General features: G+C 60.6%; 113 protein-coding genes, 1 tRNA gene and 1 other RNA gene (1 of these 115 only partly in view). 42 read left to right on the top strand and 73 right to left on the bottom strand.

The features are described from left to right. Window positions 1–172 precede the first annotated feature (172 nt). The 4 genes from Q5Q88_RS01075 to Q5Q88_RS01060 all read right to left on the bottom strand — a co-directional run bounded on the left by Q5Q88_RS01075 (window position 173) and on the right by Q5Q88_RS01060 (window position 3536). Window positions 173–1045: a DnaB-like helicase C-terminal domain-containing protein gene (locus Q5Q88_RS01075; protein WP_302741271.1), complete on the bottom strand. Its 873-nt coding sequence runs from the start codon at window positions 1043–1045 to the stop codon at window positions 173–175. Next, complete coding sequence (locus Q5Q88_RS01070) at window positions 1033–1347, bottom strand: hypothetical protein (RefSeq protein ID WP_302741269.1); 315 nt, start codon at window positions 1345–1347, stop codon at window positions 1033–1035. The genes Q5Q88_RS01075 and Q5Q88_RS01070 overlap by 13 nt, the downstream gene beginning before the upstream one ends. Window positions 1348–1431: 84 nt before the next feature. Next, on the bottom strand, window positions 1432–2187 hold the full coding sequence (locus tag Q5Q88_RS01065) for a hypothetical protein (protein WP_302741267.1): 756 nt from the start codon (window positions 2185–2187) through the stop codon (window positions 1432–1434). Window positions 2188–2255: 68 nt separating this feature from the next. After that, a complete protein-coding gene (locus Q5Q88_RS01060; protein WP_302741266.1) occupies window positions 2256–3536 on the bottom strand; it encodes a tyrosine recombinase XerC in 1281 nt (426 codons plus the stop codon). Window positions 3537–4186: 650 nt separating this feature from the next. Here Q5Q88_RS01060 and Q5Q88_RS01055 point away from each other — a divergent pair. The 7 genes from Q5Q88_RS01055 to Q5Q88_RS01025 all read left to right on the top strand — a co-directional run bounded on the left by Q5Q88_RS01055 (window position 4187) and on the right by Q5Q88_RS01025 (window position 14243). After that, a complete protein-coding gene (locus tag Q5Q88_RS01055; RefSeq protein WP_302741302.1) occupies window positions 4187–5836 on the top strand; it encodes an amidohydrolase in 1650 nt (549 codons plus the stop codon). A 366-nt stretch (window positions 5837–6202) separates the two neighbouring features. Then, on the top strand, window positions 6203–6490 hold the full coding sequence (groES, locus tag Q5Q88_RS01050) for a co-chaperone GroES (protein WP_118652629.1): 288 nt from the start codon (window positions 6203–6205) through the stop codon (window positions 6488–6490). 121 nt (window positions 6491–6611) lie between these two features. After that, window positions 6612–8249, top strand: a complete 1638-nt coding sequence (groL, locus tag Q5Q88_RS01045; RefSeq protein ID WP_118652631.1) for a chaperonin GroEL — start codon at window positions 6612–6614, stop codon at window positions 8247–8249. Window positions 8250–8818: 569 nt separating this feature from the next. Next, window positions 8819–9664: a LamG domain-containing protein gene (locus Q5Q88_RS01040; RefSeq protein ID WP_302741262.1), complete on the top strand. Its 846-nt coding sequence runs from the start codon at window positions 8819–8821 to the stop codon at window positions 9662–9664. A 102-nt stretch (window positions 9665–9766) separates the two neighbouring features. Continuing rightward, window positions 9767–12238, top strand: a complete 2472-nt coding sequence (locus tag Q5Q88_RS01035; protein WP_302741260.1) for a hypothetical protein — start codon at window positions 9767–9769, stop codon at window positions 12236–12238. Window positions 12239–12290: 52 nt separating this feature from the next. Continuing rightward, window positions 12291–12473: a hypothetical protein gene (locus Q5Q88_RS01030; RefSeq protein WP_294122014.1), complete on the top strand. Its 183-nt coding sequence runs from the start codon at window positions 12291–12293 to the stop codon at window positions 12471–12473. 120 nt (window positions 12474–12593) lie between these two features. Continuing rightward, a complete protein-coding gene (locus tag Q5Q88_RS01025; RefSeq protein ID WP_302741259.1) occupies window positions 12594–14243 on the top strand; it encodes a hypothetical protein in 1650 nt (549 codons plus the stop codon). A gap of 123 nt (window positions 14244–14366) precedes the next feature. On the opposite strand, the gene Q5Q88_RS01020 is transcribed toward Q5Q88_RS01025, so the two are convergent. Then, a complete protein-coding gene (locus Q5Q88_RS01020; protein WP_118654345.1) occupies window positions 14367–15089 on the bottom strand; it encodes a UTRA domain-containing protein in 723 nt (240 codons plus the stop codon). 310 nt (window positions 15090–15399) lie between these two features. Between Q5Q88_RS01020 and Q5Q88_RS01015 the strand changes: the two genes are divergently transcribed. The 17 genes from Q5Q88_RS01015 (at window position 15400) to Q5Q88_RS00935 (ending at window position 38217) form a co-directional block, all read left to right on the top strand. Continuing rightward, entirely contained in the window at window positions 15400–16992 is a 1593-nt protein-coding gene (locus tag Q5Q88_RS01015) for an alpha-glucoside-specific PTS transporter subunit IIBC (protein ID WP_302741257.1), read from the top strand. Between the two features lie 175 nt (window positions 16993–17167). Further along, the gene (locus tag Q5Q88_RS01010) at window positions 17168–18511 is read left to right on the top strand and encodes a 6-phospho-alpha-glucosidase (protein ID WP_302741255.1); all 1344 of its coding nucleotides are present in this window, start codon (window positions 17168–17170) and stop codon (window positions 18509–18511) included. Window positions 18512–18670: 159 nt separating this feature from the next. Further along, window positions 18671–19333 (top strand): hypothetical protein, encoded by a 663-nt coding sequence (locus Q5Q88_RS01005; RefSeq protein WP_302741253.1) that lies wholly within the window; start codon window positions 18671–18673, stop codon window positions 19331–19333. A gap of 141 nt (window positions 19334–19474) precedes the next feature. Next, a complete protein-coding gene (locus tag Q5Q88_RS01000) occupies window positions 19475–20740 on the top strand; it encodes a 4Fe-4S dicluster domain-containing protein (protein WP_302741251.1) in 1266 nt (421 codons plus the stop codon). A gap of 446 nt (window positions 20741–21186) precedes the next feature. Next, the gene (gene ychF / locus Q5Q88_RS00995; RefSeq protein WP_118654350.1) at window positions 21187–22266 is read left to right on the top strand and encodes a redox-regulated ATPase YchF; all 1080 of its coding nucleotides are present in this window, start codon (window positions 21187–21189) and stop codon (window positions 22264–22266) included. A 12-nt stretch (window positions 22267–22278) separates the two neighbouring features. Continuing rightward, the gene (locus Q5Q88_RS00990; protein ID WP_302741249.1) at window positions 22279–22656 is read left to right on the top strand and encodes a DUF1648 domain-containing protein; all 378 of its coding nucleotides are present in this window, start codon (window positions 22279–22281) and stop codon (window positions 22654–22656) included. Between the two features lie 178 nt (window positions 22657–22834). Next, complete coding sequence (gene rsxC, locus Q5Q88_RS00985; protein WP_294160301.1) at window positions 22835–24196, top strand: electron transport complex subunit RsxC; 1362 nt, start codon at window positions 22835–22837, stop codon at window positions 24194–24196. Between the two features lie 3 nt (window positions 24197–24199). Further along, the gene (locus tag Q5Q88_RS00980) at window positions 24200–25132 is read left to right on the top strand and encodes an RnfABCDGE type electron transport complex subunit D (RefSeq protein WP_118654353.1); all 933 of its coding nucleotides are present in this window, start codon (window positions 24200–24202) and stop codon (window positions 25130–25132) included. Continuing rightward, window positions 25119–25712: an FMN-binding protein gene (locus Q5Q88_RS00975; protein ID WP_294160304.1), complete on the top strand. Its 594-nt coding sequence runs from the start codon at window positions 25119–25121 to the stop codon at window positions 25710–25712. The genes Q5Q88_RS00980 and Q5Q88_RS00975 overlap by 14 nt, the downstream gene beginning before the upstream one ends. Continuing rightward, complete coding sequence (locus Q5Q88_RS00970) at window positions 25712–26371, top strand: Rnf-Nqr domain containing protein (RefSeq protein WP_294160306.1); 660 nt, start codon at window positions 25712–25714, stop codon at window positions 26369–26371. The genes Q5Q88_RS00975 and Q5Q88_RS00970 overlap by 1 nt, the downstream gene beginning before the upstream one ends. Then, a complete protein-coding gene (locus Q5Q88_RS00965; protein WP_302741246.1) occupies window positions 26371–26967 on the top strand; it encodes an Rnf-Nqr domain containing protein in 597 nt (198 codons plus the stop codon). Before Q5Q88_RS00970 ends, Q5Q88_RS00965 begins: the two co-directional genes overlap by 1 nt. 13 nt (window positions 26968–26980) lie before the next feature. Then, a complete protein-coding gene (locus Q5Q88_RS00960) occupies window positions 26981–27172 on the top strand; it encodes a hypothetical protein (protein ID WP_294160310.1) in 192 nt (63 codons plus the stop codon). Between the two features lie 720 nt (window positions 27173–27892). Then, on the top strand, window positions 27893–30121 hold the full coding sequence (gene ligA / locus Q5Q88_RS00955; protein ID WP_302741301.1) for an NAD-dependent DNA ligase LigA: 2229 nt from the start codon (window positions 27893–27895) through the stop codon (window positions 30119–30121). A 264-nt stretch (window positions 30122–30385) separates the two neighbouring features. Further along, complete coding sequence (locus Q5Q88_RS00950) at window positions 30386–31657, top strand: serine hydrolase (RefSeq protein ID WP_302741244.1); 1272 nt, start codon at window positions 30386–30388, stop codon at window positions 31655–31657. Between the two features lie 123 nt (window positions 31658–31780). Further along, window positions 31781–32635 (top strand): HAD-IIB family hydrolase, encoded by an 855-nt coding sequence (locus Q5Q88_RS00945; RefSeq protein ID WP_294160314.1) that lies wholly within the window; start codon window positions 31781–31783, stop codon window positions 32633–32635. A 123-nt stretch (window positions 32636–32758) separates the two neighbouring features. Beyond that, a complete protein-coding gene (locus Q5Q88_RS00940; RefSeq protein ID WP_118654359.1) occupies window positions 32759–33532 on the top strand; it encodes a TetR/AcrR family transcriptional regulator in 774 nt (257 codons plus the stop codon). Window positions 33533–33534: 2 nt separating this feature from the next. Further along, a complete protein-coding gene (locus Q5Q88_RS00935) occupies window positions 33535–38217 on the top strand; it encodes a 2-hydroxyacyl-CoA dehydratase (RefSeq protein ID WP_302741242.1) in 4683 nt (1560 codons plus the stop codon). 751 nt (window positions 38218–38968) lie between these two features. Here Q5Q88_RS00935 and Q5Q88_RS00925 read toward each other — a convergent pair. The 5 genes from Q5Q88_RS00925 to Q5Q88_RS00905 all read right to left on the bottom strand — a co-directional run bounded on the left by Q5Q88_RS00925 (window position 38969) and on the right by Q5Q88_RS00905 (window position 43950). After that, window positions 38969–39778 (bottom strand): hypothetical protein, encoded by an 810-nt coding sequence (locus Q5Q88_RS00925; RefSeq protein ID WP_294121985.1) that lies wholly within the window; start codon window positions 39776–39778, stop codon window positions 38969–38971. A gap of 73 nt (window positions 39779–39851) precedes the next feature. Continuing rightward, a complete protein-coding gene (locus Q5Q88_RS00920; protein ID WP_302741241.1) occupies window positions 39852–40709 on the bottom strand; it encodes a metallophosphoesterase in 858 nt (285 codons plus the stop codon). 357 nt (window positions 40710–41066) lie between these two features. After that, window positions 41067–42050 (bottom strand): putative ABC transporter permease, encoded by a 984-nt coding sequence (locus Q5Q88_RS00915; RefSeq protein ID WP_294121972.1) that lies wholly within the window; start codon window positions 42048–42050, stop codon window positions 41067–41069. Between the two features lie 5 nt (window positions 42051–42055). Further along, complete coding sequence (locus Q5Q88_RS00910; RefSeq protein WP_302741239.1) at window positions 42056–42622, bottom strand: HD domain-containing protein; 567 nt, start codon at window positions 42620–42622, stop codon at window positions 42056–42058. Window positions 42623–42882: 260 nt separating this feature from the next. Further along, window positions 42883–43950 (bottom strand): DUF389 domain-containing protein, encoded by a 1068-nt coding sequence (locus Q5Q88_RS00905; protein ID WP_302741238.1) that lies wholly within the window; start codon window positions 43948–43950, stop codon window positions 42883–42885. A 268-nt stretch (window positions 43951–44218) separates the two neighbouring features. Here Q5Q88_RS00905 and Q5Q88_RS00900 point away from each other — a divergent pair, with 268 nt between their 5' ends. Next, window positions 44219–44761 carry a hypothetical protein gene (locus Q5Q88_RS00900; protein WP_302741237.1) on the top strand — a complete coding sequence of 181 codons (543 nt, stop codon included), beginning with the start codon at window positions 44219–44221 and terminating at the stop codon, window positions 44759–44761. Here the strand turns inward: Q5Q88_RS00900 and Q5Q88_RS00895 are convergent. Next, window positions 44733–45827, bottom strand: a complete 1095-nt coding sequence (locus tag Q5Q88_RS00895) for an asparaginase (protein ID WP_302741236.1) — start codon at window positions 45825–45827, stop codon at window positions 44733–44735. The two genes, Q5Q88_RS00900 and Q5Q88_RS00895, sit on opposite strands and share 29 nt — an antisense overlap. A 230-nt stretch (window positions 45828–46057) precedes the next feature. On the opposite strand from Q5Q88_RS00895, the gene guaA reads away from it, so the two are divergent. The 3 genes from guaA (at window position 46058) to Q5Q88_RS00880 (ending at window position 50649) form a co-directional block, all read left to right on the top strand. After that, complete coding sequence (gene guaA / locus Q5Q88_RS00890) at window positions 46058–47668, top strand: glutamine-hydrolyzing GMP synthase (RefSeq protein ID WP_294121959.1); 1611 nt, start codon at window positions 46058–46060, stop codon at window positions 47666–47668. Window positions 47669–47764: 96 nt separating this feature from the next. Next, window positions 47765–48988 carry an ATP-binding protein gene (locus Q5Q88_RS00885; RefSeq protein ID WP_294121955.1) on the top strand — a complete coding sequence of 408 codons (1224 nt, stop codon included), beginning with the start codon at window positions 47765–47767 and terminating at the stop codon, window positions 48986–48988. 404 nt (window positions 48989–49392) lie between these two features. After that, complete coding sequence (locus tag Q5Q88_RS00880; protein ID WP_302741233.1) at window positions 49393–50649, top strand: ATP-binding protein; 1257 nt, start codon at window positions 49393–49395, stop codon at window positions 50647–50649. A gap of 51 nt (window positions 50650–50700) precedes the next feature. On the opposite strand, the gene Q5Q88_RS00875 is transcribed toward Q5Q88_RS00880, so the two are convergent. From Q5Q88_RS00875 to Q5Q88_RS00855, 5 genes are all read right to left on the bottom strand, one after another. Further along, on the bottom strand, window positions 50701–52941 hold the full coding sequence (locus Q5Q88_RS00875; RefSeq protein WP_302741231.1) for a DNA gyrase subunit A: 2241 nt from the start codon (window positions 52939–52941) through the stop codon (window positions 50701–50703). A 33-nt stretch (window positions 52942–52974) separates the two neighbouring features. Next, window positions 52975–54972 (bottom strand): type IIA DNA topoisomerase subunit B, encoded by a 1998-nt coding sequence (locus Q5Q88_RS00870; RefSeq protein WP_302741229.1) that lies wholly within the window; start codon window positions 54970–54972, stop codon window positions 52975–52977. Window positions 54973–55543: 571 nt separating this feature from the next. Then, a complete protein-coding gene (locus Q5Q88_RS00865; protein WP_302741227.1) occupies window positions 55544–56473 on the bottom strand; it encodes a DUF4268 domain-containing protein in 930 nt (309 codons plus the stop codon). A gap of 65 nt (window positions 56474–56538) precedes the next feature. After that, window positions 56539–56856, bottom strand: a complete 318-nt coding sequence (locus Q5Q88_RS00860) for a hypothetical protein (RefSeq protein WP_302741225.1) — start codon at window positions 56854–56856, stop codon at window positions 56539–56541. Then, window positions 56843–57877 carry a hypothetical protein gene (locus tag Q5Q88_RS00855; protein WP_302741223.1) on the bottom strand — a complete coding sequence of 345 codons (1035 nt, stop codon included), beginning with the start codon at window positions 57875–57877 and terminating at the stop codon, window positions 56843–56845. The genes Q5Q88_RS00860 and Q5Q88_RS00855 overlap by 14 nt, the downstream gene beginning before the upstream one ends. A 307-nt stretch (window positions 57878–58184) precedes the next feature. Here Q5Q88_RS00855 and Q5Q88_RS00850 point away from each other — a divergent pair, with 307 nt between their 5' ends. The 3 genes from Q5Q88_RS00850 to Q5Q88_RS00840 all read left to right on the top strand — a co-directional run bounded on the left by Q5Q88_RS00850 (window position 58185) and on the right by Q5Q88_RS00840 (window position 62306). Then, on the top strand, window positions 58185–59450 hold the full coding sequence (locus Q5Q88_RS00850; RefSeq protein ID WP_302741221.1) for an alcohol dehydrogenase: 1266 nt from the start codon (window positions 58185–58187) through the stop codon (window positions 59448–59450). Then, window positions 59451–60404 carry a tRNA-dihydrouridine synthase gene (locus Q5Q88_RS00845; protein WP_302741220.1) on the top strand — a complete coding sequence of 318 codons (954 nt, stop codon included), beginning with the start codon at window positions 59451–59453 and terminating at the stop codon, window positions 60402–60404. Window positions 60405–60554: 150 nt separating this feature from the next. Then, complete coding sequence (locus Q5Q88_RS00840) at window positions 60555–62306, top strand: SEC-C domain-containing protein (protein ID WP_302741219.1); 1752 nt, start codon at window positions 60555–60557, stop codon at window positions 62304–62306. 642 nt (window positions 62307–62948) lie between these two features. On the opposite strand, the gene Q5Q88_RS00835 is transcribed toward Q5Q88_RS00840, so the two are convergent. After that, on the bottom strand, window positions 62949–66482 hold the full coding sequence (locus Q5Q88_RS00835; protein WP_302741218.1) for an alpha-L-fucosidase: 3534 nt from the start codon (window positions 66480–66482) through the stop codon (window positions 62949–62951). Between the two features lie 588 nt (window positions 66483–67070). Between Q5Q88_RS00835 and Q5Q88_RS00830 the strand changes: the two genes are divergently transcribed. Next, complete coding sequence (locus Q5Q88_RS00830) at window positions 67071–67493, top strand: DUF2871 domain-containing protein (protein ID WP_118654213.1); 423 nt, start codon at window positions 67071–67073, stop codon at window positions 67491–67493. 611 nt (window positions 67494–68104) lie between these two features. After that, window positions 68105–68287, top strand: a complete 183-nt coding sequence (locus Q5Q88_RS00825; RefSeq protein ID WP_302741217.1) for a hypothetical protein — start codon at window positions 68105–68107, stop codon at window positions 68285–68287. Between the two features lie 69 nt (window positions 68288–68356). Here Q5Q88_RS00825 and Q5Q88_RS00820 read toward each other — a convergent pair whose 3' ends face one another. From Q5Q88_RS00820 to Q5Q88_RS00590, 47 genes are all read right to left on the bottom strand, one after another. Beyond that, window positions 68357–69421, bottom strand: a complete 1065-nt coding sequence (locus Q5Q88_RS00820; protein ID WP_302741216.1) for a GH25 family lysozyme — start codon at window positions 69419–69421, stop codon at window positions 68357–68359. Between the two features lies 1 nt (window position 69422). Further along, window positions 69423–70067: a C39 family peptidase gene (locus Q5Q88_RS00815; protein ID WP_302741215.1), complete on the bottom strand. Its 645-nt coding sequence runs from the start codon at window positions 70065–70067 to the stop codon at window positions 69423–69425. Continuing rightward, window positions 70060–70320, bottom strand: coding sequence for a phage holin (locus Q5Q88_RS00810; protein ID WP_302741214.1), 261 nt, complete (start codon window positions 70318–70320; stop codon window positions 70060–70062). Before Q5Q88_RS00810 ends, Q5Q88_RS00815 begins: the two co-directional genes overlap by 8 nt. Then, the gene (locus Q5Q88_RS00805) at window positions 70313–70768 is read right to left on the bottom strand and encodes a hypothetical protein (protein WP_302741213.1); all 456 of its coding nucleotides are present in this window, start codon (window positions 70766–70768) and stop codon (window positions 70313–70315) included. Before Q5Q88_RS00805 ends, Q5Q88_RS00810 begins: the two co-directional genes overlap by 8 nt. 3 nt (window positions 70769–70771) lie before the next feature. Then, window positions 70772–71218, bottom strand: coding sequence for a carbohydrate-binding protein (locus Q5Q88_RS00800; protein WP_302741212.1), 447 nt, complete (start codon window positions 71216–71218; stop codon window positions 70772–70774). Between the two features lie 79 nt (window positions 71219–71297). Next, window positions 71298–72407 carry an RNA-directed DNA polymerase gene (locus Q5Q88_RS00795; RefSeq protein ID WP_302741211.1) on the bottom strand — a complete coding sequence of 370 codons (1110 nt, stop codon included), beginning with the start codon at window positions 72405–72407 and terminating at the stop codon, window positions 71298–71300. Between the two features lie 215 nt (window positions 72408–72622). Next, window positions 72623–72766, bottom strand: coding sequence for a DUF6273 domain-containing protein (locus Q5Q88_RS00790; RefSeq protein WP_302741210.1), 144 nt, complete (start codon window positions 72764–72766; stop codon window positions 72623–72625). A 9-nt stretch (window positions 72767–72775) separates the two neighbouring features. Beyond that, entirely contained in the window at window positions 72776–73018 is a 243-nt protein-coding gene (locus tag Q5Q88_RS00785; protein ID WP_302741209.1) for a hypothetical protein, read from the bottom strand. A 253-nt stretch (window positions 73019–73271) separates the two neighbouring features. Next, window positions 73272–74174 carry a DUF6273 domain-containing protein gene (locus Q5Q88_RS00780; RefSeq protein ID WP_302741208.1) on the bottom strand — a complete coding sequence of 301 codons (903 nt, stop codon included), beginning with the start codon at window positions 74172–74174 and terminating at the stop codon, window positions 73272–73274. An 11-nt stretch (window positions 74175–74185) separates the two neighbouring features. Further along, a complete protein-coding gene (locus tag Q5Q88_RS00775; RefSeq protein WP_302741207.1) occupies window positions 74186–75187 on the bottom strand; it encodes a BppU family phage baseplate upper protein in 1002 nt (333 codons plus the stop codon). After that, window positions 75187–75588 carry a hypothetical protein gene (locus Q5Q88_RS00770; protein WP_302741206.1) on the bottom strand — a complete coding sequence of 134 codons (402 nt, stop codon included), beginning with the start codon at window positions 75586–75588 and terminating at the stop codon, window positions 75187–75189. The genes Q5Q88_RS00775 and Q5Q88_RS00770 overlap by 1 nt, the downstream gene beginning before the upstream one ends. A gap of 8 nt (window positions 75589–75596) precedes the next feature. Continuing rightward, the gene (locus tag Q5Q88_RS00765) at window positions 75597–78185 is read right to left on the bottom strand and encodes a phage tail spike protein (protein ID WP_302741205.1); all 2589 of its coding nucleotides are present in this window, start codon (window positions 78183–78185) and stop codon (window positions 75597–75599) included. Further along, the gene (locus Q5Q88_RS00760) at window positions 78176–78901 is read right to left on the bottom strand and encodes a distal tail protein Dit (protein WP_302741204.1); all 726 of its coding nucleotides are present in this window, start codon (window positions 78899–78901) and stop codon (window positions 78176–78178) included. The genes Q5Q88_RS00765 and Q5Q88_RS00760 overlap by 10 nt, the downstream gene beginning before the upstream one ends. Continuing rightward, complete coding sequence (locus tag Q5Q88_RS00755; RefSeq protein ID WP_302741203.1) at window positions 78891–81413, bottom strand: hypothetical protein; 2523 nt, start codon at window positions 81411–81413, stop codon at window positions 78891–78893. Before Q5Q88_RS00755 ends, Q5Q88_RS00760 begins: the two co-directional genes overlap by 11 nt. Before the next feature lie 90 nt (window positions 81414–81503). Beyond that, window positions 81504–81716, bottom strand: coding sequence for a hypothetical protein (locus Q5Q88_RS00750; RefSeq protein ID WP_302741202.1), 213 nt, complete (start codon window positions 81714–81716; stop codon window positions 81504–81506). After that, window positions 81697–82104 (bottom strand): hypothetical protein, encoded by a 408-nt coding sequence (locus tag Q5Q88_RS00745; protein ID WP_302741201.1) that lies wholly within the window; start codon window positions 82102–82104, stop codon window positions 81697–81699. Before Q5Q88_RS00745 ends, Q5Q88_RS00750 begins: the two co-directional genes overlap by 20 nt. Next, window positions 82104–82715 carry a major tail protein gene (locus Q5Q88_RS00740; protein WP_302741200.1) on the bottom strand — a complete coding sequence of 204 codons (612 nt, stop codon included), beginning with the start codon at window positions 82713–82715 and terminating at the stop codon, window positions 82104–82106. The genes Q5Q88_RS00745 and Q5Q88_RS00740 overlap by 1 nt, the downstream gene beginning before the upstream one ends. A 12-nt stretch (window positions 82716–82727) precedes the next feature. Then, entirely contained in the window at window positions 82728–83054 is a 327-nt protein-coding gene (locus Q5Q88_RS00735) for a hypothetical protein (RefSeq protein WP_302741199.1), read from the bottom strand. Continuing rightward, complete coding sequence (locus Q5Q88_RS00730) at window positions 83051–83422, bottom strand: hypothetical protein (protein ID WP_302741198.1); 372 nt, start codon at window positions 83420–83422, stop codon at window positions 83051–83053. Before Q5Q88_RS00730 ends, Q5Q88_RS00735 begins: the two co-directional genes overlap by 4 nt. After that, entirely contained in the window at window positions 83415–83726 is a 312-nt protein-coding gene (locus tag Q5Q88_RS00725; RefSeq protein WP_302741196.1) for a hypothetical protein, read from the bottom strand. Before Q5Q88_RS00725 ends, Q5Q88_RS00730 begins: the two co-directional genes overlap by 8 nt. Continuing rightward, entirely contained in the window at window positions 83726–84025 is a 300-nt protein-coding gene (locus Q5Q88_RS00720) for a hypothetical protein (protein WP_302741194.1), read from the bottom strand. The genes Q5Q88_RS00725 and Q5Q88_RS00720 overlap by 1 nt, the downstream gene beginning before the upstream one ends. Before the next feature lie 13 nt (window positions 84026–84038). Next, the gene (locus tag Q5Q88_RS00715) at window positions 84039–85295 is read right to left on the bottom strand and encodes a phage major capsid protein (protein WP_302741192.1); all 1257 of its coding nucleotides are present in this window, start codon (window positions 85293–85295) and stop codon (window positions 84039–84041) included. Window positions 85296–85298: 3 nt separating this feature from the next. Continuing rightward, window positions 85299–85940: an HK97 family phage prohead protease gene (locus tag Q5Q88_RS00710; protein ID WP_302741191.1), complete on the bottom strand. Its 642-nt coding sequence runs from the start codon at window positions 85938–85940 to the stop codon at window positions 85299–85301. Continuing rightward, a complete protein-coding gene (locus tag Q5Q88_RS00705) occupies window positions 85921–87192 on the bottom strand; it encodes a phage portal protein (RefSeq protein ID WP_302741190.1) in 1272 nt (423 codons plus the stop codon). Before Q5Q88_RS00705 ends, Q5Q88_RS00710 begins: the two co-directional genes overlap by 20 nt. Further along, entirely contained in the window at window positions 87193–88929 is a 1737-nt protein-coding gene (locus Q5Q88_RS00700) for a terminase large subunit (RefSeq protein WP_302741189.1), read from the bottom strand. Beyond that, window positions 88913–89329: a hypothetical protein gene (locus Q5Q88_RS00695; RefSeq protein ID WP_302741187.1), complete on the bottom strand. Its 417-nt coding sequence runs from the start codon at window positions 89327–89329 to the stop codon at window positions 88913–88915. Before Q5Q88_RS00695 ends, Q5Q88_RS00700 begins: the two co-directional genes overlap by 17 nt. Window positions 89330–89504: 175 nt before the next feature. Continuing rightward, complete coding sequence (locus Q5Q88_RS00690; protein WP_302741185.1) at window positions 89505–89819, bottom strand: HNH endonuclease; 315 nt, start codon at window positions 89817–89819, stop codon at window positions 89505–89507. Between the two features lie 20 nt (window positions 89820–89839). Beyond that, window positions 89840–89927 (bottom strand) — tRNA-Ser (locus tag Q5Q88_RS00685). Between the two features lie 169 nt (window positions 89928–90096). Next, a complete protein-coding gene (locus Q5Q88_RS00680; RefSeq protein WP_302741183.1) occupies window positions 90097–90546 on the bottom strand; it encodes a hypothetical protein in 450 nt (149 codons plus the stop codon). A gap of 9 nt (window positions 90547–90555) precedes the next feature. Continuing rightward, a complete protein-coding gene (gene dut / locus Q5Q88_RS00675; protein ID WP_302741181.1) occupies window positions 90556–90993 on the bottom strand; it encodes a dUTP diphosphatase in 438 nt (145 codons plus the stop codon). Continuing rightward, window positions 90993–91271 carry a hypothetical protein gene (locus tag Q5Q88_RS00670; protein ID WP_302741179.1) on the bottom strand — a complete coding sequence of 93 codons (279 nt, stop codon included), beginning with the start codon at window positions 91269–91271 and terminating at the stop codon, window positions 90993–90995. The genes dut and Q5Q88_RS00670 overlap by 1 nt, the downstream gene beginning before the upstream one ends. Window positions 91272–91280: 9 nt before the next feature. Continuing rightward, on the bottom strand, window positions 91281–91703 hold the full coding sequence (locus Q5Q88_RS00665) for a single-stranded DNA-binding protein (protein ID WP_302741177.1): 423 nt from the start codon (window positions 91701–91703) through the stop codon (window positions 91281–91283). Then, window positions 91693–91863 (bottom strand): hypothetical protein, encoded by a 171-nt coding sequence (locus Q5Q88_RS00660; RefSeq protein WP_302741175.1) that lies wholly within the window; start codon window positions 91861–91863, stop codon window positions 91693–91695. Before Q5Q88_RS00660 ends, Q5Q88_RS00665 begins: the two co-directional genes overlap by 11 nt. Beyond that, window positions 91857–92171 (bottom strand): integration host factor, actinobacterial type, encoded by a 315-nt coding sequence (gene mihF / locus Q5Q88_RS00655; protein ID WP_302741173.1) that lies wholly within the window; start codon window positions 92169–92171, stop codon window positions 91857–91859. Before mihF ends, Q5Q88_RS00660 begins: the two co-directional genes overlap by 7 nt. Next, window positions 92149–92319 carry a hypothetical protein gene (locus tag Q5Q88_RS00650; RefSeq protein WP_302741171.1) on the bottom strand — a complete coding sequence of 57 codons (171 nt, stop codon included), beginning with the start codon at window positions 92317–92319 and terminating at the stop codon, window positions 92149–92151. Before Q5Q88_RS00650 ends, mihF begins: the two co-directional genes overlap by 23 nt. Then, window positions 92300–92575 carry a hypothetical protein gene (locus Q5Q88_RS00645; protein ID WP_302741169.1) on the bottom strand — a complete coding sequence of 92 codons (276 nt, stop codon included), beginning with the start codon at window positions 92573–92575 and terminating at the stop codon, window positions 92300–92302. Before Q5Q88_RS00645 ends, Q5Q88_RS00650 begins: the two co-directional genes overlap by 20 nt. A 150-nt stretch (window positions 92576–92725) precedes the next feature. Further along, entirely contained in the window at window positions 92726–93901 is a 1176-nt protein-coding gene (locus Q5Q88_RS00640; protein WP_302741167.1) for a site-specific integrase, read from the bottom strand. Between the two features lies 1 nt (window position 93902). Continuing rightward, window positions 93903–94091: a hypothetical protein gene (locus tag Q5Q88_RS00635; protein WP_302741165.1), complete on the bottom strand. Its 189-nt coding sequence runs from the start codon at window positions 94089–94091 to the stop codon at window positions 93903–93905. A gap of 11 nt (window positions 94092–94102) precedes the next feature. Beyond that, window positions 94103–94246 carry a hypothetical protein gene (locus tag Q5Q88_RS00630; protein ID WP_302741163.1) on the bottom strand — a complete coding sequence of 48 codons (144 nt, stop codon included), beginning with the start codon at window positions 94244–94246 and terminating at the stop codon, window positions 94103–94105. Next, the gene (locus Q5Q88_RS00625; protein WP_302741161.1) at window positions 94243–94533 is read right to left on the bottom strand and encodes a DUF3310 domain-containing protein; all 291 of its coding nucleotides are present in this window, start codon (window positions 94531–94533) and stop codon (window positions 94243–94245) included. The genes Q5Q88_RS00630 and Q5Q88_RS00625 overlap by 4 nt, the downstream gene beginning before the upstream one ends. 12 nt (window positions 94534–94545) lie before the next feature. After that, complete coding sequence (locus tag Q5Q88_RS00620; protein ID WP_302741159.1) at window positions 94546–94890, bottom strand: hypothetical protein; 345 nt, start codon at window positions 94888–94890, stop codon at window positions 94546–94548. 370 nt (window positions 94891–95260) lie between these two features. Then, window positions 95261–95716, bottom strand: coding sequence for a Lin1244/Lin1753 domain-containing protein (locus tag Q5Q88_RS00615; RefSeq protein ID WP_302741157.1), 456 nt, complete (start codon window positions 95714–95716; stop codon window positions 95261–95263). A 224-nt stretch (window positions 95717–95940) separates the two neighbouring features. Then, the gene (locus Q5Q88_RS00610; RefSeq protein WP_302741155.1) at window positions 95941–96219 is read right to left on the bottom strand and encodes a hypothetical protein; all 279 of its coding nucleotides are present in this window, start codon (window positions 96217–96219) and stop codon (window positions 95941–95943) included. Beyond that, the gene (locus tag Q5Q88_RS00605; protein WP_302741153.1) at window positions 96209–96610 is read right to left on the bottom strand and encodes a hypothetical protein; all 402 of its coding nucleotides are present in this window, start codon (window positions 96608–96610) and stop codon (window positions 96209–96211) included. The genes Q5Q88_RS00610 and Q5Q88_RS00605 overlap by 11 nt, the downstream gene beginning before the upstream one ends. Window positions 96611–96814: 204 nt before the next feature. Continuing rightward, entirely contained in the window at window positions 96815–97252 is a 438-nt protein-coding gene (locus Q5Q88_RS00600; RefSeq protein WP_302741151.1) for a hypothetical protein, read from the bottom strand. Further along, complete coding sequence (locus Q5Q88_RS00595) at window positions 97236–97406, bottom strand: hypothetical protein (RefSeq protein WP_302741149.1); 171 nt, start codon at window positions 97404–97406, stop codon at window positions 97236–97238. The genes Q5Q88_RS00600 and Q5Q88_RS00595 overlap by 17 nt, the downstream gene beginning before the upstream one ends. Window positions 97407–97408: 2 nt before the next feature. Beyond that, window positions 97409–97630, bottom strand: a complete 222-nt coding sequence (locus Q5Q88_RS00590; protein ID WP_302741148.1) for a helix-turn-helix domain-containing protein — start codon at window positions 97628–97630, stop codon at window positions 97409–97411. Window positions 97631–97852: 222 nt separating this feature from the next. Between Q5Q88_RS00590 and Q5Q88_RS00585 the strand changes: the two genes are divergently transcribed. From Q5Q88_RS00585 to Q5Q88_RS00575, 3 genes are all read left to right on the top strand, one after another. Beyond that, on the top strand, window positions 97853–98230 hold the full coding sequence (locus Q5Q88_RS00585; protein ID WP_302741146.1) for a helix-turn-helix transcriptional regulator: 378 nt from the start codon (window positions 97853–97855) through the stop codon (window positions 98228–98230). A 2-nt stretch (window positions 98231–98232) separates the two neighbouring features. Continuing rightward, window positions 98233–98640 carry a hypothetical protein gene (locus Q5Q88_RS00580; protein WP_302741144.1) on the top strand — a complete coding sequence of 136 codons (408 nt, stop codon included), beginning with the start codon at window positions 98233–98235 and terminating at the stop codon, window positions 98638–98640. A gap of 96 nt (window positions 98641–98736) precedes the next feature. Beyond that, entirely contained in the window at window positions 98737–100227 is a 1491-nt protein-coding gene (locus Q5Q88_RS00575; protein ID WP_302741142.1) for a recombinase family protein, read from the top strand. Here Q5Q88_RS00575 and ssrA read toward each other — a convergent pair. Continuing rightward, window positions 100181–100548: a transfer-messenger RNA gene (gene ssrA, locus Q5Q88_RS00570) on the bottom strand. The genes Q5Q88_RS00575 and ssrA overlap by 47 nt on opposite strands. A gap of 224 nt (window positions 100549–100772) precedes the next feature. Between ssrA and Q5Q88_RS00565 the strand changes: the two genes are divergently transcribed. From Q5Q88_RS00565 to nagB, 6 genes are all read left to right on the top strand, one after another. Further along, window positions 100773–101645 carry a patatin family protein gene (locus Q5Q88_RS00565; protein WP_294121945.1) on the top strand — a complete coding sequence of 291 codons (873 nt, stop codon included), beginning with the start codon at window positions 100773–100775 and terminating at the stop codon, window positions 101643–101645. A gap of 509 nt (window positions 101646–102154) precedes the next feature. Then, the gene (gene rplM / locus Q5Q88_RS00560; RefSeq protein WP_118654215.1) at window positions 102155–102598 is read left to right on the top strand and encodes a 50S ribosomal protein L13; all 444 of its coding nucleotides are present in this window, start codon (window positions 102155–102157) and stop codon (window positions 102596–102598) included. Window positions 102599–102601: 3 nt separating this feature from the next. Continuing rightward, window positions 102602–102997, top strand: coding sequence for a 30S ribosomal protein S9 (rpsI, locus tag Q5Q88_RS00555; protein ID WP_006720175.1), 396 nt, complete (start codon window positions 102602–102604; stop codon window positions 102995–102997). A gap of 162 nt (window positions 102998–103159) precedes the next feature. Further along, entirely contained in the window at window positions 103160–104497 is a 1338-nt protein-coding gene (glmM, locus tag Q5Q88_RS00550) for a phosphoglucosamine mutase (protein ID WP_302741138.1), read from the top strand. Window positions 104498–104578: 81 nt separating this feature from the next. After that, complete coding sequence (locus Q5Q88_RS00545) at window positions 104579–105076, top strand: PTS glucose transporter subunit IIA (RefSeq protein WP_118654217.1); 498 nt, start codon at window positions 104579–104581, stop codon at window positions 105074–105076. A gap of 287 nt (window positions 105077–105363) precedes the next feature. Further along, window positions 105364–106092, top strand: a complete 729-nt coding sequence (gene nagB / locus Q5Q88_RS00540; protein WP_294121943.1) for a glucosamine-6-phosphate deaminase — start codon at window positions 105364–105366, stop codon at window positions 106090–106092. Between the two features lie 92 nt (window positions 106093–106184). On the opposite strand, the gene hisE is transcribed toward nagB, so the two are convergent. From hisE to hisD, 8 genes are all read right to left on the bottom strand, one after another. After that, window positions 106185–106502 carry a phosphoribosyl-ATP diphosphatase gene (hisE, locus tag Q5Q88_RS00535; protein WP_294121942.1) on the bottom strand — a complete coding sequence of 106 codons (318 nt, stop codon included), beginning with the start codon at window positions 106500–106502 and terminating at the stop codon, window positions 106185–106187. Between the two features lie 68 nt (window positions 106503–106570). Continuing rightward, complete coding sequence (gene hisI / locus Q5Q88_RS00530; RefSeq protein ID WP_294121941.1) at window positions 106571–106894, bottom strand: phosphoribosyl-AMP cyclohydrolase; 324 nt, start codon at window positions 106892–106894, stop codon at window positions 106571–106573. Beyond that, a complete protein-coding gene (gene hisF, locus Q5Q88_RS00525; protein ID WP_302741134.1) occupies window positions 106894–107676 on the bottom strand; it encodes an imidazole glycerol phosphate synthase subunit HisF in 783 nt (260 codons plus the stop codon). Before hisF ends, hisI begins: the two co-directional genes overlap by 1 nt. A 3-nt stretch (window positions 107677–107679) precedes the next feature. After that, a complete protein-coding gene (locus tag Q5Q88_RS00520) occupies window positions 107680–108420 on the bottom strand; it encodes a HisA/HisF-related TIM barrel protein (RefSeq protein ID WP_302741133.1) in 741 nt (246 codons plus the stop codon). Between the two features lie 112 nt (window positions 108421–108532). Further along, complete coding sequence (locus tag Q5Q88_RS00515) at window positions 108533–109258, bottom strand: imidazole glycerol phosphate synthase subunit HisH (protein WP_302741131.1); 726 nt, start codon at window positions 109256–109258, stop codon at window positions 108533–108535. An 11-nt stretch (window positions 109259–109269) separates the two neighbouring features. Further along, on the bottom strand, window positions 109270–109869 hold the full coding sequence (gene hisB / locus Q5Q88_RS00510) for an imidazoleglycerol-phosphate dehydratase HisB (protein WP_302741129.1): 600 nt from the start codon (window positions 109867–109869) through the stop codon (window positions 109270–109272). 15 nt (window positions 109870–109884) lie between these two features. Next, the gene (hisC, locus tag Q5Q88_RS00505) at window positions 109885–110967 is read right to left on the bottom strand and encodes a histidinol-phosphate transaminase (RefSeq protein WP_330006565.1); all 1083 of its coding nucleotides are present in this window, start codon (window positions 110965–110967) and stop codon (window positions 109885–109887) included. Between the two features lie 2 nt (window positions 110968–110969). Then, window positions 110970–111833, bottom strand: partial view of a histidinol dehydrogenase gene (hisD, locus tag Q5Q88_RS00500; RefSeq protein ID WP_302741127.1) — the 3' portion only. It continues 552 nt past the right edge of the window; the window shows 864 of its 1416 coding nt (coding positions 553–1416); its start codon lies off the right edge, out of view — the gene reads right to left on this strand; it ends in the stop codon at window positions 110970–110972.

Below are 111833 nucleotides of genomic sequence, written 5' to 3'. Positions count from 1 at the left end.
GTAGGTAGCCTCAAAATCTTGTATGCGGAAATAGGGACGTATGAGGTCGCTCGACAGCAGGTCTCGGCAGACGGAGACGTCCCGAAAGAGGCGGAGCACGCCATGGTGACGGCGCGCTCCTCTGGGCCCATCCTGCCGTTTGAGTGCTGGTTGCGCGGGTCCCCGCGCATTTCTAAATCACCTCATGGAAGACGGCGTGCGCTCCGTCGAAGGTTAGGGGCACGGAGTCCAGAGCGCGGTAACGTGCCTTGATCGCGGTGAGCTTCAGCGCCTTGCGGTTGAAAACATCGCAGCGCTCTTTGTCCTCATGCAGGTAGAGGGCGTTGTCGAAGGAGTACTCGACGGTAGATGCGCCTCCGAACATCTTGAGAGAAGGCGGTTTCGAGCCGTAGAACTCGCGAGATACGCTGCTCGCAACGTACAAAGAAGTGCCGTAGGTGTTGCAGACCGCGCGGAGTTGAGCAACACAGTCATTTATAGCGAGGCGTTCATCAGCGAATGGCGCAGCCGACTTCGTTGCCAATAGCTGGAGGTAGTCGATGAAAACGACTGGGGTTTTCCCGCAAGCGTGGATGCACTCTCCGACAAGCCGTCCGATGTCTGCGACAGAGGAGACTGAAGCGTAGCTGATGTTGGGGGCGATGGTGGCGCGGTAGCACCCGACCGCCGCCTCAAATGCAGCTAAAGAGGTTGTGTCGGCGGCAACGTTCTCGGGGATATCTCCAAGAGTGAGAGTTCCCTTGCTCAGGCGCACAAGGCTCTTGCAGACAAGCTTATGTGCCGGAAGTTCTTCCGTGATGAAGAGGACGGGGTTGCCGCTTGCTGCGACCCCGTCGGCAAGTTGGCCCATCAAGGTGGTTTTCCCTGCGCCGGGGCTGGCACCAAAGGCGGTCATCTGGCAAGGATATATTCCACCGAGAAGCCTGTTTGCAGGCCCAAAGTCAAATACGATTTTGGGCCTGTCCATCGAAATTAGGCCAAGATGCTTATCAAGAGCGGCATCCTCGAATTCAAGCTGTGGGATGGGGGAGGTTACAGGCTGCACGGCTCGGTCACCTCCAAGCGATGCAGGTAATTGAAGAAGCTGGACTCAAGTACGAACAGGCGGCTGTGGACTTTGATTCCGCATCCGCTCTCCTTGATGAGGCGCGCGGCGGTCACGTTGCAGAAGCCGGTGATCTCGCATATCTCGGGCACGCCGAGAAGGCGCTCACGTCCGAGGATGACTGGGACGATTGTTCCGGTGATCGCAGTGTCGTTGCTTTGCGAGTGAGGGATGACCGTCGTTGGAAGGTCAGAAGGGGGCGCGGCTATGGCGAGGGCCATGCCGTCAGGTGGTGTAGTCATGCTACTATCCTTAATGGTTAGCTCGTCCTCCCTCGTCATCCGCCAAGATTCGAGAGGGAGGGCGGGCGCCGATGCTACAGAGGGCTAATTCTTCGCCCCCTTACCGCCCTCGTCGATAATCTCAATCCCATAGGGATTGCCAAGAACGGGGTTATGAGGCATGGCGGGGAAACGACCAATCGCGGGAGATGCGTCCCATTCGGCGAGATTGAGGAAATTGCCCTCAGCGTCGTAGTGAGGGTCGACGCGTTTATTGAGGATTGCTTCGAACTTCGGGAACGCGCGAGTCACGATCTCGTCGATCACCTCGGCGGAGACGTCGCCGGAATGAAAAACAACGAAGTGTGGCACTCCATAGATTTTGCCGTTGCGCACTTCCACAATGGTTGCCTCGTCTGCAAAGGGTGCGTCCATGGGGTTGGCGACAATCCAGTTGCGGGGATCATCGGGAACAAGAATGGACATATCGCCAGCCATGGGGATTTTTACCATGGGTTGGATGGGGGTAAGGCCATCGCTGAGGACATCGAGGATGGATTTAAGCCGTGCCCACGTCTCGACTTCTTTGCTGAGTTCGTTGCGGGCGAGCTCCTCAGACTCCGGCGTAGACTCATAGAGGGACTGGCTTAACTTGCCCTCGCGTTCGACTATCTGAGAAAGCTTGACTGCCTGTTTAGGATTAAGCGAAAGCAGGGAGGGCAGGACGGAATCAATGACAGCACCACGCGAAACGGTCGTGCCGAGTTTGCTGAGCAGATCGCGATAACGGTCTACAAAATAATCTGTTTCTTCACTCATATCAACGGAGCGTTTAATGCGTTTAGGTGAGTTGAAAAGCATGGATCTCCCTTCGTCAAATAAATTATAACACGATATATGTTACGAATAACACGAATAAGGTTACAGATTTAGGATTTACGGACAAGGGAGTCGAATAGCCCAGCCGCCGCGCGATTGTTTTCTTCAACTGCTCGCACGTACATGTTGAGGGTCGTGGTTGCGCTGGCATGGCCGAGCCATGCCTGAATCGTTTTTACGTCAGTGCCTTCAGCTGCGAAAACCGTTGCTACCGTATGACGAAGACCATGCGGGGTTAGGCCAACATAGTCTTTTCCGCGCTGGATTGTCTTTCCGTCGCGGGCGAAGGTGCGGGTTACCGTTTCAAACTGTCCGTAACCGTTATCGACGCAATAGTTCCTGAACCAGCGCCCGAAGTTGTGCCCATCCATGCGGGTGACGTACGGCAGTCTTCCGGCGATGACCTTCTCAAGTCCGATGGAATGGACGATGGGAGTATCGCCAGTCTGTTTCAGGCCGAGTTGGTCAAGCTCGGATGCTTGTAGGGTTCTCCATCTCTCAAGGTATTCCTTGAGAGATGGATTAACGGCGAGGTCACGGTTGCTCATGTCGGACTTCGGCGGGCGAAGCTGCTTATCGTTGGTGTATTGCCATCTGATGCGGATCTTGTCATCGCTGGGGCTGTAATCGTTCCACGACATGCCAAGTGCCTCCCCCTTGCGAAGTCCAAGGTGGAATAGGAGCATCGTGCACACGGTTGCCGGAGACATTGGTTCTGCAAGAAGGCGGTTATAGAAGTCGGGGAGCTGAGATATTTCCAGCGTCTCACGTGGCTTAAGGTCCATCTTCGGGGCCTTAACTTTTCGACACGGATTGCGATTGATTATCTCGTCATCAACTGCGCACTCCATGATCTGACGAAGCTTTACATGAATGCGGTGCAGTTCGCTTTCTGAGAAACGACCAGTATCGCGAGCGTTCGCGTATGCCCTCCGTATATCGTCGGGGCGTAATGCTTTGAGTGGCATGTCTCCAAACAACTCACGGATATGTCGGATGTCGTAGTTTTCACGATTGTGTGAAAGGGGGGACTTCATCTCGTCCTTGCGGAGCCTGTGGAACTCCTCTGCATAACCAGATACAGTCAGCGGAAGATCAGAGGAGCGGGAAGTGCCCAGAAGCTCGTCCTTATAAGCCTCAAGCGCTTTGTCGCACTCGGACTTCCAGTTCTTGGGATTCTTGCTCTTACAGTGATATGTGCGCTTGGGGCTTCTAAGGTATTTGCCTGTGCTCGGGTCTTTGCCGAGAGAGAAGTAAAGTCTGAAGGAACCGGGCCTGCTCTTAATCGGCTCGGCGTAGCCTTTGGCGCTGTCTTTAATCCTGTATTCCATGATGTGCCCTCTGGTCAATGTTTGGGGTACGCTCGGGGGCGGGGCTTTGCGGCCTCGCCCCCGAGCGTACCCCAAAACTTTCACCCCTGCAACTCCACTACGGGGTGAAAAACGGGTGAAACGAAAATCTAATCATTAACTGCAAATCTGACAAAAACACTAATTTACGTGCAGAAATAATAATAGTGGTAAAAACAAGAAATACCAGTTAACGTACTTCTTCATGTTCTCGTAAAGCGGGGGTCACCGGTTCGAGCCCGGTCGCTGGCTCCATCGAAATCAGCAGGTCAGATGCTTCGTGCATCTGACCTGTTTTTGTATGCGTACAAGTCATCGGTGCTGGGCGAAATGCTAAAGCGCGTTTTCGGATTGATTCTGTGGTTGATGATGAAAAAATCCCTTGAAGTAAATTGCTATATCTGCTGCAACAATAAGAGTGCGGTGAGATGGCTGTAAAACCACAGGTGGCGGAAGAGCGTAGAAGACGGAAAGATGCATCAAAAGTTATGACATTTTACTTCAAGGGATTCATTCAGCATCAGGTCTCACGAACACCATCGAGCCTGCCTCTCGTAACTATGTCTTGTGCTTTTGCGGCGCAGGTTCAACAATCTTGCCTAGATGGCAACGCCTTTTGAGGGGAGCATGTGATGGGGTTTGGGCACGTCGATTACATCGTTACGTCCAAGCGGGTCTTTACGAGCGCGGTGGGTGATGACGCGGCTCGCCCCCTGGCGTTTGCCGTTGTGGGCGATCGCATCGAGTTCATGGGAACGCCCGCAGATGTCATCGCCGCCTGCGCGCCGGGCACGCCGGTGCTCGACTTCGGCGATGCCTTCATCTGCCCCGGATTCCACGATGCCCACCTGCACTTCTTCCACACGGCACTTGGAGCATCCCCGTACTTGCTCATGCACATGGGCGAAAGCGAGGCTGAACTCGTGGCGCGCACCGTCGAGTTCGCCGCTGGGCTGCCCAATCACGCCTGGGTGGTCACGCAGGGCTGGCGCGATTACCGTTGGGATCCGCCCGTACCGCCCACCAAGCGCTCGCTCGATGAGGCATTTCCCACCCGCCCGTGCGTTATGTACTCGGGTGATGGCCATACGCTGTGGATGAACACCTGCGCCCTCGAGGCCCTCGGCGTGACCCGCGATTCCGTGCCCCCGCAAGGCGGCAGCTACGACCGCGACGAGAACGGCGAACTCACGGGCATCATCCGCGAGGCTGCTGCCATGGAGCTGCTCCCGCGGTGCCTTGAGTGGCTCACCGAGGACGACATCGCCCGCGCCTACGAGGACCAGATGACTCGCATGGCGGAGCAGGGAATCACATCGATCTGCGATATGGCCCTCATGCCGCACCCCGGCTGCGATTTCATTCGCGACGACGTATACGAGAAACTCTCGCGCGAGGGCAAACTCACCTTGCGCGTGCATATGTACCCCACGCTGCTCGACGACCAGTCGCGCCTGGAGGATCTGCAGGACCGTTACGCGGGTGATGAGTTCCCGTTGCTGCGTGCCCCGGGTTTCAAACAGTTCTTCGACGGCGTGAGCAGCCAACATACCGCGTGGCTGACCGAGCCCTACACGAACGCGCGCTTCGACGGCGACTGTGGGCGTCCCACGGTGCCCACGGACCATATGCGCGAGCTGGTGCTGGCGGCTGCCGAGCGCGGTCATTCCGTGCGCATTCACACCATCGGTGACCGCGCCATTCACGAGGCCCTCGACATCTTTGAGGAGGCGCTGGCTTGGTACGGTGCTTCTATGCAGGGCCGCAACACCCTTGAGCACCTAGAGAACCTCCTGCCCGAGGACATCGACCGCCTGGCAGATCTTGGCGTGCTGGCAAGCTCGCAACCTGGGCACATCACCCTCGACCCGGGTGGTCCCGAGCGCGACCTCGGCCCCGAACGCAGCCGCATCATGTGGCCATTCGCGACGTACACAGCGCGTGGCGTTGAGCAAGCTTTTGGCACTGATTCACCCATCACGGCCGTGACCAGCATGGATGTGCTCTATTGTGCCGTTACGCGTCAGGATCCGTTTACCCATGAACCTTCGGGCGGCTGGCTGCCGAGCGAGCGCATCAGTGCCGCAGACGCGCTGCGCATCTACACTGCAGGCAGCGCCGCGGCGGTGGGCCGCGAGCACGAGCTCGGTCAAATTGCGCCCGGCTACCTGGCTGACTTCGTAGTGCTGGACCGCGACATCACCGTGTGCGACCCGGAGGAGATCCAATCTGCGCAGGTGCTTGTCACCTACGTGGGTGGTCAACGGGTCTACGAGCGGTAGCGGTTGCCGAGGTGTTCTGCATGGATTGTCCATGCTCGTGAACGGTTAGCTAGCGGTGGGCAACTGGGGTTCATCGGCAAGATGCACGCCTTTGCGGACATCCACGTCCCGTTTCCGGACATTTGCGGACAATGTCCGGAAATGGGGTCAAAATGTCCTAAAACGCCTTCAGACGTCCGGAAAGCAATCGATGCTCGATCGCGTCTTTGCGATACCCAATGAGCGCTCAGGAAATCTAAGTGCCGGTTTATAAGATTTTTTGAAGTCGTGTTGTATAACTTCTGGAAGCTGGGTACTATTCATCGCGTACATAAACCGCATGGGCCTTGGCGTGGAGCCGGGGTGCCAGCAAAGGAGGAGACGAACATGTCTTTGAAGCCGCTTGCAGATCGCGTTCTGATCAAGCCCGACGCTGCTGAGCAGAAGACCGCTTCTGGTCTGTACATCGCCAGCAACGCCCAGGAGAAGCCGCAGCGCGGCACCGTCGTCGCCGTGGGCGCCGGCAAGCTCAACGACAAGGGCGAGCGCCTGCCGCTCGACGTTCACGAGGGCGATGTTGTCATCTACGGCAAGTTCGGTGGCAACGAGATCAAGGTCGACGGTGAGGACTACCTCCTCATGCGCGCCGACGACATCTACGCCGTCGTCGAGTAGCATCTCCGGACCTCAATTTAGTGCCTGTCCCTAAATTGAGGCGTGGTACTCGTTCTCGCCGCTGCGGCGCGCGACTCAGCCGCAGGCGGCATCCAACTTCACTCATTTGGAGGATTGAACAATGGCAAAGAACATTACGTTCGACTCTGACGCTCGCGCCAAGCTCGCCAAGGGCGTCAACACCCTGGCAGACGCCGTGACCGTTACCATGGGCCCCAAGGGCCGCTATGTGGCACTGCAGCGCTCCTTCGGCGCTCCCACCATCACCAACGACGGCGTCTCCGTCGCCAAGGAGATCGAGCTCGAGGATAACATCGAGAACATGGGCGCTCAGCTGGTGAAGGAGGTTGCCACCAAGACCAACGACACCGTGGGTGACGGCACCACCACCGCCACGCTGCTGGCCCAGGCCATCGTCAACGACGGCCTCAAGAACGTCGCAGCCGGCGCCAACCCGCTCGCCATCCGTCGTGGTATCGACAAGGCTGTCAACGCCGCCGTCGCCGAGATGAAGGCCCTCGCCAAGCCGGTCGAGACCAAGGAGCAGATCGCGTCCGTCGGCACCATCTCCGCCGGCGACCCCGAGGTCGGCGCCAAGATTGCCGACGCCATGGATGTCGTGGGCAAGGACGGCGTCATCACCGTCGAGGACTCCCAGACCTTCGATATCACCATCGACACCGTCGAGGGCATGCAGTTCGATAAGGGCTACGTCTCCGCGTACTTCGTCACGGACAACGACCGCATGGAGGCCGTGATGAAGGATCCTTACATCCTCATCACCGACCAGAAGATCTCCAACGTGCAGGACATCATGCCTGTGCTCGAGGCCGTCTCCCGCGCCGGCAAGGGTCTGCTCATCATTGCCGAGGACATCGACGGCGAGGCTCTGCCCACGCTCGTCCTGAACAAGATCCGCGGCGCTCTCAACGTCTGCGCCGTGAAGGCTCCTGGTTACGGTGACCGTCGCAAGCGCATGCTCGAGGACATCGCCGTCCTTACCGGTGGCCAGGCTGCCCTTGACGAGCTCGGCATCAAGGTCGCCGACATCACCGCCGACATGCTCGGTACCGCCAAGAGCGTGACCATCACCAAGGACAACACCACCATCGTCGACGGTGCCGGCTCCAAGGACGCCATCGCCGATCGCGTTGCCGCCATCAAGGGCGAGATGGAGCACACCGACTCCGAGTTCGACCGTGAGAAGCTCCAGGAGCGCCTTGCCAAGCTCTCCGGCGGCGTTGCCGTCATCAAGGTCGGTGCCGCTACCGAGACCGAGCTCAAGGAGATCAAGCACCGCGTCGAGGACGCCCTGCAGGCTACCCGCGCGGCCGTTGAGGAGGGCATCGTCGCTGGCGGCGGTGTCGCCTTCATGGACGCCCTGCCCGCGCTTGAGGGTCTCGAGGTCTCCGACCCCGAGGAGCAGATCGGTATCGACATCATCAAGAAGGCGCTGACCGCTCCCGTGGCCACCATTGCCAAGAACGCCGGTTACGAGGGCGCCGTCATCGTGGACAAGGTTTCCGAGCTCCCCGCGGGCGAGGGCCTGAACTCCGCCAACGGCGAGTGGGGCAACATGATCGACATGGGCGTGCTCGACCCGGTCAAGGTCACCCGCACCACCCTGCAGAACGCCGCCTCCGTGGCGAGCCTCATCCTCATCACCGAGGCCACCGTCACCGACGTGCCGAAGAACACCCAGCTCGAGGATGCCATCGCGGCTGCTACCGCGGGTGCCCAGGGCGGTGGCATGTACTAAGCCGTAAGGCCTAAAACTCCCACCGGAATCCCCCGGCGGTCCCACGCGCTCAGCTTCGCGGCAATGCCGCTCAGAAGTCGCGCTTTGGGATCCGCCGGGGGATTCCTGCGTTTACGGCCTTGTATGGGCTGTGGTGGGGGAGGGTGCTTTAGGGTCTATGCGTTCTGCCCTACATCTTGCGCATCGCTGCTCGAGAACGGGGCGGCTTCGTCATGTTCGTCGGCATTTTAAACGGGATCGTCTTGTCCAGTATACTCGACAGAATGGTAGGCGAACGATTCACGAGATGCCCTCCTCTTGACATGGAGAGGGGGTTCTATGTGTTTGAAGATGTTCGATTGGTTTGAACAATCTAATGTCGCGCATCTATCTCTTGTTGCGCATTCCCCATGTGCTGCCTTGATTTAAAACACCATTAATTCCAACACAATAAACTCCCTCCATTTCAACCTACCGTTGCGATGGAATTACCGACCGTTAATCGAAATGCGGACATAATGTTCGAAAATGTTCGTTACATTGGGCCGGATATGCTGGGCTGCGCATGCAGCAAGGTTGATGGGAGACAGATGGGAAGAAGGCAGAGCTTCGAGATGGCGGGGCGTCCGTTATTTCGCAACGTCTTGAGGCGCCCGCGTCATGTGATCGCCTACGCGCTCGCGGGCGCGGCTGTCACGGCGACGTGCGTGTTTGCGGCTCCTCCGGCGATCGCCGACCAAACGGTGACGCCTCAGACCGCCCAAGGTTACTGGTCGTTTGAAAAGAAGGGCGAGGACGGCACCTACGTCAACGAGGGCACCAAGAAGGACCTCAAGCTGACGGTAAGCGGCGAGGGCGCAAAGGTCGAGGCGAGCGATATGACCGCGCTCGGCAATTCGCTCAACTTGGCCGATAAGAGCAAGGATTTTGACGTCAAGGTTGCCCAGGCGGTCGACTCGCAAAAGGTGTACAGCATCTCCATGTGGCTGAAGTCGGAGGACAGCGCGCCTGGCGCCAAGACCGCCATTCTCCAGTTTACAGGCGAGGGGCGCACGCTTCTGTACCAGCGTGCCGATGGTGAGTTCGTTTCCTTTGTTGGCAAGGTAGACAGCAGCTTGGGTTCGGATCCCAAGCGCGGAAGTTGGGAGCATCTCGTTCTCACCAAGACGGGCGATCCCAAGAATGTCACGCTCTATGTGAACGGCGAGAAGAACGGTTCCGGTACGTGGACCGAGACGTTGCCCGCTGGCATGATGGACCTTCTCATCGGCGAGCACAAGAACCCCAACGATATGTCCCGCTTCCAAGGGAAAATCGACGAGCTGTGCGTCTTCGATACCGTCCTGACCGAGCAGCAGGTCAAACAGCTCTATGCCTCGTACGGCGACATCACCATCGCCGACGAGCTCGCGCGCGATGTCGAAGCTGCGCAATAGCTTTACGACGACGCCTCTACCAAGGACGCTGCCGAGTACCAGTCTCTCAAGGTCGCTATCGACAAGGCGAATGCTGCCATAGAGGGCAAGGACGTCGAGGCCATGAAGGCTGCCAAGGCCGAGCTGGCCGCTTCGGTCGCCGCCGTGCGCGCGCTGGGCGCGACGATCACCGTTGACCCGTCCGTCGTGGGCCGCGCCATCGACGATTCGCTCTTTGGCATCAACCACCGGTATTCCAACTACGGCTATGGCACCGTGAACGCGGACGGCACCGTTAAGGACGACTTCGCCGCGCTCTACAAGCAGGCGGGCTTTGGCTCCCTGCGCTACCCGGGCGGCACGATCTCCAATAACTACGTGTGGACCGAGTCCATTGGCGACCTCGATCCCATCACCAAAGAGATTGAGCGCACCCCGCAGATCCACGGCTTCTATAACAACCAGGGCCAGGCGGGCTTTATACCTGCGTTCGGCCTGCTCGAGGTCGCAGAGTTCGCGGAGCAGATGAACTCCGAGATCATCATGGTCTACGGCATCGGCCGCGGTGACGCGCTCGACGCTGCCGACATGGTCGAGTTCCTGAACGCCGAGCAGGGTACCAACCCCAATGGTGGTGTTGCTTGGGCCGATAAGCGCGCTGAGCTCGGCCACCCCGAACCCTTCGGCATCCGTTATTTCGAGATCGGCAATGAGAACAACCAGGGCGGCGATGACGGCACTGCCTCGCAGCAGTATTGGATGCCCAACGTCAACGGTGGTGCCCTTGAGGGCTATGTAGACGGTGGCACCGCGACCTTCAACAAGCAGTACGCCGTCATTCGTGGCGATTGGAACGTCGCCAAGTCTTACTCCACGGGTGAGAAGGACCAGGAATTCGCCTGCCGCTACGCGCTTATCCCGCGCACCGATGAGAAGGGCAAGGCTCGTGACGCGGTCGTGAAGGACTCCGTCAAGGTTTACGTGGGCGATGAGCTTTGGAGCCCTGTCGACAACATCAAGTCCGCCAAGCCAGGCGACAAGGTTTACCAGCTCGACATGACCACCGGCTTCTTCACCTTCGGCGATGGCGAGCACGGCGCGATTCCCGAGAAGGGCAAGCAGATCAAGGTGGACTATCAGGTCGCCCGCGATGGCTTCATCGATATCTCCCAAGCCATGCGCAGTACCATGGAGCAGATCAACAAAGATGCCGGAACCCAGGACGAGATCGAGATCTACACCTCGTGGGAGGCCGACAATTTCGTCGACAAGATGCACGAGAAGAACGCCGACGCCCTCTACGACGGCATGGCCGTGCATCCCTACACCAACAAGGTGGGAAATCCCGCCAACAACGACAACACCCCCACGGTTGAGAACAAGACACAGTGGTACCTCGACGTCATGCGCTTGGGCGACGGTGTTGCCAACAACGTGCAGAAGCATGTCGACTACATGCGCAAGGTGACGGGCGACAACACCAAGGTGCCGGTCATTTCGGAATACGGCATCTTCCGCTCGACCAATACCATGGTGCGTTCGCAGACGCATGCACTCTACATTGCCCGCGCCATCATGGAGTATGCCGAGCAGGGGAGCCCCTACATTCAAAAGCACTGTCTGGTGGACTACTATTCCAGCGGCGCCGACTCGCTTGGCCCCACCCAGCAAGCCGTTATCCAGGCCGTTGCCCAGGGTAACCTGGACAACCAGAAGGACGGAACCGGCGAGTTCAAGTTCTTCTCCACGCCGAGCGCGCACATCTTCCAGATGCTGAATGGCAGCTTTGGCTCCAAGATGGTGGGCACGTCGCTTTCGAACGAAGGAACGCTCTCCAACGGTGTATCCCAGCATTCCGTCATGGCCTCGACCGACGAGAACGGCACCGTCTACATTGCCATTGTCAACCTGGGCCTGAACGACGTTGAAACGGCCGGTGCCGATGCCGCGCTGTCGCAGAAGGTCACGCTCGCCGTGAACGGCATGGATCTCACGGGCAAGACGCTCAAGATCAAGACGCTCGCCGGTGACAGCTTCTACCAGGAGAACGACCTCGCCAACCCTGAGAACCTGGCGATTGAGGAGCGCACCGAGGAGGCAACGGGTGCCACGCATGAGCTTGAGCTCGCCCCGCACTCCTTTACGATCGTGGCCATTGGTGATGGCTCCGAGGAGCCGCCGGTGGATCCCGATCCGGAGCCCGAACCGACGGTCTACACGATCAAGCTTATGCTTGATGGTGAGCTTCACAAGACCATTGACGTGGTGGATGGCGAGCTCTCCGAGGAACTTCCCGTGCTCACTCGCGAGGGTTGGGTCTTTGAGGGCTGGTTCTATGAGGACGGCACCGCGTTCGATTCCAGCAGGCCGATTGAGGGCGATCTGGTGCTGAGTGCCAAGTGGACCAAGGCATCGACGCCGGACGAACCGTCCGAGAAACCGACCGACCCCAAACCCACGCCAAAGCCCGAGCAGAAGCCCCAGGGAGGCCTGCCCCAAACGGGCGATGCCTCGACGCTGATGGTTGCAGGTGGCGTGGCTGTCGGTGTCGCAACGACAATAGCCGGCGCACGTGCTCGCAAGCGTCGCGTTTAGTCAAAAAGGATCCGTCCATTGAGGGCGGATCCTTTTTTGCATCGCGGTCCACGTGACCGGCAAGGTTCTTGGCACCGATTGGTACGAGTGCGAGCTCGACGGCAAGACGGTCTACATGAGCGACGACTGGCTTGACCCTGAGCTGCCGCAGGTCAAGAACCGCGCGCGGGTTTCTGTGTCGAAGGCGCAATGGTGCATGATCGTTTTACCGCCCATGCATGCGTGGCGACTATGAAAGACAAAACAGCCACTATTGTCTTGCATGGTCGACACATATCGGGCGCCCCTCGTCATGTTCAATCCTGTACGCAGGTATACAATAGCTCGAGGTGTTCATCGAGCGATTGGATGCGAAATGGTGCGCACGAAGAGCCCCGGCCTTGTTCCACCCCCCTCCATCATTTGGCCTGTACTGCTTGTATTGAGCGCCGCATTTCTGCTTACGGGAGCCTTTACTAACGAATTGTGGTTTGACGAGAGCTTCTCAGTTGCTATGGCGACCCACTCGTTTGCGGAGATTTGGGACATTGGTGCTTTGGACGTTCACCCTGTGCTGTACTACTGGATGCTCCATCTGGTGAACGTAATTTTTGGAACGAATTTAATCGTCTATCGCGTGGTCACGTTGCTTCCAACGTTCTTGTTCGCCGTGCTGGGCGCAACGGTCGTTCGACGGGATTACGGCGATATTGCCGGTCTGCTGTTTGCCGTGATGTCCGTTATGTTGCCGCACGCCTCGTCAATGTCCGTGCAGCTTCGCATGTATTCTTGGGCTGCTTTTTCGATCGGGGCGTGTTTCCTGTGCGCGCTGCATATCAAAAAGCTTTCCGATGCAGGCGCCCGACGCCCGACGCGCCTTTGGGTTCTTTTTGCCCTAGCGAGCCTCGCCTCGGCATATTTGCATTATTTTGGTGCCATTGCCGCATTCATTATTAACTTGCTGCTCATGATTCATCTGCTGCGCGGCGTTGCGGCAAAGTCGGAAAATGCTCAATCCAACATGGGCGCATTTGTGGTATCGACCGTATGCCAGCTTGCCTTGTACGCCCCGTGGTTACTTAAACTGTTGGACCAGCTCTCCGTGGTATCAACGTCTTATTGGATTAAGCTCACGCCCGCCCGCCTTGCTCAAATGATGGTATATCCGCTCGTTTCGACCCAGATGCTCGATGAGGCTCGTGGTCTGAGCGGTGGCATGTTCCAAATGGTTGCGCTGGTGTTCCTTGCGCTTGCTGCTGCGCTTCTGCTTCTACTTGCCTCTCTGTTTATCAGGTTTTGCATGATTTCATTGAGGCCGATGGCACGCGGGTCCCATTGTCGCGTGCAGCGCTCGGATGATTGGGCCGTCGACGTTTGGTGGGGCGTTGCAGTGTATGCAGGTACGGTGGCGTTCGCCTTGGCTGCTTCGGTGCTTCTGGCATCCCCTATAGCTGTTGCTCGCTACTTTTACGTTGCGTTGCCGCCGTTGCTGCTGGCCATCTCTATCGTTGCGGCAAAGCTTTTGGGTGTGCGTGCAATCGCCTGCGGCTGTGCGTCACTCATCGCTGTGGGGCTATACGGCCAGGCGGTTTTTGTGGCCGCCGGGTATTCCCAGCTCAACAATGAGCCGATTGACTATCTCGAGGCGGTGGCGCACACCTACGATAACGATGGTGAGCCCACCGTTATTTCAAGTAATATTTTGTGTGCAGGAACGTATGCGGTGATGTGCAACGATGTGCCGCAGACGTTCATTGCCCCCGATACGGGTATCGGCCGCGCGTACCGCGTGTACGCGCCCGTTATGTCGTTTGCGGCACATGTCGAGGAGGCCCTGAGTGCCTCCGGGCGATTTATTGTGGTGCTTGATGAAGACAATGCGGAGGAAAACGACGTATACGAGGTCACGTCGCTTGCAGATGACCTCGTGGCGACCGGTGCATTTGAGGTGGTTGAGGGAAGGACGTTCTATCGTCCGTACGAGCGGAACAACTATACGGTTACCGTGCTTGAGCGCATGCAATGACACGTGGCTTTGGCCACGGTTGCAGCCATGCTCGCCCCCGTTTTCCGTAGGGAATGCGGAGGCGTTGCACGTGGGAAGGGGTGCGGTTGACTCGCGGACGGGTCGACGGGCCAACGCGGCAGCTTATCGCGTGCGAATGGTGGTGGAGTACTGGGAGAAAGTCTCGGGCCGTTGACGCGTCTCGGTGTATTCGACCATGATGCCCTCAAGGTCAAATGTGTGGCTGCGCATAACCGAGACGGCGTTGAACCCATCAAGATCGATGCAGCGCTCGTCCTGCTCGGTTACGCCTTCAACGGTGATGATGCGGCGGCTTGTGGCGATTTTGATTCTGCGCTCCCCCTCTAAAAAACGATAGATGCCGCCCTCTACGATCGGGGGCGTGAGCCCCTCAACCACCGACGAGAGGTAGTAGCTTTCGTCGGTCGAGAGAGCCTTGCCGTCGGCGATGCGGACGCGCAGCACGTGCGTGAGCTCGCTTCCTGCAGGAAAGCCCGTCAGACGGGCGAGGTCTTCGTCTGCCGTGAGGTCCTCAAGTACCAGGCATCGCGTGGTCGGCGTGAAATTGAGGCGCGCTGCCATCTCGTTGAAGGTTTCAAGCCCGTCGTAGCCGCGGCTTACGTCGAGCGTGGGGTCGCGGATAACGCGCACGCCCTTACCCTGCTGCGACTGCACATAGCCGTCGGACGCGAGCTCGGCGAGCGCCCGCCGTACCGAGCTGCGCGAGCAGCTGTACCTGCCCGTAAGCTCGTTTTCGGAGGGCAAAAACGCGCCATACGCAATATCTCCGCATTCGATGCGGCCTTTGAGATCTTGATAGATGTCTTGGTAGACCGATTTAGGCATGATGACCCCACGTCCGTGCGAGCTTACCTTGTTTGAGCTTGTACGAACATGATACTGCAACAGGGCGCGCTGGTGTACGATCGCGCATGCCGTCGACCATCAGCATGGAAACACGTTCACCGGTAAAAACCGACCGTTCAGGGAAGGTCCCTTCTCAATAATTGACTTGTACGAACAAGTAAGCAATTATGATGCTACACAACTTGTACGAACAAGCAATCCCGTAAAGGCGCCAAGGGATGTTCGCGCAGGTGGCACGTAGCGCCCCGCAAAGGACGGGACGCACGAGAGGGGAAAGGAACTTCCTGCCATGATGCAGAAGATTCAGAAGTTCGGAGGTGCGATGTTCACCCCGGTCATGCTGTTCGCGTTCGCGGGCGTCGTGATCGGATTTGGCACGCTCTTCACGACCGAGGTCATCTTTGGGCCTCTCGCCGCACCCGACACCATGTGGTACGGCGTCTGGAATGTCATCCTTCAGGGTGGTTGGACCGTCTTCAACCAGCTGCCGTTGCTATTCGCCGTGTCGCTTCCCATTGGCCTCGCCAATAAGCAGAACGCTCGTTGCTGCATGGAAGCTCTTGTGGGCTACCTCACGTTCCAGTACTTCGTGAGCACGCTGCTCTCGCAGTGGGGCGGCTTCTTCGGTGTCGACTTCGCCGCCGAGGTGGGCGGAACGTCCGGACTTGCCATGATCGCCTCGATCAAGACGCTCGACATGGGCATGATCGGCGCTCTCGCTGTCTCCGGCATCGTGATTGCCATCCACAACAAGTTCTACGAGGTCGAACTGCCCGAATGGCTGGGCGTCTTTGCCGGTTCCACCTTCGTCTACATCGTCACGTTCTTCGTGATGCTCCCGGTTGCCTTCCTTGCCTGCCTCGGCTGGCCCCATGTCCAGGACGGCATCCGTGCCTTCCAGGGCTTCGTGGCAACCACCGGCACCTTGGGCGTGGGCGTGTTCGCCTTCCTTGAGCGCGCTCTCATCCCGTTCGGTCTGCACCATCTCATGTACAGCCCGTTCTATTATGACAATGCCGTGGTCGACGGCGGCATCTACACCGCCTTCGCCACCGCACTGCCCCAGATCGCCGCATCCACCGATTCGCTCAAGGAGCTCGCTCCTTACGCCGCCTTCACCTGTTCCAGCTGGTCGAAGATCTTCGGTTGCCCGGGCATCGCGCTTGCCTTCTACGCCACCGCCAAGCCCGAGAAGAAGAAGGAGCTGCTCTCCCTGCTCATCCCCATTACCCTCACCGCGATCTTCTGCGGCGTGACCGAGCCCATCGAGTTCACCTTCCTGTTCATCGCTCCGCCGCTGTTCTTGGTCCACTGCATTATCACGGCGTTCCTCGCCATGGCCATCAACATGGTCGGCTGCGTGGGCGTGTTCGCCGGTGGTCTCATCGAGATCAGCTCGCTGAACTTTATCCCGCTCATGGCCAATCACTGGCAGCAGTACCTCATGACGCTCGTCGTCGGCCTCGTCTTTACCCTCATCTGGTTCGTGGTCTTCCGCTTCCTCATCCTCAAGTTCGACTTCAAGACGCCTGGTCGCGAGGATGATGCCGAGGAGGTTAAGTTCCGCAGCAAGGCCGAGTACCGCGCCGCCAAGAATGGCGAGCTCGCCGATGCCGTAGGCGTCGAGATCGACGAGTCCGACCCCTATGCGGTCATGGCCGCTGCCGTCCTCGAGCTGCTTGGCGGTGCGGACAACATCGTCGACGTGACCAACTGCGTGACCCGTCTGCGCGTCAACGTGAAGGACGAGACCCTCGTGGCCGACGATCCCGACTTCAAGTCCATTGGTACGAGCGGCATCGCCAAGAACGGCAAGGGTATGCAGGTCATCATCGGCCTCAAGGTGCCCAAGGTCCGCGATCGCTTCGAAGCTCTTCTCTAAGGGGTGGGCAGGCGCCGGGCGGTGACGCCTTGCGTCTCCCAAAACGCGCCGACCATCACGGGGCCGCCCGTCCCAGCACAACCGGGCACGCCATTTTGGTACCAACCGGGCGCCGCACGTGGCCGCGGCGGCGCCCCCACAACAGGTAGGCGGCCGGATCCAGGAGGGATCAACCATGGCAAAGTCCAGCTACGCAGTAACCATCGCCGGCGGCGGCTCTACCTTCACCCCCGGCATCGCGCTGATGCTCCTCAAGGAGCACGATCGCTTCCCCGTGGACAAGGTCATCTTCTACGACAACAACGCCGAGCGCCAGGAGATCGTGGCCAAGGCCTGCGAGATCTACTTCAAGGAGAATGCGCCTGAGCTCGACTTCTCCTACACCACCGACCCTGTGGAGGCATTCACCGGCATCGACTTCGTCCTCGCCCACATCCGTGTGGGCCTCTACGCCATGCGCGAGCTCGACGAGAAGATCCCGCTGAAGTACGGATGCGTGGGCCAGGAGACCTGCGGCGCCGGCGGCATCGCCTACGGCATGCGCTCCATCGGCGGCGTCATCGAGATCCTCGACTACATGGAGAAGTACTCTCCCAACGCCTGGATGCTCAACTACTCCAACCCGGCCGCCATCGTGGCCGAGGCCTGCCGCGTGCTGCGCCCGAACTCCAAGATCATCAACATCTGCGACATGCCCATCGACCTCATGGACAAGATGGCCGTCATGTGCGGTCTTGAGGATCACCGCGACCTGCAGTACAGCTACTACGGCCTGAACCACTACGGCTGGTTCACCAAGATCTTTGACAAGCAGGGCAACGACCTCATGCCCGAAATCAAGAAGCACATGGCCAAGAACGGTTACCTCGACGGCATCAGCCATGAGGAGGGCCAGGAGCAGCATATCGACGAGTCCTGGATCCACACCTTCGGCAAGGCCAAGGACGTCTATGCGCTCGACCCGGAGACCATCCCGAACACCTACCTCAAGTACTATACCTTCCCGGACTATGTGGTTGAGACCTCCAACCCCGAGTACACCCGCGCCAACGAGGTCATGGACGGCCGCGAGAAGAAGGTCTTCGGCGCCTGCCGCAAGGTGATCGAGACCGGCACCGCCAAGGGTGCGGGCTTCGAGGCCGATGCGCACGCCACCTACATCGTCGACCTGGCCTGCGCCTTGGCCGAGAACACCGGCGAGCGCTTCTTGCTCATCGTCCCCAACGACGGCGCCGTGTCCAACTTCGACGAGACCGCCATGGTCGAGGTCCCCTGCATCGTGGGCTCCAACGGCTACGAGAAGATCTGCCAGGGCAAGGTCCCGCAGTGGCAGAAGGGTATGCTCGAGCAGCAGGTCTCCGTCGAGAAGCTCGTCGTCCAGGCCTGGGTCGAGGGCTCCTACCAGAAGCTGTGGCAGGCGCTGACGCTTTCCGCCACCATCCCGTCCGCCAAGGTCGCCAAGCAGATCTTGGACGAGCTCATCGAGGCCAACAAGGACTTCTGGCCCGAGCTTAAGTAGTCGACTTCCCCAAGCACCGCACCTCGCCCCTCAATCGTCGGGCGCCGCTCGCAAGGCGTGCGCCCTCCTCTTTCGGGGCGATCTGCGGCACTTGGGAAAGCCTTGAAAACCCTTGCGGTGGCATGGTTGCGTGTTGGCAGGCGAAAGGATGTATTGGGCATGGCGAGGAAGACGAGGGCGCAGGCTGCGGCGGCTGGTACGAAGGCCGATGTTCGGCGCGAGGGGCGCTCGGGCGTGCAGGGCCAAGTAGCTCGCAACGGAGAGACGGCGGGCGCACGCAAAGCCAATGCCCCCGGCGATCGTCAATCCTGGTGGCTACCGGCGCTCGACGAGGAGAACTTGTCTGGCCGTGAGCAGCTCACGAAGCGCATCTTCACGACGGTCGAGGTCGTGCTGTGCCTTGTGCTGGTGGGGTCGGTCGCGGTGTTGTCCATGACGGGCAACGGGCTTTCGGCCGAGGGCCTGCAAGCGACGTTCGCCGAGAACCCCGCCGCATCGATCGCGCTCATCGCCGCGTGCCTGCAGCCATTCGTGGCGTATTTGCTACGGTTCGTCTACCGTCATTACGCGCAGGGGGACACGGGCTATGCCGTGTCGAACCTCATCGCGCTTCTGTGCGCCGAGATGCTCCTGCAAAACATCGTGGGGATCGCCGGTATGGCGGTGCTGCTCTGGCGCACCTGGAGGCGCGGCTCCGAGGGCCTTGGCGCCTGGCGTGCGCATCGTGGCGTCGGCGGCATGCTCGTCGATATCTCCGGAGCCCTCGTGGTGCTGGCACTCGCCGGTATCTGCTTCTTCGCGAGCACGCGCCTTGGCGCGTAGCGGACGGCAGGCACCTTGGGCGCGCCTCTGCATTTGGAACTCTCGCGAAGTGAGTCGGCGCTGAGTACAATATGGTGCTGTGAACGCGCCCGTCTGGATGGCGGGCGCGTTTTTCGGCAAATCGAGCGCAAGGGGAAACGCATGGCTCAGCAGCGCGACATGTTCGACGACATTATCGATATCAGCAAGGGCATCGATGCGCTCAAAAACCCGTTCGGCGGCATTACCGACGCGCTGATCGGCACGGTGGACGATTCCAAGCCGCATTGGAACCCGGCGGATTACAAGGAACGTCCGCGTGTGAACTGCATTCCATGCCTGGCCTGCAAGTCCGACAAGAGCGGCTGCCGCGCGTGCATCGACGTGTGCCCCGTTAACGCCATCGAGATCGAGGACGGCGCCATCGACGTGCTCGACAGCTGCCGCAAGTGCGGCCTGTGCGTGGCATCGTGTCCCACGGAGGCGTTCGTGAGCCCGCGCCTGCAGCCCAAGAAGGTTTACGACGCCGTGGCTCGCGCGGCGACCGCCCACGAGACGGCCTACGTCACCTGCACGCGTGCCCTCAAGCGCATCCCGCGCGAGAACGAAGTCGTGCTTGCCTGCGTGGGCGATGTCACGCGCGAGACGTGGTTCTCCATCCTCACCGATTTTCCCAACGTGAGCGTGTACCTGCCGCTCGACATCTGCACGGCCTGTCGAAACGCCGCGGGCGAGGAGATGCTCGGCGAGGCCATCGCGACTGCCGAGGAGTGGGCCGGTCGTGGCATGGGTCTCGAGGTCGAGCCGAAGGACCTTGTGTGCAACAAACGCCGCGAGTACGAGCGCAAGGAGTTCGTCGACAACATCGTGCGCCAGACGGGTCTGACGGTGTCCAAGCTCACGCCGGCGACCGCTGCCGTGGCAACCGTGACGCAGCGCATCCGCGAGCATTCGAGCCGCGTGAGCGCGCTGGAGAAGACTCTCAACACCGCCTGCGGGACGACGTCGCAAAAGCGCCGCCGCGTCCTCACCCAGGGTCGCCAGCTCATGCTTTCCACACTTCAGCAGCACCCGGAGCTCGCGGAGAACGTGCGGGTGCAGATACCCGAGTGCGACCATGACAAATGCACCATGTGCGGGGATTGCGTCGCGGCGTGCCCCGTGTTCGCATGCGATCTGCTCGCAAGTGGCAAGCTCGCCATTGAACCCACGTATTGCATCGGCTGCGGCCTGTGCGCCGAGGTGTGCGGCGACCACGCCCTCACGATGGTCGAGCGCGATGGCGCCGAGCTCGTGGTTCCCGATCCCGAGGCCGAGCGCAAGGCGAAGCTCGCTGCGGAGGCCAAGGCCGAGTACGCCGAGGCCAAGGCCCAGGTCAAGAAGACCGTGGACAAGGTCCTCGACAGTGTGGAGAAGTTCGCGGAGTAAGGGACGCGGAAATAATTCGTACGACCCCGCGCTTCTGGCTCGATCTTGAGACAACATATCAGCTGAAGATGCTCGAGAGACGGGAAATGCCCGAAGTGCGAGCGCTTGCCTGATGTGATTACCCTACATATGGTCAAATAACGCCAAATGTAGGGTAATACTCGACTAAAACTCGCGAGAGTTAACTTTCACGGAGCTTTCACGGGGATACATCCGCAAAAATGCCGCGAGAGTTAACTCTCGACAAGGGGTAGGCAGATTTGCAGCAAGATTGCAGGGAGGGATTGCGGTAGAGGGATTGCGGCGGAGGGATTGCGGCGGAGGGATTGTGCGGCGCGCGGCGCGAGGGGCTTGACCCCCGCGTCTCTTTGCTATGTCAACGGGCTATAATGACAAGGTTTACGTGTTAACGGCGCCATATGCGCCGCGTTGAGTAAAGGAATCCCATGGCACTCTCCATCGGAATCGTCGGCTTGCCCAACGTGGGCAAGTCCACGCTGTTCACCGCCCTTACCAAGAAGGGCGGCCTGGCCGCCAATTATCCGTTTGCTACGATCGATCCCAACGTGGGCATCGTCGATGTCCCGGACGACCGCCTACAGGCGCTCGCCGACATCGTGCATCCTGGCCGCATCGTTCCCGCGACGGTCGAGTTTGTCGACATCGCCGGCCTGGTCAAGGGTGCCGCCTCCGAGGGCGCGGGCCTGGGCAACCAGTTCCTGGCGAACATCCGCGAGTGCGATGCCATCTGCCAGGTGGTTCGCTATTTCAAGGACCCGGACGTCATGCGCGAGGCCAACCACACGGGCGATTTCGTCGACCCCGCGAGCGATGCTGAGACCATCATGACCGAGCTCATCCTGGCCGACATGCAGTCGCTCGAGAAGCAGCTTCCCAAGCTCGAGAAGGAGGCCAAGCGCGACGCCGAGCTCAAGCCTAAGCTCGAGATCGCCAAGCGCCAGCTCGAGTGGCTCAACGAGGGCAACCGCGCCGCCACGCTCGAGATGACCGACGAGGAGCGCGCTGCCGCCAAGGGCCTCTTCCTGCTCACCATGAAGCCCATGCTCTATGTGGCCAACGTCGACGAGGACATGCTGGGCGAGGAGCTCGACCCCATCGACGGCGTCGTGCCCATCCCAATCTGCGCCAAAGTGGAGGCCGAGCTTTCCGAGCTCGACCCCGAGGAGGCTCAGATGTTCCTGGCCGACCTTGGGCTTGAGCGCTCGGGTTTGGAGACCCTCGCCCAGGCGGCATACAAGCTCCTCGGCCTGCAGAGCTTCTTTACCGCGGGCGAGATGGAGGTCAAGGCCTGGACCGTGCGCCAGGGCGCCACGGCTCCTCAGGCCGCGGGCGTGATCCACACCGATTTCGAGCGCGGATTCATCAAGGCCGAGACGATCGCGTACGACGATTACGTTGAGCTCGGCGGCGAGAAGGGCGCCAAGGAGGCGGGACGTCTGCGCATGGAGGGTAAGGACTACGTCATGCAGGACGGCGACGTCGTTCACTTCCGCTTCAACGTGTAAGGAGGGACTGTAATGTTCTCGTTTGGCAAGAAAAATGGCACAAGGGCCATGGTGGCCATCATGCTTTCGTTCATCCCGCTGATCGCGGTGCTGATGGTTTTCCCGCAGCTCGGCGACCAGGTTCCCATGAAGGTCAGCTCCGCGGGCGAGGTTCTGCGCTGGGGCTCCAAGTGGGAGCTCATGCTCATTCCGGCTTTTGGCTTCCTGCTTTCGGGTGCCACGATCGCCACGGGCATCAAGAACGCCAAGGGCTATCGCGATGATAAGGCCCTCGCCGTCATCACCTTCCAGCGTGCGGTCCGCAATGCGACGGTCCAGGGAATCGTCTTCATCATCGCCACGGGCATTATCCTGTACGGCGTCTATACCGGCTCGGGGATTGGCATCTAATCCGAGCGCGTGGAGAGCTTTGTCGTCCATTGTGGACGCTAAAACGCTTCAGGCCGCATAAAACTGCTCATTGGCACCCCATATCGGGTGGAAACCCGTTACAATTTTTCCTAGCTATGCGCCGCGGCCGTGCTTTGCGCGGCCGCGCATTGTTGGGGGAGATATGGAAGGGAAGCCAATGTTCTCTCTGCACAAGACGAGGGGTGGCGTGCATCCGCCCCAGTGCAAGGATATGCGGGATTTTGCCTGCACGTCCATCACGTCGCCCGAGCGAGTGCTCATTCCGCTGAATATGCACATCGGCGCGCCGGCGAGTCCGGTGGTGAGCGAGGGCGACCATGTATATGTCGGCACGTTGATCGGCCAGGTCGAGGGCCTGGGCTCCCCGATCCACGCGAGCATTTCCGGCACGGTCGCCAAGGTGGCGACCGAGCAGCTGCCCACGGGCGCGACCGCACCCGTGGTGGAGATCGTCTCCGACGGCAAGATGGAGGCCGACCCCGCGCTCAAGGCGCCCGAGTACACCACCAAGGAGGAGTTTATCTCCTGCGTGCGCGATTCCGGCATGGTGGGCCTGGGCGGTGCCTCGTTCCCCACGTGGTTCAAGATGCGCGCCCCGCAAGGCAAGAGCTTCGAGTTTCTCGTGGTCAACGGCATGGAGTGCGAGCCCTACATCACGAGCGACTACCGCCAGATGATGGAGCATACCGAGCGCGTCGTCGACGGCGTGTTCCGCACCATCGAGGCGCTCGAGATTCCCGCCGCCGTCATCGGCGTCGAGGATAACAAGCCCGAGGCCATCCTCGAGCTCCAGCGCGTGGTCAAGGAGAAGGGTCGCGAGGACCGTATCGAGGTCATGTCGATCCCCACCAAGTACCCCGCCGGTGGCGAGAAGGTGCTCATCAAGGCCACGACCGGCCGCGACGTCCCCGCCGGTGGCCTGCCCATCGATGTGGGCTGCCTCGTGGTCAACGTCACCACCATCTCGCGCGTGGAGCAGTACTTCCGCTATGGCATGCCCCTCACCTGTAAGACCGTCACGGTCACGGGCGACTGTATCGCCAAGCCGGGCAACTATCGCATCCCCATCGGCATGAGCGTCCGCGACGTCATCGAGGCCACGGGCGGTATGGTCAAGGAGCCCAGGAAGATCATCATGGGCGGACCGATGATGGGTCGCACCATCACCGATATCGATTGCCCGATCATCAAGGCGAACAACGCGATCGTCGCCCTGCACGACGCCGCCGTCCTGCCGGACGAGACCGCCTGCATCCGCTGCGGCCGCTGCGTGCGCGCCTGCCCGCTGTCGCTGTCGCCCTTTGCGCTCGACGGCGCCTCCCGCAGCCATGACGTGGTCGCGCTCGACGAGCTCGCCGTCATGAACTGTATGGAGTGCGGCTCCTGCGCGTACGTGTGCCCGGCGCACCGTCGCATTACCGCGGCAATCCGCGAGGGCAAGGCCGTCTACCGCGGTGAGGTTGCGCGCCTGACCGCCCCGGCCAAGCCCGCCGTCCCGTCCGAGAAGAAGGAGGCGTAAACCATGAACCTCATCAACGAGGCCTCGCCTCACTTCCACGGGAAGGGCTCCACGCAGTGGATCATGGGTATGGTGTGCCTGTCGCTTGTACCCACGCTCGTGGCGTCTGTGTTCCTTTACGGCCTCGGCGCTCCGCTGCTCGTACTGGTCTGCGTCGCCACTGCGCTCGTGACCGAGCACGTGTGCTGCAAGCTCATGCATCGCGAGAGCACCGCGGGCGACCTGTCCTGTGTGGTCACCGCCATGCTGTTCGCCTTCACCCTGCCTGCCGACTGCGGTTATTTCCCGGCGATCCTGGGCACCGTGTTCGCCGTCGCCGTGGTCAAGATGCTCTTCGGCGGCATAGGCTGCAACTTCGCCAACCCGGCTGTCGCCGGCCGCGTGTTCATCATGCTCGCCATGCCCATCGCCCTGGGTGCCTACCCCGACATCATGGGCCGACCGCTCGACGCCATCACTGGCGCCACCCCGCTGGCGATGAACGCCGCGGGTGATGCTCCCTACAGCTACATGGACATGATGTTCGGCATGCACGCAGGCGCGCTTGGCGAGACCTGCATTATCACGTTGCTCGCGGGCTACGTGTTCCTGCTCGTGCTGCGTGTGGTCGACGCCTGGGCGACCGTGCCCTTCATCGCCACGGTTGCCGTTATCACGGGCCTGGCCGGCCAGGACGCCATCTACCAGGTTCTCTCCGGCGGTCTTGCGCTCGGTGCCTTCTATATGGCTACCGACTACACCACCACGCCCATGACGCCGAAGGGCAAGATCATCTTCGGCATAGGCTGTGGCGTCATCACCGCGCTCGTGCGCCTGTTCGCCTCCGCCCCTGAGGGCGTGGCGTTCTCCATCCTGTTCATGAACATGTTCACCCCGCTGATCGACCGCTACACGCGTCCTCAGCCCGCTGGAGGTGTGAAGCATGCCCTCGTCTAGCAAATGTCCCCTGGCACGTCGCCGCAACGGTGCCATCTTCTCCGCGTTCGCGGTCCTGCTCGTCGCGCTTGCGTGCGCGGGCGTGCTTGCGGGCACGCATTACGGCCTGACCGACGCTTTCACCGCCTCCGATGCCGCTCTTGACGAGGCGAAGGGCGGCGCCCAGCGCAAGGCGTTGTTCCCCGATGCCGGATCCTTCGAGGCCCAATCTGCTCCTGCTGTTGAGGGCCTGAATTCCGTGTACCGCGCCGACACCGGCGAGTGGGTCTTCGACGTGACCTCCTCCCAGGGCTACCACGGCGACGTTGAGCTCATGGTGGGCATCAACGCCGACGGCACCGTGGCGGGCCTGCAGGTCGTCGCCGAGAACGAGACCGACGGCATCGGCACCAACGCGCTCACCGAGGAGTACTTCGGCGGTTTCGCGGGCTCTCCCGCCGCCGGTGAGTTCACGGTCGAGGAAGCGGGCTCGGGCCAGACCCACGTCGACGCCGTCTCCGGTGCGACCTTCACCTCGCGCGCCGTGGTCGACTGCCTCAATATCGCCTTCGCCGCCTACGCTCAGATGGGAGGCAACTAATGGCCTTGAATGAGAACATCGTGCGCGAGCAGGACGCTCGTATCTCCAAGATGATCCATACGCCCACGTTCCTCGTGGTCGCGGGCGCCCTGCCCGCCCTGTACGCCGCCACCTCGCTGGAGAACGGCGTTGCTATCGGCATCGTGACCGCCGTCGCCATCTTGGTGATGGCCCTCGTCGCCCCGGTGCTGCGTGCCTTCACCGGCGTGTGGTCGCGTTCCGCCGTCATGCTCATGCTGAGCGTCACCGTGGTGACGCTGCTCGGGTACGCCGTGCGCGTGATCGATCCCGTCGTGTTCGAGGCGCTCGGCATCTACCTGCCGCTCGTCGCCGTCAACGCGCTCGTGGTCGCTTGGATCGCCGGCGACGGCCTCGTGGTCGCCCCGGCCAAGACGCCGCTCGCCACCGCCGCCTTCGCGGCCGTGTGCGTGTTCGCGACCCTCGCGTTCGTGGGCTTCATCAACGGCATGTTCACCACCGGCCAGGTCTTCGGTCTCACCATGGGCGAGCTCGCCGCCTCGCCGATCGCCGCCTTCGGCAAGCCCACGGGCTCGCTGCTGGTGCTGGCGCTCGTGGCAGTGTTCGTGCAGTCCATCGAGCAGGTGTGCGCCAAGGGCGCTGCCGCCGATGGCGCCGATGCGGAAGGGGGTGAGCGCTAATGGCGTTCCTCAATGCGCTCTTTACCGCCGCTCTCGATAACAACCTCGTGTTCGCGCAGCTCGTCGGCATGGTGTCCGTCGTGCTGGTGGCCGGCCGCCCGCAGGACTCCTGGTGCTTCGGCGGCATGGTCGCGGTGGCGACCGCCGTCGCCGGCGCCTTGGGCTGGCCGCTGTACACGCAGCTCCTGCAGCCTTGGGGCGTGGCCTATCTGGCCCCGCTCGCGTATGTGCTCGTGAGCTGGACCGCCATCGTCGTCATCGCGACGGTTCTCGGTGCCGGCAAGACCGTGGCGGAGCGCGAGCGCCTGCTGCGCACGTGCCCGATCATCGCCTGTAACGCCGCCGTGCTGGCCGTCTCGCTCGGCAATGCCGCCGCTGCTGAGACCCTCACCTGGGACGCCGCCCTCGGCAGCTCGCTGGGAGCCGGCCTGGGCGTGCTCCTCGCCGTCGTGCTGTTCGCCTTCGTGCGCGACCGCATCGACGAGCGCCTGGTGCCCGCCGCCCTGCGCGGCCTGCCCATTACGCTCGTGACCGCGTCCCTCATGGCGCTGGCGTTCACCGGAGTCGCCGGTATCGCCGGCGGACTGTTCGTGTAAGGGGGTTTGAGCCATGTTCGAATCCGTGTTCTACACCGTGGCGCCCATGCTCGTCCTGGGCTTCGTGGCGGTTCCCGCGGCGCTCGTGCTGTCCGTGTGCGCCGGCGTGCACAAGCACGCCGAGTGGCGCGAGTACAAGGCGGCGCTTGCCGCCGAGGCGGAGGCCGATGCCAGTGCCGTCGAGTTCGGAGCTGACGAGGCCTAGTCGATCCTCCTCTAAGGTCGCCGGGTCCGGAGATGATGCCGCCGGTGCCGATACCGACGGGCCTGGAGATGACGCTACCAGGGCAGCCAGGGGTGCATCGTTTCCATTGCCAAGGCGGTCGAGATCTGGTCGCACCCGCCGACGTCTAGAGCGTCGCTGCCATCGAGAACTTCGCTGTTAGAGCGTCGTTTTCCGCCAACAAGGCATCCATTAGATGTGCCATTGAGGACGATGTCCTCAATGGCACATTTTTTCTTTGGCGATCGATGACCGCGAGGCCTTGGATTGCATCTGCTGCCATCGCAACATCTCTGTCAGCTTGCAAATACACAAATGTTGCCTCAAAACGCGATGCGTGAAGTACGCAAAATCATGTCACCCTTTCTACCTGCTCTTTTGTGATGCCAATATAGCTCTCTACTCGGCCTAACGTGATTTGGGGCAACATTTGCGTATTTGCACGCCAAACGTTCGCTGCAATGACTCTTTGACATGCCGTATGGGCAGCTTAGACGGTCCGTAGGAGGGGGCCGTGTGTTTGTGAGGGGCGACCATGCGAAGGCGCTTGATTCTCGACGCGATGGTACTCTGTAACAGTTGAAATCAATCAAGGAGGCAGACGTGGCTGATCAGCAGAGTTTGTTCGGGGGTATGACGGGACAGGGCGAGACCGGGGTTCCAGCGCACGTCGCTGCGGACGGCGAGGGCACTGGTGCCCAGATGGTCGCCAACGCGTCAGCCGGTGCCGCCGCGGATGCATCCACCGGCTCTCGGTCCCCCCTTGAGGGCGCCGCCCATGCTCAGACGGTCGACCAGGCGGCGGCGCGTGCGGCCGAGCTGCGCCATCTGCTCGATTACCACGCCTATCGGTACTACGCCCTCGACGCTCCCGAGATTACGGACGCGGCGTTCGACAAGCTCCTCATCGAGCTCCAGCAGATCGAGGCAGCCTATCCCGGGCTCGTCACCCCGGATTCCTACACCCAGCGCGTGGGCGGTTACGTGTCTGAGCAGTTCACGCCTGTCACACACATGGCGCGCATGTATTCCATGGACGATGCCATGAACCTCGAGGAGCTCGACGAGTGGCTCGCCCGCACGGAAGATGCGCTTGGCGCCGGGCACGTGGCCTACACCTGCGAGCTCAAGATTGACGGCCTCGGTGTGGCCCTCACCTACCAAAATGGCGCCTTTGTGCGCGCCGCCACGCGCGGCGACGGCACCACGGGCGAGGACGTATCGCTTAACGTTCGCACGATTAAGGACGTGCCCATGCACCTCTCCGAGGCGGCGCTCGCGCACATGGGCGCGGACCGCGCGACCCCCATCGAGGTCCGCGGCGAGGTCTATATGCCCAAGGGCAGCTTTGCCCGCCTGAACGCCGAGGCCGACGCCGAGGGCCGCGAGCCCTTCGCCAACCCCCGCAACGCCGCTGCGGGCAGTCTGCGTCAGAAGGACCCCAAGGTCACGGCAACGCGCAACCTCGCTACCTTCATCTATGCCATCGCCGACACGGCGCCGCTGCACGTTGACTCCCAACACGAGTTCCTCGACTGGCTCCGCAGTGCCGGCTTTTCGGTGAACCCCAACGTCGCTCGCTGCACTTCGCCGGCGGAAGTCCACGCCTTCTGCGCCGACGCCCTTGCGCATCGCGCCGACCTCGATTACGACATCGATGGCGTGGTGGTGAAGGTCGACGGATTCGATCAGCAGCTTGACCTGGGCTTCACCGCCCGTGCTCCGCGCTGGGCCATCGCCTTCAAGTTCCCTCCTGAGGAGAAGACAACCGTTCTGCGCGAGATTCGCATCCAGGTAGGCCGAACCGGCGTGCTCACCCCGGTCGCCGAATTCGACCCCGTCACGGTGGCCGGCTCCACCATCGCCCGCGCCACCCTGCATAACCTCGACGAGATCCGCCGCAAGGACGTCCGTCCCGGCGACACCATCATCGTCCATAAGGCGGGCGACGTGATCCCCGAGGTTGTGGGGCCGGTGCTGGACAAGCGCCCCGCCGACGCGCCCGAGTGGGATATGCCCGTTGCCTGCCCCGCCTGCGGCAGCCCCGTCGTGCATGAGGGCGATGAGGTCGCGTACCGCTGCATCTCACTCGACTGCCCCGCTCAGCTCAAGGAGCGCCTTATCCATTGGGTGAGCCGCGGCTGCATGGACGTGGACGGCGTGGGCGACGAACTCATCGACAAGATGATCGAGGCGGGCCTGCTGCACGATGTCGCCGATTTCTACCTGCTCGACGTCGATGCAATCGCCGCGCTCGATACCGGCCGCACCTACGTCAAGGACGACAAGAAGAAGGGCGTAGCCGCGGGCGACTCCATCAAGGTGGGCACCGCTATCGCAACCAAAGTCATGGACGAGCTCATACGCTCTAAGGAGCAGCCGCTCTCTCGCGTGCTGTTCGCGCTCGGCATCCGCCATGTGGGCAAGTCCGTTGCCGAGGTCCTCGCGAAGCGATTCCTCACCATCGACGCGCTGGCCGCCGCATCCGAGGAGGACATTGCCGCGTGTGAGGGCATCGGCCCCAAGATCGCGGCGTCCGTGCGTGAGTTCCTCTCCGTGCCCGAGAATCTCGAGGTCCTGCAGCGCCTGCGCGACGTTGGCCTCACACTCGAGGAGAACCTGGGTGCCGCGGTGGCGCAGGCGGCTCAAGAGACCGGCGTCGATGCCACCCTCGCGTCCGGGCAACCGCTCGCCGGCCTCACCTTCGTGCTCACCGGTACGCTCGTCAACCGCACGCGCGACGAGGCGGGCGCGGCGCTCAAGCTGCTCGGCGCCAAGGTTTCCGGCTCGGTCTCCAAGAAGACGAGCTACCTGGTGGCGGGTCCCAAGGCGGGGTCAAAACTCACCAAGGCAGAGAGTTTGGGCGTGCCTGTGCTCGATGAAGCAGCGATGGAGGCGATTCTTGCAACCGGAGAGGTACCAAATGTGTAGTACCATGCGGTGACAAAATTGTCACTTGTACGTTAGGCGGTTGCAGACATGGGGTACGCATCTGACCGCGGTCGCTCGAGGCGCCCTGTGGAACGCGATGAGGAAGCCTACGGGTCCACCGACTGGAACGGCGACGGCGGATATGCCTCCGGCGGGGGATTTGGGTCAAGTCGCGCCTCGGGGAATGGATCCGCAAGAAGGCCGGGCATTCAGCTGGCGTCATCGCGGAGTGGGAGTGCCGGCGCAGGGGCAACGCGTCGATCCGTGGGACATGCAGGCGCCGATGGTTACGAGCGTGACCGTGGCGATCGCTCTGCACACGCATCTTGGCACGGCAACGCGCGTGACGACTACGGGACGCGTTCATCCTCTCAGTATGGGTATCGTCGGAGTGGGGCATCGGGTTATCGCTCCTCGTATGCCGGCGCGGGTGGACAGGGGGCGCTCGAACGAGCCGTGTGCCTACTGCGCTCCGTACCTGCGTCTTGGTATGCCGCGCTTGCCTGCATTGTGGTGTTGGCGGTGATCATCCCGAGTGCGATTGCCCACAACGCCGCTGCTGCGGCTGAGGCTGCCAAGCAGGAAGCCGCCAAGGAGAAGGCCGCGACGAAAGCCGAGGTAAAGACCGCGTCAGAGTCCGAACAGCTTGAGGACCTCCAGTTCGATCTCACTGCGGCGTCGTTTGACGAAATGCCCACCGATGACGGACTGCGGCTGTTCTCACTGTCCGGATTGAAGAGCCCCACGATCGCATCGGACGACTTTGCCAGCGTCGAGCAGGCAATCGACGCTATTGAGGAGCAGGGAAGCGCATCCGTCGTGTTTATTGATGTGGAGACGGGCCGCGGCATCTCGTACCAGCCCGATTTGGTGACGTATGGTGCGAGCTCCTTCAAGGCCCTCTACTCCCTGTATGTGTGCGAGGAGTTCATCGAGACGGGCGACGCCTCGCTGGACACGCATTGCACGGTCAACTACTCGCTGAGCCCTGACGGGTTCTACGCGGGCAGCTCCTACACCATCTCCAGCCTCATCGAAGGAGCGATCACGCAGTCGAGCAACAACGCGTATGGAGCGTTGAGGAACGCGTTTGATCAAGAGGGGTTCGACGAATGGGTCACGGCGCTTGGCGCCATGGACGCCGTCTATCGCTCCGACTCCTGGTTCCCTACCTATTGCGCCCGTAGCTCGGCGCGCTTATGGACGGAAATGCTCAGCTATATATCGGGTGGCACGGACACGGCGCAATGGCTGAGCGACCTGACAAGCCAGACGGCGGTCTCCTTTATCCGCGATGGACTTGAGGGTATGGGCGCGACCGTGCGTGACAAGGCAGGCTGGTGCTCCGATTCCGATCCCGCGTACAACAGCGTGAGCGATGCCGGCATCGTCGAGATCGACGGGAAGACTTACATCATGTCGATCCTTACCGCCATGCCTGACTCCGAGTCGAACCGTGAGCTCGTGGGCGATTTGGCGCGTGCCCTGCTCTCGTGTCGCGAAGGCCTTGACGTGCAGGATTCCGCCGAGGCGTAGGCTCCGGGGTGCTTCGAGGCTGGCCGTGGTCGGAAGTTCTGCCGAAGTCGGGGCGTGCCGAGGGGTTCGTATGCCCGTGCGGCGTACAATGATGCGCGGAAAGCCTCGGCTAAGGAGATGCGCATGATCAAGTTGTTCGCGAGTGATTTGGATGGAACCCTGCTGAATGCCCTGCACGAGGCGGACCGCACGATCCGCGGCGCCATCAAGAAGGCGGGTGAACTCGGCGCGCATGTTGTTCCCGCTACGGGACGCTCGGTGTTGCCCATTGGCGACCGCGGTTTCACGGGCCTCAAGATTGACGCTGTGTGCGCCAACGGGTCGATTGTCCGCGGGCAAAATGGCGAGGTGCTCAAGACGTTTTCCGTCGACCCCGCATTCGTGGAGGAGCTGCTGTGCGCATTCCCGCAGATCTGCTTTGATTGCTGTACGCCCGACGGCATGTTCTCGAGCGGCAGCTACGAAATGCATCAGGCGGGATTCAAACGCGATGGCCTCATGCGACGCATCATCATGCGCGGCATGCGCGCCCGCGGCGGCGCGCATGAGGAGCAGTTCTTCGACCAGCCGCTCTCGTCAATCCTCTCGCACGAGGTCTGCAAGATCAATTGCCGCGTGACGTCCGAGGAGCTCGACCGCGAGCTCAAGGCGTTCCTCGCCGACCATGCGGATACGGTGGTCAACGCCCCGTTCGATCCCGTGATGTTTGAGATTACCGACAAGGACTGCAATAAGGGCGAGTCGGTGGCGTGGCTCGGCCGCTACTACGGCATCGAGGAGGATGAGATCGCCGTGTACGGTGACGGTGGCAACGACCTGGCAATGCTCAGCCGCTTCCGCCATTCTTACGCCACGGCGAATGGCAGTGATGCCGCCAAGGCCGCCGCGAGCGCGACGATCGGCCGTTGCGAGTTCCACGCGGTACCCAAGCACATCCTCAAGACCCTCCACAGCCAGCAGTGTATTCAAATCGCGTAATCCCTTCGCCCGTTTTCGCGTTGAAGCTTGCACAACCCTTACCGTGCTGATTCCATGTTGATGCACACCGTGTGCAATAATGCACAGAGAGTGAATTAGAACTCGGTCGAGGAAAGGGGCGATATGCCTCAGCCAACGGGCACATCCGCGTGCAAGTCCGATCGTCGCAGCCTGCGCTCCCAGCGCGCGCTCAGGTCGGCCCTCGCGGAGGAGATCACGGCGGGGGAGGACATCTCGCGCATCAGCGTCGCCGCGCTCACGGAGCGCGCGGGTCTTACGCGGCGAACGTTCTACTCGCACTATAAGGACATTCCCGACTTCATCGAGCAGGTGGAAGACGCGCTTTTGGCCGAGGTTCGCACGCTCGTGCGCGCCATTGCCGAGGCGACCCTGCCCGAGCTGTACGAGAGCATCGAGCACCTTGAGCCGGCGCCCGGCTCGGTTGAGCTGCTCCGTTACATCGCCGACAACCGCGAGCTCATCGGGGCACTGATTGGTCCCGGCGGTGACCAGGCGTTTATCAAGAAAGTCATCGATATGGCCTGCGCCGCAGTGTCGGACCGCATGCAGACGGGCATCTTTCCCGGCGCGCTCGGTGCCTTTTTCGACTACTACCTCGCCTCGGTGGTCGCCTCCGAGGTGGGCGTGGTGCAGCGCTGGTTCGATCGCGACCTCGCCGAGACGCCCGAGACGATGGCGCGCATCATGACGGTCATCGCCTTTGTGCGCCCGGGCGACCTCTACGGCATGCCCATCGACGTCAATGTGGCCGCATATGGCCTCAAGCTCATGGGACTGAATGTAGACAATTGCGAAATACCCCCGAATGACCTCCTTGCCGACCTTACGGCCATGCTCGCGGGCGGCACCTCGTCTTCCCCGACGGAAGGGAACTAACTATGGCTGACGATATGCAGAACATGCAGGCGAATTGCTCTGGGGCCTGCGGTGCCCCGGATTCTCCCGAACGGGGAGAGCTCGCGGGGGTGCCGCAGGCCCCGGAGGGTGCCATCTGGAACCCCGAGAACGCCCGCGGCGATCTCCGCGTGGGCATCGATGTGGGCTCCACCACGGTCAAGCTCGCCGTGCTGAACGACGAGAGCCAGATTGTATACGCTAAGTACCAGCGCCATCACACCGACGTCCGCGCCTGCGCGCGCGACCTGTTCGCCGGGGCCGCCACCGTGCTGCCCGAGGCTCGCATGACCTGCGCCATCACCGGCTCGGGCGGTCTTCTGCTCTCGCAGTGGCTCGGCCTCGAGTTCGTGCAGGAGGTCATTGCGAGCAAGCGCGCCGTCGAGACGCTCATCCCGCAAACCGACGTCGCCATCGAGCTCGGTGGCGAGGACGCCAAGATCATCTACTTCGACTCGGGCATCGAACAGCGCATGAACGGCACGTGCGCGGGAGGCACCGGCGCGTTCATCGACCAGATGGCGACCCTCTTGCACACGGACGCCGGCGGCCTGAACGAACTCGCCGCGCGCGCCGAGACCATCTATCCCATCGCGAGCCGCTGCGGCGTGTTCGCCAAGACGGACGTGCAGCCCCTCCTCAATGAGGGCGCCCGCCCCGAGGACGTCGCCGCCTCGATCTTCCAGGCGGTTGTGACCCAGACCATCTCCGGCCTGGCGTGCGGCAGGCCGATCCGTGGTCACGTCGCCTTCCTCGGCGGCCCGCTGCAGTACCTCTCCGAGCTGCGTCATCGCTTCTACCTCACGCTCAACCTCGACGACGAGCACATCATCGTGCCCGACAACGCCCATCTGTTCGTGGCCTCCGGCGCGGCCATGGCACATGAGTCGAGCAAGCTCGTGCGGTTCGGCGAGCTCATCGACGCCATCGACGCGCTGGGCGACACCCAGGGTGACGAGGTCGCCCGCCTGGATCCGCTGTTCGCGACCGAGGCCGACCTCGCCGAGTTCCGGGAGCGTCACGCGCGCGAGGTCGTGCCCCGCGGCGAGCTTGAGGGCTACACCGGGCGCGTGTTCATCGGCCTCGACGCCGGCTCCACCACGATGAAGGCCGCGATGGTGGGTGAGGATGGTCAGCTCCTGCACACCTGGTACGGTAACAACAACGGCGACATTCTGGGTACCGCCAAGACCATCATGGCGGACTTCTACGCGCATATCCCGGCTGGTTGCACCATCGGCCACGTGACCACCACCGGTTACGGCGAGGCCCTGCTCATCGAGGCCCTCAAGGCCGACTCGGGCGAGATCGAGACCGTCGCCCATCTGCGCGGCGCCCGCGCCTTCCTCCCCGGCGTCGAGTTCATCCTCGACATCGGCGGCCAGGACATGAAGTGCCTGCGCGTGCGCGACGGCGTGATCGAGCACATCATGCTCAACGAGGCCTGCTCCTCTGGCTGCGGTAGCTTCATCGAGAGCTTCGCCGTGTCTATGGATATGGACGTGCGCGCGTTCGCGGCCGAGGCCATCGCGGCGAAGAACCCCGTCGACCTGGGCAGCCGCTGCACCGTGTTCATGAACTCGCGCGTCAAGCAGGCGCAGAAGGAGGGCGCCACGGTGGGCGACATCGCGGCGGGCCTGTCCTACTCCGTGATCAAGAACGCCCTGTTCAAGGTCATCAAGCTGCGTGATCCCAAGGAGATCGGCACGCAGGTGATCGTCCAGGGCGGCACCTTCATGTCCGACGCGACCCTGCGCGCGTTCGAGCAGCTCACGGGCGTGCACGCCGTGCGCCCCGACATCGCCGGCTGCATGGGCGCGTACGGCGCGGCCCTGCTCGCCCGCGACCGCGCCGGCGCCTCTGGAGTCTCGACGGTGCTCTCTGCCCCCGATATCGCCGCGCTGACGGTCGAGCAGAGGCACGCCCGTTGCGGACGCTGCTCCAACAACTGTCAGCTCACCATCAACGACTTTGGCGGCGGCCGCCGCTTCATCACGGGCAACCGCTGCGAGAAGGGCGCGGGCCACAAGAAGCAGAAGTCTGAGGCGCCCAACCTGTTCGCCGCCAAGAACGACCTTCTGTTCAACCGCCCGACCCTGGCGCCCGAGGAGGCTCCGCGCGGCACCGTGGGCATCCCGCGCGCCCTCAACATGTACGAGAACTACCCGTTCTGGCACGCGTTCTTCACGCGCCTGGGCTTCTCCGTCGTGCTTTCCGACAACTCCAGTAAGGCCACGTACGAGAGCGGCATCGAGTCCATGCCGAGCGAGAGCGTGTGCTATCCGGCCAAGCTCTCCCACGGCCACGTGATGAACCTCATCGAGAAAGATCCGGATTTCATCTGGATGCCCTGCGTGCGCTGGGAGCGCAAGGAGGATCCGTCGGCGGGCAACTGCTACAACTGCCCCATCGTGATGAGTTACCCCACGGCGCTCGGACTGAATATCGACGACATCAGCGAGAAGCACGTCGAGTTCATGTATCCGTTCGTGCCCTACCACGACAAGATCGAGCTCAAGCGCCGCCTGTATGAGCTGCTCGCCGTCGAGCGCGTGGCCGATGCGGAGGCCGGACGCGGCCGCGTGCACGGGCCCAAGCTCACCCGTACCGAGATCGACGACGCCGTGAACGCCGCCTACGAGGCCGACGCCCGCTTTCATCAGGACATCCAGACCATGGGCGAGGAGGCCATGCACTGGATCGAGGAGCACGGCGGCCACGGCATCGTGCTGGCGGGGCGTCCCTACCACAACGACCCCGAGATCAACCACTCGCTGCCCGAGCTCATCGCGAGCTTTGGCTTTGCGGTCCTCACCGAGGACTCCGTGGCGCACCTGGTGAAGCCGGAGCGCCCGATCCGCGTGGTCGACCAGTGGATGTACCACAGCCGCCTCTACGCGGCCGCGCGCTTCGTGACCATGCGCAACGACCTCGACCTTATCCAGCTCAACTCCTTCGGCTGCGGCCTGGACGCCCTCACCACCGACCAGGTGCAGGAGATCTTGGAGGCCTCCGGCAAGATCTACACGGTGCTCAAGATCGACGAGGTGTCCAACCTGGGCGCCGCACGCATTCGCATCCGATCGCTCATGGCGGCGCTCAAGGACCAGGAGGCCGAGCGCGCCGCCGAGGCCGCCGCGTCGGGCGACGCCTACGAGCCGGGCGAGGCCTCGCCCGTGGCGCCCTCCACCGACGCGCCGGTGTTCGCGACGCACAAGTACGCCCTCGAGGCGCAGCGCGCGAGCAAGAGCGCCGCGTTCCCCAAGGTCGCGTTCACCGAGGAGATGCGCGACGCGGGCTACACCATCCTGTGCCCGCAGATGGCGCCCATCCACTTCGACCTCATCAAGGAGGTCTTCCAGGCGGCCGGCTACAACCTGGAGCTTCTGCCCTCCACGGATCGCGGCGCCGTCGAAGCCGGCCTGCGCTACGTGAACAACGACATCTGCTACCCGTCCATCCTGGTCACGGGCCAGATCATGGAGGCCATCGAGAGCGGCCGCTACGACCTGTCCCGCACCGCCGTGGTGATCACGCAGACGGGCGGCGGTTGCCGCGCCACCAACTACATCGCGCTCATTCGCAAGGCCCTGCGCGAGAGCGGGCACGCCGATATCCCGGTCATCAGCCTGTCCGCGGTCAAGCTGGACGAGCAGAACCCCGGCTTCAAGCTCACTCCCGCCATGCTCAAGGCATGCGTGTACAGCGTGTTGTTCGGCGACCTCATGATGCAGATGCTCTACCGCACGCGTCCCTACGAGGCCGAGCCGGGCTCCGCGAACGCGCTGTTCGAGGAGTTCATGGACCGCGCGCGCCGCATGGTGCCGACCTTCACGCGTCGCAGCTTCACCAAGCTCTCCCGCGAGGCGATCGACGCGTTCGATGTCCTGCCCCTCACCGGCGAGGGCACCAAGCCGCGCGTGGGCGTGGTCGGCGAGATCCTCGTGAAGTTCCATCCCACGGCGAACAACCACGTGGTCGACGTCATCGAGGCGGAGGGCTGCGAGGCCGTGGTGCCGGGCCTGCTCGACTTCTTCCTGTACTCCATGAGCAACGCGCAGGTGCAGAAGGGCGAGCTCGGCAGCTCTGCCGCTGCGCGCGCCAGCATGGACGCCGCCATCCGCCTGGTGGATTGGATGCGCAAGCCGGTCGAGGACCTGCTCGAGCGCAGCGTGCGCTTCGAGCGCCCCGAGCCCATCTCCGTGATGGCCGACAAGGCGAGCCAGGTGCTCTCCCTGTGCAACAACATGGGGGAGGGCTGGCTGCTCACCGCCGAGATGCTCGACCTGATCGACCACGGGGCGCCGAACATCATCTGCACGCAGCCCTTCGCGTGCCTGCCCAACCACGTGGTGGGCAAGGCCGTGATCAAAGAGCTGCGCCGCCAGCATCCCGAGAGCAACATCGTGGCCGTGGATTACGACCCCGGTGCGAGCGAGGTCAACCAGCTCAACCGCATTAAGCTCATGATCAGCGTCGCCAAGGAGAACATGCGCGCGGGCAAGGGCTTCGTGATGGAGCCGATCGCGACCATCCGCCGCGACTCGGTGACGAGCCGCATGAAGCCGCACCATCTCACGAGCGATGCCGAGGTCGAGCGCGTGGCGCATCGGCTGAGCCGCGGCCTGCACTGGAGGCGCGCGAGTAGGGGCGACACGGAGGAGTAAGCATCTCGACCAGGCATCTTACCCGAGGATAAGTTTCGATGAAAAAGGAGGCGGCCGCCCGAGCCGCCTTCTTTCTCTCATGTCCAAGAAATGGGAGGCAGCCTATCACCGGGCTCGTCTCCTTTTTGTCGTTTACGTTCCAAGCTGGCAAGCCTAAATGAGGCTTTTCGTATTCAAATCGGGATTCGTCGAGTAGGTGGCATTTGCGGCCTCCGGCGACCTGCGGTTTTTCCTACCGCCACTTTCGGCCTACTCGCGAGTTTTTAATTTCGATACGAAAAACTTCAAGAAGTGCGGCGCGCATCTCCGAAAGCGCGTGCCGCCAACGTAGTCTTGGCATAAAACGAGCGCTCTGGCGACTGCGATTGTCAAAAACGGTGCTTGTGTGACCGACGAATGGCAAAAGAAGGGGGCGGCTGGGCCGTTAACGAGAATCGAGCGATGCGGTAAACAAACGTATGTCAGTTATCTGCGCACCAAATGAGACATCTCAGAGAGCTGATAGCATTTATCTTCAAATAATGATGTGACACCCATCCACTAAATGGCATTGGTAGTGACTGGTCCGGTTACACGAGCGGAAAACTGACAGCGCTATCGAACTGTTGCGCCAAACGGCAGCAACGAGAGCTTCGCCATCTTGAACGCTGGCGGCCCAGGGGAATCCCGACGATGGCGATGCAGAACAGACACCCGACGCCAAACCAGTAGAGCGCGGTGAAGACGCCGCCTCTCGTGCGGGTTGCTCGAGCTATTGTTGCTGAGAAGCCTTCGCGCCAGCCTCTTTCGCGCGTTTCCCTATTTGATCTTGTATGCGCGCCCAGAGCTTCGGGCGAATACTTTTCGCGTTCAATACGGCCCGCAGCTTCTCTTTTGGTTCGGGAATAATATCGATATCGATCTGCTGCGTGTCTTTCAGGTCTTCGAGGAGTATCTGGTCGTTCAAGATGTTGACTCCGAAGCAGAGCAGTACGGAAAGGTACATGCTCGAGTCCTGCCAAAAGGTAACCTTGAATTCTGTTTCGGGGTCATCGGACCTTAGTCCTTTTCTGTATCCGGAGAAGCCCCAGACTTTGCAAATCAAGTTGCTCAGGGCGTGGTCCATACAGCTGCAGTATGGCCAGCCGCTCCTTTCCCCACCTTGGAAAACAAGTTTCTTCTCTTCCAGGGGTTTCGGCATCGCGCGCTTTTCGTACCAAGTCCAATGGATGGCATCGCACTTGTGTCCACCCCAGACACCTCCCTTCTTCCTGTCAAGCTCGGGGTCGCTCAACAGTTCGGCGTAGTCGCTCAATACGCTGCACCCTTGGGAGTATTGGAGCCACAGATCGTCAAACAGGTAGCTGTTTGCAAGCTGGTTGCGCACCAGCAAGATGAGCTGCCGAGCCAGGGCATCCCGCTCGCTCATGACGCGTTCCAAATCCTCGATCTCGCTGTCGAGCTCGTCCGTTATCCTCTCCCACTCGCTTGTAAACTCTTCGGGGTTGGCTGCGTAGGGTCGGATCTGCTCGAAGATCGCTTCGAGAAATTCTCTGGCGGTAAGGTTCGTTTTGTCGCTCATTTGTCGTCTTTCTTTCTCTCCGTCCGCGTGACTACTTCATTTATGTGACGGGTGGGCCTGATATCCGCAGGAATCAGAATGTCCCCGCCCACTCGCAGTCTACTTCCTCGGGTATAACGGCGCGCATCTCGTGCGTCTCGTCATCGGCGAGCAGGATGCTTCCATCTCCGAGCGGGCGGAAATCGAAATCGGTCGAAAACGTGTCGCAGGCCATGAATCGCTCGCCACTGAAGCCTTGCTCCTCAAGCTTGTGGACGGAATAGACGGGCGTGTGGCCGACGATCTGGTCGAGGTGCGGCATCCCGAGGACCGTGAGTTCGCTGGTCGATGCCCACAGGGGGCCGGGGATGCTTATGCCGCCACGTCCGGGGCCGCAGAGGTTGAACAGCAGGAGTTCCTCATCGTTAGCATGATCGAACATCTCGGTCAGTGCGTGGTCAAATGCAGCGTTGAGTTGGGCGGCAAGCGACTCGGCGGAATACGACGGCTTGCCGAAAGACTCGGCCTCGTCATCGATTTCAAGCACAATGTCCGCGAATTGGCTGGTGAGACCCGCGTGCGTGGCGAGCCATCCATCGACGGCGGCGGCCATGCGCACGTTCATCTGGGCGAGCAGGCGCCGGACGGGGATGATGCAGTTCAGGTTGGTGCCGGGGCCCTGACGTTCGACGAGGTACTGCATGTCGTGGTTTCCCAGCAAGACGTCTACCTGTACGCCGCGGTTGCGCGTGCGGTCGACCCAATCCACCTGGTATTCCAGCCCTCTGAGCAGCTTTTCGGCGTCGGTCTCGTCCCTGTCGGGGCTGTAGTCATCGCAATAATCCCCGAGCAACACGACCCGCTTCGCGCCGAGGAACCGGATGGCGTTGTCCACGATCGGCAAGACCAGATGTTGCTTCTGATGCATGTCCCCAACAACGATGGTCCTCATGTCTTCTCCTTTCAGGGGAGGGTCAAACAATACAATATTCTAATAATCACGTCTCCCTATTAACAAACAAGTTTTATAAAACAGCTGTTAGATGGCTATGGGAAATCATCAAGGACAGAGGGTCTAAAAATAAAACGTCTAATGGTCGCATGCTATCAGATAGACGGAGATCTGTGGCGAGGTGTACTCGTTGAACTCCTCTTTTGGCTCCGTGTCGGAGAGGGGTCCAGGCGCGCAGCGTGCCGGTATCGTCGAGGTCCGTGTTAATGGCGGTGCAGAAGTTGCCGGCAAAGAACGCCTAGCATACTCATCTGGGCGCGCCTTGACGGCTCGTCATCGGTTCAGCTTCGTCGCTGTTCAGTCCCTATGGAACAGCTCGCGGGCACGCTCCTTGAGCTTTGTCGCACGGATGACGCCCTCGTAGGACTTCAGCTTGATTTCGGGGAATGCGTTAAAGAAGCGCAGTTCGCGCCGGGTCATCATGGTCTTGAGCTTCTCGGGGGCGGCTTTCTCGGCGCGCGTCGCGATGCCATGTGCATGGCGGGCGACCAATCTCACCCCGCGCGTCCCCTCGGCGATGAAAGAGGGGAGCTCCACCCTTCCGCGGACGGCCTCGAACGTGCCGTCCGACATGTCGGCGAGCCACGAATTGAGTGCCCGGCTCCGCGCCTTGAGTTCGGCGGCCGAATCCAGTATCGGGGTGGGCACCTTGTCGAGCAGCGAGGTGGATGCGTCCTTGAGGGAGTCGTTGAACTTGTCGGCGATCTCGATGCGCAACAACTCGAGTTTTTGGGAGAGCTGGCGCCAGCTCACTACGGCGAACACGGTGTCGATCGCGATGCACGCGGCGCACCCGAGCGCAATGACTTTCAGCGCGAGGGAGGGGATGAGCTGCAGCGCGGCGAGGAGCGCGGGTTCGGCGACGCGGCAGACGATCACCGCGCCGGCCCCGAAGAGCGCGGCTCCGTATAGGCAGACCCTTCCCTTGATGTTGAAGGGGAGCTTGGAGTAATCCCAAAAGCGCGCGCCGGTGAGCCGTTCGAGCAGGGCGCCCACGGTGTACTCGATTGCGCTGCACACGAGGGCGGCGGCGAGGAACTGCGTGAAGACGCCGGGTATGTCGCGCAACAGCAGCCAGCACGCGACTGCCCCCACGCCGTAGATGGGGCAATAGGGGCCGAGGAGGAAGCCGCTGTTGGCGAAGTGACCGTAGTTCGCCATGGCGCAGACGGTGGATTCGTAAAGCCAGCCGGCGAACGAGAAGACCAAAAACGAGAGGAACAGCGCCGACAGGGGAGCGCCGGTTGCGGTCAGTGCGGCGAAAAATCCATCAAGGCTCATCGACGTTACACCGCCCGATTCTTGCTCGATGCCCGCTTGGGCAGGCGACCCGCGATGGTCTCGTGAAGGGCGCACGCCTTGTCGGCGAGGCAGACGATCCACGCCTCGCGGCAGGTCGGCGGCATGGGCACCAGCGGGAACATGTGACGGGCGATGATGTTGCGTTCGCGCGCGGTGAGTTCAAAGTCCTCCTCGGCGCGTGCGAGGGCCGTCGAGGGGTGCGTGAAGCCGTGCAGGCGGTGCGATGGGTCGGGGTCGTGCCAGTCGTAGAGGAAGTAGTCGTGCAGCAGCGCGCCGCGAATGAGCGAGGCGCGGTCGACGCGGACTCCGGCGCGGCCGAGGAAGTCCGCCATGGCGACGCTCGCGCGGGCGACCGAGAGCACATGGGCGTGCACGCTCACGTCTCCATGCTGGATGAAGCCGCGCGTGAGGCCAAAGCGCCCCTGTGATTCGAGCGCGCGTGCGGCGAGCTCGACTTCGTCGGCGGCGTGGGACGCGCACGGAGCGTGGCAAGAACCTGCGCATCCGCGTTCCCGCGCGCATGCCATGTTGCTCTCGAGTTCGTTTGCCACGGTCCACCTCCTCGTGGTCGCTTCAACGCAAAGCGGGCTGTCGGCGTATCGAGCCGATGCCCCGGCGTTAATGCCAAGACGTTACCACGCGAATGAGGACGCCCCGTGCACTCGGTGTGTTCGTTGTAAAAACTGTTCTTTGCTCGCGTTTGGTCGGATGGGGTGTTTCAGTCCTGTCGATCGTTGGGAGATGATACCTGCCGCGACGTCGCTGTTCCTATTGGCGACCGGTCCGTTGCTTCTTATCCGCGTCGAAAACCCTATCCCACGCTGAACTCGACGCGCTCCACGTCGGGGGCGTCCAGGCGTATCAGCTCTTCAGCGATGGTACGCTCTCGGCTGGCAAGGGGCTCCGACGTCGTGACGCGAGCCACGAGCTGCTTGGTGCCGTTTTGCTTCTCGACACCGTCCCCGCCCTGCGCCTGGGCGGACACCTCCATGCCGATCGAGTAGTTCTTGAACTCCGGGCACACCACGGCGAGCTCGCGCGCGGTCTCGGCGGCGCCGTAGTAATCGGTGGCTCCGGCGGCCTGCTCCTCGGCGGTGGCGAGCATGTTGCCGGTAAGTATCACACAGGGGATGGCGAAGATAGCGGTCCCCAGCATGATGCGCCAGCGAATCTTGTGCGACTCGGCGCGCACGAGCTCGTCTTCCGCTTCCGTCACCACTCCGTCGTCGTTGAGGTCGCGTTTGAGTGGCGTGTGCAGCAACAGCAAAACGAGCGCGGCGGAGAGTGCGATGAAGACGACGTTGATGCCGAATTCATACAGTGCCCCAAGGAAGACCCCGGCATTGGCAGCGGCGAGTCCGTAGCCCGCCGCGCACAGTGGAGGCATGAGGGCTGTGGCCACGGCGACGCCCGAGATGACGGTTGCTGGTTCTTGGTCGCGTGAGTTGCCCAGGCCACCCGCGAAGCCACCTACGAGTGCGAGCATAAGATGCCATATAGTGGGCCCCGAGTTGTCAACGAGGGCGGGGGTCATGCCCGCGGCAGGTGAGAGCACAAAATAGATGGTCGACGTGATGAGGCAAAAGGCCATTTGGAGCACGAGGCCGCCCAAGGCATCGCGCATAAGCGCCCGATCTACCGTAGCGACACCGTAGGCGATGGCGAGCACGGACCCCATGAGCGGGCAGATGAGCATGGCGCCCACGATGGCGATGTCGGAGTCGGTGTCCAAGCCAATGCAGGCAATGACCATGGCGACGATGAGGATGCACAGGTGCGTGCCGGTGAGTCGGGCCCCGTTGACAAAGCGCTTGCGGATCACATGGTAGGGCGCGCGTCCTTCGCGGATATTGAAGGTGCGGCAAACGAATTTCTGCACACCCCTCCAGGCGCGTTGCAGCGCAGGGCGATCGCCGTGGCGCCGCCGATGTCTGTCGATGTACTTCTGCCGCATGTTGTTGTCGTTACTCAAGGCGCTCACCTGTTGTTGTGGTTGGAATCCATATTGTGGAGTCGCGGAAATTCTATCTCTAAAGTGCTTGGAGTTGAGCGCCGCTCGCAAAGCGATGCGGAGCTGATGGATAAGATGTAAAGTACAGTTTACGTCTGGGCTTGATTGAGGGCGCAGGGGAGGTGCAGGGATCCCAATGAGGCAAAAGCTGTCGTTGACCGTGTTGCATGGTGGGAAATTTGTGCGCGTGCCCAAAGCGCTGGCTATTGGCACCGGCGCGAGGGGGTTCACGGCCTCCGAGCGCGATGCAATCGCGCGCGCCGCTGTTGCGGGGTTCAAAATCGTCGTGTTCACCGAGCTGTATGGAAGGCAAGCAGCGAAGGAATTCGACGGGGTTGACGGAGTGTCCATAGCGGTCCCCCGCGATTCAAGGCTTATGCCGGGTCCGCCCTTGACGCGCCGAGCGGCGCGGGTGGAGGCACTGACGACGGTGCTTCAAGGATGGGGTATGGGCCTGGAAGACGTGGTGGCAGTCGGTACCAGCCCCATCGATCGCGACCTGCTCATGGCAGCGGGTGCCCCCATTGCCCTGGAGGGGGCAGGTTATGACGCTTTGGCAGTTGCCGGCCTCAGGTTTTCCGCGCGCGAGGCCGACGGCCTTGTGCGGGCGATTGATGCGGCGTGCACGCTGGTCTCGAATCGCAGAGTGCCTACCACTCGTCCACGCGATCGTGGTTGATGGGGGTGTAGAACAGGCGCTGCAGCTCTTTGGGCTCGCGCGTTTGTCCAAGGGCCCACATGGTTTTTGCCACAAGTGCCTCGGTGGTCATGTCTCCGCCCTTGAGGACCCCGGGGTGTTCGGCATACGCACGACCGACCTCGTATACACCAAGGTCAAGGCCTTCTTCGGGCACTTGGGTTGTCATGACGATGGTGCGCCCCGAGTCGACCCAGTCAAAGATCGCCTCTTGGAACGATGAGTTGTCGGCGCCGAGTTCGGGCACGCCCCCCATGCCGAAAGTTTCGAGGATGATGGCATCGCAATCGGGTTTGAGCAGCTCAAACATGTGCGGGGTAAGACCCGGAGTGAGCTTGAGGACGCACACGCGGTTGTCAACGTGAGTGTAGAAGCGGGGGCTATCTCCGCTTGCGAGGCACTGGCCAATTGACGCGCCGGCACCCACCGAGGCGGTGCCCATGGATGCGGCGACTTCGCCTTCGGCAAGACCTGCGGCCACGGCAACGGAACCGCTGCGGATAATCTTGTTCTGGCGCAAATAGGCGAGCACGGGGTAATTCACGCTGGCAAAGGCGTTGAAGCTCATGGTGCGCTGCTTGCGGGCGCGCGTGCCGGCGATGGCATAGCCGCCAAAGACGATGGAGACGTCGCGCGAGCGGTCGTCTGCCGCGTACACGAGGCTCTGGTACAAGTTGATCTTGGCGTCGGTAAAGGGATTGCCCATGGGCTGCTGCGATCCGGTGAGGACGATGGGCTTGGGGCTGTCCTGGATAAGGTAGGAGAGCGCCGCCGCGGTGTATGCCATGGTATCGGTGCCGTGCATGACCACAAAGCCGTCGTGGTCGTCGTAGCCCTCGCGGATGACCTGGGCGATGCGCAGCCAGTCGGCCGGGCGCATGTTGGTGCTGTCGATGTTCATGGGCTGCACGATGTCAAGCTCGTAGAGGCCTTCGATTTGGGGCACGCTGCGTGCGAGTTCCTCACCAGAGAGAGCGGGGGAGAGACCATTGCCTTCCTCGGCCGAGGCGATCGTGCCGCCCGTGGCAATCAAAAGAATGCGTTTCACGCGTGGGCCTCCTCAACATGGCGGGTTACGACGACTCGGACATTGTAGTGGATGCCGACTGCTGCGAGAGATGCGTTCGCGGATGACTCGAGGAGGTTTCACGAGTCACATCGGCACAATGTGGCTAAAAACCATGTAAGGATTCTGCGCACGCGCAGCTTGGCGAGTATGATGTACCAATTGGCTAACACGTCTCGCCGTCGATTATGGCGGCACGGTTGGGAGGGTTCATGACCCAGAATGCATCCGAGCGGGCCGCGCAGAAGGTGCTGGTCTTCGACTTCGGCGCGCAGTATGCGCAGCTCATCGCCCGTCGCGTACGCGACCTGCATGTATATTCCGAGATCGTCCCGTGCGACATCACGGCCGAAGAGGTGCGCGAGATGGCGCCCGCGGCGCTGATTCTGTCTGGCGGCCCCGCGTCCGTGTACGCGGAGGACGCGCCCACGGTCGATCCCGCAATCTATGACCTCGGCCTGCCCATTCTGGGCTTCTGCTACGGCCACCAGGTGACCGCCGTCACGCTCGGCGGCGAGGTAGGCCACTCCGAGATCGGCGAGTACGGCCCCGCCACCATCGAGCGCGACCGCGAGAGCAAGCTCTTCAACGCCACGCCGCTTGAGCAGACCGTGTGGATGAGCCACCGCGACGCCGTCTCCCGCGTGCCCGAGGGGTTCGCCGTGACCGCGAGCACCTCCGTGTGCCCGGTTGCCGCCATGGAGGACGCCGAGCGCCGCATCTACACCACGCAGTTCCACCCCGAGGTCAAGCACACCGAGCACGGCCAGCAGCTGCTCCGTAACTTCCTGTTCGACATCTGCGGGCTTGAGGCCAGCTGGACCATGGACAACCTGGTCGAGACCATGGTGGGCGAGTTCCGCGCCGCCGTTGGCGAGGACCGCGTGATCCTGGCGCTGTCCGGCGGCGTCGACTCCTCCGTGGTCGCGGCCTTGGGCGCCCGCGCCGTCGGCCGCCAGATGACCTGCGTGTTCATCAACCATGGTCTGCTGCGCAAGGGCGAGCCGGAGCAGGTGGAGGAGGTCTTCACCAAGCAGTTCGACGTCGACTTCGTGCACGTGCACGCGGAGGCGCGCTACGCCGCGCTGCTCGATGGCGTGACCGATCCCGAGGAGAAGCGTCGCATCATCGGCACGCAGTTCTGGAACGAGTTCTTCGCCGTGGCGAAGGATCTGGAGACCGACGGCCGCCCGGTGAAGTACCTGGCGCAGGGCACCATCTACCCCGACATCATCGAGAGCGGCGCCCGCAAGACCGGCGGCAAGACGGCCACCATCAAGAGCCACCACAACCTCATCCCGTTCCCCGAGGGCGTGCACTTCGATCTCATCGAGCCGCTCGACCACTTTTTCAAGGACGAGGTGCGCGAACTGGGCCTGGCGCTGGGCCTGCCCGAGCACATCGTGCACCGTCAGCCGTTCCCGGGCCCCGGCCTGGCGATTCGCATCATCGGCGCGGTGAGCCCCGAGAAGCTCGAGATCCTGAAGAACGCCGACGCCATCGTGCGCGAGGAGCTGGACGAGTACAACGCGCGCCTGTTCGAGCAGACCGGCGAGCGCAACAGTGAGCACTCCTGCTGGCAGTACTTCGCCGTCCTGCCCGACATCAAGTCCGTCGGCGTTATGGGCGACGAGCGCACCTATCAGCGTCCGATCATCCTGCGTGCCGTCGAGTCCAGTGACGCCATGACCGCCGACTGGGCCAAGCTGCCCTACGACGTCCTGGCCCGCATCTCCGGCCGCATCGTGGCCGAGGTTCCCGGTGCCAACCGCGTGTGCTACGACATCACGTCCAAGCCGCCCGCGACAATCGAGTGGGAATAAGGTTTAAGGAACCAACTTCTGAAAAATCAAAAATATTAGTGTCTTAACTGACGATTATCGCCTCCTCTGATAAACTAGGCAGAGGAGGCGGTTTACATGAAACTGTACCATCGCGAGCAATATCTGAAAAAGATTCGACCGTTCTACGATGACGATCTAATCAAGGTAATCACAGGTATTCGTCGCTGCGGCAAATCGTGCCTCATGGCAACGATTGCCGAAGAACTAAGAAATCGCGGCGTCGAAGATAAGGACATCATCTACCTCGATCTTGATAAGCGCGGAAACCGCTCGATTAAGACGCCTGAGCAGCTGGAGAAAAAAATCGAGTCGCTTCTGGCTGACAACGACTTCAAATACCTCTTCATCGATGAGGTGCAGAACGTCCGAGACTACGAGGAGGTCGTGAACGCCTACAACTCGGATGGCGGCTTCTCGATATTCATCACAGGCTCCAACTCGTATCTGCTGTCTGGCGAGCTGATGACCAAGCTCACGGGCCGATACGTGGAGTTCGAGATGTTCACCCTGTCCTTTTCCGAGTTCCTCGATATGAAGAGGTTCATGGGCAAGGCGGTCGGTGACGCGCGAATCGAATTTGACGAATATCTACGCTATGGCGGGTTTCCTCGGTCTCTGGAATACGAAGATCCCGAGGCAAAGGCTCGCTACATCGAGGATGTCGTTGGGCAGATCGTCGACAAGGACATCAGGTCTCGCAACAAGATCCGGAACATTGATACGTTCAACCGTGTCATGACCTACGTCATCAACAACTATGGTGCGCCAACGAGCCTCACCAACCTTCATGACTATTTCACTAAGACGGAGCGCATTGCCGTCGAGCGGCGGACGATCGCCTCCTACATCCAGATGCTCGTTGACGCCAAGGTGCTCTACAGATGCGAGAGATTCGACCTTAAGTCCCGCAAATCGTTGCGTGGCGAGGAGAAGTACTACCTTGCGGATCCGGGTATCTATTTTGCGCGCAACATCGATGTCCGGTTGAATTACGGGCCCTCGTTGGAAAACGCCTTGTACATCTATCTCCGCTCGAGGGGATATAAGCTATCCGTAGGCCGCATCGGGAAGCTGGAGTGCGACTTCATCGCCCGCAGGCGCAACGCCTATGCCTACATCCAGGTTTCGATGACAATTGCCGATAGGAACGTGGAAGAGCGTGAGTACAGGCCATTCGGCTACATCAGGGACGGGTATCCGCGATACCTTTTCACGCTTGATCCCCTGCTGCAGGAGAGAGATGGCGTCAGACATCTTAACATGGTGTCGTTTATGAAAGATAATGGCGACCTAATTTGAGCGGCGGCCGGATTTCTTTGCTTCTCGGTACATGAGTGACGTGAATTAAAAGAGGACCATTGATTCACTTGGAATCGGCAGGCCGAGAACTCGTGTTGAAGTTAATGAGCTTTTGACCAGTGGCTCCTGTTACTGAGTGGGAGTAGCGAGAAACAGCACCGTCCAAACCCCTGACCTGCGGAGAGGTCGGGGGTTTTCTTTTCTGGCAACCTCTGGGCAATCTTTGTAGGCGCTGGGCCTGAAAAAGGAGGTAAGAATTCTCGCGCGCTCCCTTCAGTTCGCCAAAAGAAATGAATGGGCCAGGGTCGGTGTAAGTCATAATGCAACGAATGGTGTATCGTTGCATTATAATATGCAACGAAAACAGCTTCGATGCATTATCATTCAGGCGAAGGGGAGAGCCCATGCGAGAAACCAGGACCCTTGAATTCAAAGAATCGGTCACCAAGACGTTCCTCAAGACCGTAAGCGCCTTCGCAAACTACGGCACAGGTCGCATCTTGTTTGGGGTTGACGACTCGGGTGCGACGGTCGGCCTCGCAGATCCGTCGGCGGATGCGCTTCGAATCGAGAACATGATCAACGACTCGCTCGACCCCGTTCCGCGCTACACCCTTAACATCGATGAGGCCAACAAGGCCATCTGCCTAACCGTGAACGAGGGGAAGTCGAAGCCGTACTACTGCAACCGGAGGGCCTACCGAAGGGCGGATTCAGCGACTATCGAGGTTGATAGAATCGAGCTCGGCAGGCTGGTCCTCGCGGGGCAGAACCTCAGTTTTGACGAACTCCGGTCCTCCCGCACCGATTTGTCGTTCTCGCTTTTGGCGGAGCGCTTCATGAGGCATCTCGGGCTGACCGCCTTCGATGACAACTCCCTTCGGACTCTCGGGCTCCTCGGGATAGACGGGGCGTACACCATTGCCGGGGAGATCCTCGCCGATGACAACGGCCTCCCGGGCATTGATGCCGTGAAGTTCGGCTCGGGCATTAGCGAGCTGCTCGACCGCAAGGCCGTCGAGGGCCGCTCGGCTCTCGAGCAATACGACGCGGCACTTGAGATGTACGAGCGTTATCTCGTGTACGAGACGGTTTCGAGCGCTGCCAGGGAAAGGGTGGAGCGCGTCCCGTTCGAGGCGTTTCGAGAGACGGTGGCGAACGCGCTCGTCCATCGCGTATGGGATGTCCCTGCCAACGTCACCGTCTCAATCTACGACGACCGGGTTACCGTTGTTTCGCCGGGCGGCCTCCCCAGCGGCGTGACCGAGGAGGAGTATCTAGGGGGTGGCGTCTCGATCCCGAGGAATCCCGTCGTGGCCAACATATTCTTCCGACTCGATTACATCGAGCAGTTTGGGACAGGCATCGCGCGCATCAACGAGGCGTATGAAGAACTGGCGGTTAAGCCCGCCTTCGACATCCGCGAGAACTCCATCGCGGTGACCTTGCCCTTCGAGGCAGCGCGACCTGAGGGGGTGACCCTTGATGAGCGCAAGCTCATGGACGAAATGAGCCGGAGTATCCTGATGACCCGCGCGGAGATCGGTCTCCGGAGCGGCTTCAGCAAAGACAAGACCACACGCATTCTGAACGCCCTCGCGTCGCGCGGCCTCGTTACGAGGGAGGGCGCTGGCAGGGGGACGCGGTACCGCAGGGTGTAGCGTATTCCCGTGCGCCCGTGCGCCGCAAGCATTTCATGCCCAGCGCCGCCCCTAGTCGAACAAGCTCGGCATGTCGTCTTCCTTCATGAGAGCTCCGGCACAAGGAAGGCTCTGAGCGGTGAACTTCTCCGCGGAGACGCCGGCGCCCAGCACCTCCTCGACCGTGCTCACGGTAGTGATGGCGCGACCCTTCTTGGCGGTGAACGCCTGGACGCCCTGCGTGCTGGTGGTCGTCTTGGTCTTGAGTAGCGAAGTGTTGAAGTTCATCAGACGGTAGTCGCTCGAGACCAGAGCGATGTCGCGATCCTCCTTGAGCACCTGGGCGTACAGCAGCTTGGACCCGCCGTAGATGGCGTTCTTGAGGCGCTTGCGGTTGGTCTTGGTGACGTACCCGGCCAGCGACACGCGCACCGCGCGCCCGTTCTCAAAGACGAACAGCACGTCGGCCTTGTAGTCCTCGGGGTCGATGACCCAGATCACGCTCTCGTCGGGGTCCATCTCGAGGTCCGTGGCCAGATACGACCCCAGCTGCGCGGACTTGGTGTCCTCGAACGCCGCGACCTTGCACTTATACACCTGGCTCTTGTTGGTGAAGACCAGCAGCTCGTGCGTGTTGGCGGACGGGAACTCGATGAAGGGCTCGTCGCCGTCCTTGTACTTGAGCTCCGCGGCCTTCCGTAGAACGCGGTCCGTCATCTTCTTGAGGTAACCCTCGCGCGAGAGCATGATGGTGACCGGGTACTCCTCGACCTCGGGCTCCAGGCTCACCTCGATGACGTCGGACGGCTCGATGCGGCCCGTGCGGCGCGGCATGACGTACTTCTTGTTGACCGCGGCCAGTTCGTCGCGAATGACCTTCTTGATATTCTCCTCGCTCGAGAGGATCTCCTCGAGCGCGGCGATCTCGGCCTCGAGCTTGGCGATGTCCTTGGTGCGGTTGAGGATGTATTCCTCGTTGATGTTGCGCAGCTTGAGCTCGGCGACGAACTCCGCCTGGGTCTCGTCGATGTCGAAGCCGCTCATCAGGTTGGGGACGACCTCGGCCTCGAGTTTGGTACCGCGGATGATGGCGATGGCCTTGTCGATATCGAGCAGGATGGCCTCGAGGCCGTGCAGCAGGTGCAGGCGCTCGGACTTCTTGCCCAAATCGAAGCTCACGCGGCGGCGCGTGGACTGGATGCGCCACGCAACCCACTCATGCAGGATCTGGCGTACGCCCATAACGCGGGGGTAGCCGTCCACCAGGACGTTGAAGTTGCAGGAGAACGAGTCCTGCAGCGTGGTGGTGCGGTAGAGCTTGGCCATGAGCTTCTCGGGGTCCACGCCGCGCTTGAGGTCGATGGCGATGCGCAGGCCGGAGAGGTCGGTCTCGTCGCGGATGTCGGCAATCTCACGCACCTTGCCCTCCTTGGAGAGCTTGACGATACGGTCGATGATCACGTCGGTTTTGGTGGTGTAGGGGATCTCGTAGACCTCGATGATGCGCTCTTCGGGGACCCAGCGCCAGCGCGAGCGGATCTGGAAGCTGCCCAGGCCCGTCTCGATGATGCGCTCCATCTCCTCGCGGCGGTAGATGATCTCGCCGCCGGTGGAGAAATCGGGCATGGGCATGTACTCGAGCAGGTCGCAGCTGGGGTCCTCGAGGAAGTGCATGGTGGCGGTGCACACCTCGTTGAGGTTGAAGCCGCAGATGTCGGATGCCATGGCCACGCCGATGCCCTTGTTGGCCGAGACAAGGATGTTGGGGAACGTGGTGGGCAGCAGGCGCGGCTCCTTCATGGCGCCGTCGTAGCTGTCGACGAAGTCGACCGGGTCCTTGTCGATGTCCTTGAAGATCTCGGCGCAGATGGGGGAGAGCTTGGCCTCGGTGTAACGCGAGGCGGCGTAGGTCAAGTCGCCCGAGTAGTACTTGCCGAAGTTGCCCTTGGACTCCACGAACGGCGCGAGCAGCGCCTCGTTGCCCGTGGCGAGGCGCACCATCGTCTCGTAGATGGCGGCGTCGCCGTGCGGGTTGAGCTTCATGGTCTGGCCCACGATGTTGGCGCTCTTCTGGCGCTCGCCCTTGAGCAAGCCCATCTTGTACATGGTGTACAGCAGCTTGCGGTGCGAGGGCTTGAAGCCGTCGATCTCGGGGAACGCGCGCGAGACGTTGGTGCTCATGGCATACGGCATGTAGTTGGTCTCGAGCGTCTCCGTGATGGGCTGCGCCGTGACCTCCGAGTGCAGGCCGATGACGTTATCGGTGTTGACCTGCTTCTTCTTGCTTGGGGTGTTGGTTTTCTTCTTTGCCACGATGACCTCTTGATGCTTTCTTTGGGGCCGCTCTTACTGCAGGTCCAGCTGGTCGAGATACTCCTTGCCGTGCTCGGCGATATGGCGCTTGCGGCCGGCCTCGTCGTTGCCCAGCAGCAGGTTGAACATGGATTCCATCTTGGCCACGTCCTCGGGTTCCACCTTGATCAGGCGGCGCGTCTCGGGGTTCATGGTGGTGAGCCACATCATGTCAGGATCGTTCTCACCAAGACCCTTGGAGCGGTTGATGGAGCATTTCTGGTCGCCGATCTCGGCCAGGATGGCGTTCTTCTCGAGCTCGGTGTAGGCGAAGTAGGTCTTTTCCTTGCAGTTGATCTCGTAGAGCGGCGACTCGGCGATGTAGACGTAGCCCTCGTCGATGAGCGTGGGCACCAGGCGGTAGAGCATCGTCAGGATGAGCGTGCGGATGTGGTAGCCGTCCACGTCGGCGTCCGTACAGATGATGACCTTGCTCCAGTTGAGGTTGTCCAGGTCAAAGGCGCCCAGGTTCTTGATACGCTTGTCCCTGATCTCTACGCCGCAGCCCAGCACGCGCATGAGGTCCATGATGACGTCGGACTTGAAGATGCGGGGGTAGTCCTCCTTCAGGCAGTTGAGGATCTTGCCGCGGACGGGCATAACGCCCTGGAACTCGGCATCGCGCGAGGTGCGGATGGCGCCCGCCGCCGAGTCGCCCTCCACGATGTAGACCTCGCGGCGGGTCTTGTCCTTGGAGCGGCAATCGATGAACTTCTGCACGCGGTTGGCCATGTCGGTCTTCTGCTGCAGGTTGGTCTTGATGCTCTGACGGGTCTTCTCGGCGTTCTCGCGCGAGCGCTTGTTGATGAGCACCTGCTCCATGATCTTGTTGGCGGCGTCTTTGTTCTCAATCAAGTAGGTTGCCAGGCGCTCCTTGAGGAACGCCGTCATGGCCTGCTGGATGAAGCGGTTATTGATGGCCTTCTTGGTTTGGTTCTCGTACGACGTCTGGGTGGAGAAGCAGTTGGTCACCAGCACCAAGCAGTCCTGGACGTCCTGCCACTTAATGCCGCTCTCGTTTTTGTTGTACTTGCCCTGTTGCTTGATGTAGGCGTCGATCGCGCTGGTAAGCGCGCTGCGGGCAGCTTTCTCGGGCGAGCCGCCGTTCTCCAGCCACGAGGAGTTGTGGTAGTACTCCTGCATCTGGAAGGTGCGCGAGAAGCACAGGCAGGCCGTGATCTTGACGTTGTAGTCGGGCAGGTCCTCGCGGTCGCGGCCGCGGCGTTCCGCCTCGATGAAGAAGGGCTCGGTGAGGTAGTCGGCGCCGACCTTCTCGAGCACGTAGTCCTCAATGCCCTTGGGGTAGCAGAAGTCCTCTTCGATGAACTCGCCGTCGTCGCCCTCGATGCGCAGGCGGAAGGTCACGTTGGCGTTGACCACGGCCTGGCGGCGCATAGTCTCGCGATACCAATCGTGGGGAATGCTGATCGAGGTGAAGACCTCCAGGTCCGGGCGCCACTTGATGGTGGTGCCGGTGCGGTTCTCGTCGCTGGGCTCAATCTCGAGCGCCTTCTTCTTGGCGCCGACGACTTTGCCCTTCTTAAAGTGCAGGGAGTACTTGTTGCCGTCGCGCCAGACGGTAACGTCCATGTACTCGGAAGCGTATTGGGTTGCGCAGGAGCCCAGGCCGTTGGTGCCGAGCGAGAAGTCGTAGTCGCCGCCCTCGTTGTTGCTGTACTTGCCGCCGGCGTAGAGCTCGCAGAAGACGAGCTCCCAGTTGAAGCGCTTCTCGGAGGGGTTCCAATCGAGCGGGCAGCCGCGGCCGTTATCCTCGACCTGGATGGAGCCGTCGCGGAAGGCAGTGAGGGTGATCAGGTTGCCGTAGCCCTGGCGCGCCTCGTCGACTGCATTGGACAGGATCTCGAAGGCGGCGTGCGCGCAGCCGTCGAGCCCGTCCGAGCCGAAGATGACGGCGGGGCGCAGGCGTACGCGCTCCTCGTCCTTGAGCTGACGGATGCTGTCGTTGCCATAGTTTGCGGTGTTCTTTGCCATGCTCGCTCTCTCGGTGGTTTCCTTCTGCGTCTTTGCAGCCATGTAAATGAATACCGTAACATAGCGCGGGTCGTATGCGGTACCGTCCAAGCTAAATCCATCGAACATGTGTTTGTATATTCAGGCACATGTCGTGTGGGCGTGTGCGGAGGCATGGGCGTGCGGCGGATGGAGCGGGATTTGCCCGCGGGCGGGGTGTTCGCGTGGCGAGCAAGGCGGAATGCGCCTGCGGACGGAGCGCTTGCGTGGCGGACGATCCGGAATGCGCCCGCGAAAGCCCTGTTTGTCGTGCGTATCGTGTGGGATTGCGCTCGGTTGAGCAGGAAATTGCCCCCTTGGATTTGATTGGTTGAGGTTTTTCGTACTCGATTTCGAAAACGCCGAGTACGCGGATAAACGCCAATTCTGTGACCTGGTGTTTTATCCACGAAAAGTCGGCGCTACTCGGCAAAACCGAAATCGAGTACGAAAAAGCTCAACGATGCGGGCGAGCGGGAGAATGCGCGGGTCTCGTCATCGGCCTTGTTGTAGAGCTCGACGTAATGACGGACTGGGATGGGGACGCTGACTCTTACAGACCAAGTTCGGCGATAATTTGTTTCATGGCTAGGGCCCATTCGAGCTGCTGTGATATGAACCCTGGCCATGCGCCTTCGTTGCCTTTGATCTTGCATCCGTCCTTGTAGAAGCGAAGTCCCGATGCTTTTTTGGCGTCGAAAGGCGTGGCCGTAAGGCCCAGGCACCTTTCAAATAAAACGGCGTTGCCTATGGCCTTGTGGCCGATTTCCTTATCGTCGGGTACGTAGAACTCTATTCCGGTTCGACCATGCTGAGTGTCTATCAAGAGCGCAATGTGGTAAGCCGAAGTGCCGCATCGAAGCGTGGTCCAGTGGTCTTTAGAGGGCTTTTGCGGATTGAACACTTTGAGGAACTCGGGTGTCGACTTGGCGATTTCGCGGTACTTGGTCCAATACGAGAGCTTGACGCGCTCGGTTTCGGAGAGACCCTCGCTGAGCTTGATGGTCTTTGTCCACTCGTTGGGCTGTTCGACTACGCTGAAGCGCGGTGCCGGCAACGAGTCGCCGATGGACCACAGCTCAATTTCGACCAGGAAAAAGCCAAAACTGCTGTCAGTGTGTTGATTGAGCCATTCAATCGCCTGACGATGTTCATCGCGGGCATGCGCTACCACCCACACGACAATCTCGGCGCCCTTACCTGCAGCGTAGGTAATCACCTTTCCCAGATGATCATGATTGGTGTCCTCGAGCTGGTTTTCGATGATTGCCTTGCGACCGGTTCCGACTTCCTGTGCATAGATATCCACATTGAACGAGCCTACGGATGACTCGGTTTCTATGAGCTCAAATTCAATGCCGACAGCCGAGCTTAGCATGGCGAGGTTTGACTCCTCGGAGAGCCATTTGGTGAAGTCGAGCGCCTCGTGGGGCCACACATCGCGGAGCTCAACTTTCTTCAGTGTGTCCAGGTTGTATTTCATGGGGGCTCGCTTTCGCTCTCGTCTTGCCTGTCTACATCAGTTGCCATATACGGGTGGAGGATGCGTCAGTTCTTTTTGATTTTCGAGGCGAGTTGGAGGACGTCTTCGCCTGCGGTGGCGATAATGCCGACGGCTGTAACGATGGCGCCGCCCGCTGCAGCGCCAACTTTCTTTGTTTTATCGATTCTATCCGCCCTTTTTGCATCGCATCGTGCACAGAGTTTCTTCGAATCGTCGTTGAGGAATGTGTAGCAACCCTTAATCTTGCAGACTGCGGCAAGTTTCGTTCCACATTCGGGGCAGTAGTTTATCGAGCTTTTAAACAGAGTTTTCTTCTTGTGCGCGGCGCATTCGCTGTTCGGGCACCCTTTAGCTGAGTTCATTCGCGGACTCCTTATCGGTTGTTACGGCTTCAAGGTAGAAGGTTTTTTCGGGGGCTGAAAGGGCTTTGCTGAGTGCAGACACATCAAGTTGTAAGGTGGCTCTCGACCGCCAGACGCCTTGCGCGGTGCCGTTATCCGAGGTGTCGAACTCGGCAAGCAGACCTGCGTTCGAGCCGATAGTCTTATTAATGAGGTGGGAGTAGGATTCGAGTGCGGAGGCCATAGCCTTAATCTCGCCTTGTTCGCAATATATTGCGGCGCGGGCAATATAAGCCTGGTGAAGAACGGGGAAGCAACGGTTAATCGAGGCCATCTTTTCATCAATCAGTTGGGTGCGCTTCCCCTTCGATTTTTCGTACTCGCCATTGGCGAGATAGGATACGTTTTCCTGCAATTCAAGATCGAGTTGAGCTGCGGCATCTGATAGCGCACGCAAAGATTGAGCTGTCAGCAGTTTACGTAAGTTTTCGTCAGATATCTCCCTTGCTTCCAGGTAAAGAGCCATGCCACTGTTGAAGAGGCCGATTCGGTCATTTTGCTGCCCTCGCAGCACTTCTTTAACCCTTCCGTCGATTACGGTAATCTGTCCGGAGATTTCGTCTAGTTGTTCTTGCAGGGCCTTCATCTGCATGGCGTTGGCCGCCTGTATGGGGTCGATTCCTTGGGAGAACTCCTCTTTTTTGATTGGTAGCTTCTTGCCGAATTCGCCGCTTGTCTGTTTGATTTGAGCGTAGGTGTTACCCAGTTTGTCAGTTGTTAGCTTTATGTCGCCACGGTCAATGGCCTGAAGCATGTCGTCGGAGGCGTCGACGACAAGGCGAAAACCTTTTTGATTTGCTTGGTGAAGCTGAACTGCCTCGGGTGCTTGCCGCTTTATGGATTTTACGATGTCAGCGACGGCGTTATCTGCCCTATCGCTGTTCTCCCGCACTGCCTCACCCAAAAGCGCTAGGGGAGAGTGATTTGCTGCGGACAAGATTTCCCGTGTTTCTGTTTTAGCCAAAGAATCATCTGAGCCCATGGCCGGCGCCCCTTCCCATAGTTGCTCTCTCAATTATAAGGAGCGAGCTTACGATGGAGAATGGGACGCCTTTATACACTGGCCGTTAGATGCGGGCGAGCGAGAGATGCTGCGGGCCTCGCCGTCGGCTTTGTTGTGGGGCTCGACGTGGTGGTAAACAAGGGAGTCGAGGTCGAGTAAGTGCTCGGTTCGGATTCAGGGCGCCCGCCGCAAGGCTCCGCACCTTTGACCCCATCGTCCCGCGCACTACAATGGTGCTGTGAAAAACACCTGCTCGCAGGCAATATTCGGCGAAAGGGGCACGCTCTTGGAGACAAAGACATTCACCTCGGCAAGCGCTGCGAAGCTCATCAAGCGGCTGGAGAACGAAAAGGACCGCCTTGTTTCCATCGAGCTCAAGAACTCGACGTACGTGCTCGCTCAGGGCGAGGAGTGCGACCCGCCGACTTACGACCACCGCGAGACCGCCGAGCGCATCGACGAGCTTATGCAACGCGAGCATTCGAAGGGATGTCTCATGAAAGCCCTGGTACACGACGGCAGCGGACATATCGCGCTCGAGGATCGCCCCGAGCCGCAGCTGCAATCCCCAACCGACGCAATTGTCCGCGTCACGCGCTCGACCATCTGCACGAGCGACCTGCACATCATTCACGGCGCCGTGCCGCGCGCCATGCCCAATACAGTGCTCGGCCACGAGTTCGTGGGCGTTGTCGAGCAGGTGGGGGAGGGCGTGCGCGCCCTCAAGCCCGGTGACCGCGTGGCCGTGAGCTGCGAGACCTTCTGCGGCGAGTGCTTCTACTGCGAGCGCGGCTGGGTCAACAACTGCGTGGAAGGCGGTTGGGAGCTCGGTTGCTGCGAGGACGGTTGCCAGGCCGAGCTCGTGCGCGTGGCGCATGCGGACCATACGTGCGCGCCCATCCCCGCGGACGTGACCGACGAGGACGCCCTCTTCCTGGGCGACATTGTGGCCACGGGTCACTGGGGTGCAAAGATCGCCGAGATCGAGCCCGGCTTCACGGTCGCCGTGATCGGCGCCGGCCCGGTCGGCCTTACCACCATGATGTGCGCCCGCCTGTTCGACCCCGCCTGCATCGTCGCGATCGACATCGACCCCGCCCGCCTCGCCCTCGCCCGTGAGTGCGGCCTTGCGGACGCCGTGATCGACGCGAGCGACATGGATCTCGCCGCCGTCGAGGCCGCCGTGCGCGAGCTCTCTCACAGCCACGGCGCCGACAGCGTGATCGAGGCCGCCGGCGGTTCCAACACCTTCGAGATGGCCTGGCGCATCGCCCGCCCGCACGGCGTGGTGGTGCTCTCCGCCATGTACGAGGGCGCCCAGACCCTGCCGTTGCACGAGATGTACGGCAAGAACCTCGTCTTCAAGACCGGCGGCGTCGACGCCTGCAACTTGCGCGAGACCATGCGCCTGGTGCAGGAGGGCCGCATCGACACGAGCTGCCTCATTTCCGGCCGCTACCCGCTCAACGACATCGTGGAGGCGTACCGCGCGTTCGAGGCGCACGAGGACGGCTGCCTCAAGCTCGTCATCACGCCTTGGGAGGATAGATAGATGCTGTACTCGCTCGCCCCCATGGAGGGGATCACCGGGCATGCGTTCCGGCGGGTGCACGCCGAGTGCTTCGGCGCGCTCGACCGCTACTACACGCCCTTCCTCCCGCCGCCGCGCGTGGGGTCCCCCTTCGGCGGCAAGAACCTCAAGGAGATCGACCCGGCCAACAACCAGGGCCTGAACGTCGTTCCGCAGCTGCTCACCAAGAACGCCGACGAGTTCGTGTGGGCGGCGCAGTTGCTCGCCGATTTGGGCTACACGGAGGTCAACCTCAACCTCGGGTGCCCGTCCGGCACGGTCGTCTCCAAGGGCAAGGGCTCCGGCTTCCTGCGCGACCCGGAAGCCCTCGAGGCGTTCCTGTGCGATGTGTGCGAGCGCTCGGCCCTGCCCGTCTCGGTCAAGACGCGCCTCGGCCTGGAGGACGACTCCGAGTACGGGCGCATCCTCGAGCTGTATTGCAGCCTGCCGCTCGCGGAGCTCATCGTGCACCCGCGCGTGCAGGCCGATCGCTACCAGGGCAAACCTCGCTGGGAGCCGTATGGCAAAACGCTCGAGCGCGCGCCCTTCCCGGTGGCCTACAACGGCGACATCTTTGGCACGGGGGACATGGATGCGCTCGCGGAAGCGCACCCGCGGACCCGTCATGTGATGCTCGGACGCGGGTTGCTCGCCAATCCGGCCCTCGCGCGCATGCTCGCCGGCGGCCTGGCTGCGAGCGCGGACGAACTCAGACAGTTCCACGACAAGCTGTTCCATGCATACGTCGACGAGATCGGCGGCAACGCGGTCTTCCGCATGAAGGAGTGGTGGTTCTACGCCAAGTGCGCCTTTGCCGACCCCATGGCGGTGCATCGCACGGTGCGGAAGGTCCGGAAGATCAATGAGTATGAGGTTGCGGTTGAAAAGGTGTTCAATACCCAGTCTCTTGCCGCTATTGCCCGGTTCTCGGGGTAGATGCCCACGGCGGTGGCTTCAAACGGGTTGATTCGTTGCAGCGAGGGCGTCGGAGGTGGTAAACGTGCACCATCAAATAGCAAGTCGGACAAAATAATGAACATCCGTTTATTAAAAAGGTCCGCGCGATGTGGCGTCGAAGGGAAGACCATGCGCATGGATGAGGCGCAACAAAGGGAATACTACGGGCTCCTTCGCGAGCTCATGACGTACGCCAACGAACGCTTGGGCGTTGTGCCGGTTTTCGATGTATTCAGTCCAGCTTGGCCCATTGAACCTGAACTTGAGGAAAAATGCCTGCTCGTGTTGCAGGAGCTGTGGCACACGCCCGACGTAATTGATGACTTTGCGCAAGAGGAAGTCTATCGCTTGTCGGCTTCTGAGCTGAATCTGGTCCGGAGCTGGAAAGATGCCCTGTTTGGCATATACATCGTGCTCGAAGTGCAAGACGGTACTGCCTTGCTCGTGGGCGATGGCATCTTGTTCAGGGTGAGTGGCTTTGGGGAGACCCTGGAGCTCGGATTTCCGGTGCTTCCCGTTTGCGTTGAGGGCGCTTTGCTTCCTTTCGGCGATGTCATCGTGATGCAAGAGCCCATGCGCGTGCATGGGCTGCCCCCTCTGTCAAAAGAGGAAGCGAATGCGTACGCTGCGTCTGTGGAATGCCCTCCCATCTCGGATGCGCGGACGTTCAGACTCACCGCGCGCGCCGAGAAGACGCGCGCCCTCCAAAACAAGATCGATTACTTGCTTAATGATGCCGAGCACGAGGACGAGCCCAGCGAGGGCTTCCATCGCGGCGTGCTCTATGGCCTTCCCGAAGAAAAGCGCGCTGAGCTCGTTGAGCAAGAGGCCGTAGCGCTGCTTGAGTCGCTTGAGGGAGAGGGGGTGGCTGATTGCCAAGTAAAACCCCAGGGGCAGGGGGAATCCACGCCTACGCAGGACTGTGGTGAGCTCGAAGCTATCGGATTCCCGTTGGATCAGGCCGTTCGAGTGATTGAATCGTGTACGTACTTGTACGGTGTGATCGAATTGGCAGAGGCGTACCGCCTGTATGCGGAAATGACGCTCACGCCCATCTCGATCGAAGAATTCAGGGGTGTCGCATCAGGCAGGTATTGGAGTCTGTGCCGCACGGGGCTAGTCTTCCGCCATGGTACCGAGTACGTAGCCAATCGCGTGCTGAGCGTTCCCTGCCTCGTGCACGATGCGGTCAAGGAGTGCGGGGACGGGGCGCTTCTCGGTCTTCTCGCCGCTATGGAAGAGGGCGGTGCGACGGTCGATGAGCTCTTTTATGCGTTGCGCGAGCAGCTCGCCGCACGTCCCGCCAACGACACGACGGCGGCTCGCATCCAGGCTGCCTATGATCGTTTTGAGAGCCAAACCAACGAGTATATCGACCAGCTTATCCAGGAGCACCGTGCCACCCCGCGTTGTCCGCTCAGCTCCGATCTGGTCAAAGACGGATGGCTCGATTTTGCCTGTTCGCTGCCGGAGGCCATAGCACTTAGGAATTTCCTCGATGGCATCGTGCCGGATGGGGAGAACGAATATTTCTTCGCCGATCGCATGGTTGAGGACCTGATGACCTCCGTGGTTGCCACGGGCTCGCTCGGATCTGCCATGCGCGCGTTGAAGCTCTATGGATATCCGCACGAAGCGCCTTCCACGGTGAAGCTCATTCGCCTCGTCATCAATTTCTACCAGGCGCTGCCCTCGTGGGATGATAACGGCTGGTCAAGACGAGAGCACATGGAGCGCCTGACGGGTCGCAAGGTGTTTTACGCGCCGGACGGAAGCGAGATCCGCGTGAGCGACGCAGACCCGTGCCCATGTGGCTCGGGCAAGGCGTATGGGGAGTGTTGCGGAAAGCGGCGCCGACGCATCATCTGCACGCCGCGATAGCGTAAGTGAACGAACGTGTAGAGCGTTCATTGCGGATGGGGCTGCGGACATTTTCTTAGACAATCCTACACCGCGTAGCCCAGCGCAAGGCGGTCTCGTCGGGCGTCCTCCAGCCAAGTGCCCGCGAGATGCGCCCGGAGCGGAACCAGCGCATCCGGGCGTCGAGCTCGGACATGAATTCCCCCAGGCCGACGCCGCCCTGAGCAGCAGCTTCTCTATCTGGTCGGGAGTCATCTCGGCGAGCGGGCCCGTCTCGGGCGGCTCGTACGGCCCCTTGATCTCGATCTTCCCCACTCGGGCTCCCCTCGGGTCGTGCGGGCGTCGCCGCCCCCGATTCTACCCGAGTCCCAGGGCCTGCCGGTGTAGCTGTGCGGCAGCATCCCCGCGTCCCAGCTTCTGGCGGCCCCTCCCCCGACGCCGACGAACGCCGCGGCCTCGGCGACGGACATGCCATCCTCTCGCGCGAGCAGGAACAGCCCGACCTCCTCTTTGGTGTGCATGCGAACCTCCAGACCGGACACCGTCAAGGTGTCCAACTTTTCGTCCACAGTCCCTTTTGACCACAACCGCCAAAACGAAAAGAAAAAGGTGGAAGACGGCGTGCGTCTTCCACCTTTGCATCCCTGCGAGTGTGCAGACAGACTAGCGGCGCTTCTTTCTTAGGGCCGTTGCGGCGCCAATGAGCGCGGAGGCGCTCAGGGCGACGGGCGCGGCGATAGCGGCGATGTCACCAGTCTGGGGGAGCGGGCCGTTCGTGCCTGCGGGCTTCTTGTTCGGCTTGTTGCCGGTCTCGGGCTTGGGGTCGGGCTGCGGCTGCGGCTCGGGTTCCGGCTGCGGGTCGGGCTGCGGCTGCGGGTCGGGTTCTGGCTGCGGGTCGGGCCGCGGCTGCGGGTCGGGTTCCGGCTCAGGCTCGGGGGAAGGCGCGGGGATCTTCTCGAAGACGGCCTCGACAACGGCATCGCCGCTCTCGGTGTCGACTTCGGTGACCTCGACGGACGTCGTGGAGGTGGGGCCTGCAACATCGACCGGCGTCCCGTTCTTGGTGACGGATGCGATGCGGTAGCCCTCGTCGGGGGTCACGGTGAAGGTCGTCTTGCCGTCCTTGAGGGCGACAAATCCCTCGGGCGTCACGGTGCCGCCCACGCCGGCGCGGCCCACGGCGCCAAAGCTGGTGAGGCTGTCCGCGGCGAGGGTGATGTCAAGCTTGTCCAGGCGTGGGGACTTTTCCTTGGGCCCCTTGAACACGAGCTGGGAGGTGCCGGGTTTGTTCACCGTGAAGGTAAAGTCGACGGTCTGATATGCATCGGCATTGGTGTGCCCGGCCGCATGCTCACCCTTCGCGATGATGGGGTCATCGGCGTCGGCGTCGGTCCACACGACCTTGTTGTTGCTGGAGCCGCTCATGTAGCGCAGCTTGACGTTGTAGGTGCCTGCGCGCTCGACGGTGAACGGAATGGCGATCGTGTCGTTCTCGCCCACGGAGTCGACGAGCTTGCCCAGGCTCGCGCCGTCGCGATCCTTGATCGCCATGGGCCAGTTGTTGTCACCCGTGGTGTCGTTATGCAGCACGCCGAGCTCGAACTCGATGGTCGAGGTGGTGCCAACGATGCTCGGGAACGCGAATGGCTCATCCTCGGAGTAGGCCTTGCGGATCTCGAGACCCGACTGTGCAGCCTGGAGGACCTTCATGGCCTCGAAGATGGCATCGGCGGAAGGATTGTCCTTGGCTACCACGGCGTGTGCGGTGACAAGCGCCTTGTCGAGGACTCGGACGCTCTCGGCCGTGTACTGTCCGGCGTTGGCCGCCGCCTCGGCGTTCTGGATGGCCTCCTTGAGCTTCTCAAGGGTGTAGTTGGACTCGCGGTCGATGATGGTCACCGTCACGTCGTCGTTGGAGCCGATCACGAGGCCCTCGGGGGAGACCGGAGCCATGGTCACGTAGAACTGGCCGTTGCCGATGGTGCTGGAGCTCACGACGCGCTTGGTGCGGACCTGGACGGTCTTGTGTGTCTCGCCCTCGTTGAAGACTACGTGTTTGGAATCGGTGTCGAAGTCGCCCTGAACGGCGGAGCCGGGCTCAAAGTTCACGACCACCTCGGCGCTGCCGGTGGAGCCGCCGCTGCGCGTGACGCCGAGCTCGTAAACGGAATTCTCGTCCATGGTGATCTCGGTCACGTCGAAGTCGATCATGCCCGCGCCGTTGTTGTTCAGGTAGGCGGCGGCGTCGATGCCAACGGCTCCCTTGTCACCGCCCACGACCTCGATTTTGACGGTGTGGGTGCCCGCCTCGAGGGTGTCGGAGGTGAAGAGCGGGACGCTCGTGGCGCGCTTGCTGGCACGGGTGTTGATCTCGATCGGCTCTTTGCCGTCGATCGTGATCTTGGCGTGGCCATGGTTGGGGTCGACCGTGCCCATGAGCATGAACTTGGTGCCATCGAACTGGAAGGTCGCGGTTGCGCCGGCCTGGCCGGTCCACATGCTGGTGCCGTCGATGAAGCTGGCGTTTTTCTCCTGGTTCCACCCGCTGCTGGTCTGCATCTTGGCGTTGTCGAGGATTTCCATGCCCTCGGGGACGGGCATGGGCTTCTCGAAGGCTTTGGTGGTCTTGAAGACGCCGACCTCGGAGATCTGGGCGACCTTGCCGTCAAGGGTGCTGAGGTCGATCTTGATGGCGCTGGCGGTCACGTTCGAGCCGCGCACGAGGCGCTTGGCGCCCACGGTGCCGCCCTTGCCGTACTCCACCCACTGGCCGCCGGCGTCGCGGTACGAGACGGCGAAGTTCTTGATGTGCTGGCCGTTCTGGATGGCCTCCTCAAAGGAGACCACGTTGAAGGTGCGCTCCTCGGGAAACTCGATGAGGAGCGACTGGGTGCCCGTGGCGTCCTTGGCGCTCCAGTAGGTCTCGTCCTTGCCGTCGAGCACCTTGCCGGGGCCGTACGCGGGGTCGTTCTCCCAGGCGCTGCTGGCCTTGGCGGTCGCCGCCGTACGCCCCTCGCCCTCGCGCGTGAGGTCCTGGGCGAAGGTCTTCTCAACGTTGTCGCCAAAATCGAGCGTGCGCTGCTTGATCTCGGGGTCGACCGTGCCCGTATCGTTGGGCGGCACGTTGAGCAGCAACGGGGCGCCGTGACCGACCGAGTTGAAGTACATGTTGCTGAGCTCGGTGAGGGTCTTGGGAGTCTTCATGTTGTTGTGCCAGAACCAGCCGGCGGTGATGCGGGCGTCCGCCTCGGGCATGATCCACTTGCCTCCTGTTGGGGAGCCAACGCTGACCTCCGCGCCCACCGTGGGGTCGTTTTGGATGTTCTTGTTCCAGGGGACCTCGGCGGAGCTCGAATCCCAGTTGGGGTTCATCTCGACGCGGTTCCAGGCGGTGTCTCCGGCAAGGCCGTTCTCGTTGCCCACCCAACGGACCTCGGACTGCAGGCCGCACTGGAAGAGGACGCACTCGTCGCCCTCGAGCTCCTTGATGGTTTTGGCAAAGCGCTCGAAGTTGTAGTTCTGTGCGTCGGCGCCGGTGCCCTTTGCGCCGTCCATCCACACCTCGACAAACTTGCCTTTGTTGCCGTACTTGGGATCGCCGAGGATCTCGCGCAACTGCCCGTCGTAGAAGTCGTTGTAGTTGTCGGGCTTTCCGTCCTTGTTGCCGTAGCTCGGCTCATGGATATCCCAGGGGGAGAGGTACAGGCCCATGTCGAGGTCATATGTGGAGCACGCCTTGGAAAGCTCCGCCAGGATGTCGATCCGGCTCGTGGTGCTGCCCATGTCGTAGTCGGTCGACTCGCTGTTCCAGATGCAGAAGCCGTCATGGTGCTTGGCGGTGACGACCAGGCGCTTGAAGCCGGCCTCCTTGATCATCTTGACGTAGCCCTCGGCATCGAAGGTCTCGAGGTTGTTCATATAGGTGACCGCCGAGGGCATCTTGGTGCCGTAGTCGGTGCCCCACTCGACGCCCGAGAAGGTGTTGGGCCCAAAGTGGCAGAACGCCGCGAGCTCCTCCTTGGCGTATTTGTATTGACCCTTGTTGGGGACGATGTCGTCCTTTTGGGGCTGTGCGGTGGCAACGCCGTTGAGGCTCTCATCGGTGATCCATTGATCCGCGAACACCGCCGTGGGCAGTGCGAGCGATGAGCACAAACCGGCCACGATGGCAAACCGCGCGAGGTTTTTACGCTGCATATTCCTCCCATCACGTGCTGCCAGCCGGTGCTGGCAGGTACTGGTGGTGCATCCGGCTACGATCGGTGCAGGATACACTCAATCGGAACAAGTTTGCCTGGGTGCCTAATCCCCCCCCCCTCGTGGAATCGGCAGGCGTATTAATTTGGAACATGAACGGTAGGTTTATGAGTTTCAGACGGCTAAAGGCGGAGCATTGGTATCTGTCCAGGAAGACCAGCGTGCGGGTTTCTACCAGACGAATAGTTGGTGCGATCGATCATCGCTAACCCAAAAGAGGAGCGGACAATCTATCGCTTGCGCGGGCTTAGGAAGGCCGATGCCCTCTGGCTCCTGATCATGAGCGTGCGGGACTGGACGCTCAAGATGCCGCCGACGAGGCGGCCAATGCGGCGGGGGAGGAGCGCGACGTCGCCCTGGATGAGCGCGATGACTCCGCTGAACATCGGCGTAGAGCGTTCATCGAGGGGAGGGGTTAATGGTGCAAAAAATCTAGCAATAGAACGCTTGCGAGGGTACCCTAAGGCCATGGGCAAGATATGAGCCGAGGCGCCAGGAGGCGCAAGGCGTGGGAAAGGAACGTGCCTCATGAAGAAATATGCGAACAGCGCTCTGTTCTATGCGATCCTGGCCATGATCGGCGGCGTGTTCTTCCGCGAGTTCACCAAGTTCTTTTCGTTTGACGGCGCGACCACCCTGGCGTTCGTGCACACGCATTACTTTGCCCTGGGCATGATCATGTTCTTGCTGCTCCTCGTGCTTGAGAAGACCCTGCACATCGCCGACCGCTCCGTGTCCCGTGCGGTGGTTGCCTACCACGTAGGTCTCAACGTTACCGCCCTCATGCTCGTGGCTCGCGGCGTGCCCCAGGTTCTGGGTATCGATCTTTCCCGCGGCATGGACGCGGCGATCTCCGGCATCGCCGGGTTGGGCCATATCGTTTTGGGTGTGAGCATTGTACTCATCCTGCTGGGCGTCAAACGCGCCGTGGCCCGCGCCGAGAAGAGATGATGGCAAGCCAAGGAAAAACCTCCGGCGACTTATGTCCGCCGAGCGGCATCGCGGCTGGTGGATGGTGGCGAAGATAGCAAAAAGGCGAACTGTCAACCGTGGTTGACAGTTCGCGTAATTCTCTTATGGTGGAGCTGATGAGAGAAACGGCGAACTCCCGTGAGTTCTCTGAACGAGACAATCATGCAATACAGCTCGACACCTGCATTGTTCAGGCAACTAACAGTTGGTTCGTGATTGTCGGATTGCTGGAAAACAATAGCCAACATTTCTCAAAATAGAACTTGCGTATATATAAGGTATACCCTATAATAATAAATGTCAGAAGGGAGGTGATTCAGTTGGAAGACAGAGTTTGGGACGTGTTTCTTGTGGTCCTCGGCGTGGTGCTCGCAAAGGTTACCGATGAAACAGTTGAGCGTCTAAAGAAAAAGACCCCTCGCAAGCCCGGAAAGCACGCAAAGAGGTCTTAGCACAAGGGGCATCGCTTAGGCGGTGCCCCGCCGCTCACGATTTTATCGCAGGAGGTGCGCAATGGAAACACTGGTTATATCGTTCATCGTGTCATTCATCGCGTTCAGGATTTGGCGCAGTAATCGCAAGGGAGAGTAATGCAGACGGAAGCGCAGCGTCGTGCGACCAGCAATTATCGCAAGAAGGTCAAGCAGCTGACCATCCGGTTTTATCCGAACAGCGACGCCGATGAAGAGATGTATGAGTGGCTGAAGTCGCAAGACAACACAACGGACTATATCAAGAAGCTCATTTCGGCAGATATGCAAAACATCAGATAGACGGCTTGCCAGAGTGTCATTTAACGGAAGAAAGCGGGGCACCCCTTACCAGGGTGCCCCGCTTTGAGGTTAATAGAACAGCTTTTGACCGGGATAAATCGTGTAAGGAGAGGCGATGCCATTCTTGCTCGCAATGGCCTGCCACTTGACGCCGACCTTTGCGCCGATGCCGCTCAACGTGTCACCGCTCTTGACGATGTAGACAGACTCCGCGCAGATTCCGGCGCGTTTGTTGACGATTGCCTGGACACTCTTCGCCTTGCCGCCGAGAACTTCGGCGCGAATCGGGTTGACGCCGAACATGCCTCGCTCAACATCGTCGGCAAGCTGCTCGCAGCTTGTTCGGTCGACGTAGTTGATGAGGTCCTGCACCTCATCGTAGCGGGTGCCGAGTTTAGCCTTGCGCTCATCATCCGCACCGAACTCACCGCGCATGACTCGGGCAGCGATTTCGAGAGCGGTCCCCTCGATCGTCTGGACAGTTGTGTCGGGCGTATCGACCTCCGGCTTGACTGCCTTGGACGGGTTGCAGAATTTGTCCCATGCGGCGCGCGTCATATGCGCGATGTCGAGATCGAGCGGGCCGTCATAGCCGCCCGGACGGCCGTTAGACGTGTATTGATGCAATGCGCACGTGCTCCACGCGCCGAAGCCGCCTGATGGCAACCAAGGCGAATCTTGGTATCCGGTTCGCTCGGTGTTCGCATATTGCGCAACCCAGAGGGCGTGATTGGGGGCGATCGCGCTCCAATCTTCCTCGGTGCAGACCGATCGAGACATATATACGGCGCAGCGCACACCCGTAAGCTCGAAAACTCGGTCGAGAAACAGCTTCGCCTTGTCCGTTCCGATTCGACCGTACATCTCATAGTCGAGCGCTGGGAATCCCTCAGTGAAATAGTTTTTGCAGTTGGCTACGAAATAGTTTGCCTGAGCAACCGGGTCAGACGCGTTCAAGAAATGGTAGAAACCCCATTTCTTCCCCAGCTTCTTTGCGGTCTGGATGAATCCGTCGCACGTGTCATGCACGATGCTCGTTCCTTCCGTGGCCTTGCATATAACGAAGTCACAAGGAACTTTTGTAAGATCAAGACCGCGCTGGTAATCTGAAATGTCGATGCCGTTTAACGCCATGTTAAGACCTCCAAACAGAAATGAAATAACCCCAATCAACGCACGTCATCTGCTCCAAGCTGAGCGTGACGGCGTATGGGCTGCAAGGGTCGTGGACAATTACGTTCTCTTCGTCAAATCCCGTCAGCAAGACGATGTGCCCGCCATAACTTCGCCCGCCATCTTCAAGCCGCCCCTGCATCTCAGCGAAGATAAGTGATCCACCTTCAAGATCATCAAGGGCGCGTTCCATGTCCTCGTAAATGACCGAGCTTGCGATGTCGGCATCCTGCTCATGCATCCATGAGCAGAACCCAGGCATGTAGTTCTGACCCTCTTGAACGAAATCATTGCCGACAGCGTTCAGCATCTCGACTGGCGTCCAATCATCGCCGCTAAAATAACTCCACGCCATCGCGGCGCACGTCAGCCCGCACCCCGACACAGAAAGCGTCTCATCGGCATAAGGAAGCCCGCCCCATCGCTCATCGGTCTGCAAGTAGATCGGAACGCTTGGGGCGGGCGAGTCCTCCATTACGGCATTCTGAACGATTTGGATCGGTTCTTCTGCCGGTTTCTGAGGTGCCGTGAAAATCATTGCCGCACAGATGGACATGCCGGAGATTGCGCCAACGAGGAATGCTGCCAGATTGACCAGCCTAATCATCTGTATGGGGCTTTTCGTAAGCCATGGCGCGCTTGGAGTCCCCGACTCCTGCGGTGGTTGGGTCAACGACTACACCCAGAATCGCGAGCACGGCGAACAGCGCGTTGACGATGGCTGCGAGCTGTTCGTTAAGAATGCCGAAATCCCACTGGTATCCGAACGGAGCCGCGCACACCTGAACAAGCAGGAGCACAGCCGGGATGAGCGTCAGCCAAAACGTCTTGTTCTTGATTCGAGTCGTAATGTTAATCATTGCAGTTCTCCTTGTCATAAATCAGGTCAACGCGGTCGTAGATGTGATCGACCTTGCTCGCCATGTCGTGCGAGTGGGCGCGAGACTCCTTTATCTCGCTATGAAGGGCGTCGTTCGATGCCCTAAGAGACTCGACGGATGCCTGAAGGCTCTCTGAAATGTTGTTGCTGCGCTCCATCTGAGCGGCGATCCTTCCCTCCATCACGGAGCGCTCTCTATCGCGTTTGGCGCGTTCGTTCAGCTCTTCGCGCTTGCGCGCCTCGCGCTGCGACTCCAAGTCTGCCTGCCTCTCGTCTCGCTTGGCCTCAAGCTCTGCCTTGCGCTCGTTGTTGCGCCTGAACTCGTCTAACAGGAGCTTTGCGAAGATTCCAAGACCGACTATAACGACTGTTGAGAGAAACCATTCCGGACCGAATGCCGCAGCGTGCGTGACGATGCTTTCGCCCATCTCTTATCCCTCCGCGACCTCGCGCCAAACGGTCTCGGTGCCGACTGCTCCCGGCTCCCAAACATTGTTGGCGACAATAGACTCCCAGACCTTGTCCTTGTGCTTTACGCGAGCGCTGAGCGGATACGGGTTGGTCGATTCCGGCTGCTGCCATGCTGGCACCTCTGAGCTGGGGGTGTCTGCGTTACCGGCTTCAAGAACCTTTGCCCATAGGCTATTGGATGACTTCGGTGCCCAATCGCCCTGTGACACATGATTTTGGAGGCAGACATATAGCACGGAATCTTTCGTAACGCGTTCCCCGCGTGCGTATGCATGGCCATTGCCGTTCCATTCCGGAAACAGCGCCGGGCAATTGCTCGCAACGTCATCTGACAGTGATGGGGCCATGCCATCATAAATCGCGATGATCGCGCGAACCTTAGCCTCCTCTTGTGCGGTCAGTGCCATACTTTCTCCTTTCCCTAGAAAACAAAAGCCCCCGGCGGGTTCATCGCTGGGAGCTTGGTGCCTGTCTATGCGCTCTCCGTCATCCGAAAAGCTCCTTATATAGCGCGTCCATGCGCAGTATTGTGTCGTGCGCATCGAGCCGCTTCATGCCGCCGCGCCACGATTGATAGGATTGGTTTACCTGTTCCTTGGTCATCATGCCGCGACCGACGAGCGCCGCCTGCTTCTTCAGCTTCCTGCGTTGACGCGTGATGGAGCTTCGGCATGGCCTCACGACTACCTTGCCGCCGTCGCCGAAATAAAACCTCTTCTTGAGGAAGACGAATCCGCGAGACAGTTTAACGATCCTCGTCTTCTTCCGGTTGATGACAATCCCGAGTTCGTCGCATAGCGATTCGATTCTTTCGAGCGCGTCATGCAGAACGTTTTTCTCAAGCGCGATGCAATAGCTGTCATCCATATAGCGGCCACTTGCGAGGATTCCGGGCGTGGACAGCATGAGGTGGTCGATTGGTGACGGCAGTGCTACGGCGAGCACTTGGTTTGGCTCGCTGCCGAGACCAAGGCCGCGAGTCCCGTGCGCGTCAATCTGGTCGAATACGACCGATTTAACCCGATCGTCGTCAAGTGCCCGGTCGATAAGACGCTTGCAAGCTCCGTGGTCGATGTTGCCGAAGTAGTTCGCGAAGTCGACCTGAAGGATGTACCCGCGCTCACCGTGCCTCTTGTGATGGTTTACGAGTTGGCGCTTTAATCGCCTGACGGCATATTCAGTGCCGCGCCCCTTTATGTTCGCGGCGCACCCTTCGGTCAGCGTAGGCCATATCGCCGGTGCTAACGCGTGCCTGCTGATAGATTTCTGTATGACTCGCTCTGAGAAATGGACAGAGCATATGTGCCTGAGCTTTCCGCGCTCGAATATGTCGAACTCGATGAATCCGCGCTTGAAGTCCTTACCGGATATGAGGTCTTTTCGTGCGCGCATGATGTTCGGCATGACCCTCAGCATGTACCTCTGGACGCTCGATTTCCAACTAACGCCACGTGAGGCGTCGACCGCCGACTGGTATAGGTTGTCGAGATCTGCGATGGATTCGAGCGTGCACCCCTCTATCCGCTCCGAGCGATTTGCGGCCCTTTTGTTATCGCGCCGTGCTCGGCGCGCCGCTCGGCGCTCATCGGAGTTCATTGGAGGCACCCCGAACGGCTTCATGCGGCACCCGAAAGCCGCTTGACGGATGACCATGAAACGCGGGCAGGTGCCAAATCCCGCGCCATGCAAGAAGCGAACGGCAACCGTCTCGGGGTGCATATTTACGGGCGCGCGCCCGATGGTTGCCCCTTCCTTCCTCAAATGCACGGCGCTCAGAGCTGCGGTCTGCGCGGTCTGGCAGGTCTTGGGAATCACGGGAACGGGCGAACCCAGTCATACGTCGCGGCGTTGTTGTAGGCATAGCCGTTGTAGTTGACATCGCACACGTTGGAGGACGAACCGCCCATGACGGAGCGGAGCCACCAATTGACGCGAAGATTTCCAAGGGGCAACACTTATTCATTTTACCCCTTTCCTATCAGTTTCACGCCAGACCGAGCGCCCTTGATGAGCTTTATGTCATCATCGACGTCCTGAATAAGCGTCTCGAACCACGACAGGCTTATGTTCGAGTTGAGAGACTTCAGGCATTGCAGGTCTTGGAGCAGTTGGTTGCAGTCGGCGATAGCGAGCGTCATAAATCTCTTGCGCTCATCGACGTTTCGCGCGGTGTTCGGGTAGAACGCATCCGCCTTTACGAGATTCATGACCAAGCTTCTGGCTGTCTCGGCCATAGGGACGGCGAAGACGAACCTGTACGACTTCGGCAGCTGCTTCGTTGTCACCTTCTTGGTGATCTCTGCCCTTATCTCCAATGCAAGCGTGAAATACTTATGGGCACTCAGATGCCTGTTTCGGGCATATACACCACTCAAACGACCATCTCTTTGCTAAGCCGTCTCGACCTGATGGCGCATGCGCAAGGCATGCGCCGGTTCAGTGTTGCGTACGGCTGATAAATCAGCCTACGAGGAAGCACGGGAACGGGCGAACCCAGTCATACGTCGCGGCGTTGTTGTAGGCATAGCCGTTGTAGTTGACATCGCACACGTTGGAGGACGAACCGCCCATGACGGAGCGGAGCCACCAATTGACGCGAGTTCCCAAGATTCGAGATGCCGTGTCTTCGAAAATCGGGAAATGGCAATCGAATCCGATGCTGTAACCAGTCTTGCTCCATGCTTGGAACCCGTAGACCTCGATTTCGGAAAGAGACCATACCTTCCCCAGATCAACCCAAGACCAACCGCTGTCATCGGTGAGCTTCCCGCTCGACGCGTAGCGCTCATTGAGCAAGACGCGTTGCGGCATGATGGCTGCTTGACACTCGGTCGGGAGGGACGGCAGGAAATCGCCGATCTCCCACTCATGCAGCTTCGAGCACAGATACGGGTGCTTCTCATCTGCGATGCCGTTGTTGTCGTTCGTGTCGCGCCACTTGATATAAGATCCGTTCACGGCCTTGTCGCCGGTGACGGACACCGGGGCGGACGGGACCATCGCTATATGGTGGCCCTTCGGTGTGTCCCCGCACTTGTAATACGGGTCGATGGCCGCGTTGTGGTACCTGACGGTCTGGGAGGGGACGTTGACACCGGCCTTCAGCTGCACGTCGATGTAATCGCTGATGCGAAGCCCCGTGAAGTTGGCTGCCCTCACCCGCCTTTGGAGCCACGTCCAGACGTTTGCGCTGCCGATCTCGGCGGCGAAGACTGACTCGATGGAGCGCCCCTTATAGGTTCCGGTCAATTGCTGTCGGTCGTATTCCTGAGCGGTGGTCGCGGCGTTTGCCGTGTTCCGCGCGGTGACGTCCTTGACGTTGCGCGGCGCGCCGTTGAATGTGAGGACTGAGACATCTGCCATGTTGGTTCTCCTTAATTTAGGGTCGCGGTTTCGTCGGAAATGCCCGACCGCGCTAGCGCAAGCGTCTCACCGCTGTAAGAGGTCACGCGGGTCGGCGGGACGTATGCCGTCTCACCGATCAGGACGTACTTGTCCTGAAGCTCCGACACCGCAGAGGCGAGGATTTCGTTGGCCTTCCTCAGTTCCTCGACCTCCGTGTCGCTGGGAGGCTTAATTGACGCAATGCTGTTCGCGATGTTGAGCGCGTTGGTGGCAGCCGCCGTCGCGTCATCAGCGGCACCGTTGGCGCGCGATGCGGATGCGTTTGCGCTTGACGCCGCAGAATTGGCGATACCAGCCGCTTTGCTTGCCGCGTCAGTTGCCTTGTCCGCATTTTGCTTTGCGGCGCTCGCTGCGGAAGCTGCTGAGTTCGCGGAGCTTGCTGCCGTGTTCGCCTTTCCTGTCGCGGCATCGGCGTTTGACGCCGCCGTGCTCGCCTTGCTGGCAGCCGCATTCGCGCTTCCAGCAGCCGCACTTGCCGTTCCCGCAGCCGCGTTTGCCGAGCTTGCGGCCTTGTTCGCCGAGCTTGCCGCAGAGTTGGCAGAGGAAACCGCGCTCTCGCCGCGATTGATGAGATCTTGCACGGCGTCATCCCAGCTTTGCGCTGGCTTTTGACCGTCAAGAGCGCTGCGCAGGATTTCGATTGCGAAGCGCTCCGTCGAATAGGTCTTGCCGCCCGTGGTGATCGTGAAATATGCCTCGTCAGTGTATCCGGGAACGCCGCAAAGCTTGGCTTCGTCAACCGTGATCGTGGCGGTATTGCCGTTCACCGAGCACTGGCCGCGATAGTAGTTGCGCCTGTTCGGGAGCATCACGACGAGCCATACTGTAGCGCCCGAAAGTGCGAACTCAGCGCCGTTATCGTAGATGAGCGCATTGATTGTTGTTCCACCAGCGTCACCCTGACCGACCTTTATGCAATCTCCCGTTCCCTCTTTCGAGATGTCGAGTTCAAGAGTCCGCGTGTTGCCCATCACTCGCCGCCTTTCTCTCCGGTTCCATACGCGAGTGAACGAAGATTTTCCAGCGCTTCATTGAAACTCACGGAAGAACGCGACTCGCCGGATGCTGACTGCACGTCGGCGTTCGCGGCAACTGCTGGAACGCTCGCCGACAGGGCGTCGAACACATCAACGACCGCTTGCATTCGCTGATCGACATATAGCGGTTGGACAATCTGGTAATCTCCGCCGACCTGATCCGGCTCCTTGACCTCATCGACGGGTACAATCTGCCTATTTCCCTGTTCGTCAACTGAGATAAAAACGATTCCCGAGTCTGACGCTCTAGATAACAGCTCTTGGTCGTATTCCGTAACTACCCCCTCGCTGTTTGTAATGGGGTCGTGAGCAATAAAGTGAGTGATCCTTGCCATTTGGACTCCTATTCATCTCCAAGGTTGCACCACGTGCACAGGCCGTTCTTGAAGTTCACCGACCGCTCTCTCCATGACCAGCCTATGACGCCATTCCCCTTGTCCGTTATGTCCTTGATGTAGCGCATGGTGTGGTTTCCCGTATGGCATATCGTTGCCGTTACGCTCTGGTCGTTAGAGACTGCCGTTGAGATTTGCGGCGTGCTGATGCGAACGGTTCCGTTCGCAGTCATCTGGATTCCGCGATATTTGATTGACGGGTTGTCGATGTTGTACGAGTGCGCCGAGAAGTCGATGTGGCCGATCTTTTCCCCGTTCTCGTATCCATACACGGCACCGCCGGTAACGCGCAGGAGGTTAGATGCCGAACCGCATTCGAACGTGCCGTTTGCGCTGATGTTGTTTGCTGTCATGTAGTTTGTCGTGAGCTTGCCCGTGTTCAGATTCCACGTATTGCGACCACGTACATCACTAAGCGTTCCGGTTGCCATATAAGTCGCATTTACATAAAGTAGCCCGCCTTTCATGTAGACGCCCTGAGTCCTGCCGTTCTGCGTGAGCCGGTTGAAGACGTCCATCTGGTCGAGTGAGTCATCGAGGATGTCAACCTTCTGCTGCGCCTGAGTCTGCTCGATGATGTTGCGCGCTTGACGCACGGCGGATTTATACGAGCTTAGGGTCGCCGAATAGTTGCTGTACGCGGCATCGTAAAGCTGCATTGCCTGAGTGAGGTCGCTTGCCGTGGTGACGGCAACGACGTTCTCAATCATCAGAAGGAGACGCGGATATGTCCCGCGTTCGCCGAAAACCGAGTCATATTGCGTGCTCAGGACCGATTTGAACGAGGCGTTAAGGCTCGTGTTGCCCATGAGAGAGCCATAGTCGGTCTTGATGTCCCTGTATTCCTTCTCAAGGGATTGCAGGATCTTCGACACCGCCGCGCGCTCCGCCTCGGTGATTATTCCGTCAGTCGCAATGCCATCGATCGTCTTGTCGAGTCCGTCAATAGCGTTGTCAAGGCCGTCGATCTCACCCATGAGCGCATCGACGGTCTTTCCGCCAAGGACCGCATTGGCGGAAAGCGAGAAATCTCCCGAGCTGAGATTCCAGAAGTTGTCTTCAAGCTCATCGGTCAGCAGACCGGCTCTGATGCGCTCGGCGCGCATGGTTCCTGCGTTGATTGCGTCAGCGCTGACCTGTGCGCCGGTGATGAACGTGCGCCAATCCCATTGGCCGTTAGGCGCCAGGTTGGCCGCGAGACGGATTCCCGCGCCGTTTATGTTGACGGCCCACATTCCGGAGGTCGATTTGAGCGGCAGGCCCGTCTCGGCGCCAATTGGCACGTTGCTCCAAATCGTGCCGAGTTCGAACGTCTCGACCTTGTATGTGCCCACGGCGTTGAATTGGGCGTTCAGCGCGGCTTGAAGCTGTATCAGCCATGCCACCGACGTTCCTGCTGCGGCATCATATAGAGCGTTCTGTTTGCTGTTGCCGCTGATCGCGTTGCTCACGCCCTGCCACATGTCAGCCATCGCGTCGGACAGGTTGCCGAACGTGACAGTCGCATCGCCTGTGAGCAGATCGCGCTCGATTTTCGATACGCGGCCATGCAGTCTGATACCGTCATCCGAAAAACCCTTGTCGATGATTGCAACGTCATCGCCAACGCCCACGCCCTCCCATGAACGACCGAAGGCGTATAGGTCTATGACCGATGCCGTATAGGTGACTTTAGGCTCCTTGACCTTCTCTAGATAGTCTCTCGTCTCCCGCAAGAGCTGCGACGCGTCCTCGCACTGCTCGTTGACATAGGAGCACACAGACGGGAGGACTCCGCCCTTGCCGTCCGGGTGACCCCAAACCTTGGCGGCTTCGGCATCCTCGATGTAATCCTTTCCGCCGTTTATGGATCCGAACGTCAACCTGCGTCCAAACCCTCCGCCGTCAGTCTCCACGCCCTTCCCGTAGCCGTAGACGCGCGTCTTCGGGTTGTCGCTCGCGACGGTGCGCTTCACAGAGAGCAGGTCTTTAGTCCATGTGAACCGCTTCGCGCTGTCCCTGCGCCCGCGTTTCGCGCGGATGCCGACGCGGCGCGACACGATGCCCGCGCCGTCGTGGACTATCGCGGTCTCAAGCTCGCCGCCCCACGTCTTACAGATGCCAGCGATGGACTCGCGCACGCTCTGGTGGTAGAAGGTATGGGATGCGCTGCCGCCCTGATCGCATGTGCCAACATCCCAGCGCGTGCCGGACAGGATCGACGCGAGCGCAACCGAAACGCCACCGCTCGGCCTCTTATCGTCAACCCAATCGTCCCACGTCTCGGCGATCGAGTTGATGCACGTTGCCTTGGTCTTCGGCGCTCCGCTGTCATCGTGGATGCGGTCGAACTCGTCAACCATGTGCTCGTGGCACTCGCCCTGCTGGTCGATCCAGACGATCCTATCGCCCTTCTGCAAATCTTCGTCGCACGTGATTTTAAGCTCATCCGTCCCGTCGAGCGCATCGGCGTGCGTCGCCGCGCTGACATGGAGCCTGCCTAGGTTTTCGCCCCACCTGCTGAAGCGGGTGAAGCCTATGCGCCTTACTAGAGCCATCTTTCCCGCCATTCCAGAACGGCGGTGCCGCTCGTTATGTTGAGACGGCACCGCCCGTCTATCTCGAAGAAATCGGAATCGATGGAAACGGGAGCGTCGTGCCCGTTTACGGTCACGCGCTCCATGGCCATGTCAACCTCAATCGTGCTCGACTGCGTGAGCGTCGTGTTGACCGCGACGAACTCGCCGGTGTCCACGTTGGTGATCTGCCACTTGCTGCCAGCAGCGGGCTTCGCCGTGACCTTCATGTGAGTCGGTCTGTTCCCGCCCGCCCTGATGAAGACATTACCGGCAGACGCATCAACGCGCCGTTTCTGGCCGTAGAAATCTGGGTCTCCGACGTGGAACGTCACGGTCGTTGTCGGGCAATCGTCGGTGATCTCATCCAAGTCCGTGTTCCCTGTGGCAATTGCCATCAGATACCGTGTCGGGTCATCGGGCAGGTAGAGCGGAGCTGGCTCGTCGGACCACAGCGCCGCCGCGAGCTTATGGCGAATGTCGGCAACATCGCGGCGGTCTTCAGATCTAAGCCAGATCTCAACTGGAAGGTCGTAACCGGAGCGGAACGCACCCTTGAATACCTCCCCGTGCCGACCGGGGACGGCCTCGAACGTCGTTGCCACGTCCGCCATGATCGGCCTGCGAACCTTGCAGTAAACGAGCTTAGACAAGTCGTTGCCGTTGAAGATGATTCTGTCATGCTGGTTACGTCGCAACTGGAACACCCCTTTGCTTCAGCTTGCTTGCGATTCCGATGCCGATCTGCTGACCCGTCTCGTATGCATCAACGCCGTCGGCAACGGTCGCGTTGACGGTTACGGCAACGCTCACAGACTGGTTCGGCGAAGAATTGAACTTAGAGAACGCCTTGTTTACCGAAGTCTCGATAAAGCCCTTAAGCTGACGCTCAGGCGCGACGAACTCGCCGCCCGCCTCGCCGACGCCGATGATCGACGGGCCGTCGAAGTATCCGCCCCTCTTGTACCAGCTGACGCTCACGCTCGGCAGACTGATCGGTCCGAAATCGTTCCAGCGCACGTTGAAGTGCGGCATCTTGGGCTTGGGGATGCTGATGCGGATGCCGTTGAACGCTCCCATGATTTTTCCGGGGATTCCGGAAATAGCGTTCCAAGCGCTCTGGATCGGGTTCTGAATGAATCCCTTAACCGAGTTAAAAACGCTGCTCACTTTAGAGCCGAGACCGGGGAAGCCGAGTTTATCGCCGATTCGGTCGGCGATGCTCACAGCCTGGCTCCGCGCCGCGTCCATCTTGCTTTGGATGTTGCTCTTGATGAGGTTGAAGGCGCTTGCGGCCTGAGTGCTCGCGCCCTGCCAGTCTCCGTTCATTGCGGCCTTGAGAGCATTAGATGCCGCAGAGCCGACGCGCTTGCCGGTCTCCATGTCCCCTTGGATGGTCTGCTTTATGCCGGAGAACGCGTTGCTCGTGTTCGCCTTGAGGTTCTCCCACTTCTCGCCGACTCCGCTCACGAAATCGCTGGCACCGCTCTTGACGTCCTCCCAGACGCCGCCGAAGAACTCGCCCGCGCCCGAAAGGTAGTTTTGCACTCCCTGCCATTTTTCGGAGATCCAGCCGGTGAAATCAGACCACATCTGCTTGCCCGTCTCAGTCTGCGTGAAGAACCACGCCAGACCTGCGACGGCGGCGCTCACGGCAGCGACGCCCAAGCCGATTGGGTGCGCGGCGATCAGGCCGGTGAAGCCGGTCCATCCAGTCGCGAGCTTGCCTGCGAGCATGCCGCCAAGCTCTCCGCCCTTCGTGACGATGCTGCCGAACCCGCTCTTGATAGTGCCCAGAAACCCGGTGTCTCCCATTACTGACTTGGCGCCGCCCCAAAGCTCGCCCGCCGTTTTGAAAGCCCTGCCGACGCCATCGGCCGCCTCCATCGTCTTGCCGACGGCGGTCGTGACGCCGCCGAAAGCCACGGCACCGAGAGCTAGGTTGTTCACAAGCTCCTGCTGCTCGGGTGACAGGGACTTGTACCAGCCCGTCACCTTTTCAAGGGCGGGTGCGAGCGTGTTCAGGAGGCTCGTCCCGATCTCGGTCACGGCCGTCTTGACTGGCGTGGCGGCCTCGCCAAGCTCCTGCATGCTCTTGTTCATCTCGTTCTGGGCGTCACGCGATGCAAGGAGGTCGGCGTTGGTTTCCTGATACTGCTTTCCCGCCTCGCCATAAAGGCCGGTAAGGGTCTCGGTGATGAGCTGCGAGCGCTCCTGCTCGCTTCCGCATGCGGCGAGGGCCGCGTTGAACGCGTCTTCCTTGGTCTGCCCGTCAGCGACGGCCGTGTTGAACGCGTCTTGCGCGGCGGAGTGCCCAGCGAGTGCCGCACTCCACTGCTCGGCGCTCGCCGTCGACCAGTTGAGCGCATCTGCGAGACCGCCCGTTACGGTCCCCGTGTGCGCCGTCTCCTGCGCCGCCTCGGCGAGGTTTTCGAGGGGGAGGGCATCGCCAAATGTCGCGTAGGCACCGGCGGCGATGTCCGTCCATTGCTTCAACTCACGTTCGTTCGTCGTGAGACGCGCGAGGTTCTGGGATGCCTCGGTGGCCGTGTCGGACTCGCCCAAGATGCGGTAGAACGTCGCGTATGTCCCGGAAGCCTGCTCGGCTGTCCCACCGGCGCTCTCCCAGGCCGTTTCGAGCTGGCCACTCTGCTGTATGGCTTCCTCTTGGCTCGCCGCGAGTCCGGATAGGGCGCCTGCCGCGCCGACGATTCCGCCAGATAACGCCGTTCCCGCACTGGACATCTTTGAACCGGCGCTAGAAATCTTGTACGCGTTGTCCTCGATCGCCTGACCCACCTTGCCGAGCGCCGTCTTAGAGCCTTCCGCCTCGCGTGCGGTTGCCTTCAGGTCATCGCCGTAGCTCTCAAGCTGCCGCTCGCATTGCATGATCGCGCGTTTGAGGCTGTCGTACTGCCGCTCTTCCTCGGCGGTCAGCTTCGCGCCGCTCTGCTTCTTGCTTTCGAGTTGCGCGAGCGCCTGCTTGTATGCATCGAGCTTCCTTTCAATGTCCGAGTAGGCCGCGCTCAGCGCACTCACCTTCTGCTCAAGCAGCTCCGTGTTGCCGGGGTCGAACTTAAGCGCCTTGTTTATGTCCCGCAGGTCGCTCTGAGTGTCCTTCGACGCCTTTTGCACCTGCTTCAGCGCGCCCTGAAGCTCCGTCGTGTCACCGCCGAACCTGATGACGAGACCCTTGTAGGAAACCGCCACGTCACATCACCTTCTTCGATTGTCAAAGACCATGAACGCTTGAAGCAACGCGCCCTCTCGGGTGCGCTGCCGTCAAACGCTCGCGTATCGTCAAGACCAGAACTGGGATTCGGCGGCACGCGCCTTCTCATCGTCTTCGTAGTTCTCAGCCACATCGGCATAGAACGCGTTGAGTTCGAGAACGTCTTGGACTTGCGTGTAGCTCAGCACTTGCAGGTCTGAAATGCTCAGCCCGCATTGCTGGCAGTTGTAGATGTATCTCGCATCGCAAGCTGATGCGAGGTTACTTGGAAGGCTCGGCATCCGCCTCTTCGGCTGGTGCGGAGTCCACGCCATCTCCGGTCTCAGGAAAAAAGTTTTCCTCTACTATGCGCATCACGTCGGTTGCCCAACCTTCCTCGCAGCGAAGGTCGTAAGCGCCCACCGGAAGGGAAGATGCGAAATCGTTGAACGATTTTGGGAACTTCGGGTCTGCCGTCTTGATGCACGCATAGAGGATCTTGAGCAGGGGGACGATGGCGGGAACCTCATAGGTCGTGAGCGAGGTTGCGATCTGAGACACAGCGTCGGCAATGTCAGACGGCTGCTTTCGCCCGCTCTCGCTCAATTCGTAAAACGCCTGGGAGTATGCGATTGGCGTGAACCCGTTGAACTCAGCCTTGTATGTCTCTTCTCCGATACGAATGTCCATTAAGGCTCCTCAACGACTTCGACCTCGGAAAGACCATCGATCTTGACCGCATCGAAGAACGTGGCGTAATCGGACAGGCCGGAATACGAGTCGTATCCGCTCGTGCGCTTGGTGTCCTCGTCTCCGGTGGGGAGGCTGACCGGGCGCCATTTGAACGGGAACTCAAGGGCAGTGATCTCGGGGGAGTCCTGATTGGTGTTCGCCTCGTTCTTCGGCTTGCTCATCTCGCACATGAGCAGGCAGCGGCGCTTTCCCATGACGTGACCTGGCTGCTCGCACATGAAGGCGAACTTCTTAGGCTTCTTGTTCGCGGTCAGGCTCATGCGGCCATCTTTGGTGACCATATATCCGGTCAAGTCGGCGAGCAGTCGGCGAAGCTCCGGGGTGCTCTCGACATCGAAGAACGACATGGTGCCGCTGCCACCATTGTCCTGAGTCTTGTCAAGCCAAGTCTCGTTGTCGGCATAGCTGGTGGCGCTCTCAACGGACGGCTCCATGCTGATGCTGACCGTGCCGGGGACATGCACCGGCTTGTTATAGGTGAGCTTTTCCTCGTCGGTGCAGATCGCGAAATGCGAGTTCTTGACACCGAAGTAGCCATTTTTAGGCATGGCGTTTCCTTTCTACTCTTCCACGTCCACGCTGAACGCGGTTTCGACCAATTTCTCAGACTCGATGCTCGTCACCGCGAGCGTGTAAGAGCAGTCGGCGGCATCGAGCGCATCCTTTATCTTCCGTTCCAGTGCGTAGTCGCGTCGGCGCGTGTATAGCGCGATGTCGTATGACGTCCACGACGCATAGACACGGTTGTCCGCATAGACCGACTCGCCGTAACCCGCAACCAGGACGATATAGGGCGGCGCAGGTTCGTCATTGCCCGTGAATGACTGGTTGGACCACGGGATGCCGATGGAATCGAGCACCGCGCACAGATCCCTCAGCTTAATCAATCTCCGTCACCGCCCATCTGCGCGAACTCCATTGCAACCTGATCGGCGACCTCGCGGATAACTCCGTCACCGGGCACGTCGCCGTACACCTTGCCCGTCTGGTTCTTGACCTTGTGGCCGTTCTCAAGCAGGTGCGTGAGCTGATAGACCCTGTTGTGCACCGTGCATGCCGTTCCGGTCTCATCAGTCTCGATGGTTGCTTTCCAGCCTTTTTTGTAGGCTCCCGTGCGCTGCCTGCTCTTCTGCTTGAGCAGCTTAACGGCGCGCTTGCCAGCCTGAGCCGCGTTCTTCTCAACGGCGGCTGCGTTGTCCTCGACGCACTCTCTGAAGCAGCTCGCGATGAATCGTTCGATGTCCATCTCAGCCACGGTCACCGACCGCCTCCGAGAGCGTGAGCCGCACGAAATCGGCGCTTGAGCGGTCAACGCGTTCAACGCTGAGTCTGCGACCCTCAAATTCGACAAGCCGCTCACCCTGATAGGCCGCCTTGCGAAGCTGCAAGACGGCCTCTGGATGGATGCCGACCGTCGCGGCGGCGTAATACGCGGCGTCGCTCACGCTGAACACGTTGCACGCGACCTTGCGCGATGTCTCTCTAGCCGTTTCGACGCCAAACTCATCGCGCTTTATGCGCTGCGAGATCAAGATGCAGCTTGCCGCCCACATGCTCATCAGGCACCACCGTATGCCGACGTGCCGTGCATAAGGGTCACAAGCTCTTCAAAGGTATGCATGTACCTATCGGCGTCGGGGTTGTCCATGCCGAAATTAGCCTTACAGAAGACCTTGATGGCGAGACGCACGGTGCCGTCTGAATCGTCCTGAGACTTGTCGACGGACACGCCGCCCGCACGCATCGCGGCGCGGGCGGCGTCGATGAGGTCTGCAATCTCATCGTCGTAGTCGGTGACATCGGCGGGGATCCTCAGCGCGTCACGGCATGCGTCAAGCATCTGCTCTTTCTCCGCCATAACCGATCACATCCTAGGCAGTGCCGACGGTGAGCTGTACGAAGCTCTCGGGCACGGCGAGACCGCCGTCATAGAGCATGTAACCGTTGATCGCGGTGTTCCAGCTGCCGTCGGGGAGCGTGACAGCCTCGACAACAGGGCCGTCAAACAGGTTGGAGCGGAAGAGATCGGGATAACCGAGCATGATGACGCCATCCTCAAGATTGTCCTCAAGCTTCACGATGCTGCCGAAGATGCGGCCCTTCACGGTCGGGTCATCGTCGCGCTCATCAATGAAGTAAGAGCGCTTCGTCGCATCCTCAATTGCCGCGATCTGATTCCAGATGGTGCTCTGGTTCGCGTAGATGCGAACGCCCTTCGCGGCGGGGTTGCCGTAAGTCTTGAGCAGGCTGAGAGCCTTCATCACGTCGGCCTTGGTGAGCGTTCCAGCCTTAGCCACGTTGATCTTGTTTCCAGCAGCCATGCCGAGCGTGCCGTCAACGAGCTTGGCAAGAACGATCTTGTCACCAGCGACGCCGCAACGTGCACTGACCTCGCGGTTGATGTAGGTACGGAAGCTATCGAGGCTCTGAATCATCATCTTGCGGGAGAGCTTGACGGTCTTCTTGATCTCATCGCCCGTGAGGGTGATGCGATCAAAAACGTTCTGCTCTTCGTCGGTGGGCGCTGCGCCCTCGGCGGTCTTGGCGGCATCTCCCTTGGTGATGGACTTGTGGCGCACAAGCTCATACTGACCGGGAATGGTGTCGCGGGTCACGTCGCTGAAGAGCGCCGTGGAATTGTCGATGAGAGAAATGATCTCGTTCTTAAGCTCGACGGGGACAACCTTATCAGTGTTGCTGGTGGTTACGGTGAACGCGGCACGCTGCTCCATTGCGGTGAGCGCGGTTCGCTCGACGTCGTTGAGGTCGTTGCCCTCAACGAGGCGCACACCGGCGCTGGTGGCGAGGTTCTTCAGGAAACCTCGGGTCTCGGCGGCGGAATAATCCGTCACGTCGTACACGGCGGAGCGGGCGTTGACACCACCCGAAAGCGGGAGGGAGCCGACCTGATGCGCCGTGCCGTTGTCGATGGCGGAACGCGCAGCGGCGATGCGGGCGGCGCGGGACTCGCGTGCGGCGGCGTCGGCTGCGGTGCGCTTCTCGATCTCGGCGGTGAGCTGGGACATGCGCTCGGCGTCCTTCTCGGCCTGCTCGTCGCTCACGCCCTTGGGCGTGCCGTCCTTGTACTTGTCGATAAGCGCCTGAAGCTCTTTCAACATCTCGTCCATTTTCTAAACCTTTCTGCTCTTGGCGATTGCCAATGTTGCCCGCGCGATAGCGAGGGCGCGATTACGACGCGCAAGCTCCTTGCGCGACTGCTCAATCTCTCCGTCGAGCAGATTCCTTGCTGAGATCTCCGTGTTCGGGTCAGCGGGCAAGCTGACTGCCGACACGTCGAAAACCTTCTTAACGCGCGTGATCGTCGTGGTATGGGTGTCGCGGTCGTACTCGTCGGCAGCGACGGTGAAAGCCCACGACATGCGCGTGATGAGTCCAGATTGAATCTCTTCATAGAGGTCGCGAGCCGCTTGAGACCGCGAAAGGTCGGCCGCGATGAAAAGCCCATGCTCATCCGGCTCAACAATAAGCGTTCCGTTGCTGATTCGCGCGAAGACCTTGCCCGAGTGGTCGAACTGCATGATGACATCTGACATGTCGGCATCGCGGAAAGCGTATGGACTGATGACCTCCGTGTATTTGACCCCGTTGTAGTCCTCGAATAGCACATAGGGGTCATCGAACGTCGAAGCATACCCCTCGACGTAGTAATCGCTGTCGATGCGCTTCTCTTTGCCACCGCCGTCCTGCGCGACGCGGGCGATCAGCGGCACGGACAGAGAGCGGTACTGTCGCTCATTGGGCTTCGCTGGCATCATCATCCTCCTTGTATGCCGACGCGGATTCATTTGACTCGATTACGGATATGTTCGCGTTCTTAGCAGCCGCGTCAGCGGCCTGCTCGACCGTATGCTCGCTGATGAGGGCCAGGTCGATGTACTCGCCACGGATCACGTGGCGCTCTCCGCCTTCGTAATGGGCTGATTGGAAGACGTCAGCGACCTGGTTGCCGCACCAGATACCACGGTCGAAGAGCGCGACGGAAACATTCAGTTTGGTCGTGTTGCTCGCGAACTCCAACCGGTTCGCGCTGAACATGATTTCGTTGCCGTGGGCAATCTCGTTCGGCGTGAACGTCATCGCGGTCATGACGAATCCGAGTTGGACCGCAAAAGGCTCGATGCGCCCCTCGTAATACGAGTTGAACGTGTCCTCGTCGGCCCGATTCATCACGATGTCCTCATTGCTCCCGAAGAAGCGATAGGCGCTCTTCTCGATGCGCTCCATCTGCGCGGCATCGACCGTGTAGCTCGTCGGCGTGATCTGCTGCACTTCGCTGAACAGCTTGTCGTAGACCGCGATGCCGCCAGCGTTGTCAACTGAGAGCTGGGAGTTGAATCTCTTCCGCGCCGCTTCAGAGTCAATCTCATTGCGGTTCTGGCTGAGCTTGCCGATGAAGCGCACTGCGGCACCCTGCCTGATGGCCGTCTGCTCCGCCTCTGCCTGTGCGTGCATCAGCTCAAGCGTCGGCTGAAGCACGTTCGTCCCATCGCCGAACAGGTCGGACTGGTACTGATGCCTCGTCATGACGCCGACGCGCGACCACTCGACAAGCACCGTGTCACCCGTGGGGAAACGTAGGTTAAGCCAAAGCTCGCCACCGACATCGTATGCCTCGCATTGCGATGGGAGGACCGGGTAGTAACCTGTGACCTCATCGCCATCGCCGAGCGGCACGATGAGCGCCGTGTCGTTGACCTGAAGCATCGTCCAGACGCGCTTTATGAACTGAGGCGTTGTCATCCAGGGGTTTGGCGCGTGGCGAAGCGCGCGCGCCGCATTCTGCTGTGCGCTCCCGGAGATCTCCGGCTTGAGCTTGCTCGCATGGTCGGCACCGCTCTCGATGATGCTGCGCGTCAGCTCGGCCTCATACAAGCCGCCCTGCCACGTACTAAAGCTCGGTGCGTATGCGGTGAACGTTTCGAAATACCCGTTGACCGCCTGCATCTGCGGTCGATGAAAGACGGCATCGAACAGCGAGCGCATCACCGGTCGTGTACTTGCCATTTAACCTCCAATCATCGCCGCGTAGTCATCGGCGATGTTCTTCATCGCAATGAACGCGTCGCATTCGGCCGCCCAAGCGTCTATTCGGTTGCGCGGGTCTTGGTTCTTCTTGTCCGGCTGGATGTTGCCGTTCACGTCGGTGCGGATCGCGACGTTCGAGCGGCACCACTCAGCGATGGGGTTTCCGTTATCGACAATCCGCCCCTCCTTATAGAGGGCGCGAAGCTCCTTCATCGGCATGCTCAAAGTCTGAGCGCCCTGGATGATCTTCTGCAGGTTGTCCGCGCCGAAGTAATCCTCATAGGCTTCCTGCGTCGGCACGTCGCGCATGTGCCACGGGTCGTAGCCGCACGCCACGGCGTAGATGCCGTATTCGCTCTGGACCTCGGCAACCCAGTCGAGCACGTCGCGCTTGTCCATGATCGGAGTGTCGCACGTCCTCATGAGTCCTCGCGCGATCCACGCATCGTATGGGACTCCATCGCGCCCGCCTCGCCGACCCTCTCGCTCTGCCTGCTCCAAGGCTCGCTGGGGAATCCACGCCATGTGCATCGCGTAGATGTTCGGGTCACCGGGTCGCTGCATGAGCAAACACGCCGCCGTCAGGTCGGTTGTGTCAGCAGCATCGACGCCCAGCACGGCGTAAGTGAATGTGCCGTCACTCGGGTCGAACGTCGCATCGTTGTGTATCTCGTCCCACGTGAGCCAAGCTTGGCTCTGGTTCTCGATGAGGTTGAAGTCCTTTACAAGCAGGGTCGGCAGGAAAGTCGGGTCATCTTTGGCCTTCGAGACGTTCTGGCGCAGGGCGGCGAGCGACTTGATGGTTCCCAAGCCCGGATTCGCCTTAATCCAGAAGCTCTCGTCCTGCCATTCCTCGCGCTCGTCAAGCTCGAAGATGAAGGCGATGAACCTCTCTGCCTTGTCACCCGTCGCTTGGCCGTCGAGCCATTTGCAGGCGTACTCGTACTGGGCGTCGAAGATGCCGTTTCGGACGAATCCGTTTGTGGTGATCTCCAAAACCAGCGGCTGTCGGCGCGCCGACGTGCCCTGAATCGTCAGGTCGTAGAGGTCGCGGTTCTTCATGGCCGCAAGCTCGTCCACAATCGCGCCCGAGATGTCGAGGCCGTCCAGGTGGTTCGTGTTCGCGCTAAGCGCCTTGATGCTTCCCATGTTCAGGTCACAATAAAGGTCGGACACACGTTTTCGCACATGGCGCGAGAGCGCGGGACTCGTCATGACCATACGCCAAGCGTTGTTGAAGCCCTTCGCCGCCTGATCGTGCGCGGTAGCGACGTTGTAGACCTCCGGTGCGCCCTCATCGTCGTTGATGAGAAGGTCAAGCTCGATGGCCGATGCCAAAGCAGTCTTGCCGTTCTTGCGCCCCATGATCCAAAGCACCTCGCGGTACTGGCGCGTGCCGTCGGCGTCAACGAACCCGAAGACAACCGAGAGGATCGCCAGCTGGAAAAGCTCAAGCTCGAAATCGTGACCCAAGCGTCCAGACGGCAGACGGCAGAACCGCTCGATGAACTGAACGTGCTTCTGCGCGTATTCCTCTCGGAAGTGGTAAGGGTAAAGCGTGTCGGTGTTGTCCATGTCGCGCAGGATGTGCGCGGCAACTTTGCGCATCTTGGCGCAGGCGGTTATATCGCCGCCGAGTATTCCGCCGAAATACTCCCTGATTGCGCGTTCGCACGACCCGTCGGCACCCTTGTAACGCCTAACACCTCGTCTCATTGATGAAGTCTATCAGCGCGTCGGCGGCGGCGGTTCCGTTGGGCATCATGTCTGCAAGCTGCTTGACCGATCTGCTGAAGGTCGTGAACAGCTTGTTGTATGCGGAGAATCCCGGATGCTCGCGCAAGCCGGATTGGCCGCCACCGTTGTCGTACTCGGTGAAAATATCCTCATACAACAGGTCGGCGCGTGCATCATCGAGCTTGACCTTCATGAAAGCGAGGTTCGGGAGCAAGGGCATGATCGCCTTGCGCTTCTCATCGGGAATCGCGTCCTTGGTCAATTCGCGAAGCTTCTTAAGCTCGCTGTCTATGCGTGATTGCTTCGACCTCGGCGCTCTCGGCGGGCTGTTCGCCGCGACTTTGCCGGAAACCTCCGAAGTATTACCAACTTTTGCCATGAGCGCAAGACCACCCCCCTTCGAAAACCTTCCACGCGCATAAAACTATCTCCCGGCGTTGGTCCCCTGCCACCCACCCTGTGTTTTTGGGATGGGGGGATATTCCGCCGTGTCTAGCTGCGGTTTTGTGTCCCGCTTTTGCGCTTGGTCTGCGTTGTGCTGTGTTCGTGTGCCGTTAATCGAGCGGCACCAGATTGCCGTCACTGTCAAAGCCGAAGCCCTGACGTGTCGCTCCCTGCCTGATCCACCCATGCACTTGCTTGTGGCATCGGTCGCACAAGCTCACGAGGTTATCAGGGTTAGTCGCAATGTCAGGGTCGTTCACGTTCGCAGGGCTTAGCTCCACGATGTGATGCACCATGACCGCCGGGGTGATGTCACCGCGCTTCAGGCAGTGTTGGCATAGGTGCGCGTCTCTGGTGAGCGCAACGTCACGCGCCCGCTCCCATTCCGCACTGTGGTAGAAGGCGCGACTGAAGTCCTTAGCCATCGCGCCTCCCTTGTGTCAAATGGCGGAGAGCACAGGATTCGAACCTGCGGATGCCTGCGCATCGTCCGGTTAGCAACCGGATACATTAAGCCGCTCTGCCAACTCTCCGCGTATATCGGAATGTCAGACTCTATATCTGAATTTATGACTCCTATATCGAAGTTCTGATATGTCCAGATATGAGGAAGGCCGCGCAGGTTCCCCCGCACGGCCTTTCATGACAATTCACCATATCGAATCTTAGCAGAACTTGGAAACTGAACGCAACCGACGTTTATCAGGCGTTCTTTATAAAAGCCCATCCGACCGCATCAATATACGCAAAACCTACATCACATAGTTTGCGACACCATTGCTGCGAACTCTGCATAATCTCGGCAATCTCGTCCCACGGCTGGGCTTGCAGATACCCCATGCAGATCGCGTCAGCGTAGCGCGTGCCCTTTAGCTTGGCGAGACCTCCGCGCCCGTCAGCGCCATAGAGAAATTCGCACGCCTCGTCTATCTGCTTGCGAGCATCGGCGATGCGCCGCTCCAATCGCTTCTCAAAGTCGATGCGCTGGATGATGGCGAGCGATGCGTCTGTGCAGAATCCACCGCCGCCCGAAGGCTGGTAGCTCTGCGCCTTTGCGCCCTCCTTAGCCCTCATGCACTCCAGCATTTCCCGCGCCTGTTCGGTCTTCACCACCTCGGCGCGGATTCCATCGAAATACTCCTTTGCCTTCATGCGTTTCACCTACTCGATGCCTGTGCTGCCGAAGCCGTCGGTGCCGCGCTCGGTCCCGCTAAGCTCTTCCACCGGTACAAGGTCGCACGGAACATAAGGCATCACGACAAGCTGGCAGACGCGCGTGCCCGCATCGATGGTCACGGTCTCGTAGCTGAGATTGATAAGCGGAGCGCACACCTCGCCGCGATAGCCGCTGTCGATGACGCCGACGCTGTGGGCGAGCGTGATGCCCTGCTTGGATGCAAGGCCGGAGCGCGGGAAAAGCAGTCCGACACAACCGCTGGGAATCTCGATTGACAGGCCGCAGCCGACGATACAGCGCTGCATCGGTTCGAGCGTCACGGTTTCCGTGATGCGCAGATCGAGACCGGCATCACCTTCGTGGGCGTAACGAGGCACCTCCATGCCTTCGGCAACCTTAACGTTGAGCTTTCGTCCGAACATTAGAAGACCTCCTGACTTGTGAGAAACGAAACGCGGTCCGCGGGAACCCAACGCGCCCCGCAGCCGCCATGCATCGAGACGTGGCGGATTGACACCTTTCCGCGATGGCTCATGGCAACGACGCGGTAGCGAGCGCCGTTGTAGAGAACAACATCATCGAGGGCGAGCGTCCGCCCCTGTTCGTCTCGCGGGTTTGAGCGGGTCACATCATCGGCTTGGGCAAGCAGCTCGCGCAGCTCTTCCACCTCTTTGCTTCGCTTGAAAAGTTCCAACAACATCCTTGCTCCTTAAAACGGAATATCCTCGTCGTACACGTCTGGCGTCGGTGACGTCGCAATCGGCTGCGCCTGTTCCGCCGGTTGGGCATATGCGTTCTGCTGCTCGCGCTTCACCTGCATCAGCTCGACGTTCTCAACGCGAATCTCCCAACGCTTCAAGTTCTGCCCGTCCTTCTGATAGGTGTGCGTCCTCACTCTTCCGGAAACGGTCACCTTCACGCCCTTGGTGAGGTACGGCGCGAGCGCTTCGGCACGCTTGCCGAACATCGAGCAATCGGGCCAATTCGTGTAATCGCCCCAAGTCCCATCGCCGTTAGGCACGCGGTCATTGACGGCAAGAGAGAAAGTCAGGATGGGCGTGCCGCTCTTGGTGTACCTCAGTTCGGAATTGGCTCCGAGATTGCCGGACAGAATGACGTGGTTAATGCTCATAAATCCGCTCCCTTAAAATCCCTTTGATCTCGATGACGTTCGCAGAAATGAATACCAATTGCGCCAAGACAAGCAGCATCATGTCTTTTTCAGCATCGGAGCCGAAAAGAGCGAGCAGCGACAGCAAGCCGCCGCACAGGTAGAAAATGGCGGTCAGCATCCAAGGACCTCCAACAGGGCGGCACGCTGGCGAACGCCAAGACCCTTGATGCGCCGACCATCTGCAATTTGCAAAGCCCTCATAAGCTGCTGAGTCTTTGCATGGCCGTACCCAGGCATGGAGTTAATGACCTGCTTTACGCGCATGTTGGACACTGCTTGGCAGTCGGCGTCGGCGAGCTTTAGCACCTGACCAAAGGTCATCAGGCCAGACTTCAGGTCATTACGGACAATCGCCCGCTCCCTGCGAACTTTCGAAGCCTTCTCAAGATACTCGCGGCGTTGCTCAGTGGTCAGATTCGGAATCATCATTGCCCCTTTCGAAAGTCACGTACTCGCATCCGTGCACGATGCGAACCGGTGCCGTGTAGTCGCTCAGCGCTTCCTCGACGGTGGAGGTCATAAGCTTGTGCTTGATCCGCATCCACTCGTCATCGTTAACCTCGATTTCCTTCACTTACTCCACCTTTCATAACTCGATAAGTTCCGGTGAGCTTCAGGCTCTTCAGCATGTCCAGAGCGTGCCTCGCCTGAAGCTCTCCGCAGATCCGAATTGATTGCGCGGGAATGTCAATCTGGTACGCGGTCGCTGCCGCATCGCGATCTTTGTCCCATCGATCCTGCAACGCGTCGAAAGTCCGCATCATTGACGCCTTAAGCTTGTCGCTCACATCGAGATTCGAGACCAGTTCCCGAGCTTCATCGTGGTTCATGGCACCCCCTTTTCGTGATTGCCTGATAATTACTTCTTATCTGTCACCCGCTATCAAAACCAAAGCCAAAAGCCGTGGTTTACCTTGCGTTTCTTCCTCTGCTTGATTGATGGCAGAAAAAGCGCTTTGGTTCACTTTTGGCACACCTCCTTACCCAAGCGCCCGGCGCTTTGCTTCGCTGAAGAGCTGCGCCGCCACGGCATCGCGACCGGGCATCAGGTGCCCGTAGATCCGGAGCGTCGTTGCCTCGTCAGCATGGCCCATCCGCTCCGAGAGCGTCTTTAGGTCGCAGCCGTTGGCGATGAGCCACGAAGCATGCGTGTGCCGCAGGCTGTGGAACGTGATCTCCTTCGGAAGGCCGCACGAATCGCGGATACGGCTGAAAGCGCGTGAAATCGTCGTTGGGCGCATATAGGAGCCATCGAGCGTCACCAGAGGGGAATCGACATCGAGACGCCCGAGAACGGCATTCTGCAGCCTCACGAACGAATCGATAACGCCCAGATCCTCTGTGGTCACGGCGATGTTTCGGCATTTGCGGCCTTTCGTGACATTACGCCGATACGGCTTCGCCCCGGCGCTCTCGATGACATTGCCGCCGACGTGCAGGAACATCTGATAGCGCTTCACATCGTCCCTCTGCTCCGCACACACCTCACCGACGCGCATTCCGGTCACGAGCGCGAGCCATGCGGCGAACGCATAGACCGCACGGCGGTATTCGCTCATGCTGGTCCCCTCGACGCCCATCGCCGATTCGAGCCGCGCGTTGAAGTCCTCGAAGTCCCATTCAGTCAGGGCGCATGCCTCATGCCGCTCGGGCGACGGCTTCGACACGTAGACAATCGGGTTGGCGTCGCATATTCCGGCATCGACAAAGTGGTTGTAAGCGCCTCTCAGGAAGTTGTGAACGTTGATGACGCTGTTCCTGCAAAGACCCTGACCTCCGACAGATTTGGGCATGAGCAACGCCTGCTCGAACCGGTTGAAGTCCATGACGCTGAGATCACGAGCGTTGGCAGTCCTTAGAAACCTAGCAACGTAGTGCGTGAACAGTCGATAACTCTTGATGCTGTTGGGACTTGCGCCGTTCCGCTCCCTGAGCTGGACGTAATCAGCAAGAAGGTCGATCAGGCGGGCGCTCTTAACCTCTCCGTTCGCCGTGAGGTTTGCCGCCCACGTCTCCGCGAGTTCCAGAGCCTCGGACTCCGTTGCGGCGTTGGGGAATCGCTTATAGGGGCGGATCGCCCTGCCGTCAACGCCGCGACCGAGATACAGGCGGCATTCGAAAACTCCGTCCCTGCCCCTTTTGACCGTGACGCTCATGCTACTTGCTCGCCCTCTTGAACATGGAGAGCATCCAGACGATTGCCGAAAACACGAACGCCGACAGCACCAAAAAGCCGTAGCCGATTCCGAAGAAAAAGCCGACAGCAAGGCTTACCGTCACGGCCAATATGACGATGCCCGCAAGTATCATGACGGCCAATCCGTCGATCAGGTCTTTGTTATCCATTGGTTGCCCCCTTAAGACATTGCGGCCAGTGCCAGGAAGATGAGAAGTAAAGCGACCGCGCAGAGCTGCCGGTAAACCCACCAATAGGCGAAGAACGCCGCCGAGGCGGTCAGGATGGTGGTGACGATGGCGATTGCGATGCGGTGGCGTCTCACTGCTCGCCCTCGATCTCGGCAATGAGGTAGTCGATGCACTGGCGGCACTTGCGCAGATCCTGGACCCCGCCCTTGCGACGCCAACGCCAGATGTACTTGAACGCTGCGGCCCACCAGTGCGCGGCGATCGCCGGGAGGGCGTAGGTATCGCCGCTCATCATCGAGCGCATGGCATCCATGCATTCGATCTTGCCGTCTCCGGCGTAATGGTCGGGATGTTCAACGGGATTGCCCGCGAGACACCCTGCAAGCTCCTGAAGCGTCTTTGCCTGTTTAACCTCGATCATCTTCAAACTCCTTCAGTGATGATTTCTGGAACGGTAGAATTTGGCATCTGAATGAATCGCCTCGAACAAGTCTGAAATGAACGCTGCTGAAAGCATCGTGTGCATTCTCAACGCCGAATCGTTAACGTCACTGCTCAGTTCGAGCAGATTCCGAATGTCAATGTTCGGCTTCGATAGGGCTTCGAGCACCGACGCGGCCTCACTCCTGATTTCGGCGATGCACTGTTTGCAGTAATCGATCTTGTCATCCGATAAGCCCATCGACCTTCTCCCTTCCTGGCTTGCTGCCGTCCCTGCCCGTCTCACGGCAGAGCCAGCATGATTCGTGCTCTTGATGATTTCGGACGAACCAATCAATCGGTCGCTCCTTGCCGCAGATTGGGCATCGTCGTATCTCTACGCGCCCGTGATAAGTTCCCCAAGGCATCTACGATCACCCCCAAACACGCGATGTGGATAACTCTGTGGAAAACCTGTTGAAAACAGAGGTCTGAAATCGCAGATTCGAGCGTTTCGGAAGTGCCTGCAAAGAGAAGAAGCAAGAGAAATAACCTTGCTTGTAAGGTTGACTGACAAGCAAGTTGGCTGGTTTGGTTTGGTTTTAAGAACCAAACCAGCCCTTTTCTTTATCTTTCTTTTATTTACTTTTATGCTTTGGCTGGCATTTGCGAGCTGGTTAACCAAAGCAAAAACCAAAGGTTTATTAGCTGGTTTGCAGTGCATCTGTTTACACCTCCCTACCTGCGACTTCTTCAGATGAAGCCTTCTTCCGAGGTCTTCCGCCCTTGCGCCCATTCGCCCTGAGCTGACCGAGCTGAATCGCGTTTTCTTGCAACCTATCGCTGTGCAAATTGCCGTTTCCATCGCTCTTCAACAGCTGCAAATCAACGAGATCCGCAATGAACGCCTTGCAGTCCTCCGTTGCCGCAAGGTCATCGAAATCACCCCCGGTTCCGAACCCGAGAACCCGCGCGATGATCCTCGCGTCCTCGTCCGTCTGAAACGCAATGCTGTGCCCAGTAGATGACGCGAGGTATTCGCACAGCACCCACCATCGCCCGTATCCGTCATATCCACGGCGGAGGATTAACCGCATGCACTTGTCATCGTGCACGGCGTTTGAATCGTGCTTGAAATAGGGCATCGGCTCGCGTGATGCGACTAGCACCTCCTTGCTCGCCATGTCACACCTCCCCACACTCTTCCTCGTCGCATTCGGCGTCTGGTTGCCCGTGCTGGTGCCATCCGTCCCAAATGCAGTGCTCCCATTCGCGGCAGTTGGTCCAGATCTCCCGACCCCTGAACAGGCAGCACGATTTGGTGCTGAACGTCTTCTGTTCGAACTCGCATTCTCCGGGCGTCGGCATCGGCGGTTCGCCGAAATCAAGCGACAGCTGTCACTGCCCGCTAGTCCTCGTCATCGTCGGAGATGTCGAGCGCGATTGAAGAGCCGATGTATTCAAGCAGGTCTTGCAGGTGCTTTGCGGTGTTCTTCTCAGGGTCAGCCCTGCCATCGAGAAGAGTGCAGACCCAGGCGAGGGTTCCACGCACGACAGAGAAGACGGCGGGCATGTCGACTTCGACCTCAGCGCCGGATTTCTTGTTGAGAAGCTTCATGCTCCCGCAGGTGACGAAGGTCTTTGCCCCGACCTCATCAATCAGATTGATGATCTCTTTACGCTTCATGGTTGTTCTCCTTTTCATCGAAGATTGAGTGCTTGATTACGATGTCCATGTCCGGGTGCAGGTTGAGCAGGTAACGCGCGAGCATCGGCGTAATGGTGTTGTTGATCCCATAGGTGTGCTCATGGCCGTTCAGGTCGTAGAAGGTGACCGGGTTGAGCTTCGAGCGCCCCTCATACCTCTGCTTTTCTATGAGGTATTTGGTCGATACGCGCTTTCCGTGCGCCGCGATGGCGAGCGCCGTCAGCTCGATTTCCCTGAGCGCTTGCGGGTTGAGTGCGCACCATTCATCGAACAGCTCGCGATGATCCTGAATCCTGAGCGGCAATGACCTGGGCTTGCTTTCATCGCGCATGACTGATTCGAGCGAGCGCGTGCAATCATCAACGTCCATTGCCGCGCTCCCTGCATGCCCGAATGTAGTGCCCTAGCACGCGCTCTGCCTCGGCTCTAGTGGCTGTCGGCGGGATGTTCAGGCGCACGCGCTTGAAGACGGACCCTATGCAGCTCGTTTCTGGCGTCCTCGTGCTCTGCTCGATGCGAGCGACCCAATAGCCCTCTGAATCGCGATGGAGGCATACGATTGGATACGGATTGCTCATCGCTCCACCAGCCTGAACAGGTATGCCATGCATGCGATGATGGCGGTGATGCACAAGCCGATGCCGAGAGCCGCCATCATGCCTTGCCCTATAAGGGATTCAAGCGATAAGAGAACTCCGTTGAACGCATCGGCAAGAAGCTCTGCGACTGCGAGCGGGATGATGCCTGTGATCAATCCAGCCGCAAGCGCATAGAAGCCCCAGCGTTTCCAACGCGGCATGTGCGTTAAAATGTCCTCTGTCAATTGCTGGCTGCAATCTGACGCGCCCGTTCGAAGTTGCCGCTTCGGGCGGGCATCTTTCTTCTCATTCCCCAGATACGAACCTTGCCGAGTGCGTACCTGCACCAACGGAACTGCGCGGCGCGCAGCCGCGTTGCTTCGGGCATCCGTAAAACCACCCCCAAAACCAACGGTTTCAATCTCGGTTTTCATCGTCTGAAACCCCCGCTTTCCTAACCGGTTCGGCTGCGCTCTTGCCCATCCAGAAGCCGAGTGCCCCGATGCCGATGAGCCAGATGACGAGCGTCGGCGCGCTCACGGGGCTGAACAGCGCAATGACGATGAGTGCGATTGCCAGAGCGAGCATTGCTAAACCTCCTTCGTGATTCCGCACAGGTCGTTGACCGTGCACCCAAGCGCCTCGGCGAGCTTGTACGCCGTCTCAAGCAGGGGCAGGCTCATCTGCCTCTCATACGAGCGGATGGCGTCGACAGACACGCCGGATCTCTTGGCAAGCTCCTCTTGGGACACGCCCGCCTCGGCGCGCTTGACGCGCAGGGCGCGGGCGATCGCCTCTTTCAACTCACTCATTCCGTCTCACCTCCCTTCAATCGGTCGCGCCGACTTTCCTTTGACCATGTCAAGGAAAGTCGTATCTTTCCCCATGGGGAAAGATACGTACTAAGATTCTTAGCACGCGTCACAGACTATACCAAGAATAATGATACTGCAATACTCGAATACTAAAAATCTTGTTAGATATACCAATTTCTTTTATACTTATCGGTGTTGAGCTATTAAAGGCGGTGAGACATGCGACTGACCCTAAAGCGCGTGCGGGAAGAAAAAGGATTCACGCAAGGACAGATTGCCGACGCTCTCGGAATGAAAATCTCTACATATAGAACGTGGGAGCAGGGAACTGTAAAGCTAACCCTCGAAAACGCCTGCAAGATTTCTTTGGTGCTTGGATGCACCCCAAATGACCTCTGCGGTTGGTACGACAGCCATCCACGTGAGCCTGAATCATGCGGATTGACTTCGGAAGAGAGCGAAATCGTCGGATGTTACCGCGAGAGCACCCCGCAATGGAGGCAGAACATATCCATGACAGCCCGCGCAGCAGCGGGCGAATCTAAAGAGATTGCCGAACGTGGTGTATCTGCCGCCAAAGAGCGGGCGGCGGTATAGGCATGGTTGAGTTCTTGAACACGCTGCTTCAATGGCTGAACCCAGAATGGGTTGCAGAGCAGTTCGCAGACGGCGACGGTCTGCCATTCATCTTGTGGACGGTGATTGCGCTATTCGCTGGTTTTATGTTGGGTTTCTTCATCAGCAAGAAGCTATCTGGTTGGGCTCCGAAGCGTACGATCGCCAAGGGGTTCTCGCCAGAAATAAAGCAAGCAGCTTTGGAATCGCTCGATTCGCATGGATCCGTAGTCATAGGAGATAAGTTTGATGCGCTGCTAGCGTTCGAGAGGGCTGAAAATGGAGTGTTCTCATTCCCGTTCCCGATTGATGAGGTAAGGGATTCGGACACGTACCAGCTAACGACGAGGTGGAGAGCTTACTTGGAGAGACATAGGAAGCTGCTCAAATAAAAAAGAAACCCCGTGCGGCTTCTTGGCGGTTGGCGCACGGGGCAAAGGTGAAGAACAGTGCGTTTGTCCACGCCCGTCCTGAGAGGTGATTTTAGCATGGTGAAGAACCGAGCCGCCATATATGCGCGCTTCAGCTCGCACAACCAGCGTTCGGAAAGCATCGAGATACAAGTCGAGAACTCGCGCCGGTACTGCGAGCAGGAGGGCTTGCAGGTCGTACGCGAATACTGCGACTACGCGCAGACCGGGCGCAACGTCGATCGCGCCGAGTTCCAACGCATGATGCGCGATGCGAAGCTAGGTCTATTTGATTATGTGGTGATTTACAAGGTGACGCGCATTATGCGCAACCGCGACGAAATGGCGCTTGCCCGAATCATGCTGCGCAAGTCGGGCGTCGAAATACTTTACGCCGGGGAAGAGATCGCGAGCGGTTCGAGCGGCGTGCTGCAATTGGGCATGCTCGAAGTCCTCGCGGAATGGGAAAGCGCCATAGACAGCGAGCGCATCCGCGACGGCATCCAGAAGAACGCTCAGCGCTGCATGGCGAACGGTCGCACCCTCTACGGGTGGGACATCGTTGATGGCCGCTATGTGGTGAACGAGCGCGAGGCGGCGGTCATGCGCCGCATGAAGAACATGCTGTTTAGCGGAAGCTCTGTGGCAGACATCGTGCGGGCCGTGAGCGCCGAGCGCAGCAAGCGCGGCGCGAAGTTCACCAATGACACCGTCTCGAAGCTGCTCAGGCGCGTCCAGAACGCGGGCGTTTACAAGTACGCCGGAAACGAGGTGGAAGACGGCATGCCCGCTCTATGGCCGCAGTGTGAGCAGCACATGATAAACAGCATCCTCGATGACCGTCACAGGCCGCGCCGCAAGATCGACAGCGCGCGTGAGTTCCCGCTTACCGGAAAGCTCTACTGCTCGACCTGCGGCGCGCCGATGTTCGGGACAAGCGGGACCTCGAAGAACGGTTCCGCCTATCACTACTACAAATGCCGCGAATGCCGCAGAACCGTCCGGCGCGACCTCATAGAGGGCGCCGTCGCTGATATGACCTACGAGGCCGTGAAGCGCAATGACGTGCGCGCCCGCATCGCCGAAACGCTCGCCGGGTACGAAGCGGAGCAGGGGAGCGACGAAAAGCCTGAGAGCTACTTCATCAAGAAGGAGATACGGCGCATCGAAACGACGTTTGAGCGCATCTGGCATGCGATAGAGGACGGTATCGCGCCTCCCGGCGGCAAGGAGCGCATTGAAGAGCTGAACCGCCAGAAATCAGAGCTTGAAGCCCGGCTGTGCGCCATCGAGAAATCGGAATCGTGCGAGGTGAGCGTCGATGACGTGTTGCTGTGGCTCGACAGCCTTGCAAATGACACGACGCCCCTGGAAATCCTCAACGAGTGGGTTCGATTCGTGGACATCGACGGCAAGGACATATCCGTTTACTTCATGTTCGATGACCTGCCGGATGACTTTAACCCGACAAAGAAAAAAGCCGAACACCCTTGCTATCAAAGGTGTTCGACTAATTCTCTTATGGTGGAGCCGCGGAGAATCGAACTCCGGTCCACGACAGCTCCCTGATCGGCATCTCCAGGCTCAGTCACTCATTTAGTCTCGGACGCCTCGCGCGGAGCGACACGCTCTCGGCGTCCCAACCGGTTCGGTCTTAGCCCGCGCCATACCGATTACGTGCGCGGGGGCATTCCCCTCAAATGACGTCGCGCCGGTGTCGGGGAAATCACCGGGTTGACGCGCCGCTATAAATTAAGCAGCGAGAGCCAGCTGGGGCTCAAAAGAAGAATTCTTGTCAATTCATTTTGACGGTACCCCTGTTTAACGTGGGCGAGGAGACCACGGCCTGCTTCCTCTCTCAGAACTATCGTGTCGAAACCAGTCGGCCCCTCATGTGAGGGTCGTGGTGCCGCATGAGCGGCGACGACCTGTCAAAGTACCCGAACTGCGAACGTGCCGCAATCCGTAAGCGAACAGTGTACCACGTTCGCGTCTCGAGCGTCTTCAGGGCACTCATGTGACGCACAGCGGGAGAAGAAGCCCCATGATTTGCGGACATCTGTTCATCTTCACGACTCATTGGGGTACAAGTCATACAGACGAGAGGAGCTCAGATGGAAGACAAGGCGAAAAACGCGGGTAAGGTTGCGATTGTTTTGGAGGGCGGCAGCTTTCGTGGCCAGTTCACCGCGGGCGTGCTCGACGTTCTCATGGAGCACCGCGTTGAGGTCGCGGCGTGTTACGGAACCTCTGCGGGTGCGCTCAACGGCCTGAATTACAAGAGCCGTCAGATCGGTCGTGCAAACCGCGTGAACCTGGCATTTTGCAATGATCCGCGCTACATGGGCGCTCAGTCGCTCATTACCACCGGCAGCATGGTCGGCTACGATTTCATGCTCAACGACGTACAGGATCGCCTTGACCCCTTCGATAATGACGCCTATTTGGCGAATCCCATGGAAATGTATGCATGCGCCACGGATGTGATGTTCGGAACTGCCGCGTACCTGCCGGTTCGCAATGCAACGCTCGACATCGACGCCGTGCGCGCCTCCACGTCCTTGCCGCTGGTTACGCAGCCTGTCGAGATCGATGGGCACCTGTATCTGGACGGTGGCACCGCCGATTCCGTACCGGTTGAGCATGCGCTCGAAGATGCGGGTTTTGACCGGGCGATTGTGGTGCTCACGCAGGATCGCGATTACGTCAAGGGCACTTATGGGCTCATGCCGGCTGCTCAGCGCGCATACGCCGCATATCCGTATTTGCTGGAGGCAATGGAGAATCGTCACGTGCGCTACAACGAGCAGCGCGAGCACATTTGGGAATATGAGCGTGAGGGCCGGGCATTTGTGCTGGCGCCGCCGCGCCCCGTTGAGGTGGGGCATGTCGAACACGATGCGGCGAAGTTGCTCGATCTGTATATTCAGGGCCGCCAAGAGGCGGTTGCCCATATTGATGAGATACGGGAGTTCGTGGGCAAATAGGGGCTGGACGGAGGCGTGACGTCGATACCGCGCATTCCGTTGGCGGCTGAATATCGACCGCTTACCGGTTGGTCTTGATTTCTCATACCAGTAAGACTACCTGCTGGCACTTCGTGGTATAAGAAGAGTGAAAAAGGGTCCTCTCCACTGAGATACTCAGAGAAGCCCCATCAGAGGGCGGAGAGGTCGGGAACCCGGGCAGGCGCAAGGCCCCCGGGTTCCTTCTTGTGAGGTGCCCGAGAGGTTCCGGCAGGGTGCCGAACGTCTGCAAGAGGCTTGTTGCCGACGAAGAGGCGGAGGCCGCCGGGGCGTCCGGGCATCGTTTCGCCGGGGGTGGGAAGAGCATCCAAAACCATCGCCCGCCTCCGTCTCCGTCCCGCCTGTGCAGAAGTTCTGCACGTATGGCGGAAATGCGTTGACTTCGCTGTACAGGGCGGTATTATTGACAAGTTACTTTCCAGAGCCCCGTGAAACTCTGTTAAGACACACGTACTGTACATGGAGGAAAAGTGATTCTTAAGTCGACTCACTACGCCAAGCAGGGTGAGGTTGCCCGTAACTGGGTCCTCATCGACGCCGAGGGCGCCACGCTGGGCCGTCTTGCTGCCCAGGTTGCCAAGATCCTGCGCGGCAAGAACAAGCCCCAGTTCACGCCCAACTCCGACTGTGGTGACTTCGTGGTTGTCATCAACGCCGATAAGGTCCAGCTTACCGGCAACAAGGCTGACCACAAGACCTACTACCGTCACTCCGGCTACAATGGCGGCCTCAAGGCGGAGTCCTTCCGCCAGGCTATGGAGAAGCACCCGGAGAAGGTCATCGAGCGCGCTGTCCGCGGCATGCTCCCCAAGACCACTCTCGGCCGCAAGCAGCTGACCAAGCTCAAGGTCTATGCTGGCGCCGAGCATCCGCACGCTGCTCAGAACCCCGTCAAGATCGAGCTGGAGGGCTAAAAGATGGCTGAGAACACCGTTGTTTACTACGGCACCGGCCGTCGCAAGAACGCCGTTGCTCGTGTCCGTATCGTCCCTGGCACCGGTAAGGTGACCATCAACAAGCGCGACGCCGAGGAGTACTTCGGCCGTCACCAGCTCGTTGAGGACGCCCTTGCCCCCTTCAAGGTGACCGACACCCTCGGTTCCTTTGACGTCATCGCCCTGTGCGATGGCGGCGGCATCACCGGTCAGTCCGGCGCCCTGCGCCTGGGCATCGCCCGCGCCCTTCTCGAGGCGGGCGACTATCGTGCCGACCTCAAGCGCGCTGGCTTCCTCACCCGTGACGCCCGCGTCGTCGAGCGCAAGAAGTACGGCCTCAAGAAGGCCCGCCGCGCTCCCCAGTTCTCCAAGCGCTAAGGCGTTTGCGAAGACGTTTCCCGTATGGAAATGGGCCTACCGAGTTTTTCGGTGGGCCCTTTTTTTGTACCATTACGACGGTGCGGATTTTTCGTTCTCAACAATGTCCGCCCCACATCAGACCGGCGTCGTATGGGCGCTGGGCGTATGGAAGGAATGCGAATGAAGTACTTCGGAACCGACGGCTTCCGCGGCGAGGCGGGCACGACCCTCACGGTCGAGCACGCGTATAAGATTGGTCGCTACGTAGGTTGGTACTACGGCGCGCGCCAGAACCGCACGGCCCGCGTCATTGTGGGCAAGGATACGCGCCGCTCGAGCTACATGTTCGAGTCCGGTCTCGTTTCTGGATTGGTCGCTTCCGGTGCCGATGCGTACATGCTCCACGTCATCCCCACGCCGGGCGTTGCGTACGAAACCATCGACGGCCGCTTCGACTGCGGCATCATGATCTCGGCGAGCCACAACCCCTATACCGATAACGGCATCAAGCTCATGAACAGCGAAGGCTGCAAGATGGACGAGGAAGTCCTTGAGCTCATCGAGGACTACATCGACGGCAAGAGCGAGATCCCGTTCGCCTCGGGCGATGAGATTGGCTGCACGGTCGATTACATGCAGGGCCGCAACCGCTACATCGCGCATCTGATCGCCAGCGCGAATTTCTCTCTGCAGGGCGTGAAGGTCGGCCTGGACTGCGCGAATGGCTCCGCCTCCTCGGTGGCAAAACCCGTGTTCGACGCCCTTGGCGCCGATGTCCGTATCATCAACAATGCGCCCGACGGCTTCAACATCAACGTCGACTGCGGCTCCACGCATATTGAGCGTCTGCGCCGTCATGTGGTCGAGCAGGGCCTTGATGTGGGCTTTGCCTATGATGGCGATGCCGACCGCTGCCTGGCGGTCGATGATCGCGGTAACGTGGTCGACGGTGACCTGATCCTGTATGTGTGCGGCACTTACCTGCACAAGCACGGCCGTCTCACCGCCGGCACCGTGGTTCCCACGGTCATGAGCAATCTCGGTCTGTTCCGCGCGCTCGACCGTGCCAACCTCAAGTACGAGACTACGCCGGTGGGCGACAAGTACGTCACCGCCTGTATGCGCGAAAAGGGCTATAGCCTTGGCGGCGAGCAGTCGGGCCATGTCATCTTTGGCGATATCGAGACTACGGGAGACGGCATCATGACGTCCCTGCGCATCATGGAGGTCATCCGAGCCGAGCGCATGAAGCTCTCCGAGCTGTGCGCCCCGGTCAAGATCTTCCCGCAGGTGCTCGTCAACGTGCGCAGCGAGCGCAAGGCCGAGCTCGATGAGTGCAAGCCCGTGTGGGACGCCGTTCGCGCGGCAGAGGAGGAGCTGGGCGAGCGTGGTCGCATCCTCGTTCGCACCTCCGGTACCGAGCCGCTTGTGCGCGTGATGGCCGAGGCAGAGACGCAGGAGGCGGCACAGGCCGCCGTCGACTCGATCGTTGCCGTGGTCCAGCGCGAGCTCCCCTAAGCGAGCCCTGGTTTCCGGGATTGGTTTTCGGTCTCACAGTTCGGTAGAATGGAGAGACATGGGGGACCTCAAAGGAGTTAGATGTTCGACAGATTTCTCAAGTCGCTTAACGTGAACGCTCGCACGAGCGTACTGACCTCGCCCCTGGCGGGCCATGTTATCCCGCTTTCGGAAGTCTCTGACCAGATGTTCGCCAAGGGCTTGCTTGGTCAGGGCGTGGCCATCCGGCCCACGGGCAATCGCGTGGTGGCCCCGTCCGATGGTAAGATCGAGGCGATCTTCCCCACGGGGCATGCGGTGGCGATCCATACCGCAGAAGGCCTCGACGTACTCATCCACGTTGGCCTGGAGACGGTTAGGCTCGATGGCAAGCATTTCAAGGTGAACGCGTCCGTGGGAGATGCAGTGCATCGCGGTGACGTGCTCATAGAGTTTGACGGAGAGGCCATCGCAGCCGAGGGCTATGACGTCACGGTGCCGATCCTTATCTGCAATTCTGCGGAATATGCCAGCATTAAGGGATCGGAAGGAGCGGATGTCGAGGAGCTCGACCAGCTCATCACCGTTCGTTCGCGGTAACGGGGCCCGATGGGGCAATTGGAATGACAAACCCGCCAGGAGTTTCTCTTGGCGGGTTTCCCTTAGCTTGAGGGCTTGCGAGGCCATACTTGCATTTCCTCGCGCAACCTTCACAATAGAAGTGCTGGGGCGAACGCGTCCGAGTCGCCGTGGACGGGCAGGGGCCTCGACACGGTGGGGATTTTGACATACGCGCCCTCGCCCTGGACGGTGCGCGTCTCACGTTGGTTGCGGCCGACGGGGCCGCATGTGCCGGGACTGGATGTCCCGGAGGAAAGGAGCGCGTCATGCGTATCGTTCACGCCGCCGACTATGAGGATATGAGCCGAAAGGCGGCAAATCTCATCGCCGCTCAGGTTGTCATGGATCCCTGCTGCGTCTTGGGTCTTGCCACCGGTTCCACGCCCATCGGCACCTATCAGAACCTCATCAAGGCCTATGAGGCGGGCGATCTGGACTTTTCCCAGGTGAGCACCTACAACCTGGACGAGTATCGCGGTTTGTCCCACGACGATCCCCAGAGCTACCATTATTTCATGAAGGAGAACCTGTTCGATCACATCAACATCGATCAGGCCAACACCCATGTGCCGGACGGCTCCAACCCCGATGCCGAGGCCACGTGCGCCGAGTACGACCGTATCGTCGAGGAGGCCGGCTATCCCGACCTGCAGCTCCTGGGCATTGGCAACAATGGCCACATTGGTTTCAATGAGCCCGACACCTGCTTCTCCAAGGGCACGCACTGCGTCGACCTCACCGAGAGCACCATCGAGGCCAACAGCCGCCTGTTCGACAACATCGAGGACGTTCCTCGTCAGGCGTACACCATGGGCATCCACACCATCATGAACGCCTACATGGTGCTCGTAATCGCCAATGGCGAGAAGAAGGCCCAGGCCGTGCACGACATGTGCTTTGGCCCCATCCAGCCTTCCTGCCCGGCTTCTATCCTGCAGCTGCACCCCAACTGCGTGGTCATCGCCGACGACGCGGCCCTGTCGCTCTGCAAGTAATCTTCGCTGCATTGCCCTTGGGCCTCGGCTGCGCGCCGAGGCCCTTTTTTTGACTGTGCTGACGCCTGAACGCCTGCGGGCGAATGACGGGGCTACTTCATCCGGGCATTGAGCTCGCCGGCGAGTTCGTCGAGCGAGATGCCGTAGCGTTCGAGGGTCACGAGCAGGTGATATACCAGGTCACCCGCCTCATAGCGGATGTGATCGTGATCGCGATCCTTGCAGGCCATGATGATTTCGCTGGCCTCCTCGGCGAGCTTTTTGAGCAGCTCGTCCTCGACATCCGTGAGTAGACGCGCCGTATAGCTCTCCTGAGGAGAGGCGTCGCGGCGCGCGTGGATGGTGGCGGCCAACCCCTCGAGGGTCTCGCCGATGTTACCGGGTTGCACGTTGGCGGTTCTAACTCCCATGTTGGTCTCCTGTTCGATGATGTGCCGGTGCGAACGCGGGGCGCCGACGGCGCGGGGCGGCGACGGCGTTATTCCGCCCCGACCGTGTTGAAGAAACAGGTGCGGTTGCCGGTATGGCACGCGGGGCCGGGCGAGTCGACGAGCGCGAGCAGCGTGTCGGCGTCGCAGTCGGCGCGCAGCTCGATCACACGCTGCATGTTGCCGCTGGTGGCGCCCTTGTTCCAGAGCTCCTGCCGGCTGCGGCTCCAAAACCAGGTGGTGCCCGTCTCGAGCGTGAGGCGCACCGACTCTCGGCTCATCCAGGCGACCATGAGCACCTCGCCCGTATCGTGCTGCTGCACTACGCAGGTGATGAGGCCACGGTCGTCAAATTGCAGGTCATTGATGTTCATCAGAAGTCCAATCTCACGGGAATGCCCTGGGCGGCCATGTATTCCTTCACCTGGCGGATCGAGTAGGTGCCAAAGTGGAAGACGCTTGCGGCGAGTACGGCATCGGCCTCGCCCTCCAGTACGCCCTCGGCGAAGTGCTCGAGCGTGCCCACGCCGCCTGAGGCGATGACAGGAATGGACACCGCGCGTGCCACGGTACGGGTGAGCGCTAGGTCGAATCCGGCTTTCGTGCCGTCGCGGTCCATGCTGGTGAGCAAGATCTCACCAGCCCCGCGGCGAGCCGCTTCCTCTGCCCAGGCAACGGCGTCGATGCCGGTGGGGGTGCGCCCGCCGGCAAGGTAGACCTCCCATCGATCGGCACCGGGCGCTCCGGGCTTGCCCGCGCGCTTGGCATCGATCGCCACCACAACGGCTTGGCTGCCGAATGCGGCCGCGGCTTGTGTGATGAGATCGGGGTCGCGCACCGCAGCCGAATTAACCGAGACCTTGTCGGCGCCGGCAGCAACCATGGTGCGCATGCCGGGAAGGTCGCGGAATCCTCCGCCCACGGTGTAGGGGATGGCGAGTTCGGCGGCGGCGCGGGCCGCCATGTCGATGGTCGTGGCACGGTTATCGCTCGTGGCGGTGATGTCGAGGAAGACCACCTCGTCGGCTCCCTCGCGGTCGTAGGCGGCGGCGAGTTCGATGGGGTCGCCGGCATCGCGCAAGTCAACGAAGTTGACGCCCTTTACCACGCGCCCATCGCGCACATCGAGACAGGGAATAACACGTTTGGTGAGCATGGTCTACCTCCCAGCCGCCGCATCGAGCGCCTGCTCGAGCGTGAAGGAGCCCTCGTACAGGGCACGTCCGGTGATGGCACCCTCGATGACCTCCGGTCCGGCGGCGGCGAGGGCGCGAATGTCGTCGAGCGTCGAGATGCCGCCCGAGGCGACCACGGGGAATCCGGCGACACGGGCGACCGCGCGATACGCATCGACATCGATGCCCGTCTGCATGCCGTCGCGGGCGATGTCGGTGAACACGAGGTGCTTGAATCCCAGCGAGGCGAGTTCGGACACGACCTCGTCGCAGTTGCGTCCAACGCCATCGCGCCAGCCGTTGACCTTGACCTGCCCGTCGCGGGCAGCGACGTCTGCAACGAGCAGCTCTCCAAATCCACGCGCTGCGACCTCGGCAAACCCGGGTTCAGTGACCAAGACGGTGCCGAGGGCGATGCGCTTGGCACCCGCCGCGGCGAGTTGGTCGATGCGCGCGAGGGAGCGGACGCCGCCGCCGACGTCGATCGATAGCCCCTCTATGGAACAAATCGAGCGAATCGCGCGCATGTTGGCGGCGCACGCGTCGTCGTCTTCGCCGAATGCCGCGGAAAGATCGACGACGTGGATCCACTGCGCGCCCGCTTGCGAGAATTCGCGTGCGATGGCAACGGGGTCGTCGGAATAGACCTTCATGCGGTTGCGGTCGCCTCGTTCGAGGCGCACGACCTTACCGTCAATCAGGTCGATGGCGGGAAAGATGATCACGAGGGGCCTCCTCGGTAGGGGGTTGATGGTGCGGCGCAGCGTGGGTGCGGAGCGGGGAAATGCGACGTGGACGCTGCGAAGAGGCGCAGCTCCCGGGGCGCACGTTGAGCTCCTAGGAGCACAGGCGCACGAAGTTGCGAAGAATCGCGTGCCCATGCGCGGAGGACTTCTCGGGGTGGAACTGGCAGCCGAAGACGCTGCCGTGCGCCACAACGGAGGCGAAGTTGCGCGCATAGTGCGTGACGCCCGCCACGTCGTCCTCATCGACGTCGGCCCCGAGGGCATAGGAGTGGGTGAAGTAGACATTCGACCCCTCGGCGAGCCCCTCCAGCAAGGGGCACGGGCGTCCGTGCCCGGTCAGGTGCACCTGATCCCAGCCCACATGGGGAACCTTGAGACGTGCCGATTCGAGCCGCGTGCAGCTGCCGGGAAGCACGGCGAGCCCGCGCACCCAGTGCGTCCCGTCGGCCTCGAAAATCGACCCGGCGTCGAGGCCCGTGCCGCGGGGGTCGGGTGCGAGGACGGTTGGCGCGTCTGCGGGAACGCCCTCGTCACCGCGTTCGAAAAGGAGCTGCAGCCCCAGGCATATGCCTAAAAACGGCGTGCCCTCACCGCCGCGTGTGGCTTCGATCACGGCGCGGTCCTGGCCACGTTCGGCCATGTACGCGATCGCGTCGTAAAACGAGCCGACGCCCGGCAGGACGATGCCGTCGGCACGCGCGATGACGTCGGGGTCATCGGATGCGAAGGCATGCGCCCCCGCGCGCGTGAGTCCGCGCACGACGCTCGACAGGTTGCCTTTGTGGTAGTCGACCACCACGATGTTCGGTTCGCTCACGAGCGCCTCCCTTACAGCGAGCCCTTGGTGGAGGGCACACCGCTCACGCGCGGGTCGAGTTCGCAGGCGTAGCGCATCGCGCGGCCTGCCGCCTTGAACGCGGCCTCGATGATGTGGTGCGAGTTCGCCCCGGCGAGCTCGCGCACGTGCAGCGTCACGCGCGCGTCGCGGGCGAAGGCGTAGAAGAACTCGACGGCGAGCTCGGTGTCGAACGCGCCCACGCGCTCGGTGGGAACGGGAAGGTCGCAGTACGCCTGCCCGCGCCCCGAGATATCGACGGCCGCCTGGACGAGCGTCTCGTCCATGGGAATGCACACGTCGGAAAAGCGCGTGATTCCGGCCTTATCTCCGAGCGCCTCCGCGAATGCCTGGCCGAGCACGATGCCGGTGTCCTCGACGGTGTGGTGGGCGTCGACCTCGACGTCCCCTATGGCGCGGACGGTAAGGTCGAACAGACCATGGCGCCCGAAGGCGTTGAGCATGTGGTCGAAGAACGGCACACCGGTATCGATTAGGCAGGTGCCGGTGCCGTCAAGGTCGAGCTCGGCGGTGATGTCGGTTTCCCCGGTGACGCGCGTGACGACGGCGCGGCGGTTGGCGGAATCGGTCATGGCGATCGGTCCTCCTTAAGGCAGAAGTTCGGTCAGCGCCGCGATGACGGCGTCGTTTTCCTCGGGCGTCCCCACGGTGATGCGCAGGCAGTCCTCAAGACCGGCCGCGGAGCTGAAGTCGCGCACGAGGATTGAGTGCTCGTCGCGTAGGCGGTTGCGGATGGCGGTGGCGTCGGCCATGCGAACCAGCAGGAAGTTCGCGCTGCTCGGCCATACGGTGACGCCGGGAAGCCCCGCGAGGGCGCGTTGCAGCCGTTCGCGCTCGGCAACGATGGAGGCGGTGAGCGGCTCGAGGGCGCCGCGCTGGCGCACGAGGGCGAGCGCGGCTGCTTGTGTGAGGACGTTGACGGAGTAGATTTGGCGAACGGCGGAGAGCGCGTCGATGATGTCCGCGGCGGCCATTACGTAGCCGCATCGCGTCCCGGCCGCACCGTAGGCCTTGGAGAGCGTGCGCAGGATGGCGAGGTTGTCGAGGTGCGCGAGGAGAGGCAGGGCCGAGGCATCCTCACCGGCGAACTCGATATACGCCTCATCCACCATCACCAGACCGTGGCACGCGTGGCAGACGCGCTGGATGAGGCCGAGGTCGGCCAGGTCGCCGGTGGGGTTGTTGGGCGAGGTGACAATCACGAGGTCACAGGTGCGCGCGCAGGCGAGCAGCGCCTCCTCGTCCAAGGTGAGCGTGCGTGGATCGCGGCCCGCAGTGCGGACATTCGTCTCGGTGATCTGGGCGAAGAACGCGTACTCCGAGAAGCATGGCGGGCAGATGAGGACGGAGCGATTCCGGCCGCCGAAAGCGAGCAGGAAGTTATAGAGAAGCTCGTCGCCGCCGTTGCCCACGCAGACCTGGGCGCGCGTGACGTCGTTCGCGGCGGCAATTTCGTCACGTAGCACATCCGACATGGGGTCGGGGTAGCGATTGAGCGGGGTCGCGGCGAGCACCTCGTCCACGGCCTCGCGGACGCTCGCCGGCAGGGGGTGGGTGTTCTCGTTTGCGGAGAGGTTGATGCGTGTGGCCGTGAAGTTCGGGTCGTACGGCTCGATGGAGCGCAGGTGCGGCTGCATGAGGCGCTGGGCGCGCGCGGAGAGCTCTGCCACGGCTACCTCACCTCCCCCTGAGCGGCGGGGCGTCCGACGCCGTACGCCACCGTTGCAGCATCGTCGTCGGGCCAGGCGATGACGGTGAGGTCCGCCTCGGCGAGGACTTTGGTCGCCACGGCAGGGGCACCCTCATCGATAAGGCGGCGGCGCAGTCCCGCGGAGAGCGCGTGCGCCCACAGGCCCTCGGCCTGCGCCATGGTCTGGGTGGCGGGGGCGTCGGCGAGTAAGCCCTGCGGCGTGTAGCAGATGACCGACGAGCTCGTGACGAAGTCGTCGACGGACAGCGGGCTGGAGAACTGCGCGGTGCCGCCGGTGGGCAGGGTGTGGTTGGGCCCTGCCACGTAGTCGCCCAGCGGCTCGGAACTCCAGGCGCCCACAAAGATCGCGCCCGCGTTGCGGATGGAGCCGACGAGTCCGAGGGCATCGGCGCAGTGGAGTTCGAGGTGCTCGGGGGCGATGGTATTCACGGCGTCAATCGCGGTCGCGAGATCGGGCGCGATTACGATGGTCCCCTGGTCGGTGAGGGAGGTGCGGGTGATTTCGGCGCGTGGGCTTTGGGCGAGAAGGACCTCGAGCGCCGCCTCGACACCGCGCGCGAGTTCGGGGCTCTCAGTTACGAGGTAGCACGCCGCCAGCGGATCGTGCTCGGCCTGGGCCATGAGATCGGCGGCAACCACGGCTGCCTCGGCGCTCGCGTCGGCGAGCACGCAGACCTCGGAGGGGCCCGCGATCATGTCGATGCCCACATCGCCCGAGACGAGGCGTTTCGCGGCTGCCACGTAGGCGTTGCCCGGCCCCGTGATCTTCTCCACGCGCGGGATGCTCTCGGTGCCGTAGGCGAGGGCGGCGACGGCCTGGGCTCC

Source organism: uncultured Collinsella sp. (genome assembly GCF_959026545.1).
Lineage (GTDB): Bacteria > Actinomycetota > Coriobacteriia > Coriobacteriales > Coriobacteriaceae > Collinsella.
Note: the sequence above shows the minus strand (reverse complement) of the source record. Positions and strands in the feature narration are given on the sequence as shown.

Excerpts from the sequence above, each read along its gene's own strand:
- Q5Q88_RS00580 (WP_302741144.1), top strand. The coding sequence starts at position 98,233 with ATGGTTGAGTTCTTGAACACGCTGCTTCAATGGCTGAACCCAGAATGG.
- Q5Q88_RS01025 (WP_302741259.1), top strand. The coding sequence starts at position 12,594 with ATGGTGCGCACGAAGAGCCCCGGCCTTGTTCCACCCCCCTCCATCATT.
- Q5Q88_RS00725 (WP_302741196.1), bottom strand. The coding sequence starts at position 83,726 with ATGAGCATGTGGGCGGCAAGCTGCATCTTGATCTCGCAGCGCATAAAG.
- Q5Q88_RS00545 (WP_118654217.1), top strand. The coding sequence starts at position 104,579 with ATGTTCGACAGATTTCTCAAGTCGCTTAACGTGAACGCTCGCACGAGC.
- mihF (WP_302741173.1), bottom strand. The coding sequence starts at position 92,171 with ATGATTCCGAATCTGACCACTGAGCAACGCCGCGAGTATCTTGAGAAG.
- Q5Q88_RS00745 (WP_302741201.1), bottom strand. The coding sequence starts at position 82,104 with ATGGACATTCGTATCGGAGAAGAGACATACAAGGCTGAGTTCAACGGG.
- Q5Q88_RS01065 (WP_302741267.1), bottom strand. The coding sequence starts at position 2,187 with ATGCTTTTCAACTCACCTAAACGCATTAAACGCTCCGTTGATATGAGT.
- groL (WP_118652631.1), top strand. The coding sequence starts at position 6,612 with ATGGCAAAGAACATTACGTTCGACTCTGACGCTCGCGCCAAGCTCGCC.
- Q5Q88_RS00640 (WP_302741167.1), bottom strand. The coding sequence starts at position 93,901 with ATGAGCGTCACGGTCAAAAGGGGCAGGGACGGAGTTTTCGAATGCCGC.
- Q5Q88_RS01005 (WP_302741253.1), top strand. The coding sequence starts at position 18,671 with ATGGCGAGGAAGACGAGGGCGCAGGCTGCGGCGGCTGGTACGAAGGCC.
- Q5Q88_RS01015 (WP_302741257.1), top strand. The coding sequence starts at position 15,400 with ATGATGCAGAAGATTCAGAAGTTCGGAGGTGCGATGTTCACCCCGGTC.
- Q5Q88_RS00880 (WP_302741233.1), top strand. The coding sequence starts at position 49,393 with ATGCGAGAAACCAGGACCCTTGAATTCAAAGAATCGGTCACCAAGACG.
- Q5Q88_RS00840 (WP_302741219.1), top strand. The coding sequence starts at position 60,555 with ATGCGCATGGATGAGGCGCAACAAAGGGAATACTACGGGCTCCTTCGC.
- Q5Q88_RS00665 (WP_302741177.1), bottom strand. The coding sequence starts at position 91,703 with ATGAGCATTAACCACGTCATTCTGTCCGGCAATCTCGGAGCCAATTCC.
- Q5Q88_RS00645 (WP_302741169.1), bottom strand. The coding sequence starts at position 92,575 with ATGAACCACGATGAAGCTCGGGAACTGGTCTCGAATCTCGATGTGAGC.
- hisF (WP_302741134.1), bottom strand. The coding sequence starts at position 107,676 with ATGCTCACCAAACGTGTTATTCCCTGTCTCGATGTGCGCGATGGGCGC.
- hisB (WP_302741129.1), bottom strand. The coding sequence starts at position 109,869 with ATGACCGATTCCGCCAACCGCCGCGCCGTCGTCACGCGCGTCACCGGG.
- Q5Q88_RS00845 (WP_302741220.1), top strand. The coding sequence starts at position 59,451 with ATGCTGTACTCGCTCGCCCCCATGGAGGGGATCACCGGGCATGCGTTC.
- Q5Q88_RS00565 (WP_294121945.1), top strand. The coding sequence starts at position 100,773 with ATGGAAGACAAGGCGAAAAACGCGGGTAAGGTTGCGATTGTTTTGGAG.
- Q5Q88_RS00920 (WP_302741241.1), bottom strand. The coding sequence starts at position 40,709 with ATGAGGACCATCGTTGTTGGGGACATGCATCAGAAGCAACATCTGGTC.
- Q5Q88_RS00625 (WP_302741161.1), bottom strand. The coding sequence starts at position 94,533 with ATGATCGAGGTTAAACAGGCAAAGACGCTTCAGGAGCTTGCAGGGTGT.
- Q5Q88_RS00990 (WP_302741249.1), top strand. The coding sequence starts at position 22,279 with ATGTTCTCGTTTGGCAAGAAAAATGGCACAAGGGCCATGGTGGCCATC.
- Q5Q88_RS00945 (WP_294160314.1), top strand. The coding sequence starts at position 31,781 with ATGATCAAGTTGTTCGCGAGTGATTTGGATGGAACCCTGCTGAATGCC.
- nagB (WP_294121943.1), top strand. The coding sequence starts at position 105,364 with ATGCGTATCGTTCACGCCGCCGACTATGAGGATATGAGCCGAAAGGCG.
- hisI (WP_294121941.1), bottom strand. The coding sequence starts at position 106,894 with ATGAACATCAATGACCTGCAATTTGACGACCGTGGCCTCATCACCTGC.
- Q5Q88_RS00595 (WP_302741149.1), bottom strand. The coding sequence starts at position 97,406 with ATGCTCGCTCTGGCAATCGCACTCATCGTCATTGCGCTGTTCAGCCCC.
- Q5Q88_RS00635 (WP_302741165.1), bottom strand. The coding sequence starts at position 94,091 with ATGGATAACAAAGACCTGATCGACGGATTGGCCGTCATGATACTTGCG.
- guaA (WP_294121959.1), top strand. The coding sequence starts at position 46,058 with ATGACCCAGAATGCATCCGAGCGGGCCGCGCAGAAGGTGCTGGTCTTC.
- Q5Q88_RS01000 (WP_302741251.1), top strand. The coding sequence starts at position 19,475 with ATGGCTCAGCAGCGCGACATGTTCGACGACATTATCGATATCAGCAAG.
- Q5Q88_RS00940 (WP_118654359.1), top strand. The coding sequence starts at position 32,759 with ATGCCTCAGCCAACGGGCACATCCGCGTGCAAGTCCGATCGTCGCAGC.
- Q5Q88_RS01040 (WP_302741262.1), top strand. The coding sequence starts at position 8,819 with ATGGGAAGAAGGCAGAGCTTCGAGATGGCGGGGCGTCCGTTATTTCGC.
- Q5Q88_RS00680 (WP_302741183.1), bottom strand. The coding sequence starts at position 90,546 with ATGAAGGCAAAGGAGTATTTCGATGGAATCCGCGCCGAGGTGGTGAAG.
- Q5Q88_RS00705 (WP_302741190.1), bottom strand. The coding sequence starts at position 87,192 with ATGGCAAGTACACGACCGGTGATGCGCTCGCTGTTCGATGCCGTCTTT.
- groES (WP_118652629.1), top strand. The coding sequence starts at position 6,203 with ATGTCTTTGAAGCCGCTTGCAGATCGCGTTCTGATCAAGCCCGACGCT.
- Q5Q88_RS00605 (WP_302741153.1), bottom strand. The coding sequence starts at position 96,610 with ATGGACGTTGATGATTGCACGCGCTCGCTCGAATCAGTCATGCGCGAT.
- rsxC (WP_294160301.1), top strand. The coding sequence starts at position 22,835 with ATGTTCTCTCTGCACAAGACGAGGGGTGGCGTGCATCCGCCCCAGTGC.
- Q5Q88_RS00785 (WP_302741209.1), bottom strand. The coding sequence starts at position 73,018 with ATGAATCTCGTAAAGGCGGATGCGTTCTACCCGAACACCGCGCGAAAC.
- Q5Q88_RS00720 (WP_302741194.1), bottom strand. The coding sequence starts at position 84,025 with ATGGCGGAGAAAGAGCAGATGCTTGACGCATGCCGTGACGCGCTGAGG.
- Q5Q88_RS00900 (WP_302741237.1), top strand. The coding sequence starts at position 44,219 with ATGAGGCAAAAGCTGTCGTTGACCGTGTTGCATGGTGGGAAATTTGTG.
- Q5Q88_RS00825 (WP_302741217.1), top strand. The coding sequence starts at position 68,105 with ATGCAGACGGAAGCGCAGCGTCGTGCGACCAGCAATTATCGCAAGAAG.
- Q5Q88_RS01060 (WP_302741266.1), bottom strand. The coding sequence starts at position 3,536 with ATGGAATACAGGATTAAAGACAGCGCCAAAGGCTACGCCGAGCCGATT.
- Q5Q88_RS00805 (WP_302741213.1), bottom strand. The coding sequence starts at position 70,768 with ATGGGCGAAAGCATCGTCACGCACGCTGCGGCATTCGGTCCGGAATGG.
- Q5Q88_RS00970 (WP_294160306.1), top strand. The coding sequence starts at position 25,712 with ATGGCCTTGAATGAGAACATCGTGCGCGAGCAGGACGCTCGTATCTCC.
- dut (WP_302741181.1), bottom strand. The coding sequence starts at position 90,993 with ATGTTCGGACGAAAGCTCAACGTTAAGGTTGCCGAAGGCATGGAGGTG.
- Q5Q88_RS00865 (WP_302741227.1), bottom strand. The coding sequence starts at position 56,473 with ATGAAATACAACCTGGACACACTGAAGAAAGTTGAGCTCCGCGATGTG.
- Q5Q88_RS00815 (WP_302741215.1), bottom strand. The coding sequence starts at position 70,067 with ATGATTAGGCTGGTCAATCTGGCAGCATTCCTCGTTGGCGCAATCTCC.
- Q5Q88_RS00585 (WP_302741146.1), top strand. The coding sequence starts at position 97,853 with ATGCGACTGACCCTAAAGCGCGTGCGGGAAGAAAAAGGATTCACGCAA.
- Q5Q88_RS00700 (WP_302741189.1), bottom strand. The coding sequence starts at position 88,929 with ATGAGACGAGGTGTTAGGCGTTACAAGGGTGCCGACGGGTCGTGCGAA.
- Q5Q88_RS00660 (WP_302741175.1), bottom strand. The coding sequence starts at position 91,863 with ATGCTGACCGCCATTTTCTACCTGTGCGGCGGCTTGCTGTCGCTGCTC.
- Q5Q88_RS00780 (WP_302741208.1), bottom strand. The coding sequence starts at position 74,174 with ATGGCAGATGTCTCAGTCCTCACATTCAACGGCGCGCCGCGCAACGTC.
- Q5Q88_RS01035 (WP_302741260.1), top strand. The coding sequence starts at position 9,767 with ATGAAGGCTGCCAAGGCCGAGCTGGCCGCTTCGGTCGCCGCCGTGCGC.
- Q5Q88_RS00710 (WP_302741191.1), bottom strand. The coding sequence starts at position 85,940 with ATGCCAGCGAAGCCCAATGAGCGACAGTACCGCTCTCTGTCCGTGCCG.
- Q5Q88_RS00965 (WP_302741246.1), top strand. The coding sequence starts at position 26,371 with ATGGCGTTCCTCAATGCGCTCTTTACCGCCGCTCTCGATAACAACCTC.
- Q5Q88_RS00770 (WP_302741206.1), bottom strand. The coding sequence starts at position 75,588 with ATGGCAAGGATCACTCACTTTATTGCTCACGACCCCATTACAAACAGC.
- Q5Q88_RS01055 (WP_302741302.1), top strand. The coding sequence starts at position 4,187 with ATGGGGTTTGGGCACGTCGATTACATCGTTACGTCCAAGCGGGTCTTT.
- Q5Q88_RS00600 (WP_302741151.1), bottom strand. The coding sequence starts at position 97,252 with ATGAAAACCGAGATTGAAACCGTTGGTTTTGGGGGTGGTTTTACGGAT.
- Q5Q88_RS00820 (WP_302741216.1), bottom strand. The coding sequence starts at position 69,421 with ATGGCGTTAAACGGCATCGACATTTCAGATTACCAGCGCGGTCTTGAT.
- Q5Q88_RS00575 (WP_302741142.1), top strand. The coding sequence starts at position 98,737 with ATGGTGAAGAACCGAGCCGCCATATATGCGCGCTTCAGCTCGCACAAC.
- Q5Q88_RS01010 (WP_302741255.1), top strand. The coding sequence starts at position 17,168 with ATGGCAAAGTCCAGCTACGCAGTAACCATCGCCGGCGGCGGCTCTACC.
- Q5Q88_RS00870 (WP_302741229.1), bottom strand. The coding sequence starts at position 54,972 with ATGGCAAAGAACACCGCAAACTATGGCAACGACAGCATCCGTCAGCTC.
- Q5Q88_RS01070 (WP_302741269.1), bottom strand. The coding sequence starts at position 1,347 with ATGACTACACCACCTGACGGCATGGCCCTCGCCATAGCCGCGCCCCCT.
- Q5Q88_RS00695 (WP_302741187.1), bottom strand. The coding sequence starts at position 89,329 with ATGGCAAAAGTTGGTAATACTTCGGAGGTTTCCGGCAAAGTCGCGGCG.
- Q5Q88_RS00800 (WP_302741212.1), bottom strand. The coding sequence starts at position 71,218 with ATGGCACTGACCGCACAAGAGGAGGCTAAGGTTCGCGCGATCATCGCG.
- Q5Q88_RS00670 (WP_302741179.1), bottom strand. The coding sequence starts at position 91,271 with ATGTTGTTGGAACTTTTCAAGCGAAGCAAAGAGGTGGAAGAGCTGCGC.
- Q5Q88_RS00810 (WP_302741214.1), bottom strand. The coding sequence starts at position 70,320 with ATGATTAACATTACGACTCGAATCAAGAACAAGACGTTTTGGCTGACG.
- Q5Q88_RS00915 (WP_294121972.1), bottom strand. The coding sequence starts at position 42,050 with ATGAGCCTTGATGGATTTTTCGCCGCACTGACCGCAACCGGCGCTCCC.
- ligA (WP_302741301.1), top strand. The coding sequence starts at position 27,893 with ATGGTCGCCAACGCGTCAGCCGGTGCCGCCGCGGATGCATCCACCGGC.
- hisE (WP_294121942.1), bottom strand. The coding sequence starts at position 106,502 with ATGGGAGTTAGAACCGCCAACGTGCAACCCGGTAACATCGGCGAGACC.
- Q5Q88_RS00610 (WP_302741155.1), bottom strand. The coding sequence starts at position 96,219 with ATGAAGCGTAAAGAGATCATCAATCTGATTGATGAGGTCGGGGCAAAG.
- Q5Q88_RS00795 (WP_302741211.1), bottom strand. The coding sequence starts at position 72,407 with ATGAACTCCGATGAGCGCCGAGCGGCGCGCCGAGCACGGCGCGATAAC.
- glmM (WP_302741138.1), top strand. The coding sequence starts at position 103,160 with ATGAAGTACTTCGGAACCGACGGCTTCCGCGGCGAGGCGGGCACGACC.
- Q5Q88_RS00925 (WP_294121985.1), bottom strand. The coding sequence starts at position 39,778 with ATGAGCGACAAAACGAACCTTACCGCCAGAGAATTTCTCGAAGCGATC.
- Q5Q88_RS00975 (WP_294160304.1), top strand. The coding sequence starts at position 25,119 with ATGCCCTCGTCTAGCAAATGTCCCCTGGCACGTCGCCGCAACGGTGCC.
- Q5Q88_RS00935 (WP_302741242.1), top strand. The coding sequence starts at position 33,535 with ATGGCTGACGATATGCAGAACATGCAGGCGAATTGCTCTGGGGCCTGC.
- Q5Q88_RS00715 (WP_302741192.1), bottom strand. The coding sequence starts at position 85,295 with ATGGACGAGATGTTGAAAGAGCTTCAGGCGCTTATCGACAAGTACAAG.
- Q5Q88_RS00860 (WP_302741225.1), bottom strand. The coding sequence starts at position 56,856 with ATGAACTCAGCTAAAGGGTGCCCGAACAGCGAATGCGCCGCGCACAAG.
- Q5Q88_RS00775 (WP_302741207.1), bottom strand. The coding sequence starts at position 75,187 with ATGGGCAACACGCGGACTCTTGAACTCGACATCTCGAAAGAGGGAACG.
- Q5Q88_RS00830 (WP_118654213.1), top strand. The coding sequence starts at position 67,071 with ATGAAGAAATATGCGAACAGCGCTCTGTTCTATGCGATCCTGGCCATG.
- Q5Q88_RS00765 (WP_302741205.1), bottom strand. The coding sequence starts at position 78,185 with ATGGCTCTAGTAAGGCGCATAGGCTTCACCCGCTTCAGCAGGTGGGGC.
- Q5Q88_RS00835 (WP_302741218.1), bottom strand. The coding sequence starts at position 66,482 with ATGCAGCGTAAAAACCTCGCGCGGTTTGCCATCGTGGCCGGTTTGTGC.
- ychF (WP_118654350.1), top strand. The coding sequence starts at position 21,187 with ATGGCACTCTCCATCGGAATCGTCGGCTTGCCCAACGTGGGCAAGTCC.
- Q5Q88_RS00590 (WP_302741148.1), bottom strand. The coding sequence starts at position 97,630 with ATGAGTGAGTTGAAAGAGGCGATCGCCCGCGCCCTGCGCGTCAAGCGC.
- Q5Q88_RS00740 (WP_302741200.1), bottom strand. The coding sequence starts at position 82,715 with ATGCCTAAAAATGGCTACTTCGGTGTCAAGAACTCGCATTTCGCGATC.
- Q5Q88_RS00980 (WP_118654353.1), top strand. The coding sequence starts at position 24,200 with ATGAACCTCATCAACGAGGCCTCGCCTCACTTCCACGGGAAGGGCTCC.
- Q5Q88_RS01020 (WP_118654345.1), bottom strand. The coding sequence starts at position 15,089 with ATGCCTAAATCGGTCTACCAAGACATCTATCAAGATCTCAAAGGCCGC.
- Q5Q88_RS00750 (WP_302741202.1), bottom strand. The coding sequence starts at position 81,716 with ATGCCGAGCCTTCCAAGTAACCTCGCATCAGCTTGCGATGCGAGATAC.
- rpsI (WP_006720175.1), top strand. The coding sequence starts at position 102,602 with ATGGCTGAGAACACCGTTGTTTACTACGGCACCGGCCGTCGCAAGAAC.
- Q5Q88_RS00855 (WP_302741223.1), bottom strand. The coding sequence starts at position 57,877 with ATGGGCTCAGATGATTCTTTGGCTAAAACAGAAACACGGGAAATCTTG.
- Q5Q88_RS00615 (WP_302741157.1), bottom strand. The coding sequence starts at position 95,716 with ATGGCGAGCAAGGAGGTGCTAGTCGCATCACGCGAGCCGATGCCCTAT.
- Q5Q88_RS00690 (WP_302741185.1), bottom strand. The coding sequence starts at position 89,819 with ATGGCTAAGGACTTCAGTCGCGCCTTCTACCACAGTGCGGAATGGGAG.
- Q5Q88_RS00960 (WP_294160310.1), top strand. The coding sequence starts at position 26,981 with ATGTTCGAATCCGTGTTCTACACCGTGGCGCCCATGCTCGTCCTGGGC.
- Q5Q88_RS00885 (WP_294121955.1), top strand. The coding sequence starts at position 47,765 with ATGAAACTGTACCATCGCGAGCAATATCTGAAAAAGATTCGACCGTTC.